Annotated in this window: 100 protein-coding genes, 4 tRNA genes and 1 other RNA gene (2 of these 105 only partly in view); 53 read left to right on the forward strand and 52 right to left on the reverse strand. The window is 61.5% G+C overall.

Annotated elements, in window-relative coordinates:
* Together pssA and AC0V6T_RS08625 are read right to left on the reverse strand one after the other, a co-directional pair.
* On the reverse strand, positions 1-600 hold the 5' portion of the coding sequence (pssA, locus tag AC0V6T_RS08620; protein WP_007163685.1) for a CDP-diacylglycerol--serine O-phosphatidyltransferase. 267 nt of this gene lie to the left of the window's left edge; only the first 600 of its 867 coding nucleotides appear in the window; the start codon lies at positions 598-600; its stop codon lies beyond the left edge, outside the window.
* A gap of 43 nt (positions 601-643) precedes the next feature.
* Entirely contained in the window at positions 644-1,396 is a 753-nt protein-coding gene (locus AC0V6T_RS08625) for a phosphatidylserine decarboxylase (protein ID WP_007163684.1), read from the reverse strand.
* A 152-nt stretch (positions 1,397-1,548) separates the two neighbouring features.
* Between AC0V6T_RS08625 and AC0V6T_RS08630 the strand changes: the two genes are divergently transcribed.
* The gene (locus AC0V6T_RS08630; protein WP_486126051.1) at positions 1,549-2,679 is read left to right on the forward strand and encodes a phosphatase PAP2 family protein; all 1,131 of its coding nucleotides are present in this window, start codon (positions 1,549-1,551) and stop codon (positions 2,677-2,679) included.
* Here the strand turns inward: AC0V6T_RS08630 and AC0V6T_RS08635 are convergent.
* Positions 2,640-3,806 (reverse strand): beta-ketoacyl-ACP synthase III, encoded by a 1,167-nt coding sequence (locus AC0V6T_RS08635; RefSeq protein ID WP_486126053.1) that lies wholly within the window; start codon positions 3,804-3,806, stop codon positions 2,640-2,642. The two genes, AC0V6T_RS08630 and AC0V6T_RS08635, sit on opposite strands and share 40 nt — an antisense overlap.
* 210 nt (positions 3,807-4,016) lie before the next feature.
* On the opposite strand from AC0V6T_RS08635, the gene AC0V6T_RS08640 reads away from it, so the two are divergent.
* Both AC0V6T_RS08640 and AC0V6T_RS08645 read left to right on the forward strand, forming a co-directional pair.
* Positions 4,017-9,569 carry an AMP-binding protein gene (locus tag AC0V6T_RS08640; RefSeq protein ID WP_486126055.1) on the forward strand — a complete coding sequence of 1,851 codons (5,553 nt, stop codon included), beginning with the start codon at positions 4,017-4,019 and terminating at the stop codon, positions 9,567-9,569.
* Complete coding sequence (locus AC0V6T_RS08645) at positions 9,566-13,219, forward strand: SDR family NAD(P)-dependent oxidoreductase (RefSeq protein WP_486126057.1); 3,654 nt, start codon at positions 9,566-9,568, stop codon at positions 13,217-13,219. The genes AC0V6T_RS08640 and AC0V6T_RS08645 overlap by 4 nt, the downstream gene beginning before the upstream one ends.
* Here AC0V6T_RS08645 and AC0V6T_RS08650 read toward each other — a convergent pair.
* Genes AC0V6T_RS08650 through AC0V6T_RS08665 form a run of 4 tightly spaced genes read right to left on the reverse strand, consistent with a single transcriptional unit; the run spans position 13,216 to position 17,354 of the window.
* Positions 13,216-13,662, reverse strand: coding sequence for a response regulator (locus AC0V6T_RS08650; protein WP_486126059.1), 447 nt, complete (start codon positions 13,660-13,662; stop codon positions 13,216-13,218). The two genes, AC0V6T_RS08645 and AC0V6T_RS08650, sit on opposite strands and share 4 nt — an antisense overlap.
* Before the next feature lie 4 nt (positions 13,663-13,666).
* A complete protein-coding gene (locus AC0V6T_RS08655) occupies positions 13,667-15,616 on the reverse strand; it encodes a sensor histidine kinase (protein ID WP_486126061.1) in 1,950 nt (649 codons plus the stop codon).
* Positions 15,613-16,266 carry a response regulator gene (locus AC0V6T_RS08660; protein WP_486126063.1) on the reverse strand — a complete coding sequence of 218 codons (654 nt, stop codon included), beginning with the start codon at positions 16,264-16,266 and terminating at the stop codon, positions 15,613-15,615. Before AC0V6T_RS08660 ends, AC0V6T_RS08655 begins: the two co-directional genes overlap by 4 nt.
* Positions 16,263-17,354 carry a sensor histidine kinase gene (locus tag AC0V6T_RS08665; protein WP_486126065.1) on the reverse strand — a complete coding sequence of 364 codons (1,092 nt, stop codon included), beginning with the start codon at positions 17,352-17,354 and terminating at the stop codon, positions 16,263-16,265. Before AC0V6T_RS08665 ends, AC0V6T_RS08660 begins: the two co-directional genes overlap by 4 nt.
* A 202-nt stretch (positions 17,355-17,556) precedes the next feature.
* Here AC0V6T_RS08665 and AC0V6T_RS08670 point away from each other — a divergent pair, with 202 nt between their 5' ends.
* The 3 genes from AC0V6T_RS08670 (at position 17,557) to AC0V6T_RS08680 (ending at position 21,410) form a co-directional block, all read left to right on the forward strand.
* Positions 17,557-18,141 (forward strand): phosphoribosyl-AMP cyclohydrolase, encoded by a 585-nt coding sequence (locus AC0V6T_RS08670; RefSeq protein WP_486126067.1) that lies wholly within the window; start codon positions 17,557-17,559, stop codon positions 18,139-18,141.
* A 227-nt stretch (positions 18,142-18,368) separates the two neighbouring features.
* A complete protein-coding gene (locus AC0V6T_RS08675; protein ID WP_486126069.1) occupies positions 18,369-19,064 on the forward strand; it encodes a DUF2490 domain-containing protein in 696 nt (231 codons plus the stop codon).
* A gap of 177 nt (positions 19,065-19,241) precedes the next feature.
* Positions 19,242-21,410, forward strand: a complete 2,169-nt coding sequence (locus AC0V6T_RS08680) for a S46 family peptidase (RefSeq protein ID WP_486126071.1) — start codon at positions 19,242-19,244, stop codon at positions 21,408-21,410.
* Positions 21,411-21,501: 91 nt separating this feature from the next.
* On the opposite strand, the gene AC0V6T_RS08685 is transcribed toward AC0V6T_RS08680, so the two are convergent.
* Positions 21,502-21,587 (reverse strand) — tRNA-Tyr (locus AC0V6T_RS08685).
* 160 nt (positions 21,588-21,747) lie between these two features.
* On the opposite strand from AC0V6T_RS08685, the gene rlmB reads away from it, so the two are divergent.
* On the forward strand, positions 21,748-22,545 hold the full coding sequence (gene rlmB, locus AC0V6T_RS08690) for a 23S rRNA (guanosine(2251)-2'-O)-methyltransferase RlmB (protein WP_486126073.1): 798 nt from the start codon (positions 21,748-21,750) through the stop codon (positions 22,543-22,545).
* Positions 22,546-22,574: 29 nt separating this feature from the next.
* The gene (locus AC0V6T_RS08695) at positions 22,575-23,468 is read left to right on the forward strand and encodes a hypothetical protein (protein WP_486126075.1); all 894 of its coding nucleotides are present in this window, start codon (positions 22,575-22,577) and stop codon (positions 23,466-23,468) included.
* Positions 23,469-23,599: 131 nt separating this feature from the next.
* Here AC0V6T_RS08695 and AC0V6T_RS08700 read toward each other — a convergent pair whose 3' ends face one another.
* The 8 genes from AC0V6T_RS08700 to AC0V6T_RS08735 all read right to left on the reverse strand — a co-directional run bounded on the left by AC0V6T_RS08700 (position 23,600) and on the right by AC0V6T_RS08735 (position 32,855).
* On the reverse strand, positions 23,600-23,872 hold the full coding sequence (locus AC0V6T_RS08700) for an HU family DNA-binding protein (RefSeq protein ID WP_007163670.1): 273 nt from the start codon (positions 23,870-23,872) through the stop codon (positions 23,600-23,602).
* A 271-nt stretch (positions 23,873-24,143) separates the two neighbouring features.
* A complete protein-coding gene (gene lon / locus AC0V6T_RS08705; RefSeq protein WP_486128544.1) occupies positions 24,144-26,540 on the reverse strand; it encodes an endopeptidase La in 2,397 nt (798 codons plus the stop codon).
* A 109-nt stretch (positions 26,541-26,649) separates the two neighbouring features.
* Positions 26,650-26,991 carry a YbaB/EbfC family nucleoid-associated protein gene (locus tag AC0V6T_RS08710; protein WP_007163667.1) on the reverse strand — a complete coding sequence of 114 codons (342 nt, stop codon included), beginning with the start codon at positions 26,989-26,991 and terminating at the stop codon, positions 26,650-26,652.
* A gap of 19 nt (positions 26,992-27,010) precedes the next feature.
* A complete protein-coding gene (locus AC0V6T_RS08715) occupies positions 27,011-28,822 on the reverse strand; it encodes a DNA polymerase III subunit gamma/tau (protein ID WP_486126078.1) in 1,812 nt (603 codons plus the stop codon).
* Between the two features lie 57 nt (positions 28,823-28,879).
* Positions 28,880-28,974, reverse strand: an RNA gene (ffs, locus tag AC0V6T_RS08720) — signal recognition particle sRNA small type.
* 109 nt (positions 28,975-29,083) lie between these two features.
* Positions 29,084-29,362 (reverse strand): ETC complex I subunit, encoded by a 279-nt coding sequence (locus AC0V6T_RS08725; RefSeq protein WP_486126080.1) that lies wholly within the window; start codon positions 29,360-29,362, stop codon positions 29,084-29,086.
* A gap of 36 nt (positions 29,363-29,398) precedes the next feature.
* Positions 29,399-31,825 carry an ATP-dependent helicase HrpB gene (gene hrpB, locus AC0V6T_RS08730; RefSeq protein WP_486126082.1) on the reverse strand — a complete coding sequence of 809 codons (2,427 nt, stop codon included), beginning with the start codon at positions 31,823-31,825 and terminating at the stop codon, positions 29,399-29,401.
* A gap of 19 nt (positions 31,826-31,844) precedes the next feature.
* Positions 31,845-32,855 carry a polyprenyl synthetase family protein gene (locus AC0V6T_RS08735; RefSeq protein ID WP_486126084.1) on the reverse strand — a complete coding sequence of 337 codons (1,011 nt, stop codon included), beginning with the start codon at positions 32,853-32,855 and terminating at the stop codon, positions 31,845-31,847.
* 67 nt (positions 32,856-32,922) lie between these two features.
* On the opposite strand from AC0V6T_RS08735, the gene AC0V6T_RS08740 reads away from it, so the two are divergent.
* Entirely contained in the window at positions 32,923-33,243 is a 321-nt protein-coding gene (locus tag AC0V6T_RS08740; RefSeq protein ID WP_486126085.1) for a chorismate mutase, read from the forward strand.
* 6 nt (positions 33,244-33,249) lie between these two features.
* On the opposite strand, the gene AC0V6T_RS08745 is transcribed toward AC0V6T_RS08740, so the two are convergent.
* The 6 genes from AC0V6T_RS08745 to AC0V6T_RS08770 form a co-directional block, all read right to left on the reverse strand.
* Entirely contained in the window at positions 33,250-33,882 is a 633-nt protein-coding gene (locus AC0V6T_RS08745; protein ID WP_486126087.1) for a hypothetical protein, read from the reverse strand.
* A complete protein-coding gene (locus AC0V6T_RS08750) occupies positions 33,879-34,103 on the reverse strand; it encodes a DUF2188 domain-containing protein (protein ID WP_486126089.1) in 225 nt (74 codons plus the stop codon). The genes AC0V6T_RS08745 and AC0V6T_RS08750 overlap by 4 nt, the downstream gene beginning before the upstream one ends.
* A 64-nt stretch (positions 34,104-34,167) precedes the next feature.
* Positions 34,168-35,667: a sensor histidine kinase gene (locus AC0V6T_RS08755; protein WP_486126091.1), complete on the reverse strand. Its 1,500-nt coding sequence runs from the start codon at positions 35,665-35,667 to the stop codon at positions 34,168-34,170.
* Complete coding sequence (locus AC0V6T_RS08760; RefSeq protein ID WP_007163658.1) at positions 35,618-36,295, reverse strand: response regulator transcription factor; 678 nt, start codon at positions 36,293-36,295, stop codon at positions 35,618-35,620. Before AC0V6T_RS08760 ends, AC0V6T_RS08755 begins: the two co-directional genes overlap by 50 nt.
* 129 nt (positions 36,296-36,424) lie before the next feature.
* Complete coding sequence (locus AC0V6T_RS08765; protein ID WP_486126093.1) at positions 36,425-36,766, reverse strand: PepSY domain-containing protein; 342 nt, start codon at positions 36,764-36,766, stop codon at positions 36,425-36,427.
* Between the two features lie 84 nt (positions 36,767-36,850).
* Positions 36,851-37,606 (reverse strand): SIMPL domain-containing protein, encoded by a 756-nt coding sequence (locus AC0V6T_RS08770; protein ID WP_486126095.1) that lies wholly within the window; start codon positions 37,604-37,606, stop codon positions 36,851-36,853.
* Between the two features lie 99 nt (positions 37,607-37,705).
* On the opposite strand from AC0V6T_RS08770, the gene AC0V6T_RS08775 reads away from it, so the two are divergent.
* From AC0V6T_RS08775 to AC0V6T_RS08785, 3 genes are all read left to right on the forward strand, one after another.
* On the forward strand, positions 37,706-39,520 hold the full coding sequence (locus AC0V6T_RS08775; RefSeq protein ID WP_486126097.1) for an ABC-F family ATP-binding cassette domain-containing protein: 1,815 nt from the start codon (positions 37,706-37,708) through the stop codon (positions 39,518-39,520).
* Entirely contained in the window at positions 39,517-40,101 is a 585-nt protein-coding gene (locus AC0V6T_RS08780; RefSeq protein WP_486126099.1) for a uracil-DNA glycosylase family protein, read from the forward strand. The genes AC0V6T_RS08775 and AC0V6T_RS08780 overlap by 4 nt, the downstream gene beginning before the upstream one ends.
* 190 nt (positions 40,102-40,291) lie before the next feature.
* Positions 40,292-40,654: a SnoaL-like domain-containing protein gene (locus tag AC0V6T_RS08785; protein WP_486126101.1), complete on the forward strand. Its 363-nt coding sequence runs from the start codon at positions 40,292-40,294 to the stop codon at positions 40,652-40,654.
* 30 nt (positions 40,655-40,684) lie between these two features.
* Here AC0V6T_RS08785 and AC0V6T_RS08790 read toward each other — a convergent pair whose 3' ends face one another.
* The 3 genes from AC0V6T_RS08790 to AC0V6T_RS08800 form a co-directional block, all read right to left on the reverse strand.
* Positions 40,685-41,221: a DUF4199 domain-containing protein gene (locus tag AC0V6T_RS08790; protein WP_486126103.1), complete on the reverse strand. Its 537-nt coding sequence runs from the start codon at positions 41,219-41,221 to the stop codon at positions 40,685-40,687.
* A gap of 108 nt (positions 41,222-41,329) precedes the next feature.
* Entirely contained in the window at positions 41,330-41,755 is a 426-nt protein-coding gene (locus AC0V6T_RS08795) for a response regulator transcription factor (RefSeq protein WP_486126105.1), read from the reverse strand.
* Between the two features lie 37 nt (positions 41,756-41,792).
* Positions 41,793-42,263, reverse strand: a complete 471-nt coding sequence (locus AC0V6T_RS08800; RefSeq protein WP_486126107.1) for a DUF6456 domain-containing protein — start codon at positions 42,261-42,263, stop codon at positions 41,793-41,795.
* A 106-nt stretch (positions 42,264-42,369) separates the two neighbouring features.
* Between AC0V6T_RS08800 and AC0V6T_RS08805 the strand changes: the two genes are divergently transcribed.
* Both AC0V6T_RS08805 and AC0V6T_RS08810 read left to right on the forward strand, forming a co-directional pair.
* Positions 42,370-42,951, forward strand: coding sequence for a helix-turn-helix domain-containing protein (locus AC0V6T_RS08805; RefSeq protein ID WP_486126109.1), 582 nt, complete (start codon positions 42,370-42,372; stop codon positions 42,949-42,951).
* A 101-nt stretch (positions 42,952-43,052) separates the two neighbouring features.
* Entirely contained in the window at positions 43,053-44,234 is a 1,182-nt protein-coding gene (locus AC0V6T_RS08810) for a glycosyltransferase (protein ID WP_486126111.1), read from the forward strand.
* Between the two features lie 118 nt (positions 44,235-44,352).
* Here AC0V6T_RS08810 and secF read toward each other — a convergent pair whose 3' ends face one another.
* From secF to yajC, 3 genes are all read right to left on the reverse strand, one after another.
* Entirely contained in the window at positions 44,353-45,333 is a 981-nt protein-coding gene (gene secF, locus AC0V6T_RS08815) for a protein translocase subunit SecF (RefSeq protein ID WP_486126113.1), read from the reverse strand.
* A 12-nt stretch (positions 45,334-45,345) separates the two neighbouring features.
* Positions 45,346-47,016 carry a protein translocase subunit SecD gene (gene secD, locus AC0V6T_RS08820; protein ID WP_486126115.1) on the reverse strand — a complete coding sequence of 557 codons (1,671 nt, stop codon included), beginning with the start codon at positions 47,014-47,016 and terminating at the stop codon, positions 45,346-45,348.
* 88 nt (positions 47,017-47,104) lie between these two features.
* Entirely contained in the window at positions 47,105-47,425 is a 321-nt protein-coding gene (yajC, locus tag AC0V6T_RS08825) for a preprotein translocase subunit YajC (RefSeq protein WP_007163645.1), read from the reverse strand.
* Between the two features lie 261 nt (positions 47,426-47,686).
* Between yajC and AC0V6T_RS08830 the strand changes: the two genes are divergently transcribed.
* The 5 genes from AC0V6T_RS08830 to AC0V6T_RS08850 all read left to right on the forward strand — a co-directional run bounded on the left by AC0V6T_RS08830 (position 47,687) and on the right by AC0V6T_RS08850 (position 51,976).
* Positions 47,687-47,763: transfer RNA gene (locus AC0V6T_RS08830), tRNA-Pro, on the forward strand.
* A gap of 198 nt (positions 47,764-47,961) precedes the next feature.
* Positions 47,962-50,091 (forward strand): TonB-dependent receptor plug domain-containing protein, encoded by a 2,130-nt coding sequence (locus AC0V6T_RS08835; protein WP_486126117.1) that lies wholly within the window; start codon positions 47,962-47,964, stop codon positions 50,089-50,091.
* Positions 50,092-50,130: 39 nt separating this feature from the next.
* Entirely contained in the window at positions 50,131-51,012 is an 882-nt protein-coding gene (locus tag AC0V6T_RS08840) for an HpcH/HpaI aldolase/citrate lyase family protein (RefSeq protein WP_486126119.1), read from the forward strand.
* A 91-nt stretch (positions 51,013-51,103) separates the two neighbouring features.
* Positions 51,104-51,517 (forward strand): holin family protein, encoded by a 414-nt coding sequence (locus AC0V6T_RS08845; RefSeq protein WP_486126121.1) that lies wholly within the window; start codon positions 51,104-51,106, stop codon positions 51,515-51,517.
* Between the two features lie 63 nt (positions 51,518-51,580).
* On the forward strand, positions 51,581-51,976 hold the full coding sequence (locus AC0V6T_RS08850) for a BLUF domain-containing protein (protein ID WP_486126123.1): 396 nt from the start codon (positions 51,581-51,583) through the stop codon (positions 51,974-51,976).
* Positions 51,977-52,006: 30 nt separating this feature from the next.
* Here the strand turns inward: AC0V6T_RS08850 and AC0V6T_RS08855 are convergent, their stop codons facing one another.
* Positions 52,007-52,324 carry a TraR/DksA family transcriptional regulator gene (locus AC0V6T_RS08855; RefSeq protein ID WP_486126125.1) on the reverse strand — a complete coding sequence of 106 codons (318 nt, stop codon included), beginning with the start codon at positions 52,322-52,324 and terminating at the stop codon, positions 52,007-52,009.
* 300 nt (positions 52,325-52,624) lie between these two features.
* Between AC0V6T_RS08855 and AC0V6T_RS08860 the strand changes: the two genes are divergently transcribed.
* The 4 genes from AC0V6T_RS08860 (at position 52,625) to accC (ending at position 56,758) form a co-directional block, all read left to right on the forward strand.
* The gene (locus AC0V6T_RS08860; protein ID WP_486126127.1) at positions 52,625-54,214 is read left to right on the forward strand and encodes a hypothetical protein; all 1,590 of its coding nucleotides are present in this window, start codon (positions 52,625-52,627) and stop codon (positions 54,212-54,214) included.
* A gap of 97 nt (positions 54,215-54,311) precedes the next feature.
* A complete protein-coding gene (locus AC0V6T_RS08865; RefSeq protein WP_486126129.1) occupies positions 54,312-54,761 on the forward strand; it encodes a type II 3-dehydroquinate dehydratase in 450 nt (149 codons plus the stop codon).
* 119 nt (positions 54,762-54,880) lie between these two features.
* A complete protein-coding gene (accB, locus tag AC0V6T_RS08870; RefSeq protein ID WP_486126131.1) occupies positions 54,881-55,402 on the forward strand; it encodes an acetyl-CoA carboxylase biotin carboxyl carrier protein in 522 nt (173 codons plus the stop codon).
* 6 nt (positions 55,403-55,408) lie between these two features.
* On the forward strand, positions 55,409-56,758 hold the full coding sequence (gene accC / locus AC0V6T_RS08875; RefSeq protein WP_007163638.1) for an acetyl-CoA carboxylase biotin carboxylase subunit: 1,350 nt from the start codon (positions 55,409-55,411) through the stop codon (positions 56,756-56,758).
* Here accC and AC0V6T_RS08880 read toward each other — a convergent pair.
* On the reverse strand, positions 56,718-57,506 hold the full coding sequence (locus tag AC0V6T_RS08880; protein WP_486126133.1) for a helix-turn-helix domain-containing protein: 789 nt from the start codon (positions 57,504-57,506) through the stop codon (positions 56,718-56,720). The two genes, accC and AC0V6T_RS08880, sit on opposite strands and share 41 nt — an antisense overlap.
* 82 nt (positions 57,507-57,588) lie before the next feature.
* Here AC0V6T_RS08880 and AC0V6T_RS08885 point away from each other — a divergent pair, with 82 nt between their 5' ends.
* Positions 57,589-58,035, forward strand: a complete 447-nt coding sequence (locus AC0V6T_RS08885; RefSeq protein ID WP_486126135.1) for a nuclear transport factor 2 family protein — start codon at positions 57,589-57,591, stop codon at positions 58,033-58,035.
* An 11-nt stretch (positions 58,036-58,046) separates the two neighbouring features.
* Positions 58,047-58,412 carry a hypothetical protein gene (locus tag AC0V6T_RS08890; RefSeq protein WP_486126137.1) on the forward strand — a complete coding sequence of 122 codons (366 nt, stop codon included), beginning with the start codon at positions 58,047-58,049 and terminating at the stop codon, positions 58,410-58,412.
* Between the two features lie 24 nt (positions 58,413-58,436).
* On the opposite strand, the gene AC0V6T_RS08895 is transcribed toward AC0V6T_RS08890, so the two are convergent.
* Positions 58,437-59,639, reverse strand: a complete 1,203-nt coding sequence (locus tag AC0V6T_RS08895) for an HWE histidine kinase domain-containing protein (protein WP_486126139.1) — start codon at positions 59,637-59,639, stop codon at positions 58,437-58,439.
* A gap of 234 nt (positions 59,640-59,873) precedes the next feature.
* On the opposite strand from AC0V6T_RS08895, the gene AC0V6T_RS08900 reads away from it, so the two are divergent.
* Positions 59,874-61,244 carry an NAD(P)/FAD-dependent oxidoreductase gene (locus AC0V6T_RS08900; RefSeq protein ID WP_486126141.1) on the forward strand — a complete coding sequence of 457 codons (1,371 nt, stop codon included), beginning with the start codon at positions 59,874-59,876 and terminating at the stop codon, positions 61,242-61,244.
* Here the strand turns inward: AC0V6T_RS08900 and AC0V6T_RS08905 are convergent.
* The 3 genes from AC0V6T_RS08905 to AC0V6T_RS08915 are packed head-to-tail and all read right to left on the reverse strand — an operon-like array spanning position 61,241 to position 62,582.
* Positions 61,241-61,624, reverse strand: coding sequence for a hypothetical protein (locus AC0V6T_RS08905; protein WP_486126143.1), 384 nt, complete (start codon positions 61,622-61,624; stop codon positions 61,241-61,243). The genes AC0V6T_RS08900 and AC0V6T_RS08905 overlap by 4 nt on opposite strands.
* A gap of 53 nt (positions 61,625-61,677) precedes the next feature.
* On the reverse strand, positions 61,678-62,124 hold the full coding sequence (locus tag AC0V6T_RS08910; protein WP_486126145.1) for a GFA family protein: 447 nt from the start codon (positions 62,122-62,124) through the stop codon (positions 61,678-61,680).
* On the reverse strand, positions 62,121-62,582 hold the full coding sequence (locus AC0V6T_RS08915; RefSeq protein ID WP_007163629.1) for an Lrp/AsnC family transcriptional regulator: 462 nt from the start codon (positions 62,580-62,582) through the stop codon (positions 62,121-62,123). The genes AC0V6T_RS08910 and AC0V6T_RS08915 overlap by 4 nt, the downstream gene beginning before the upstream one ends.
* A gap of 297 nt (positions 62,583-62,879) precedes the next feature.
* On the opposite strand from AC0V6T_RS08915, the gene AC0V6T_RS08920 reads away from it, so the two are divergent.
* The 6 genes from AC0V6T_RS08920 (at position 62,880) to AC0V6T_RS08945 (ending at position 68,364) form a co-directional block, all read left to right on the forward strand.
* On the forward strand, positions 62,880-64,643 hold the full coding sequence (locus tag AC0V6T_RS08920) for a histidine kinase dimerization/phospho-acceptor domain-containing protein (RefSeq protein WP_486126147.1): 1,764 nt from the start codon (positions 62,880-62,882) through the stop codon (positions 64,641-64,643).
* Between the two features lie 120 nt (positions 64,644-64,763).
* The gene (locus AC0V6T_RS08925) at positions 64,764-65,750 is read left to right on the forward strand and encodes a polysaccharide deacetylase family protein (protein ID WP_486128546.1); all 987 of its coding nucleotides are present in this window, start codon (positions 64,764-64,766) and stop codon (positions 65,748-65,750) included.
* 79 nt (positions 65,751-65,829) lie between these two features.
* Positions 65,830-65,905 (forward strand) — tRNA-Ile (locus AC0V6T_RS08930).
* 67 nt (positions 65,906-65,972) lie between these two features.
* Positions 65,973-66,049 (forward strand) — tRNA-Pro (locus AC0V6T_RS08935).
* Between the two features lie 161 nt (positions 66,050-66,210).
* Positions 66,211-67,410, forward strand: a complete 1,200-nt coding sequence (locus AC0V6T_RS08940; RefSeq protein ID WP_486126149.1) for a tyrosine-type recombinase/integrase — start codon at positions 66,211-66,213, stop codon at positions 67,408-67,410.
* A gap of 6 nt (positions 67,411-67,416) precedes the next feature.
* Positions 67,417-68,364 (forward strand): hypothetical protein, encoded by a 948-nt coding sequence (locus AC0V6T_RS08945; RefSeq protein WP_486126151.1) that lies wholly within the window; start codon positions 67,417-67,419, stop codon positions 68,362-68,364.
* On the opposite strand, the gene AC0V6T_RS08950 is transcribed toward AC0V6T_RS08945, so the two are convergent.
* The 9 genes from AC0V6T_RS08950 to AC0V6T_RS08990 form a co-directional block, all read right to left on the reverse strand.
* Complete coding sequence (locus tag AC0V6T_RS08950) at positions 68,361-70,118, reverse strand: phage terminase large subunit family protein (RefSeq protein WP_486126153.1); 1,758 nt, start codon at positions 70,116-70,118, stop codon at positions 68,361-68,363. The genes AC0V6T_RS08945 and AC0V6T_RS08950 overlap by 4 nt on opposite strands.
* Entirely contained in the window at positions 70,111-70,614 is a 504-nt protein-coding gene (locus AC0V6T_RS08955; protein WP_486126155.1) for a hypothetical protein, read from the reverse strand. Before AC0V6T_RS08955 ends, AC0V6T_RS08950 begins: the two co-directional genes overlap by 8 nt.
* Positions 70,607-71,131 carry a hypothetical protein gene (locus AC0V6T_RS08960; RefSeq protein WP_486126156.1) on the reverse strand — a complete coding sequence of 175 codons (525 nt, stop codon included), beginning with the start codon at positions 71,129-71,131 and terminating at the stop codon, positions 70,607-70,609. The genes AC0V6T_RS08955 and AC0V6T_RS08960 overlap by 8 nt, the downstream gene beginning before the upstream one ends.
* A gap of 249 nt (positions 71,132-71,380) precedes the next feature.
* Positions 71,381-73,417, reverse strand: a complete 2,037-nt coding sequence (locus tag AC0V6T_RS08965; RefSeq protein ID WP_486126157.1) for an AAA family ATPase — start codon at positions 73,415-73,417, stop codon at positions 71,381-71,383.
* Complete coding sequence (locus AC0V6T_RS08970) at positions 73,417-73,752, reverse strand: DUF2190 family protein (RefSeq protein WP_486126159.1); 336 nt, start codon at positions 73,750-73,752, stop codon at positions 73,417-73,419. Before AC0V6T_RS08970 ends, AC0V6T_RS08965 begins: the two co-directional genes overlap by 1 nt.
* Positions 73,752-73,982 carry a gpW family head-tail joining protein gene (gene gpW / locus AC0V6T_RS08975; protein ID WP_486126161.1) on the reverse strand — a complete coding sequence of 77 codons (231 nt, stop codon included), beginning with the start codon at positions 73,980-73,982 and terminating at the stop codon, positions 73,752-73,754. The genes AC0V6T_RS08970 and gpW overlap by 1 nt, the downstream gene beginning before the upstream one ends.
* Positions 73,983-73,985: 3 nt before the next feature.
* Positions 73,986-75,758, reverse strand: a complete 1,773-nt coding sequence (locus tag AC0V6T_RS08980) for a prohead protease/major capsid protein fusion protein (protein WP_486126163.1) — start codon at positions 75,756-75,758, stop codon at positions 73,986-73,988.
* A complete protein-coding gene (locus tag AC0V6T_RS08985; RefSeq protein ID WP_486126165.1) occupies positions 75,742-77,145 on the reverse strand; it encodes a phage portal protein in 1,404 nt (467 codons plus the stop codon). Before AC0V6T_RS08985 ends, AC0V6T_RS08980 begins: the two co-directional genes overlap by 17 nt.
* A 1-nt stretch (position 77,146) precedes the next feature.
* Positions 77,147-77,683, reverse strand: a complete 537-nt coding sequence (locus AC0V6T_RS08990; protein WP_486126167.1) for a hypothetical protein — start codon at positions 77,681-77,683, stop codon at positions 77,147-77,149.
* 437 nt (positions 77,684-78,120) lie between these two features.
* Between AC0V6T_RS08990 and AC0V6T_RS08995 the strand changes: the two genes are divergently transcribed.
* Positions 78,121-78,315: a hypothetical protein gene (locus AC0V6T_RS08995; protein WP_486126169.1), complete on the forward strand. Its 195-nt coding sequence runs from the start codon at positions 78,121-78,123 to the stop codon at positions 78,313-78,315.
* Positions 78,316-78,588: 273 nt separating this feature from the next.
* On the opposite strand, the gene AC0V6T_RS09000 is transcribed toward AC0V6T_RS08995, so the two are convergent.
* The gene (locus AC0V6T_RS09000) at positions 78,589-81,120 is read right to left on the reverse strand and encodes a TonB-dependent receptor (protein WP_486126171.1); all 2,532 of its coding nucleotides are present in this window, start codon (positions 81,118-81,120) and stop codon (positions 78,589-78,591) included.
* A 179-nt stretch (positions 81,121-81,299) separates the two neighbouring features.
* Between AC0V6T_RS09000 and AC0V6T_RS09005 the strand changes: the two genes are divergently transcribed.
* The 8 genes from AC0V6T_RS09005 (at position 81,300) to AC0V6T_RS09040 (ending at position 91,431) form a co-directional block, all read left to right on the forward strand.
* Positions 81,300-81,968 carry a GntR family transcriptional regulator gene (locus AC0V6T_RS09005; RefSeq protein ID WP_486126173.1) on the forward strand — a complete coding sequence of 223 codons (669 nt, stop codon included), beginning with the start codon at positions 81,300-81,302 and terminating at the stop codon, positions 81,966-81,968.
* Between the two features lie 5 nt (positions 81,969-81,973).
* Positions 81,974-82,903: a hydroxymethylglutaryl-CoA lyase gene (locus AC0V6T_RS09010; RefSeq protein ID WP_486126175.1), complete on the forward strand. Its 930-nt coding sequence runs from the start codon at positions 81,974-81,976 to the stop codon at positions 82,901-82,903.
* 54 nt (positions 82,904-82,957) lie between these two features.
* Positions 82,958-85,015: a hydantoinase/oxoprolinase family protein gene (locus AC0V6T_RS09015; protein ID WP_486126177.1), complete on the forward strand. Its 2,058-nt coding sequence runs from the start codon at positions 82,958-82,960 to the stop codon at positions 85,013-85,015.
* A 3-nt stretch (positions 85,016-85,018) separates the two neighbouring features.
* Positions 85,019-86,914: a hydantoinase B/oxoprolinase family protein gene (locus AC0V6T_RS09020; protein ID WP_486126179.1), complete on the forward strand. Its 1,896-nt coding sequence runs from the start codon at positions 85,019-85,021 to the stop codon at positions 86,912-86,914.
* Positions 86,878-88,095, forward strand: a complete 1,218-nt coding sequence (locus AC0V6T_RS09025) for a CaiB/BaiF CoA transferase family protein (RefSeq protein ID WP_486126181.1) — start codon at positions 86,878-86,880, stop codon at positions 88,093-88,095. The genes AC0V6T_RS09020 and AC0V6T_RS09025 overlap by 37 nt, the downstream gene beginning before the upstream one ends.
* Positions 88,096-88,722, forward strand: coding sequence for an isochorismatase family protein (locus AC0V6T_RS09030; protein ID WP_486126183.1), 627 nt, complete (start codon positions 88,096-88,098; stop codon positions 88,720-88,722).
* A gap of 92 nt (positions 88,723-88,814) precedes the next feature.
* Positions 88,815-90,254 carry a DUF1800 domain-containing protein gene (locus tag AC0V6T_RS09035; protein ID WP_486126185.1) on the forward strand — a complete coding sequence of 480 codons (1,440 nt, stop codon included), beginning with the start codon at positions 88,815-88,817 and terminating at the stop codon, positions 90,252-90,254.
* Positions 90,255-90,261: 7 nt separating this feature from the next.
* Positions 90,262-91,431: a DUF1501 domain-containing protein gene (locus tag AC0V6T_RS09040; RefSeq protein ID WP_486126187.1), complete on the forward strand. Its 1,170-nt coding sequence runs from the start codon at positions 90,262-90,264 to the stop codon at positions 91,429-91,431.
* 3 nt (positions 91,432-91,434) lie between these two features.
* On the opposite strand, the gene AC0V6T_RS09045 is transcribed toward AC0V6T_RS09040, so the two are convergent.
* The 3 genes from AC0V6T_RS09045 to AC0V6T_RS09055 form a co-directional block, all read right to left on the reverse strand.
* The gene (locus tag AC0V6T_RS09045; RefSeq protein ID WP_486126189.1) at positions 91,435-92,895 is read right to left on the reverse strand and encodes a M28 family peptidase; all 1,461 of its coding nucleotides are present in this window, start codon (positions 92,893-92,895) and stop codon (positions 91,435-91,437) included.
* Positions 92,896-92,937: 42 nt separating this feature from the next.
* On the reverse strand, positions 92,938-94,203 hold the full coding sequence (locus AC0V6T_RS09050) for a GGDEF domain-containing protein (RefSeq protein WP_486126191.1): 1,266 nt from the start codon (positions 94,201-94,203) through the stop codon (positions 92,938-92,940).
* Positions 94,204-94,350: 147 nt separating this feature from the next.
* On the reverse strand, positions 94,351-95,577 hold the full coding sequence (locus AC0V6T_RS09055; RefSeq protein WP_486126193.1) for a GGDEF domain-containing protein: 1,227 nt from the start codon (positions 95,575-95,577) through the stop codon (positions 94,351-94,353).
* 159 nt (positions 95,578-95,736) lie between these two features.
* Between AC0V6T_RS09055 and ettA the strand changes: the two genes are divergently transcribed.
* Both ettA and AC0V6T_RS09065 read left to right on the forward strand, forming a co-directional pair.
* Positions 95,737-97,410, forward strand: a complete 1,674-nt coding sequence (ettA, locus tag AC0V6T_RS09060) for an energy-dependent translational throttle protein EttA (RefSeq protein ID WP_486126195.1) — start codon at positions 95,737-95,739, stop codon at positions 97,408-97,410.
* Between the two features lie 6 nt (positions 97,411-97,416).
* Positions 97,417-98,166: a hypothetical protein gene (locus AC0V6T_RS09065; protein WP_486126197.1), complete on the forward strand. Its 750-nt coding sequence runs from the start codon at positions 97,417-97,419 to the stop codon at positions 98,164-98,166.
* A 106-nt stretch (positions 98,167-98,272) separates the two neighbouring features.
* On the opposite strand, the gene AC0V6T_RS09070 is transcribed toward AC0V6T_RS09065, so the two are convergent.
* Positions 98,273-98,572, reverse strand: coding sequence for a GIY-YIG nuclease family protein (locus AC0V6T_RS09070; protein WP_486126199.1), 300 nt, complete (start codon positions 98,570-98,572; stop codon positions 98,273-98,275).
* Between the two features lie 141 nt (positions 98,573-98,713).
* On the opposite strand from AC0V6T_RS09070, the gene AC0V6T_RS09075 reads away from it, so the two are divergent.
* The gene (locus tag AC0V6T_RS09075) at positions 98,714-99,211 is read left to right on the forward strand and encodes a hypothetical protein (RefSeq protein WP_486126201.1); all 498 of its coding nucleotides are present in this window, start codon (positions 98,714-98,716) and stop codon (positions 99,209-99,211) included.
* A 342-nt stretch (positions 99,212-99,553) separates the two neighbouring features.
* On the forward strand, positions 99,554-100,228 hold the full coding sequence (locus AC0V6T_RS09080) for a GGDEF domain-containing protein (protein ID WP_486126202.1): 675 nt from the start codon (positions 99,554-99,556) through the stop codon (positions 100,226-100,228).
* 8 nt (positions 100,229-100,236) lie between these two features.
* Here AC0V6T_RS09080 and AC0V6T_RS09085 read toward each other — a convergent pair whose 3' ends face one another.
* Complete coding sequence (locus AC0V6T_RS09085; protein ID WP_486126204.1) at positions 100,237-100,881, reverse strand: pyridoxamine 5'-phosphate oxidase family protein; 645 nt, start codon at positions 100,879-100,881, stop codon at positions 100,237-100,239.
* Positions 100,882-101,005: 124 nt separating this feature from the next.
* Here AC0V6T_RS09085 and AC0V6T_RS09090 point away from each other — a divergent pair, with 124 nt between their 5' ends.
* Both AC0V6T_RS09090 and AC0V6T_RS09095 read left to right on the forward strand, forming a co-directional pair.
* Positions 101,006-102,307, forward strand: a complete 1,302-nt coding sequence (locus AC0V6T_RS09090) for an RcnB family protein (RefSeq protein WP_486126206.1) — start codon at positions 101,006-101,008, stop codon at positions 102,305-102,307.
* A gap of 87 nt (positions 102,308-102,394) precedes the next feature.
* The gene (locus AC0V6T_RS09095) at positions 102,395-103,063 is read left to right on the forward strand and encodes a prolyl hydroxylase family protein (protein WP_486126208.1); all 669 of its coding nucleotides are present in this window, start codon (positions 102,395-102,397) and stop codon (positions 103,061-103,063) included.
* A 141-nt stretch (positions 103,064-103,204) separates the two neighbouring features.
* Here the strand turns inward: AC0V6T_RS09095 and AC0V6T_RS09100 are convergent, their stop codons facing one another.
* On the reverse strand, positions 103,205-104,815 hold the full coding sequence (locus AC0V6T_RS09100) for a lysine--tRNA ligase (protein WP_486126210.1): 1,611 nt from the start codon (positions 104,813-104,815) through the stop codon (positions 103,205-103,207).
* Positions 104,816-105,133: 318 nt separating this feature from the next.
* Here AC0V6T_RS09100 and AC0V6T_RS09105 point away from each other — a divergent pair, with 318 nt between their 5' ends.
* Both AC0V6T_RS09105 and AC0V6T_RS09110 read left to right on the forward strand, forming a co-directional pair.
* A complete protein-coding gene (locus tag AC0V6T_RS09105) occupies positions 105,134-105,493 on the forward strand; it encodes a hypothetical protein (protein WP_486126212.1) in 360 nt (119 codons plus the stop codon).
* Between the two features lie 33 nt (positions 105,494-105,526).
* Complete coding sequence (locus AC0V6T_RS09110; protein WP_486126214.1) at positions 105,527-106,597, forward strand: transporter family protein; 1,071 nt, start codon at positions 105,527-105,529, stop codon at positions 106,595-106,597.
* Between the two features lie 47 nt (positions 106,598-106,644).
* On the opposite strand, the gene AC0V6T_RS09115 is transcribed toward AC0V6T_RS09110, so the two are convergent.
* Positions 106,645-107,088, reverse strand: a complete 444-nt coding sequence (locus AC0V6T_RS09115) for a nuclear transport factor 2 family protein (RefSeq protein ID WP_486126216.1) — start codon at positions 107,086-107,088, stop codon at positions 106,645-106,647.
* A 196-nt stretch (positions 107,089-107,284) separates the two neighbouring features.
* Between AC0V6T_RS09115 and AC0V6T_RS09120 the strand changes: the two genes are divergently transcribed.
* From AC0V6T_RS09120 to AC0V6T_RS09135, 4 genes are all read left to right on the forward strand, one after another.
* A complete protein-coding gene (locus tag AC0V6T_RS09120) occupies positions 107,285-109,957 on the forward strand; it encodes an ATP-dependent DNA helicase (RefSeq protein WP_486128548.1) in 2,673 nt (890 codons plus the stop codon).
* Complete coding sequence (locus AC0V6T_RS09125; protein ID WP_486126218.1) at positions 109,954-111,024, forward strand: AraC family transcriptional regulator; 1,071 nt, start codon at positions 109,954-109,956, stop codon at positions 111,022-111,024. The genes AC0V6T_RS09120 and AC0V6T_RS09125 overlap by 4 nt, the downstream gene beginning before the upstream one ends.
* Positions 111,025-111,134: 110 nt before the next feature.
* Positions 111,135-111,998, forward strand: coding sequence for a sterol desaturase family protein (locus AC0V6T_RS09130; RefSeq protein ID WP_486126220.1), 864 nt, complete (start codon positions 111,135-111,137; stop codon positions 111,996-111,998).
* Positions 111,999-112,190: 192 nt separating this feature from the next.
* Positions 112,191-112,733 (forward strand): SixA phosphatase family protein, encoded by a 543-nt coding sequence (locus AC0V6T_RS09135; RefSeq protein WP_486126222.1) that lies wholly within the window; start codon positions 112,191-112,193, stop codon positions 112,731-112,733.
* Here AC0V6T_RS09135 and soxR read toward each other — a convergent pair.
* Positions 112,730-113,000: the 3' portion of a redox-sensitive transcriptional activator SoxR gene (soxR, locus tag AC0V6T_RS09140; protein ID WP_486126224.1), read on the reverse strand. Its footprint extends 185 nt past the window's final position; 271 of the gene's 456 nt are visible here — the last part of the coding sequence; the start codon falls outside the window, past its right edge; the stop codon is at positions 112,730-112,732. The genes AC0V6T_RS09135 and soxR overlap by 4 nt on opposite strands.

A 113,000-nucleotide genomic window follows, 5' to 3' on the forward strand; every position in this document is an offset into this window, starting at 1 on the left:
AAGGATCAGCGGGTCGCGGAAAATCGGCTCACCTGTTTCGAGCCACAGGTAGCACGGCGTAAAGGCCAGCCCTGCCCCGACGGGAGCGGGAACACCGGTTAGGAAACCAGCGGATTTGTGCGGTTGGTCCTCCACATCGATCCTGGCGTTGAACCTAGCGAGCCTGAGAGCACAGCAGATCGCAAAAGCGAGCGCGGCAAACCATCCGAAACGGCTCAGATCCTGAAGCGCCCACATGTAGAGAATGAGCGCGGGTGCCATGCCAAAGGACAAGCAATCAGCCAGACTGTCGAGCTCGGCCCCGAAGCGCGACTGGGCATTGAGCAACCGCGCGATGCGCCCGTCCATGCCGTCGAGCACACCAGCGAGCGCGATCATCAGGATCGCGTAGGCCCACTGCTCCTCGATCGCGAAACGCACTGCGGTAAGTCCTGCGCACAGGGCCGCAGCCGTGATCGCATTGGGAAGCATCGCGCGAAGCGTCAGGCCTCCGCCGGAGGTATCATCGCTCCCCGGTTCGCCTTCTTCGCCTTCATAGCCCTTGGGTCCAACGCGTGCGGGCGAGGTACCGGTCTTTTTGCGAGAGTTGCGGTTGCTCATGCAGAGCCTACTCGCATCGCGCGCTCTTGGTTCCCGGCGCGCGTTATTGCGCGATCCCTTCAAGCAATGCCTGACCGCCGACTTCGGCAAGGATCGTTTCACCAGCAATAATCCGCTGTCCCATCAGCACCTTGGGATCGGTTCCTGCGGGCAAATATACGTCGACGCGGCTACCGAAACGGATGAGACCCACCCGCTGGCCCTTCGCAACAAGATCGCCCGGCTTCACAAACGGCACGATCCGGCGAGCGACCAGCCCGGCGATCTGCGTGAAGCCGATCTTGAGGCCGTCGGTGCGCTCAATCAGGATGTGCTGGCGCTCGTTCTCTTCGCTCGCCTTGTCGAGGTCGGCATTCACGAACTTGCCCGGCACATAGACCACGCGCCGGATCGTGCCAGCGATGGGCGCGCGATTGATGTGAACGTCGAACACGCTCATGAAAATCGAGATGCGCGTCACCGGTCCGCTAGCAAGACCCTGACTTCCTGAGCCATCGTCCATCTGAAGCTCGGAAGGTGGTTCAACCTGCTGGATGAGCGTCACCAGACCATCGGCCGGAGCAACGATCGCATTGTCGCTTTGCGGGATCACCCGTTCCGGGTCGCGGAAGAATGCAAAGACGCCTGCTGACAAAAGCAGCAACGGCCAGCCGATGATTTCCCAATCGAGAATGATCAACGGAACCAGCGCAATCGCAATCGCGATCACGCCATATTTGCGCCCTTCTGGGTGAATTGCGGGCCAACCCCAGCTTGCATCGCCGCGGCCCTGATTATCGAGTATTTCGCCTGCCATAGATGCTGCATCTAAGAACCGGCCCGCAAGCAAGCAAGACGTTTGCGCGCGCAGCACACGGATTGAGCCTCGCAATTGCCGCTAGCGAGCGCCCGCGCACGCCCGAAGATCAACCGTTTCTTAAGTTGTTTACCATAATTCGCGATGTCGTGATGAGCACCATTTCAAAAGCATCGCCGCGCGCGCCCTCAAGCGACACGGGCGTCTCATATCGTGATGTCGGCGCCCTCACCCGGCGCTACCTTGGCGAAGTCCCGATCTACGTCATCTCGCTGACGCTGATGTCTTTCTGCATCGGGCTGCTGATGACATATGGGATATCGCCAAGCCTTGGCGGCGCGCTGGTAAACAGCCAGTTGTTCCTGATGTTCGTGCTGATCCTGCTTTGCTACGACAGCACGGTGCAGATCGTCCGGCATCGCCCGAAGAGTCCGATCAGCTTCCTGCGCGAACGCTATTTCGCAAAGCCCTTGTGGCGAGAGATTGCGGCTGGCTTGCCACTGATCGCCATTGCCATTCTGGTGTTGCCGTTCTTCTCGAAGATGAAATCGGCAATCCCGCTTTTCCAGGATTACGTCTGGGATCAGGCTTTCATCGACTGGGATCGCGCCATTTTCCTTGGCAATGATCCCTGGCAGGTGATGCAGCCGGTGTTGGGCTTCCCGATCGTCACTGCGTTTCTTGCCCTCCTCTACCACCTCTGGTTCCTGCTTCTGTACCCGGGCGTCCTGTTCTTTGTGTTTGCGCGGATCGACAGCCGGGTGCGTCGCCAGTTCTTCCTGACCTATGTGCTGAGCTGGCTCCTGATCGGCGGCCTCATGGCAACGCTGCTCGCATCGGTTGGCCCATGCTTCGTGGGCCCCATGCTCGGCAACTCGACCTTCGACGCGCAGATGGCCTACCTTTACGCCGCGAACGAAGAGGTTCCGATCATGGTCCTGTCGGTTCAGGAGATGTTGCTCGAACGCTATGCCAATGCCGATAGCGGCCTTGGCAGCGGCATCACCGCGATGCCGAGCATGCACTGCGCCATCGCATTCCTCTACTGGATTGCCGTGCGCCGCGTGTCGAGTAAGTGGGGCGCGTTCTTTGGCGTGTTCTTCTTCATCACGTGGATCAGCAGCGTCCACCTCGCCTACCACTATGCGGTCGACGGGCTGGTTTCACTGCTCGCCGTGGCGGCGATCTGGTGGGCGTCGCAGCGCATCATCGCTGCGTGGGACCGTTTCCTTGAAGCGCGTGCTCAGGCGACCTTGCGCACGAACACTGTACCGGCGGAATAACCCGCACCGAACGAACAGATCAGGCCGTTATCGCCAGCCTTCAGGTCATCGCTGTGCTGGTGAAATGCAATGATCGAACCTGCGCTTGACGTGTTGCCATAGGTGTCGAGCACGGTCGGGCTTTCATCCGAATTGGCTTCGTGGCCAAGCACACGCTGAGCGATCAGGCGGTTCATGCCGGCATTGGCCTGATGCAGCCACAGGCGGCGCAGGGTTGCAGGATCCATCTGGAGCTTCTCGGCCTCTTCGATGATCATTTCCGCGACCATCGGCACGACTTCCTTGAACACCTTGCGGCCTTCCTGAACGAACAGCTTGTCGGGCTCGCCGATGCTTTCCGGGTGAGCGCGGTTGAGGAAGCCGAAATTGTTGCGGATGTTGTTTGAGAATACGGTCTTCAGCTTGGTGCTGAGGATTTCCCAGTGCTGCTCGGGCGCGATGGCGGCATCCTCGACCAGCACGGCGGTCGCGACATCGCCGAAGATGAAGTGGCTGTCGCGGTCGCGCCAGTTGAGGTGGCCCGACGTGATCTCGGGACTGACGACCAGCACGCTCTTCGCGTTGCCTGCGCGCACATAGTCGGCGGCGGTCTGAATGCCGAAGGTGGCCGACGAGCACGCGACATTCATGTCGAAGCCGAAGCCCTCGATACCAAGCGCCTGCTGAATCTCGATCGCCATAGCCGGATAAGGACGCTGCATGTTGGAAGCGGCGCAAAGCACAGCGTCGACGTCCTTCGCATCGCGCCCTGCCCGCTCGAGCGCCTGCTTGGCAGCGATCACGCCGATCTCCGCCATCAGCGAAATCTCATCATTGCTGCGGTCTTCGATGCGCGGGGTCATGATTTCCGGATCGAGGATCGGAGCCTTGCTCATCACGTGGCGCGATTTGATGCCGCTCGCCTTCTCGATGAACTCGACCGAGGAGTGCGGCATCGGCTCGATATCGCCTGCATCGATTGCGTCCGCATTGGAGGCATTGAAGCGATCTGCATACTCGTTGAAGCTGGCAACCAGCTCTTCGTTGGAGATCGATTCTTCGGGGGTGAAGAGGCCGGTCGCAGAGATGACGGGACGGCCCGTCAGGGGGCGTGCGTTCGGCGCTTTTTCGGAGACAGTCTGTTGCATGGCCTGCGTCAATACGTAGGCCCGAAACCCGCCGCAAGACCCGTGTGGACAGGTGCTTTTCGGCAAGTGAGGAACCGTTTCGTCTCGCTGCCGTTTCTTGACTGAAAATTGCGCCGGATCGGTGTCGAAAGGCACAAAAAGAGCGCAAGGGGTTTCGCTTGCGACACATTTTGCGTAAGCGCCCCGTAACCGTCTTGTGGGATCATCACAATGATTGGGGAGGGCGATGACATCGGTTCGTCCAATAATTTGGAAAAACAGTCTCACGGCCTGAGAATATCGGACCGTGATCACTTCCAGCGACTCAGGGAAGAATGCCGGAGCGATCCGGGCGAATTTCATGGGCGACTGGCCAAACGAGCAATTTGCTGGCTGATCGAAGGGCCCGGAGGCAATCCGGCATGGGCCTTCTACGACGATGCCGCTAAGACATGGACAGGGTGGGACGCATCAAGCGCCGCCCCGATAACGCTCGACCTGCCCGAAAGCTTTGAGCCGTGGGAACGCGCTTTCAACGATGACGACCCGCCCAACTGGCGCTGGTTCGAAGGCGGGCTGACCAGCACCGCGTTCAACGAAGTCGACCGCCACGTCTTGTCCGGCCACGGCGATGAAGCCGCAATGATCTTCGAAGGCGACCGCTGGAACATGGCCAGCGAAGGCGGGCGCGGTTGCCCCGTGGACAGCGAAGTGATCTCGCGACGCAAGCTGCTCCTCGAAAGCGCAAAATGCGCGCTCGCGCTAAAGGCATTGGGCCTTGAGGCAGGCGACCGCATCGCGCTCAACATGCCGAGCATTCCGGAACAGATTTACTGGACGCAGGGCGCGAAGCGGATGGGTATCGTCTACACGCCTGTCTTCGGCGGATTCAGCGACAAGACCCTCTCCGACCGCATCGCCGATGCAGGCGCGAAAGTGGTCGTCACCGCCGATGGCTCATACCGCAACGCGCAGATGGTGCCGTTCAAACCGAGCTACACCGACCCCGCGCTCGACAACTTCATCGCGGTCCCGGTGGCGATGGAACTGCTCGGGCAAGCGCTCGAAAACCGCGAGCTTGAGGTGGCGCCCGAACATGCAGGCCTCATCCGCAGCGAGGTCGCCGACCTGCTCGATGGCGAGGTTACGGTCGAACGATCCGACGTGATGCGCGGGGTCGGCAAGGCGCTGACCGCGATCGCATCGGGCGAAGCGGCGGGCGGCGCGATGACCCCGCGACAGGCGGCGCAATTGCGCATCGCCATCGCCAGCGCGCTTGTGGACTCCCCTCCCCGCGTCGACGCGGTGGTGGTTGTCAAGCACACCGCGCAGCCCGACCTGCCCTGGAACGAGGCGCGCGACCATTGGAGCGACAACCTCACCGCTGCGGCAGGCGAGGAACTGCTCAAGGCTGCTCGCGATGCCGGTTTCGACATCGCCGATGAAGAGGCGCTGCTCGCGCTCTCCGACACCGAATTCGTGCGCGCTATCTGGGCCGGTGCGCCGGTGCTTGCAGTCGATGCCGAATACCCCAACTTCATTATCTACACCTCGGGCTCCACCGGAAAGCCCAAGGGCGTCGTTCACGTCCATGGCGGCTATGCAAGCGGTGTTGCCGCGACCATGCCTGCCGCCTTCGGGGCCGAGCCGGGCGATGTCATGTATGTCGTCGCCGATCCGGGCTGGATTACGGGCCAAAGCTACCAGATCGCCGCCTCGCTCCTGTCGCGGGTGACGACGGTCATCACCGAAGGTTCGCCCGTTTTTCCCCACGCGGGCCGCTTTGCCTCGATCATCGAGCGATATGGCGTCAACGTGTTCAAGGCGGGCGTCACCTTCCTCAAGTCGGTGATGCAGAACCCGGAGAACCTTAAGGACATCCAGCGCTACGACCTCGCCAGCCTGAAGGTCGCAACCTTCTGCGCAGAGCCGGTTTCCCCCGCGGTTCAGGCCTTCGCGATGGAGCATATCACTCACCGCTACATCAATTCCTACTGGGCGACCGAGCATGGCGGGATGGTGTGGACGCACTTCGCCGATGCGGACGGCTTCCCGCTTGAGGCCGACGCGCACACTTATCCGCTGCCCTGGATCATGGGCGACGTCTGGGTCGAGGACGCGGACGGTTCCAGCAATGGCCCGGTCGAATATGAGCGCGACACCGGCACCGGCGGCGCGCCGTGGCGGGTGGCCGAGGATGGCGAGAAGGGCGAGATCGTCATCGCGCTCCCCTACCCCTACCTCACCCGCACGATCTGGGGCGATGTCGAGAATTTCACGGTCGAGCACGTGGGCAATCTGGCCCGCGTAGCAGGTGGTTGGCGTGGCGATGAGGTCCGCTACGCCGACACCTACTGGCAGCGATGGAAGGGCGCATGGGCCTACACGCAAGGCGACTTTGCCATGCGCCATCCGGACGGCTCTTTCTCGCTCCACGGTCGCTCTGACGATGTGATCAACGTCTCGGGCCACCGCATCGGGACCGAGGAAATCGAAGGCGCGATCCTGCGCGACAAGGCGCTCGATCCCAACTCGCCGGTTGGCAATGTGATCGTGATCGGCGCGCCTCATTCGCAGAAAGGTGTGACCCCGATCGCCTTCGTCACCCCGGTCGAAGGCCACCGCCTGACGCAGGACGACAAGCGCCGCCTGACCGACCTCGTGCGCACCGAAAAGGGCGCGGTGGCTGTGCCTCAGGACTTCATCGAGCTGTCCGAGTTTCCAGAGACGCGCTCGGGCAAATACATGCGCCGAATGGTGCGCGCCGTGGTCGAGGGCGGGGAAGTCGGCGATGCCTCCACCCTTCGCAATCCCGAGAGCCTCGATGAACTCGCGCGCGCGGTCGATGGCTGGAAGCGGCGGCAATCGCTGTCTGACACGCAGGCCCTGTTTGAGCGCTATCGCTTCTTCACGATCCAGTACAATCTGGTGGCCCCAGGCAAGCGGGTCGCGACCGTCACGGTCAAGAACCCTCCGGTCAACGCGCTCAACGAACGCGCACTCGACGAACTCGTGATCATTGCAGAGCACCTTGCGCGCAAGGACGATGTCGCAGCCGTGGTCTTCACCGGCAGCGGCACGGCGAGCTTCGTTGCAGGCGCAGACATTCGCCAGATGCTGGAGGAAGTGAACAGCGTCGATGAGGCCAAGGCTCTGCCCGACAACGCGCAGCTCGCCTTCCGCACGATCGAGGAAATGGACAAACCCTGCATCGCCGCGATTCAGGGCGTGGCGCTTGGCGGCGGGATGGAGTTCGCGCTCGCCTGCCACTACCGCGTCGCCGAACCCAAGGCGCGTTTTGGGCAGCCAGAGATCAATCTGCGGCTGCTTCCCGGTTATGGCGGCACACAGCGCCTCCCGCGCCTGCTCGCGGAACGGGGCGGAGAGACGGGGCTTCGCGATGCGCTCGACCTGATCCTTGGAGGGCGGGCGATTGATGCCGACGCCGCGCTTGCGATCGGGGCGGTCGATGCGCTCGCGGATGGGTCGGACAATGCGCTCAGCCACGCCCACGCGATGGTCCGCGAATTCGTGCGGTCGGGTGGCGACAGTGCACTCGGCAAAGCCTTCGCCGCTCGCAAAACCCAAACGCAAAGCTGGCACGAACCCGCAAGCATCGACCTCGACGCGGTGCTACAAGACGAATTTCTGCAACGTATCCTCAATCAGCTCGAATGGGCAGGCCGCGACAAGGCGGGGGAGCGTGCGCTGGACGCGGTGCGGACCGGCTGGACGCAGGGCATGACAGCGGGGCTCGAATGCGAGGCGCAGCGCTTTGCCGAGGCCATCATCGATCCCGAAGGCGGCAAGACCGGCATCCAGCAATTCATGGACAAGCAGTCCCCGCCCCTACCCGTGCGCCGCGATGGCGTGTGGGAGGATGATCTGCACGAGGCGACCAAGACCGCGTTGATCGAGGCGGGCGACCTCTTGCCGCTGGGCGCACCGTTCTACCCCGGCGTCACCGCCATCCCGCCAAAACAACTCGCCTTCGGCATCGCCCGCCATCCTGACACAGGCACGCCGCGCTTTGGCCCACCGGAAACGCATGAGCGCGAGCTTGTCGTGAATACTCCCAGACCGGGACCGAACGAGGCGCTCATCTACCTCCTCTCATCGGAAGTGAACTTCAACGACATCTGGGCGCTCACCGGCATCCCGGTCTCGCCTTTCGATGCACATGACGAAGACGTGCAGATCACCGGATCGGGCGGGCTCGCGCTCGTCGCCGCGCTCGGCAGCGAGCTGAAGGAAGAGGGCCGCTTGCAAGTGGGCGACCTTGTCTCGGTCTATTCGGGGACGAGCGAATTGCTCTCGCCGCTTGCAGGCGATGATCCGATGTATGCGGGCTTCGCGATCCAGGGCTACGAGACCAAGACCGGCAGCCATGCGCAATTCCTGACCGTTCAGGGACCGCAATTGCACCGCCCGCCAGCCGACCTGACGCTTGAGCAAGCAGGCGCTTACACGCTCAACCTTGGCACCGTGGCGCGCTGCCTTTTCACTACGCTGGAAATACAGGCGGGAAAGACCGCCTTCGTCGAAGGGTCGGCGACGGGCACGGGTCTCGATGCGCTCAAGTCTTCGGTTCGCACCGGCCTCGCCGTGACAGGCCTCGTCTCGAGCGAAGACCGCGCAGAGTTCGTGAAATCTCACGGCGCTGTCGGCGCGATCAATCGCAAGGACCCCGAGATTGCCGACTGCTTCACGCCCGTCCCAGACGACCCTGACGAAGCACGCCAATGGGAAGCGGATGGCGAGAAACTCCTCGACGCCTACCGCGCAATGAATGGCGGCAAGCTCGCCGATTACGTGGTCAGCCATGCTGGCGAACGCGCTTTCCCGCGCTCGTTCCAGCTTCTCGCGGAAGGTGGGCGGCTCGCCTTTTATGGCGCGTCATCGGGCTATCACTTCTCCTTCATGGGCAAAGGCGGCGAAGCGCGGCCCGAGGAGATGCTCGCGCGTGCGAACCTGCGCGGTGGGGAGAGCGTGCTGCTCTATTACGGCCCCGGCTCGCACGAACTGGCGGACGAAAAGGGCCTCGAAATGGTCGAGGCAGCGCGCCTGATGAAAGCGCGCATGGTGATCGTCACCACCAGCGACGGACAGCGTGAATTCCTCCAATCGCTGGGCCTCGAGGACGCTGTCGAAGGCATTGTCAGCATCGAGGGCCTCAAGCGCCGCCTTTCGGACTTCCACTGGCCCGACACGCTCCCGCGCCTGCCCGATGCGCGGACCGATATCGAGAACTTCAAGATCGGCGTGCGCGCCTATCAGCAGAACACGATGAAGCCGTTCGGGACGGCAGTGGGCAAGCTGCTGCGATCGCCCGACAACCCGCGCGGTGTGCCCGACCTCGTGATCGAGCGTGCGGGGCAGGATACGCTCGGCGTCTCGACCTCGCTCGTCAAACCGTTCGGCGGGCGCGTAATCTATGCCGAGGAGATGGCCGGGCGCCGCTACACTTTCTACGCCCCGCAGGTCTGGACCAGGCAGAGGCGCATCTACATGCCGTGCGCCGAGATCTTCGGCACGCACCTGTGCAACGCCTACGAAGTGACGATGATGAACGAAATGGTCGCAGCCGGCCTGCTCGACGTCACCGAACCAACCATGGTCCCCTGGGAGGGTCTTCCCGAAGCGCACCAGTCGATGTGGGACAACCGCCATTCGGGCGCGACCTATGTGGTCAATCATGCCCTGCCCGCGATGGGCCTCACAACAAAAGACGAGCTGCTCGAATATTGGGCCGCCGTGCATTCTGACACCGGAGAGACGAGTTGAGCAAAGAAGGAAACGCCGCCAAGGGTCGTCTCGAAGGCAAGGTCGCGCTGATAACGGGTGCGGCAGGCAATCTCGGCAGCGAGATATCGCGTGCCTTTGCCCGCGAAGGCGCCTTCGTGGTGATGACAGGCCGGACCGAAGATCGCATTTCAGCAGCGCGCGAACAGCTCATCGCGGACATCGGCGTCGCGCCCGAGCGGATCGACACCGCCGTCCTCGATGGCGGCAATCCAGATTCGATCCGCGCAGCGATGGCAAAGCTTCGCAAAGAATATGGCCGGGTCGATATCCTCATCAACAATGCAGGTTCTGCTGGCCCCAAGCAGCCGCTCCACAACGTACCGCTCAGCCCTCAGGAGATGGAAGCGTGCGGCGATACCGAGACCGTCCGCGATGCGATGCTCAACATCCTTGGCGTCACCTGGAACATGGCGCGTATCGTTGCGCCCATGATGCCGGTGGGCGGCGCTATGGTGAATATCTCGACGATTTTCAGCCACACGCGCTATTACGGACGCACGGCTTATGTCGTGCCCAAGGCTGCGCTGAATGCGCTGTCAAACCAGCTTGCCAGCGAGCTCGGACCGCGCGGCATCCGCGTGAACACTGTCTTCCCCGGCCCGATTGAAAGCGACCGCATCCGCACCGTTTTTGCCGCGATGGACGAGGTGCAGAGCCAGCCCAAGGACACGACCGCAAACTACTTCACCGGTCGCATGGCGCTCACCCGCAGCGTCAACGGAAAGGTCGACGGCAAGCCTCTGCCCAACCCGAAGGATATCGCGGGGACGTGCCTGTTCCTTGCCAGTGAGGAAGCCGCAGGAATTGCGGGCGAGGAAGTGGACGTGACCCACGGTCTATCCGCCAACCGCACCTCGGCCTCGACCTATATGACCCGGCCATCAATGCGCTCGCTCGACGGGGCGGGTCTCAACATCTTCATCGTCTCGGGAGAGAACTGGGACGATGCGCTGGTCGCCGCTCACACACTGATCGGATCAGGCGCAAAGGTGCGCCTTGGCTTGGCTCGCAATGCCGACGTGGCGCAGGCCAATGCGCGGCTGAAAGCGCAAGGGATTGGCGAGGAGCTGACCGTTACCCGCTTCAACCGCGCAGAGCCCGATGCGATGGAAGACGCGCTCGCCGCGTTTTCCGGCGATGTCGACGGGGCGATCACCGGCGCGATCATCTTGCCGGTAAAACCCTCGGGCCACTTCACCGGATCGCTGCTCGCCGCCGACGATGATACCGTTACGAAGTTTATGGACACCGAGCTGGTGGGTGCGATTGCTGTTTCGCGCAGTCTTGCGCGGTATTGGCACGGGCGAGAGGACCTTCAGTCTCCTCCCCGCTGCGTTTTCATGACCAATCCGGGCGATCCGCTCGGAAACTCGTTTGCCTCGGTCCTTTCCGCCGGCATCACCCAGCTGATCCGCATCTGGCGCGATGAGGAACGCGTGCAGGCTGGCAATGGCTCGACCGAGCACGCCGTGTGGTCGAACCAGATCGTGCGCCACACCAATACCGAGGACGAGAACACCCGCTTTGCCTCGGGCCATGCCACCCGCGTCCTCTTCCGCGAACAGCACATCGCCGAGATTGACCTCAAGCTGCCCGCCAATATCAGCGAGGAAACCGGCTCGCGCAAAGCCATGGTCGGCTTTGCCGAGAACATCACCGGACTGCACCTTGGCAAGGTCGCTTTCATCACCGGTGGTTCGGCCGGGATCGGTGGGCAGGTTGCACGACTGCTCGCGCTTGCGGGCGCGAAAGTGATGATGGTCGCAAGACGCGAAAGCGAGCTTGTCGCCGCGCGTGACCGGATCGTGGGCGAGCTACAGGATATCGGCTTTGCCGGGGTCGAACGCCGCGTCAAATACATGGCCGATATCGACGTCAGCGACTTCGCCTCGCTCGACAAGGCGGTAGACGCGACGCTCGAGGAGTTCGGGCGGATTGATTACCTCATTAACAACGCAGGCGTCGCCGGCGCAGAGGACATGGTGATCGACATGGAGCCCGAAGCCTGGCGCTTCACGCTCGATGCGAACCTTATCTCCAACTACCACCTGATGCAGCGCGTCGTGCCGCTGATGAAGGAACAGGGCTCGGGTTACGTCCTCAATGTCTCGTCCTATTTCGGCGGTGAAAAGTTCCTCGCGGTCGCCTACCCCAACCGCGCCGATTACGGACTGTCGAAAGCGGGCCAGCGCGCCATGGTCGAGGCGTTCTCGCCGTTCCTCGGGCCAGAGGTGCAGTGCAACGCCATTGCGCCGGGCCCTGTCGATGGCGACCGCTTGTCCGGCACCGGCGGAAAACCCGGCCTGTTCCAGCGCCGCGCCAAGCTGATCCTTGAAAACAAGCGATTGAACGCGGTCTATTCCGCGGTGATCCACGCGATCCGCGATGGCGGCGATGCGGCGAAGATCCTGACGCGATTGTCGCGCAATTCGACTTCGACACTCAGCCATGACGCAGAAGCACCCGAGGAACTGCGCAAGCTCGCACTCGATTTCGCATCGCAGGGTGATGGGCTGTGCACCTGGGATCAGTATCTCCTGACCGACGCCATGGCGCAGCGTTTGCTGGTTCGTCTTCAGCTCGGCGGCTTCCTGCTCGGCTCGAACGAGTGGGCGAGCCTGTCGAGCAGCGAGCAGACATGGCTCAAACTCTCCCCTCCCGATGACAAGCCCTTCCTCCCCGCCGCACAGGTCGACAAGGTCGCAAGCGGCGTCGGCAAGGGCGTGATCTCGCAGCTTCACCTCGGCGCGATGCCGACCGAGGCGGAGGTTGCGCAAGCCACCGTCTTCTTCCTCGCCGACCGCGCTGTGAGCGGCGAAACCTTCATGCCGTCAGGTGGCCTGCGGGTCGAACGCTCCAACACCGAGCGCGAGATGTTCGGCAGCCCCAAGCAAGAGCGCATCGACAAGATGAAGGGGAAAACCGTCTGGATCATCGGCGAGCACCTGTCCGATTATGTCGCTGCGACTATCGAAGAGCTCGTATCAGGCTGCGGCGTCGCCAAGGTCGTGCTGATCGCCAAAGACAAGTCCGGTGAAAAGGCCGTGCGCGACCTGTTGCCCGGCGACCTTTCGAAAGACGCGCTCGAAGTGCTGATCGCGGGTGATGGGCTTGAGGAAGCGATGGACGAGGCGCTTGGCCATTGGGGCAAGCCCACCACGGTCCTGTCCATGCCGGGTGAACCCTTGCCCGATCACCTGTTCGAAGACGGCAACCCGCTTTCTACCAAGGATTTCGCGCATATGGTCGAGGCAAATATCACCCGCCACTATCGCGTGACGCGCAAGGCGTCGCTTTATGACGGATGCCAGGTCGTGCTGGTGTCGCCGGACGTGCCGTATGGCTCCGATGGTCCCGGAGTGGCGCTCGCCAATTTCGTCAAGACGAGCCTGCACGCTTTCACCGCGACGGTTGCGGTGGAGAATGAGAGGTTGGTCCACGACGTGCCGGTCAACCAGATCAACCTCACCCGCCGTGTCTCGAGCGAGGAACCGCGCGATGCTGACGAACATGCCGAGGAGTTGCGGCGCTTTACCCGTGCTGTTCTGCTGGTCGGCGCGCCGCTGCCGGATGCGCAGGACTCGCGCTACCGCTCGAAGATCTATCGCGGCACGTCGATGACGGTCTAGACGCCGGGGGCTGCGCGCAGACGTTCGTAAAGCAGCCGCGTTTCAAGCAGGTTGGAGATGCGAAGGCCCACTTCGATGACATCGAATGGCTTGGCGACGAAATCCTTCGCCCCGAGCGCAAGAGCCTTGCGCCGCGCCTGAATAGTCGTGTCCGCAGTCAGAACGAGGACGGGACGGAACTCATCCGCAGCGTCGTGGCGAGAGAACGCTTCGAGCAACTGAAACCCGTCCACCTCGGGCATCATGAGGTCGAGCAGGACGAGGTCCGGCTCAAGATCGATGTAAGTCTCGAGCGCCTTGGTCGAGTCGGTCAGGCAGTGGACGTCTTCGTACCCCTCGCGCTGCAAGAGATTGCGCAGGAGCGCGACATTCGCTTCCTCGTCATCAATCGCGAGGATACGGCGCGAGAGGATTTCCTCTGTCGCAATCAGTTGCTGGGGCATTTGGTCAGGACTCCTGATCGGCCTTGGGGCGGCTCTTTTCTGCTGGCTGGCTCGACAAGGTGAACCAGAAGCGGCTGCCGGGTTTGCGCGGGCTGTAGCCGATCTGACCGCCCATCGATTCCACCAGCCCTTTAGAAAGTGCGAGGCCGAGGCCAGTGCCTTCGGTCTTGTCGCGCTTGTGCTGTCCCAGACGGTCGAACGCGGTGAAAAGGCGAGATGCATTGGCGGGATCGATGCCGGGGCCGTCGTCCTCGACGAAGAAGGTCGCCGCGCCATCGCCGTCCAGGCTGGCGCCCAGCCGCACAAAGCTCCCCTCGACATTGTACTTCGCCGCATTGCCGACGAGGTTGAGGATCACCTGCGTCATGCGGCGCCGGTCTGCGACGACTTTCGCTCCTGCTTCAGGCAACGCCATTTCGAACGACAGGCCCGCGCTCGACACGATGGGTACGGCAAGATCGTGGACCTCTTCGAGCATTGCGGCGACGTCGACCTCTTCATATTCAAGCTCTGCCCCGCCTGCTTCGATGCTGGATATGTCGAGCAGATCGTTGATCAGCGACAACAAGTGACGGCCAGCCCTCGTGATCCGCTCAACCGCTTCCTGATGGGGTTGGCTGAAGTCCTCGAGGTCAATCTCGAGCAATTGCCCAAAACCAAGAATGGCGTTCAGCGGCGTGCGCAGTTCATGGCTGGTGCGCGAGAGGAACTCGCTCTTTGCAAGGCTCGCCGCGACAGCGTCTTCACGCGCCAGCCTCAGCGCTTCTTCGCTCCGCCGACGCTCCGTCATGTCGCGAGTGACCTTGGCAAAGCCCTGCAATTCGCCTGCTTCGTTGCGTAGTGCGGTGATAACGACGTTTGCCCAGAACACCGATCCATCCTTGCGCACGCGCCAGCCCTCGTCCTCGGCAGCGCCCTCGGCGCGCGCTCTTTCGAGCATCTGGTCGGGAAGATAATCGCGCGTGTCGTCAGGATAGAACTGGCTGAAATGCTGGCCGAGAATTTCTTCGGCTTGCCATCCCTTGATGCGTTCGGCCCCGAGGTTCCAGCTCGTGACAGTCCCGCCCGTATCGAGTGTGAAAATCCCGTAATCGCGCACTCGTTCGATCACGAGGCGGAAGCGTTCTTCGCTAGCTCGCAGATCGTCTTCACGCTTGCGCAAGAGTGCGCTTGCCCCGACCAACCTTTGCGAGAGGCGGCCAATTTCGTCTGCCTCTTCAGGAAGTTCGGTCAGCCGCTCTCCGCGCGCAAGCATCTCGGCGTTCTGCTCAAGCTTGCTGACCCGTCGCACGATGCCGGTCGAAAACAGATACACCGCCATGAGGCTGCCGAGCAGGCCGACGATCCCGCTAACCGCCGTCAGTGCGAAAAAGCGTGAGCGCACATCGTCCACCAGCGCACGGCGCTCATCGAGAACGATCGCTTCGAGGCGCTGGATGTTGTCGATCTCCTCTCGTACCGCATCAAGCGTCATCTTGCTGGCGAGCAGTGATTCCTCGATCTCGGTTTGCGTCGATGGCTGCGGAGATTGCGCGAGTGCGATCGTTTCACGAAGCCCTTCGCGCTTCTGTTCAACGACTCTCAGCAGGTCTTGGAAACCCGCTTGCACGCGGTCATCCTCGATAGCCACGTCGAGCCTTTGCAATGTCGGAGAAAGCTGGTTCTCCATGCGCTCATAAGGTTCAAGGAAGCGATCCTCGCGCGTCAGTGCATAGTCGCCAACACCCGCCGCTGCCTCTGCCAGCATGGCTCGAACCTGATAGATGTCGCGCTGGATCGCAAAGGCGCGGCGCACGTCATCCTCGGCTTCGGCCTCCGCATCGCTTGCAAGATACAGTGATGCGAGCGCCCCAATCAGGATGGCGAGTGGCAAGGCGATCACCACCACGCCTTTGTACGCAAGCGGGCGGTCAGCCCAAAAGCGGGTTGTTCGCGAGTTGGGCAAGGTGCTCACAGTGGGCTTGCCTGCCCCGACTTCAGCTTGACCGCCATCACTGCCGCCTGCGTGCGATCGGCAACGCCAAGCTTTCCGATCAGCCGTTCGACATGCACCTTCACCGTCGCAGGGCTGATATCGAGCTTTCTGGCGATTTCCTTGTTGGTCAGACCTTCCGCGACAAGTTCGACCACTTCCTGTTCGCGCGATGTTAGGATCTGCGAAAGGTCGCCTTTGGGTTCTGGCCGGTTTTCCGCGCGCATCGCGGCAGAGACAAGGTCGAGCGGTAAAGCCGACTGACCGGCCATGACCTGATTGATAGCAGCGCGAAGATCGCCGATTTCGGTGTCTTTCAGGACATATCCTGCTGCGCCCGCTGCCAGAGCCTCGCGCACATAGCCCGGCATCTCGTGAAGCGTCAGCATCACCACCTTGATCGGCAGACCAAGCGCGACAACCTGCCGTGTTGCTTCAAGGCCATCGATCCCATCGCCAAGCCGCACGTCCATCAAGATCACATCGGGGACCAGTGAGCCTGCAAGTTGAACCGCTTCTTCGCCGGTGCTGGCGAGGCCGACGACCTCCATTCCATCGCCCGCAAGAACAGCGCGCAGACCTTCTCTTGCGAGCTGGTGATCATCGACAATGAGGATGCGGGGAGCCGTCATGCCGAGTGTCCTGCCGGAAGTCGCGCTACGACGGTGACGCCGCCGCCATCGACGGCACGCCATTCGAGGGTCCCGCCGATCGCTGTCATGCGTTCTTTCATTACCTCGATCCCGACATTATGCCCGGGCCCATCGCCCTTAAGCCGTGTTTCTTCGGACGGGCCATTCCCATGGTCCGAGATGCGAAGAACGACTGGGTCGCTGTGAAGATCCGCTTCGACCGAGACTTCGCATGGCCCGCCTGCGTGCTTGTGGATGTTGGCAATGGCTTCCTGAGCCACACGGAACAGGGCTGTTTCAATGAGCGGAGAATGGCGCTGCGCGCGCGGAGTAATCCGCTGCGAGACAGTGAAGCCTTCCGCCTCCAACCCATCGCACAGCGATTGAAGCGCAGCGGGCAGGCCCAGATCGTCAAGCAAAGTGGGCCTCAAGCCACCAATGACCCGGCGCAACTCGGAAACGAGACTGCGCGCAACATTGGTGGGCGAAACCCCATCACTGCTTGCACCCGATTTTCCTACAGCCGTTTCCGCGCCCTCCAGAATGCGAACCAGCGCCGTCGCGGTTTGCGCCACGCCATCATGCAATTCGTGGCTGACCCGGCGGCGTTCTTCTTCCTGCGCGGTGAAAATCCTCTCAAGCAGCATCTCAAGGCGCTTTTCGCGCTCCTTCAGTGCGGCGACAAGTTCGCCCCGCTCGCTTTCTTTTTCGATGCGGTCGATCGTTGCGCCCATGAGCTCAAGCTCCATGCGCACAGCTTCGCGGTCTTCCTCATCGGGAATGTCGTCGAGCGCGTCGAGCCCGTCGATCACTATAGCAGCGAGCTTCTTTCCGTTTGGCCCCGGAGCGTGAATCGCGATCCCTTCAGCCCCCGGATCGATTACGATTACGGCCGAGCGCTTGCCCACGAAGAACGCCAGCCGCTCGGCACAGCGCGCCAGAATGCCATCCAAGGTCGAGGGATCGGCCTCGGCAAGCTCACGTCCCGACGTCGACAGCAGCCGCAAACGCGCGGCGCGCGCCTCTGCCGCGCGGTACAATTCGCGCAGCTCGGCAATCGTTTCGCCATCGGATGGCAGGGAGGACATGACCGCTTTCATGCAGACATATCTAAAGCCTCTTCCAGAAAACGCATAGGCCATTCGGCCTACGCCGGAACGCATGCCAAGTGGCTGATTTGTCGGCCTCTCCTGACCCCTATCTCATCGTTGCAAGTCGAAAAGACGACATCGCAACCAACGAATTCCGGCAGCCGCGTTCCCCGGCGCCACTTCAGAAGAGGAAGTACAAATGAAGATCTCAGCCAACCGTTCGCTTACCACCGCCCTTCTCGGCAGCGCAGCCGCTCTTGCAGCATTCAGCGCGCCTGCCATGGCCCAGAGCTCGATGCCGATCACGACTGAAGAAGTCGAAGCAGCGCAGCAGGCGTGGGGCGAAGGCATCGTCAAGATTTCGACCGCTCACGCTAATGGCGATGATTACAAGGCGGTTGCCCGCGACCACCTCGACACGCTCTACAACTATGACGACGGCATGGTGCTGTTCAAGCCGACCCTGGCTGCCGAAGATCAGTTCCGCGGCACCTATGACGAAGCGCTCAGCTACTTCGTGAAGGGCATGCGCGCCGAAGACAGCGGCTTTGCCATCAAGGGCTGGACCGATGTCCGCTTCGAGAACGAAGGCATCGTGACCGATGACGACAACGCGATGGCCATGGGCAACTATTTCTTCACCGGCCCGGACGGCAGCGTGACCAAAGTTGAATACACCTTCGGTTACGTCCGTGACGAGAACGGCAACCTGAAGATCAACACCCACCACAGCTCGATGCCGTTCCAGCCTGCGCCGACGCAGGTCGCCCAGAACGGCGACTGATCGATTACCCCGATGGAGCGCGGGGGCGGCTCTCATGCCCCTATCAACCCCAACCGCTCTCGCGCCCATCACCCCAGTTCCCGGACCCGGGAAAATTCGTACCCTACGAAAAAACTTGAGCGGCTGCGGCGCCCACAAGTGCTGACAGTCGCTCTTCTTTTTGGAAACGCTTCCTCCCCTCCGGCGTTTCAAACTGCCCGAAAACACAAGAAAAGCTCGAGGATCGAATGACATCCATCCTGAAACCCACGGCCGTGCGCGCTGCCATTCTCGCCGCCGGCTTGACCGCATTCGCAGCGTCGCCCGCCGCCGCAGAAGAAGACTTCAACATCTGGACCGGCCAGTTCATCGTCCTTGACCTCGACGAGGAAGGCGACTGGTTCGTGCGCGGCGAAGCGCAGGAACGTTTCACCAATGATGCCGACCGGCTTGGCCAGCTGCTGCTTCGCTCGCTCGTCGGCTACCGGATCAGCGACCGCGTGAGCATCGGTGCGGGCTATGCCTATATCCTCACCGACCCGATCGGCCCGGTCGAAACGAACGAGCATCGCTTTTACCAGGAACTCAACATTCGCCTGATCGAAACACCGGGCGGCATCACGCTGGATTCGCGCAACCGGTTCGAACAACGCACCTTCGAGGAGGATGGCGAGGTCGCGCTGCGTTTCCGCCCGTTCCTGCAGCTGCGTGTGCCGATCACCGATAACAACAAGCTGGTCGCCTACACCGAGCCGTTTATTGCGCTCAACGAAACGCCGCTTCAGGATGACGGGTTGCAGATCTGGCGTAACTTCGTGGGTTTCTCAATCCCGGTGGCGCAGGGCGTCGAAGTCGTGCCGGGATATCTCAACCAGACCGTCTTTCGCGACGGGGAGAACCGTGCAGACCATGTTGCCAACGTCAACATCTTCATGAACTTCTGACAGGACGGCTCACGGGGCCTTGCATGGTCCATATCATTGACACCCGCTGCTTCTGTTTGCATTGCCTCGCACCGACAAGGTCACTGCCCGGGAGAGGCAGGGCCGAGGTGACGGGCGATTGATCTCAACGGGTGATTTCTCCTGCATCTCATGCATGCGTTCGGAGAATTCGCAACAATGAAGCCTATCAAGTCGCTCGTCCTTGGCCTTCTGGCCGGAACCGTGATTGCCGTCCCCGCCACAGCAAAAGAGGGCATGTTCACGCCCGAGCAGCTGCCTGACATCAGCGAGGCTTTGCAGGAAGCAGGCCTTGAACTCGATCCCGAAACGCTGACCGACCTCACCGTTTTTCCGATGGGCGCGGTCGTGTCGCTGGGCGGATGTTCGGCCAGCTTCGTTTCGCCTGAAGGACTTGTGGTCACCAACCACCACTGCGCGCGCGGATCGGTTCAGTACAACTCGACCGCCGAAAACAACTATCTCGCCAACGGCTTCCTTGCCGGAACCAAGGACGCCGAACTACCCGCAGCGCCCGGCTCACGCGTCTATGTGACCACCGAGCTGACAGACGTGACCCAGCGCGTTCGCGAGGGCACCGAGGATATGACCCCGATCGATCGCTACGCCGCGATCGAGCAGCGCCGCAAGGACATCACCGCCGAGTGTGAGGCCGAGCCCGGCTATCGCTGCCTCGTCGCCAGCTATTATGGCGGCGCCGAATACACGCTCATCAAGCGTCTCGAAGTGCGCGACGTGCGGCTTGTTTACGCTCCGGCAGATTCCATCGGAAAGTATGGCGGAGACATCGACAACTGGATGTGGCCGCGCCACACCGGCGACTTCGCGTTTTACCGCGCCTATGTCGCACCCGACGGATCGGCGGCTGACTTCGACGAAGCCAACGTCCCCTACCAGCCCGAGCATCACCTCAAGGTGAGCGCTGCCGGGCTCGACGATGGCGACTTCGTCATGGTCGCGGGCTATCCCGGCTCGACTAGCCGCTACACGCTGCTTGCCGAGGTAGAGAACACCTTCAACTGGACCTATCCGACCTTTCAGGGCCTGCTGACCAGCTGGATCGCGACCATTGAAAACGCTGCCCCCGAGGGATCGGACGCGCGCGTGAAGTACGAAAGCCGCCTTGCCGGCCTCAACAACTTCGAAAAGAACCTGCGCGGCCAGATCGAAGGCGCCCGCCGTGTCGGCCTGGTCGAACGTCGCGCCGCGCGCGAAGCTGCCCTGGCCGAATGGATCGCCGCCGATCCCGCACGCGCTGGCTATGGCGAAGCGATAACCGCTCTCGCCGCGCTGTCGCAGGAAAGCGCCACCGCCTCGCGCACGAACTTCTGGTACAACAACGCCACGCGCCCTGCGCTCCTGTCTGCGGCACAGCGCCTCTATCGCCTGTCGAAAGAACGCGAGCTTCCCAATGCCGAGCGCGAGCCCGGCTATCAGGACCGCGACATGACCTTCTTCCGTCAGGGCCTTCAGGCGCTTGACCGCCGCTATGATGCAGCTGTCGACAAGGCGGAGTGGGTGCTGTTCCTCAGCGGCTATCTCCAGCAGCCGGTCGAAGAGCGTGTCGCCGTGTTCGACGAAGCGCTCGGCCTTACCTCCGAGACGACCGCAGCCGACCTACCCGGTCTGCTCGATCGCTACTACGCCAACACGACGCTTGGTGACACCGAGACGCGCCTTGGCCTGATCGAAGCCGATGCCGCGGCTTTCGAAGCGAGCGAAGATCCGTTCGTCCAACTCGCCGTCGCGCTTTACGATTACGAGCGCGGACTCGAGAACGAGTCCGAGGAGCGTTCGGGACGTTCGCTCGCGCTGCGCCCTGCGTACATGGAAGCAATCACGCAGTGGCAGCGTGAGAATGGGGGGCTGCCTTACCCCGATGCGAACTCGACGCTGCGCATCACCTTCGGCAACGTCATGGGCGGATCGCCCTTCGACGGGATGGCCTACCTGCCCTTCACCACTCTCGAAGGCATTGCCCAAAAGGACACCGGCGAAGACCCGTTCAATTCGCCGCAAAGCCAGCTCGATCTGATCGAGGCCAAGGATTACGGCGAGTACGAGCTTGAATCGATCGACTCGGTTCCGGTGAACTTCCTCTCCGACCTCGACGTGACTGGCGGCAACAGCGGCTCGGCAACGCTCAACGCAAAGGGCGAACTCGTCGGCCTGCTGTTCGACGGCACCTTCGAAAGCGTCAATTCCGACTGGGACTTCGACCCGCGCACCACACGCTCGATCCACGTCGACTCGCGCTACATGCTGTGGGTGATGGAAAAGGTCGACGGCGCCGATGCGCTGATCGAGGAAATGGACATCGTCCGATAAGGATTGAGCCGGGGCGCACGAAACTGCGCCCCGGTCTCGATATACGCGAACCGATCAGTGCGCTGGACATGCATTGATTGAAGAGAGCCAGTGGTGGACAGGGCTGGATTCGAACCAGCGTACGCTTGCGCGGGCAGATTTACAGTCTGCTGCCTTTAACCACTCGGCCACCTGTCCACACATGGGCCCTCACAAAACGCCGCCGAGCGGCGCTGTTCATTGGGCGAAGCGACGTCGCGCTTCGCTGCCGAGAGGCGCCCCTTTGGCGAAGCTGCGCTTGCCTGTCAATGGGGCTACTGGCAGGGAACTTCGCAATTGCAGAAAAACAGGATTTCCAATGGCAAAAGGTGAGCGCAAGAAGGCGCTGCGTGGTCGTGCAGGACGAATGAAGGGCGGGCGCGGCTCGGGCAAGGGAACCGCGGGCTACGTGCGTCTGTGGGGTCGGCACCCGGTCGAAGCGGCGCTCAAGAACTCGGCGCGTCAGCACCGCAAACTGTGGGCGACACGCGAGGGTATCGATTCGCTCGACGGCGAGCTGCCGCCCGATTTCGTGGTCGAATATGCCGAAGTGACCGACCTTGCGCGCCTCGTCGCAAAGGACGCGCCGCATCAGGGGCTCGTGCTTGAATGCGAGCCACTCGAAGATGTGTTTCTCGACGATGTGGCAAACGGTGACCCTGCCCGGCCTGTGGTGGTGCTCGATCAGGTGACCGACCCGCACAATGTCGGCGCAATCCTGCGATCTGCCGCAGCATTCGGCGCTGCCTGCATCGTGACGCAGGACCGCCATGCCCCGCCCGAAGGCGGTGTGCTGGCCAAGTCGGCATCGGGCGCGTTGGAGACCGTCCCGTGGGTGCGCGTGGTCAACCTTGCGCGCGCTCTCGATGAACTTGCGGACCTCGGCTACTGGCGCATCGGACTTGCAGGCGAAGCGGAAGCCACCCTGTCCGAAAGCCTGACAACCGGGGCGCTTGCTCTGGTGCTGGGCGCCGAAGGCGAAGGAATGCGGCACAATATCGCGCAGCATTGCGACACACTTGCCAAGCTGCCGATCACATCGGCGATAGAAAGCCTTAACGTTTCGAATGCAGCAGCAATCGCGCTATATGCCGCAGCAACCCGCGAGCGGGACTGAGGCGATCTGAACAGGGGAACAGGCAAGTCATGACCATCAGGGAAAATCCGAAAGCCATTGCGACAGCTTTGCTGGCAAGCCTGTCGCTGCTTTTGACGGGCTGTTTCATCACGCCGGGCAAGTTTACCAGCGAGCTGGTTCTGATGGATGAGAACCGCTTCAGCTTCACCTATGAGGGCGAGATCTTCTTCATCGGCCTGTCCAACCTCGCCGCCATGGGCGCTGGAGCGGAAGAGTTCGAGCCGAGCACATGCTACGACGACGACACCTTTGATGAGCGCGAATGCACCGAGGCCGAACTCGCCGAGCAACGGGCTGAGTGGGATGCGGGTGCGGAAATGCGCGCTGCCGAGGCCACGCAACAAGCCGAGCAGATGTCGGCCATGATGGGCGGGATCGACCCGAACGACCCTGAAGCCTCCGCCGAACTCGTCAGGCTGCTGATGCGCCAGAAAGGCTGGGAGCGGGTCGAGGACAAGGGCGAAGGAGTGTTCGACGTGCTCTACCGCGTCGAAGGCGAGCTCAGCCATGACTTCATGTTCCCGGTGATCGAAGACGTGCCCATGACCAACCCCTTCGTGCAGATGGTGCTGCGCGATGAAGGCGTGGTTCGCATCAACGCTCCCGGTTTCTCTGCCAACAATGACGCCAATCCGATGGCTGCGATGGGCGGCGCAATGGGCGGTATGGCGGGCCTGGCTGGCATGGCCTCGATGGGTCAGTCCTCTGAAGAGGGTGAGAACGCCGAAATGCCCAACATCCCGACCATGGAAGGCACGTTCCGGATCGTCACCAGCGGGCGCATCCTCGCCAACAACACCGATGAGGGGCCGAGTGCGATTGCTAGTGGTGAAGCGCTCGAATGGGCTATCTCTCCGCGCACGCAGCAAGCACCCACCGCGCTGATCGACACATCGCGCTAAACACGCACAAATAGCGAAAAGCAAAGAGAAGGCCCCGCCGACCGTTCTGGTCTGCGGGGCCTAATACTTTTTGCTGTCTGTTTGGCGCGAGGCGGAGCGCCGAGTTAGCCTACTAGTAGTCTGGAGCGGTCTTAGTTGACCGCGTCCTTCAGACCCTTGCCAGCCTTGAACTTCGGCTGGTTCGAAGCCTTGATCGGCATCGGCTCACCCGTACGCGGGTTGCGGCCCATCGAGGCCTTGCGTTTCGCCACTGCGAAGGTGCCAAACCCGACCAGTCGCACTTCGTCGCCGTCAGCGAGAGCCTTCTGAATAGCGTCAAAAACGCCCTCTACGGCGTTTGCTGCATCGCTCTTCGTAAGGCCGCTGTTTTCGGCAACCGCGCTGATCAGATCGTTCTTGTTCATTATTCTCGTCCCCTCGTTTTCGTTCGAATTCGGGTTAAGTGAATCGCCTCCCCGAAAGCGCGCAAGTTGAACGCTCTTTAGGGAGGCTGTCAAAGGCAATTCGCCCGGAAGAGCGCCATTGTGGCGCCTCGACTGTCATTTTGCGACGAACTGTGTCCTGACGCGCGCATGGCGATGCACGTGGCCAGTGTTCCAGCTCATCTCAAAACAGCATTCCAGACTGATTTACGACCCTGCCGCGAATCGCGACAAGAGCGTTCCATCTAGCGGATCAGTGAGCGGTTGGCACGTCAGAACCGCTGCTGACGTGACCACCCGGTTGCGATGCAAGATCATCGGCTTCGGTCCATTCGATCGGCGACGGCATATCGATGATCGCATGATCGAGCACCTGGTCGACATGGCTCACAGGAATGATCTCCAGCCCCTCTGTCACGTTGTCGGGAATCTCTGCGAGATCCTTCACGTTTTCGTCGGGAATGAGGACCGTGGTAATGCCTCCGCGAAGCGCTGCGAGGAGCTTTTCCTTGAGCCCGCCGATTGCCAGCACGCGGCCACGAAGCGTCACTTCGCCGGTCATCGCGATGTCGGGACGCACGGCAGCGCCGGTCAGGGTCGAGACGATCGAAGTGACCATGCCGACACCTGCGCTCGGCCCGTCCTTTGGCACCGCACCTTCGGGAAGGTGGATGTGGATGTTCTTGCGCTGAAACAGGCTCGGCTTGATCCCGTAGCTCGGCGCGCGCGCCTTCACGAAGGAGAAAGCCGCCGCGACGCTTTCGTTCATCACATCGCCAAGCTTGCCGGTGGTCTTGATCTCGCCCTTGCCCGGCGTGGTGACGCTTTCGATGGTGAGAAGCTCACCGCCGACGCTGGTCCATGCAAGGCCTGTCACCGCACCAACCTGCGCCTCGTCTTCGCTCATGCCGTGCTTGAACTTGCGCACGCCTGCAAAGTCGCCGAGATTTTCAGGCGTGATGACCACGCCCTTGGTTTCTTTTTCAAGGATCTTTCGCAAAGTCTTTCTCGCCAGCCGCGCAATCTCGCGCTCCAGCGTACGCACGCCAGCTTCGCGGGTGTAGTAGCGGATGAGGTCACGAAGCCCCTCTTCGGTCAGCTCGAATTCGCCATCCTTGAGACCATGCGCTTCCACTTGCTTGCGGATCAGGTGGCGCTTCGCAATCTCGACCTTTTCGTCCTCGGTGTAGCCTTCGAGACGGATGATCTCCATCCGGTCGAGCAGGGGCTGAGGCAGGTCGAGACTGTTCGCGGTGGTCACAAACATGATGTTCGACAGGTCGAGGTCGAGCTCGAGATAGTGGTCCTGGAACTTGTTGTTTTGCTCCGGGTCGAGCACCTCGAGCAGCGCCGATGCCGGATCGCCGCGGAAGTCCTGTCCGAGCTTGTCGATCTCATCGAGCAGGAACAGCGGGTTCGACGTGCCAGCCTTCTTGAGGTTCGACACGATCTTACCCGGCATCGAACCAATATAGGTGCGGCGGTGGCCGCGGATCTCGGCCTCGTCGCGCACGCCGCCCAGCGATTGGCGAACAAATTCGCGTCCCGTCGCCTTGGCGATGCTCTTGCCGAGCGAGGTCTTGCCGACGCCCGGAGGGCCGACAAGGCAAAGGATCGGACCCTTCAGCTTGTTAGTGCGCGCCTGCACGGCAAGGTACTCGATGATCCGGTCCTTGACCTTTTCAAGCCCGTAGTGATCGGCGTCGAGGATTTCCTGCGCCTTGCCGATGTCCTTTTTGACACGGCTCTTCTTGCCCCATGGCAGGCCCAGCAGCACATCGAGATAGTTGCGCACGACAGTCGCCTCGGCGCTCATCGGCTGCATGCCGCGCAGCTTTTTCAGCTCCGCCTTGGCCTTGGTCTTCGCTTCCTTGGAAAGCTTGGTCTTCTCGATCTTCTCGGTCAGCTCGGCGATCTCATCGCCTTCGCCATCATCCGAACCGCCAAGCTCGCTCTGGATCGCCTTCAACTGTTCGTTGAGATAATATTCGCGCTGCGTTTTCTCCATCTGGCGCTTCACGCGTCCGCGTATCTTGCGCTCGACCTGGAGCACCGAAAGCTCGCCCTCCATGAAAGCCATCACGAGTTCGAGGCGTTTCAGCGGATTGGCTTCGGTGAGCAGGGATTGCTTATCGGAAACCTTGGCGTTCACCGCAGCGGCGATTGTGTCAGCAAGCTGGCCGGCATCGTCGACATCGGTCAGGTCGACATTGGTCTCTTCGCCCATCTTCTTGTTGAGCTTGGCGTATTCGCCGAACTGCTCGACCACTTGGCGCATCAGCGCGGTGACTTCGCTACCCGCGACGGTTTCGGGCTCCTGAATGTCGACTTCGGCGAGGACATAGTCGTCTTCGTCGCGCAGGTTCGACAATGCAGCGCGCGCCGTGCCTTCAACAAGCACGCGTACCGTGCCGTCAGGCAGTTTCAAAAGCTGAAGCACCTGCGCAATGACGCCGACGTCATAGAGGTCATCGCCTTCCGGATCGTCGCAGGACGGATCAAGCTGGGCGAGGAGGAAGATATCTTTCGACGCCTCCATCGCCGCTTCAAGCGCGGCAACCGACTTGTCACGCCCAACGAAGAGCGGAACGACCATGCCGGGAAAGACGACGATGTCGCGAAGGGGAAGAAGAGGGAAATGCTGTGTCATATTCGTGTCCGTGGCTGCCATTTGGGCAGCGCCTTTGGGGTCGAATATGGGTAGCCTGCCCTAGCCTCGCAATGCCCTCTTCAACGAAGCTGTGGATGTGGTGGAAACCTTATCCCATGCCGGGCAGGTTGAAGCCCGGTGGCAGGCCCATTCCGCCCTGCATTTCCTTCATCTTCTCGGCGGAAACACGGTCGGCCTTGTCACGCGCGTCGTTGAATGCGGCGGTGACGAGGTCTTCGACGATGTTCTTCTCTTCCTTGACCATCAGGCTGTCGTCGATGTTGACGCCCAGGATGCGGCCCTTGGCGGTCGCGCGGACCGTCACCAGGCCACCGCCAGCGGTGCCTTCGACCTCGATATTGTCGAGTTTGACCTGCATGTCGTTCATCTGGTTCTGGATTGTCTCGGCAGCCTGCTGGGCTGCCTGCATCATCTCTTCCATGCTTTTCATGGTTCGGGGCTCCTTTGTCTCAATTCCATTTGCGGCCCGAGCCAGAAGCGCGGGCGAGCGTTTGTTCGGGGTCAACGAGTTCGGCGTCGGGGAACGCCTCGAATGCTGCTTTTACCAGAGGGTTCGCGCGAATGCGATCCTGCGTCGCTTGCGCTTCGGCATCGGCCGCTTCGCGCAAAGAAGGTTGAGCATCGCCGCTGCCGCGTTCGACCAGCCAGCGTTTGCCGGTTAGCTTGAACAGCGCATCGCGGATATCGGGCGCGGGATCATCCGAATAGTTGTCGGCCTGCTCGAATATGAGCTTCTCGGGCGCGAGTTCGATCACGCGAATACGATCGCGCATCATCTGGGCAACGCGAAGCTGGCCTGCATTGTCGATCTGGTCGACCAGCGCTCCCCATTCGAGCGATGCGTAGCTCGATGACGAAGCGGTGGGAGCAGGCGCGCTCTCACCGCCTGTCGAGGCGGGCGCGGCGGAAACGCCGTTCTTCGCCATCTCCTCAATGCGAGCCGCAAGCTTGCCCGGATCGGGCATTTGCGCAGCATGGAGCACTCGCAAGAGCGCCATCTGCAGGGCAACCAGCGGATCGGGGCTCGTGCGAACTTCCTCGTGACCCTTGAGCAGCAATTGCCACAGGCGGTGGAGTTCGGGCGCGCCGAGCTTGCTCGCAAATTCGGCAAGTGCGGTGCGCTCCTCCTCGCTCGGCGCGTCGGGCTCCCCGCCCGAAACCTGCGCGACCGTCACCCTATGGACGAGGTCCATGAGCGCGCGCATCAGGGCAAGCGGCTCGACGCCAAGCGCGTATTGTTCATCAACTCCGGCGAGCAGCCCCTTTGCATCGCCCTCTAGCACGGTGCCAAGCAAGCGCCGCTGCGCGCTCTTGTCGGCAAGCCCCAGCATCGAGCGCACGCGTTCCGCGGTCACCTTGCCTTCGGTGTCCATGTCGGCATGCGCAATCGCCTGATCGAGGATCGAGAGACCGTCACGCGCCGAACCTTCTGCGGCGGCGGCTATGATGCGCAACGCCTCATCCTCGGCTTCCACGCCCTCTGACTTGCAAACATAGCCGAAATGCTCGGCCAGCAGGCTCGCAGGAATGCGCCGTAAGTCGAAACGCTGCGTGCGGCTGAGTACGGTGACAGGCAACTTCTCGACTTCGGTGGTCGCGAAGAGGAACTTCACATGCGCGGGCGGTTCCTCGAGCGTCTTGAGCAACGCATTGAAAGCGTTGCGTGAGAGCATGTGGACCTCGTCGATGATGTAGATCTTGTACCGGGCAGAGACCGCCGCGTAGCGCACCTGCTCGATGATCTCGCGAACGTCGTCGACGCCGGTGTGCGATGCCGCGTCCATCTCGATCACATCGATATGGCGTCCCTCGGCAATCGCGGTGCAGAACTCGCAAACGCCGCAAGGGTCGATTGTCGGCCCGCCATTGCCATCGGGCCCCACGCAGTTGAGCGCCTTGGCGATCAGGCGCGCGGTCGAGGTCTTTCCGACCCCCCTCACCCCGGTCATCAGGAAGGCATGCGCCAGCCGATCGCGCTCAATCGCATTGGCGAGCGTGCGCACCATCGGTTCCTGACCGACGAGTTCAGAGAAGGTCTGCGGACGGTATTTGCGCGCCAGCACGCGGTAAGGCTGCGCGACCTCGCCTGTTGGAGCGGTCTCGGAGTGGTCCTGGACCGGAGTCGGAGCGGGATCAGAGGGTTCTGGCGTGGCCAATTCCTCGCCACCGAACATGGAATCCTGACCCGCAGCCTCAAGCTCGGCAGCGCTCGGCGCGGTTTCCTCTTCGGTGTCGGGCAGGTCTGGATCGGAATCAGTCACGCATTCAAGCTAGGCGCTTGATCGCGGTTTGTCATGGCGATGATCGACCGAAATGTTGGAAAAGGAGCCGAGCGACCCGCCGCAATTCACCTGGGCTGCTTCCTTCCGGACCTGACCCGGTGAGCGAACGCAAACGTCCACCCGACTCCCGGAGCGCCATATGGCGGGGGTGAATGAAGAATTCAATATGAAAACGCGGGGCTGGGTCGATCCGAAGGACCTAAAGCGCGGCTATGCGCCGCACCTTGTGCCGCGAAACGATTACCTGAAATTATCCGCGTAAGCCTGGATCTTGAGGCTCTTGGGCGGAGTCTTGTGAACGCGCGCGGTGATTCCGTATTTTTCGGCGTAAGCCTTGGCCGCGTCCTTGCTCGGGAATTTGAGCTTCACCTGCGCCTGAGTATCGCCGCTACCGGTCCAGCCCATCAGCGGATCTGGCTTGCGCGCTTCGCTCTGTTCGAATTCGAGCACCCATGTGTCGGTCTTTGCCTTGCCCGATTGCATTGCGCTCTTGGGCTGCTGATAGATGATAGCGGTCATTGTGAATCCCTTTATGCGCCGCCCAATAATCCAAACCTAGCTTCGATTGAAGGCGTTTTTGGTCTTTAGGCTCGGCTTTTCTAGCCACGGCTGATCGGGCCAGCGATGCTTGGGGTAGCGGCCCTTCATATCCTTCGCGACATCTGCCCACGAACCGCGCCAGAATCCCGGCAAGTCCCGCGTCGACTGGATCGGGCGACCCGCCGGACTGGTAAGCTTGAGGAGGAGCGGTTCGCGCCCGATCATCGGGTGCTGGTCCAGCCCGAACAGCGCCTGCACGCGCACTTCGACACTGGGAGCATCGTCGCCTGCATAATCGATGGCGTGCCTTGTTTCTGCTGGCGATGTGAAATGTGTGGGCGCCGCCGCGTCCAGGCTCTGCCGCGTTTCCCAGTCGAGCAGGGCAAGCGCAGATTCGGCGAAACGGCCGGGCGCAAGACCAAGATCGCGCCGCCCTTCGAGCAAGGGGATAAGCCACAGGTCCGACTGGTCATGCAGATTGTCGGTCGATAGCTGCTCGACGCCTGCGAAATCGGCGCGTGCAAGAAAGCCCGCCGGGAACAAATCACCGAGATTTGCGAGTGCGCGTTCCTCCAGAATGTCCCTGAACACCGCGGGGTCTGGCATCGGATCGGAACCGCTGGCGAGCACGATTGCGCCGAGCCTGCGTTCTCGCCGTGCTTCTGCCCTGCCCTTGTCGCCATTCCATCGCGCGATCGAGCGTTCCTTTAATTGGTCGGCGAACAACTGTTCCACCTGCGAGGCTTCAAGCTCGATGCCAGAAGTGATCCGCGCGCCCTTGGCCTGCCCTTGCGCGTCGCAGATCACCATCCACTCGGTGCGGGCGAGCGGCGATGCCGGGTCGAGATGGAAGCCGCGCCCGCCTGCGCTCAGCCAGCTTTCGCCATTTGCGTCACGGCGACGAGCGACGAAGTCGGGCCTTGCAAGCGCAAGACATTCGGCGGGCTCTAGCTCCCGTTTGTCCTCGTCACTCACCAACTTTGCAGCCTGGCGCGCCCAGCCTTGCGCGATACGCCCCGCGCTCTTGGATCGTCCCGAATTCTCGTTCCGCCAGCACGAAAGTCGCTGCAATAAATCCTCGCTCCGCCCGCCGAGCCCGCGTTCCTGGAGCAGCATCACCAGCCGCGCGACCGTCTCCCCGCACCCGTTGCGCGCTCCGTGCAGCACCGCCGCCGCGTGATCGGGAGCCATGGGCATGGCCGCGATGGCCTTGCCCCATTCGGTGATCCGCCCCACCTCGTCGAGCGCTCCCAAAGCCTCCAGCGAAGTGCGCGCGCTAGCGACCGACGCGGCGGGCGGCATGTCGAGCCAGCGCAAAGATTGCGGATCGCTCGATCCCCATGTCGCAAGGTCGAGGATGAGCCCGGTAAGGTCAGCGGTCTCGATCTCAGGCGGCGCAAATTCGGGACGCCCAAGATGCCCGCCTTCTTCCCATAGCCGATATGCAACGCCCGGCCCCTGGCGAGCCGCGCGCCCCGCCCTCTGCGCCGCAGCCGCCTGACTGGCGCGGCGGGTGACGAGATGCGTGGTCCCGGCGGCGCGGTCATACTCAGCGAGGCGCGCGAGACCACTGTCCACTACGACCGACACGCCATCGAGCGTCAGCGATGTCTCGGCAATCGCGCTTGCAAGCACGATCCGCCGGCGGCCTTCCGGATCGCGGCGGATGGCAGCGCGCTGGGCTGCTGGTTCGACCTGTCCGTGCAAAGGCAGGACAGGCGTGTCTGGCAACTTCGCCTCAAGCCGTTCGCGCGTGCGTTCGATCTCACCGACACCGGGGAGAAAAGCAAGGATGTCACCCTCCTGCTCTCGCCACGCGATCATTACCGCACCCGCAACCTGATCTTCGACCCGCTGCGAAGGATTGGCGCCGAGCCACTTGATCTCAAGCGGATAGCTTCGCCCTTCACTTTCCACGACCGGAGCATCATCGCCAAGCAGCGCAGCAAACCTTGCGCCGTCGATAGTGGCCGACATGACCAGAACGCGCAGGTCGTCGCGCAAAATGTCTCGCGTCTCCAGCGCAAGAGCAAGGCCAATATCGCTATCGAGATGCCTCTCATGCGCCTCGTCGAACAGGAGCGCAGACACGCCGGGCAATTCGGGGTCGTCAACCAGCCGGTTGACCAATATCGCTTCGGTCACAACCAGGATGCGGGTCTTGGCCGATACCTTGCTGTCGAGTCTGGTCATGTAGCCGACCGTTTCGCCGGGCTTCTCGCCCAGCAATTCGGCCATGCGCTCTGCCGCGGCGCGGGCGGCGACCCTGCGCGGGCTGGTGAGGATGATCTGGCCGTCGCACCAATCTTGTTCCAGCAAAGCGGGAGCCACGGCGGTGGTCTTGCCGGCTCCGGGCGGCGCGATCAGCACAGCCGCTCCCGCGTCGCTCAGGGCGGCGACCAGTTCGGGCAGGACTGCAACGATGGGAAGGTTCGAGCTCACACTCGCAGGGATTACGCGATTAGTAACCGCGAGCGACCGCGAACTGCGCAGCTTCAGCCATTGCGGCGCGCGCCTTGCTGTCAGGGAAGATCGAGATCGCGTCGATGGCGCGCTGTGCGAAGTGGCGTGCTTTCTCGCGCGTGTCTTCGAGAGCGTTGTGCTTTTCGATCAAGCGGATCGCTTCGGCGAAATCTTCATCCGAAGACCGGTGGCCCAGGATCGCGTCCTTCCAGAACTTGCGCTCAGCCTCTTCTCCGCGTGCGTGAGCGAGAATGACGGGAAGCGTCATCTTGCCTTCGCGGAAATCGTCGCCCTGGTCCTTGCCCATCTGCGCTGCGTCGGAATCGTAGTCGATTGCATCGTCGACCAGCTGGAACGCGACACCGAGGTTACGACCGTAGTCTTCCAGCGCTCTCTCTTCCTCGTCGCTGCATTCGGCGACGACTGCGCTGATCTGGCTGGCGGCAGCAAAAAGCGCCGCCGTCTTCGCGCCGATGATGTGGAGATAACGTTCCTCGCTCGTCTCGATCTGGCGCTGCGCGGTGAGCTGAGAGACTTCGCCCTCTGCGATCACGGCGCTGGCGTGGCTTAGGATCTTGAGCACCCGCAAAGACCCATCTTCGGTCATCAGCTCGAATGCGCGGCTGAACAGGAAGTCGCCGACCAGAACCGTTGCCGGGTTGCCAAACACGATGTTGGCCGCCGCCTTGCCACGACGCAGTTCGCTGCCGTCGACGACATCGTCGTGCAACAGGGTCGCGGTGTGAATGAATTCAACCGCTGCGGCGAGCTTGTGATGGCGCGTGCCCTCATACCCGACCAGCGCAGCACCGGCGAGTGTCAGCATCGGGCGCAGTCTTTTTCCGCCGCCCGAAATCAGGTGACCGGCAAGGCGCGGGATCAGCGGGATCTCGCTTTGCATGCGTTCGAGAATGACGGAGTTGACCGAATTCATGCCGTTCGCAGTCAGCGAAAGCATCGGCTCGAGCGTCGGTTTTTTGCGCGGCAGGGGTACGACGTCTGCGGTCATCGTTTGCGCCTTTAGGGTGCGCGCAGCACGCTTGGCAAGCGCTGAATTGCTGCTAGTTTCGCGGTATATGGCGCACGAGACGCAACCTTCCACCACCGCCGCAGCCGGAGACGATCCGGTCCTCGCGGCCTATCGCAAGAGCATCGACAACATCGATGCCGCAATCATTCACATGCTGGCAGAGCGGTTCCGCATCACCCAAGCGGTGGGTGAGTACAAGGCGAAAGTGACGCTACCTCCCGCAGACCCGGCTCGTGAGCAGCGCCAGATCGAGCGGTTGAGAAAGCTGTCGGAAGAAGCCGATCTCGACCCTGAATTCAGCGAGAAGTTCCTGCGCTTCATCATCGAAGAAGTGATCCGCCACCACGAAAAGGCGCGGGGAGACTAAGCTGAGCTAGTAGGGCTTTCCAAGCTCGCGCCATTCATGCATCAGATCAATCAGCTCGATGGTTGGGTAGGCGAGAATATCCTCGTCACTCGCGCCATTTTCTTTTTCACGCTCCCAATACCACTCTTGGAATGTAGCGTAGTCTTGAAGTATCTTTGATTTCCCTATGCGAGGCGCCCCCGCCTGACGAATGAGCCATGATCGAACATGCTCAACGATATTGAGGTGGTCGTTCTCGTGAGCTCGAATGTCCCAACCGGATATGTCCGAAAGGCATTTTTGGAAGTCGTATTTGCTCCGCTCCAGAACGAGTATCGACTTTGAGCGCTGCGCGTCATTTCCGTACTTTTGACAACCATAGTCGATACCAAGTTCGAATGGCATGTTCATTCGCACGAATGCACCCTGTTCCGGACACCTACTTCGACTTATGTCATGAATTGCATACTTGGACGTCTCCACCAAATGATGGATTCTTTCCAATCGTCCATTTGCGTTGTTCGGGTCTTCGAGAGCGATGCGCGCATCGAAGCCAAGATTAACTACACAAAATGCCGTAGCCTGAAGTAACGGCGAGAAATCTGCATCAAATGGGCAATTGATAAAAACCGATTTCTCGAAACCTTGGGAGCCAATCATCCGCGCGGTGGATACGGATCATTCCCATACGAGTCTCTCGCTCGGATGCGTCCGTCACGACCGTGGATGTAAAGTTCTGTACGCTGGTTTCTAGCAATCTCCCGTGCAGCATTTACAGCCTCTGCTTGCGTCCTATGGACACTACTAGCCTTGGAAGCACCAGCCTTCTTCACACTCCAACCATTCTTGCTAGGCACTACATGCTGTCCAGCGCGCGACATCGCTTTCTCCTTTACGATCTAAATAGCGAATCTCACTCAATTTTCTAGCGCAGAATTACTCACTTTACCCCGCTCGCGGCAGGCGAAGGTCCACGAGCAAGCCGCCCAAGTCCTCGCTTTCGCCAAGCGTGACCGATCCGCCGTAAATCTCCGCCACGTCGCGAACGATGGCTAGGCCAAGGCCAGTGCCCGGTTTGCCGGTGTCGAGGCGAGCGCCGCGGTCGAAGATGCGGTTGCGTTCTTCCTCGGGGATGCCGGCGCCGTCGTCTTCGATCCAAATGCGGCAGAGCGGGCTGCCGGGCTCATGATCGACGGTAACGAATACGCTGCCGCCGCCATATTTCGCGGCGTTCTCAATCAGATTGCCGAGGATCTCGTCGAGGTCCTGACGCTCGATCGCGACGAGGGAATCTTTGCTGCCTGCAATGTCCAGCCGACCTTCTGGGTAAAGCCTTTCAACCGCGCGGCGCACGGCTTCGGCGCTCTGGCGGACATTGGTGCGCGCCTGTCCCACCGCGCGGCGGCCAACGGCGCGTGCGCGGGCTAGGTGGTGATCGACATGGCGCTGCATCGTACGCGTCTCGCGGAACACGGCGGTGCTGAGGTCCGGATCGCGCGCAGTGGCGGCATTGGTCAGGACGGTGAGAGGCGTTTTGAGCGCGTGCGCAAGATTGCCCGCATGCATCCGCGCTTCTTCCGCCTGCCGCTCGGTGTGTTCGAGCAGCGCGTTCACTTCCTCTACCAGCGGCTGCACCTCTGCGGGAAGCGGCTCGGTGATGCGATTGTCACCGGTGGTCCGCAGCTTCTGGATCGCCGCCCTCACCCTCCGCAGCGGTGAGAGCCCGTAGCGGATCTGGAGAAGGGCCATTACAATGAGGCCAAGGCCGAGCGCGGCGAAGCTCCAGATCAGGATCGTGCGGACCTGCTGGATTTGCGCGTCCATCTCCTCCGTTGCGCTGGCGACGGCGAAGGTCCAGCGCGTCTCGCTTCCCGGCAGGATCACTGTGCGCTCGACGATACGGATGGGTTCGCCCGGAATTTGCGCCGAGTTGTAGAATTGCGGCGCGCTGTTGAAGTCCCCGCCCTCTTGCGGTCCGCGCAATTCAAGCGGCGTGTCCCACAGGCTTCGCGATGGGTACGGTTCGTAGCCTTCGCCGCTGATCTGCCAATAAAGGCCGCTGCCGGGTTCGAGGAAGCGCTGGTCGCCCAGCGGGCGGTAGAACCACACCTCTCCGAAGCTGTCGATCTCCGCCGAGGCGAGCATCGCGGTGAGCTGGTATTCGAGCTGCTCGTCGAAATTCGATTCGACCTGCCGGGTCAGCGTGCGTTCGAGCGCGATCCCGCCGCCCAGCAGCAGGACGATGATCCAGCCCGCCGCGATGAAGCCCATGCGCCGCGCGAGGCTGGCGCGCGGTTGGTCGGTCGGTGCTTGTGCAAGGCCCGTTGCATCGTCTGCGGGCGCAGGCTCCTCCGCTCCCGGCGGTGAAGCCGAGGCGGCAGGCCTGCGCGCAGTGTCACGCTCGTGGAGCGTCTGCGGGGTCGTCGAGGCTGTAACCGAGGCCACGGATCGTAGTGATTACCTCTGCGCCGAGTTTCTTGCGGATGCGGGTGACGAACACTTCGATCGTGTTCGAATCGCGGTCGAAATCCTGATCGTAGATGTGTTCGATTAACTCAGTCCGACTGACGACCTTACCCTTGTGGTGCATCAGGTAGCTGAGCAGCTTGTATTCCTGCGCGGTGAGCTTCACCGGCTCCCCGTCAAGCGTCACGCGGCCAGAGCGCGTGTCCAGCCGGACACCGCCTGCGGTAAGTTCGGACGATGTGTTGCCCGATGCACGGCGGATAAGCGCGCGAAGGCGGGCGATCAGCTCTTCGGTCTGGAACGGCTTGGCAAGGTAGTCGTCAGCGCCCGCATCGAGCCCGGCCACCTTGTCCGACCAGCTGTCGCGCGCGGTCAGGACCAGCACCGGAAAGTCGCGACCTTCCTTGCGCCACATGCCGAGCACGCTGAGTCCGTCGATTTCGGGCAGACCGAGATCGAGAATGCAGGCATCGTAATCCTCTGTGCTGCCGAGGAAATGGCCGTCTTCGCCATCGGTCGACAGATCGACCGCATAACCGGTCTGCTCCAGCGTGGATTTCAGCTGCTGGCCAAGAGTGGGCTCATCTTCAACGATCAGAATGCGCATGGTCCACCATTATCCTTTGAGTTTTCGGGAGGATGCCTGCGCGTTTGTGCGACGCACGTCAAGCGAGCGACGTGTCGCATATTGTGCTTCGTCCCCCAGCGAATGGTCATGAGTATTGCGGATCCGCTCTCAATTCGACCGGTTGATGATCCGGCCAGTGCGGGCATCGACGTCGACATAGGTCACGCGGCCCTCGCGAATGAACTTGAGCCGGTATGCGCGTGCGGTGCTGTCATAGGATGGCCCGAGATACTCGCTACCGCGCATACGTGGTAGGATACGCCGCTCGATCTCGCGCAGCGACAGCTGGTTCCCTGCGCGCATCTCCCGCCGCGCCTCGCCCTGGTCCGAGCGCGACTGCTCCTGCGCGCCTGTCGTTGCAGCGACAAGCGACGTCGTGGAGCCCGCACCAAGACCGACCGCCATCATGGCGGCGGCAGCTGCGGCAAGGAGGAAGCGGTTGTTCGTCATCGTGCTGTCATGCCTAGGCCCAGCGCGTTGAACAAGCTGTGAATACGGCGAAGTCCACTTGTTCAGGCAGGCATGGCGCCGGTGTCACTCCTCCGCCTCGGCCGTTTCAGCATCGTCATCCACCATTTGGTACTTGATCGTGATGTTGACGCCGGTGTTCACCATCCCTGGCTGAATGCGCGATCCCGTCACTTGGATTGAGTCTTCGGCGACTTCGCGCATGGCCATTTGCGGCATGGGCGCACGGCCCTGGATCGCTTCGCTGATGGAAAGCACCTCGACCCCGTCAAAGCCGAGCATCGAAGCGTAGGATTCCGCCCGGCTTTGCGCGCGCTTCACGGCGCTGGCGCGGGCAGCATCCTTGGCGGCTTCGTCATCCTCGATGCTAAAGTCAGGTCCTGACAAGTCGGTCGCGCCCGCAACGACGAGAGCATCTAGCACCGCGCCGGTCTCGTCGACCTCGCGCAGCTTGACGCTGACCCGGTTTGAGACCTGATAACCGCGGAAGACATTGCGCTGGTTGGGCCGGTCGTAATCATAGCGGGCGTTCAGGTTCACGCCGGTGGTCTGGATGTCCTCTTCGGGAACGCCGAGCTCGATAATCCGCTCGATCACGCGGTTCATCTGTTCTGCGTTCATGCGCATTGCCTCGACCGCCGTGCGCGCCTCAGTCGAGACGCCCGCACCGATCGTCACGAGGTCGGGTTCGGCAGTGATGCTTTCATAGACCGACAGTTCGATCACAGGACCATCGGCTTCGATTTCAACCTGTTGAGCGGCCAGAGTTGCAGGCAGTGCAAGAGCACCGGCGGCAGCGAGAGTAAGCGGAATACGGGTCATGAAATACGTCCTCCTTTGCCGCGCAGATGGGGGATTGCGGCTTTCCGCGCACTGAACCGACTTGGCAGCCGGTATGCAAGGCCCTACTTGGCGCGCTCTATGGCACAACCTCCGATCCTCTCCTGGGAAGGGCTTGGTCTTCAGCAAGGCGGGCGCTGGCTTTTTGGCGGCCCCCAGCCGGGTGAAGGCGCAGAACCTATCGACCTGCATATCCTGCCCGGAGACCGGTTGGCGCTGATCGGGCGCAATGGGGCGGGCAAGACGACACTGCTCAAGCTGATCGACGACCGGATCGAGGCCGATCGCGGCCAGCGGCGGGTTAAGCCGGGCACGCGGATCGTGTTTCTTGAGCAGGAGCCCGACTTCTCTGCGTTCGATACGCTGATGGACTTTGCGCTCCATGGCGATCACGCGCCAGCAACGCATGAGGTCGAAGCGATTGCAGGCCAGCTCGGCATCGACATGAGTACCGATGCGGCGACAGCTAGCGGCGGCGAACGTCGCCGTGCGGCTATCGCCCGCGCGCTGGCACAAGACCCGGACCTGTTGTTGCTGGATGAGCCGACCAACCACCTCGACCTCAGCGCGATCGACTGGCTTGAGGACTGGCTCACCCGGTACAAGGGCGCGTTCATCACGATCAGCCACGACCGGACCTTCCTGAAACGCCTGACCCGCGCGACGCTCTGGCTCGACAGAGGCACCCTGCGTCGCAAGGAGGTCGGCTTTGGCGGTTACGAGGCCTGGGAAGAGCAGGTCTACGCCGAGGAAGCGCGCGCCGCCGAGAAGCTCGACGCCAAGCTCAAGCTTGAGGCGCACTGGCTTGAACGCGGCGTCACTGCGCGGCGCAAGCGCAACCAGGGCAGGCTTGAGAAGCTCTACCAGATGCGCGCAGCCCGCGCCGCGATGATCTCCGACGGCGGAGCCGCCAAGCTCAAGCTTGGCAATGACGAGGAGTTCAAGTCCAAGTCGGTGATTGTCGCCGAAGGTATCTCCAAGTCCTACGATGGCCGCGCGGTCATCAAGCCCTTCACCCTGCGCATCCAGAACGGCGACCGCATCGGCATCGTCGGCGCAAATGGTGCCGGCAAGACGACCTTGCTCAAGATGCTGACCAAGGAGCTTGAGCCCGACACCGGCACGATCACGCATGCCCGCACGCTTTCCGGTGTGATGATCGATCAGCAGAGGAAGCTCCTCGAACCCGATGTGACCGTGCGCCAGATCCTTGCCGAGGGCGGCGACTGGATCGACGTGCGGGGAACGCGCAAGCATGTGCAGGCGTACCTCAAGGACTTCCTGTTCGATCCCAAGCTGGTCGACACAAAGGTCGGCATCCTGTCGGGCGGCGAGCGTTCACGCCTTTTGCTCGCCCGCGAGTTTGCGCGCACTGCCAACCTCTTGGTGCTCGATGAGCCGACCAACGACCTCGACCTTGAAACGCTCGACCTGTTGCAGGAGGTCATCGCCGACTTCGAAGGCACCGTTCTGATCGTGAGCCACGACCGCGACTTCCTCGACAAGACGGTCACGATCACGCTCGGCCTCGATGGCACGGGCCGCGTGGACGTGGTCGCGGGCGGCTATGCCGATTGGGAAGCCAAGCGGCGCAAGCCTGTCGCTGGCAAGGCGAAGTCGGGCTCGCCCTCTGCCGCTCCCACCCCAGCGCCGCCTCCGCCCAGGTCGGACAAGCTCTCCTACAAGGACCAGCGCGACTACGAGCAGCTACCGGCGCGGATCGAGGAACTCGAAGCCGCCATCGCCAAGGCCGAGGGCATCCTCGCCGATCCCGACCTCTTCGCCTCCGATCCGCAGCGTTTCGCCACCATCTCCAAGGGTATGGAGAACGCCCGCCGCCAGAAGGACGAGGCCGAAGAACGCTGGCTCGACATCGCCGAGAAGGTCGAGGGGTGAGCGCGCAGCGGGTCGAGGCTCTCCATCGGGAGATCGCGGCCTGCACCCTTTGCGCCAAGCACCTGCCGCTCGGCCCGCGTCCGGTGGTGCAGTTCTCGCCAACCAGCCGCATCCTCATCATCGGACAGGCTCCGGGCACCCGCGTCCATGCAAGCGGCGTCCCATGGGACGATGACAGCGGCGACCGGCTGCGCGGCTGGCTGGGGCTCGACAAGGACGCCTTCTACGATCCCACCAAGGTCGCGCTGATGCCGATGGGCTTCTGCTATCCCGGCAAGGCGAAAGGCGGCGATGCTCCGCCGCGCAAGGAGTGCGCGCCTGCATGGCATGACCGCATCCTCGCGCTGCTCCCCGAAGACCGGCTGACCTTGCTGGTCGGCGCTTATGCGCAGGCCGCCTACCTGCCCGCAACGCGCAAGCTCTCGATGACCGAGCGTGTGAAGCGGGGGGCCGACTTCGCACCCTTCTTCCCGCTCCCTCACCCCGCCTGGCGCGTGCGGATGTGGATGGCGAAGAACCCTTGGTATGAGGCCGAAACCCTCCCGACCCTTCGCCGCGAGATTGCCGCTCGGATCGCCTGACAGATGCGAGAAGTGGACCGCATGTTACACGGTCCAGAGGCAAAAACCGGCACTGTGTCACCATAGGCCGCAAAAGCGTCACCTTAGAGCGCAAAGCGTCAACGTGGCTCGCGAAAGTGTCACTCTTTGCGTGTAAGAGTGTAACCCTCGGCGTGCAGCCGCCGCCTTTGCCAAACCGCAGGAGCCAGCCATGTCCATTGAGCAACTCGCCACCGACTTCATGAAGCTGATGATCGAAGAGGATGCCGAAGGGTATCAGGCATACTGGTCTGACGACATTGTCAGTCTCGAACCGACCGAAGACCCGATGGCGCGGGTCGAGGGTCGCGAGGCGCTGATCCAGAAACACCAATGGTGGGAAGACAACGCTGAAATGCACTCCTCCTCGATGCAGGGCCCCTACGTCTTCGGCGACCAGTTCGCGGTGCGGTACACCATGGACGTCACGATGGACGGTGAACGCAGCCAGATGGCGGAAGTGGGCGTTTACACCGTCAAGGACGGCAAGATCGTCGAGGAGCGTTTCTTCTACGGCGCGGGCGAATACGCCTGACGTTCCTCGACCGACCTTGCTCCTCATCGTCTATGCCGCAGCGCGCGCAGGCAGCACCTTTGCGTTGCGCAGGATCGCAGCCGAAATCAGCGCGACGATAAGCCCGACCGGGAAGATCTCGATGAAGGTGATCGGCATGCGGAAGAGCGGGTTCGCGTACATCATCATGCTCTCTTCCAACTCGACAATCTGAGCCGCGCGCTCGGCATCGCTCAGGCTCTGCGCTTCGATCGAGGCGCGCATGGAATCGCCGTATGCCTGCATGAAGGCAAAGTCTGTCGCGTAAAGGAACACTTCCCAGGTGATGACGTAGAATACGGCAGCAACCACCGCGATCCCGATGCCGACCGCAGCTGCCTGGCCGAACTTGATCACGCCGCCATGCTCGACGTCGCGGTATCTCTTGATGCCGATGAAGACGAGGCTGAGCACCGCAAGCATGACCGCGTAACCGGCGATCTCGGATGTCATCAGATCATCGGTCCCGACCACCAGCATCACCGCGATCATGAAGGCGATTATCACGACACCGATGATCGAACCGTAAGTGAGTGCATAACGAAACACTGTGCGTCTCCTTTTTCGTAATTGGACGCCAGACCCGTTCCTTATTCGAACCTCAAATCCTATCACCCGGATGGGTGAATTCGACCATTTCACCCTGATGGACGGCCCTTAAGGGATGAGCGCCAGCGAGCGCGCTGCCTCGACTGCCTTGCCCCTGCCCGTCACTTCCAACTTCATGTAAAGATTGGCGATATGGGTCTTCACCGTGTTGGGAGAGACGCCGAGCGAGCGGGCGATTTCCTTGTTGCTCGCGCCTTTTGCTAGGTGGTCGAGGATCTCGCACTCGCGCCTAGTTAGGCCGAGCGAGGAGATGGCCTTTTCGTTGCGCTCGAATGCTGTCGGCTTGCCACCGGGTGTCAGTTTCATGCCGAGCCAGATGCCAATGACGACGAAAATCGCTGCCACCACGCCGATGTAGATCTCGCCCGGCATGCTCATCAGGAGATAGCGATACTGCGCCCATTGCAGCACCATCGCGACAAGCGCGAGCGCGCCGCCATACAGCAAACCATATCGGATGATGCCCTTCCCCATGTCCGCTTCGTGCCAGATCGCGCCGCGATGATCCAGATCACCTGATCCGGTAGAAGTCTGCCACCCTCTCGAGTGCGAGTTTGAGCACCAGTTTGCCGCTCCTGGCAGGCCAGCCGAGGGTCTTTTCCGCCTGCGGCAATCCCTCGCCCGCGCACACGACACGCCAAAGGATGTCTTCGAGCCCCTTGCCCGCCGCCTTGAGCGCACCATCGAAACGCTGCTTTGCCGCGATCTGGCGTTCGCTTGCGCTCAGCCCCTGCTCTCCGGTTGTCTTGATACGCACCGGGTCCCATCGCATCGTGACATTGGGTGACAATTGCGCGCGCTCGTAATCGGCGCGCAGCGCCTCGCCCGCATCAAACAGCTTGGCGGAGAGGTGCCCGCGCGAATGGAGCCATGCGATCGGCGATTCCGCCGCGTTGATGGTGACGCTTCGCCCCTTGGCACGCGCCGCGCCCTCGCGCCTTGGGCCTTCGGATGTAAGCTCCCGCTCGACCAGTTTGCGCATGTCCGACTCTCCTTTATCACCAAATGGGTGATTTGAGGCTTGCATTGCATCCAGCACTGTAGGAAAGTCCAAATTCGCCAAAAGGGTTCTTCGAGAGGTTCGAAACATGATCAATCGCATCCGCGAAATCCGAAAGGCCAAGGGCTTGACCCTCGCCGATCTTGCAGAGGCCTGCGACCCGCCCACCACTGCGCAGACGATCGGGCGGCTCGAAACGGGGATGCGCAACCTCTCGATCAAGTGGATGGACCGGATAGGCGCCGCGCTGGAGGTTGACCCCGAAGTGCTGGTGCGTTCGGAAGAGCAGAAGCGCGCGCAGGTTGTCGCCGAACTCGGCCTCTCCGAACCCGAGGCGCTCAAGGCTCCGCGCGAGGCAATCCTCCCCACCGAAATCGCGGCCAGCGGCGGCGATGCAACCATGCTGGTGCTCGAAGTTGCTGCATCGGTCGGCGAGTATCGTCCCGGCGACATGGTGTGGCTACGCCAGATCGACCCGGACGAAGCGGCAAGCGCAATGAACCGGGACTGCCTGATCCCCCGCCCCGGCGGTCGCTTCGCGTTCGGTCGGCTGATCGATCGCAAGGGCACGCTGGTCGGCCTTTTGCCTGCTCAGGCGGGCAACAAGCAGCTTGTTATCGATAATCCGCCCTGGATCGCGGTCGCCACGATGCTGGTCAGGCCGCTGTGACGTTAATCTTGTTTGTCAGTCGGTTTTAACCGCAAACCCGCTAACATCCTGAATCGGAGAGAGGAGAGTATCGTGCGCAGCAATCGGCAGGAAGGTTCGTGATGAAGCACGTCCTGTCGCTCAGCACGCTCTATCCCAACACGACCAATCCGCGCTTCGGGACCTTCGTCGCACGCTCGCTCGAAGCGCTGGCGCGGCGCGGGGACTGGCGTGTAACGGTGGTCAATCCGATTGGCCTGCCCCCTGTGGCCGTGGGTCGCTACCGCGCGCTTGCTGGCCTCGATGAAGTCGCTGAGGAAGGCGGCATTACTGTTCACCGGCCGCGCTTTCGCCTGATCCCGGCGGTGGGCGCGCGCCGCAACGCCTCTGCCATCGCCAAGGCTGCGTTGCCCGTGATCCGCCGCATTCATGCCGAGCGCCCGATTGATGTGCTCGATGCGCAGTTCTTCTTCCCCGACGGCCCTGCCGCTGCCGAGATTGCTGACACAATTGGGACAAAGCTTTCGATCAAGGCGCGGGGCAGCGACATCACCTATTGGGGGGGCATCGACTTTGCGCGCGCGCAGATGCTCGAAGCGGCGGAGCGCGCCGACCGGCTGCTAGCCGTGAGCGAGAGCCTTGCGCGCGAGATGGAGGATATCGGGATGGATCGCCGCAAGATACGCGTCCATTACACCGGCCTCGACCGCGACCGTTTCCGCCCGCTTGAGCACACGCAGCTGCGCGCGCAGTTGACCAAGGAACTGGGCTTCAAGATGCCCGATAACGTGCCGCTGCTGGTCTGCGTCGGCGCTCTCATCAAACGCAAAGGTCAGGACATTGCGATTGCCGCGCTGAAAGCCATTCCGGGAGCGCGGCTGGTGCTGGTCGGCAAGGGTGAGGACGAGGCGCACTTGCGCGACCTCGCCAAGACGATGGACCTTGATAAGCGGGTGCATTTCGCAGGGTCGCTCGACCACAACCGGATGCCGCTGGTGCTGTCGGCTGCCGACGTGATGGTGCTGCCTACCGCGAATGAAGGGCTCGCCAACGCCTGGGTGGAAGCGCTTGCCTGCGGGACGCCGGTCGTGACTTGTGACGTGGGCGGCGCTCGCGAGATCATCACCAACCACACCGCGGGACGGCTGGTCGAACGCAACCCCGAGGCCGTGGCAGCGGGCGTCAACGAGGTGCTCAACAACCCGCCCATGCGCAGCGCCGTCGCCGCGATGGCGGAGCGGTTCAGCTGGGAAACTAATGCGCTGGAATTAGCGGCGCATTACGATGATTTGATCGGACGCTAACGCCTACCTGCAATCGGCCCAAGGGGCCGCAAGGGCGACTGCCCGCCCGCAGCGGGGCCGCAGCAACGCGGAGGCCGTCTAGCGAGGACGCAGGCCCGGATGGGCCTGCGAAATGCAATCAAACCTGCCCCAGCACCTTCTTTTCCTGAAGGTCCGCTTCGGTCTCCTTGGGCACAAAGCTGTCCGAAGTGACGCCCATCCAGATCAGCAGCGGCGCTGCGAGATAGACGCTCGAATAGGTGCCGATGAACAGGCCCGCCGTAATTGCCGCGACGAGGCCGAACAGGCTTGCCGGGCCGAAGAACAGCAGCGGCAAAAGCGCGACGAGCAGCGTCAGCGAGGTCATCACCGTGCGCGCCAGCGTCTCGTTCACCGACAGGTCGAGCAGCTCTGGAAGCGGCATCTTGCGGTACTTCTTCAGGTTCTCACGGATGCGGTCGTAGACGACGATCGTATCGTTCAGCGAGTAACCAATGATCGCGAGGATCGCCGCGATGATCTGAAGGCTGAACTCCATCTGAGTCAGAGCAAACAGACCCAGCGTCACCGACACATCGTGGAACAGCGCAAAGAGAGCACCCACGCCGAATTGCCATTCGAAGCGGATCCAGATGTAGAGCGCCACCATCACCATCGCCGCGATGAGCGCGAGAGCTGCATCGTTGCGGAACTCGCCCGAGACCTTGCCCGAGACGCTGTCCACGCCGTCGATGCGGATATCGGGATAGCTTTGCTCGATCTCGGTGACGATCGCATTGGTCATCTCGTTCGCGAATTCGGGATTGCCTTCCGCTTCGGGCGGCAGCTTGACACGGATCGAGACTTCGTTGGGTTCGCCAAAGCGCTGAACGATCGGGTCTTCGATGTTTTCGAGATCACCGATGACCTGGCGCAGTTCGACCACCGGCGCTTCGGCCGTCTGGGTGAAAGTCGCGCGGATTTCCTGGCCACCGGCGAAGTCGACGCCGTAGTTGAGGCCCTGCGTCAGGACAGCGGCCCAGCTTGCCACGATCAGCACGATGCTGAGAATGAAGAAGGGAACGCGCAGTTTCAGGAACTTGATGTTTGTGTCCTGGGGTACGAGCTTGAGCAGTTTCATGTCTCGTCCTCCTTAAATCGTGATGTCTTTAGGGCGCTTGGCGGCGAGATAGCCGGACACCCACATCTTGGTCAGGGTCAGCGCGGTGAAGACCGAGGTCGCAAGGCCGATCACCAGCACGACCGCAAAGCCACGGATCGGGCCCGAGCCGAACCAGAACAGCAGCACACCTGCGATGAAGTTGGTGATGTTGGCGTCGTAAATCGCTCGGCTCGCTTCCTTGTAGCCGTTCTCGACCGCGGTGATGACCTTGCGGCCACGCTTGCGCTCTTCGCGGATACGCTCGTTGATGAGCACGTTTGCGTCCACCGCCGCGCCGACAGTCAGCACGAAGCCAGCAATACCCGGCAAAGTCAGCGTGAAGTTTCCGATAGCCATCAGGCCCAGCAGGATCAGCACGTTGAACACCAGCGCCGCCGTCGCATAGACGCCGAAACGGCCATAGGTCGCGACCATCAGCGCGATCACGGCAATCGAACCAATCAGCATCGCGATAAGGCCGCTGCGGATCGATTCTGCGCCAAGGTCAGGTCCGACGGTGCGCTCTTCGACCACGGTCAGCGGCACCGGCAGCGCCCCCGATTGCAGCGAGATTGCAAGCTCGTTTGCCGTGTCAGGCGTGAAAGCGCCGGAAATCTGTGCGCTACCGCCAAGGATCGGTTCGTTGAAAAACGGCGCGGAAATCACCTCCCCATCGAGGATGATTGCGAAGCGCTCGCCCACATTCTCGGTCGAAAGCTGAGCGAATTTCTGGCCGCCCTGCTGGTCGAACTGGATGTTGACGACGTTCTCGTTCGTCTGCGGATCGACGCCCGCGCGCGCATTGATAAGGCTGTCGCCGCGAATACCGCCGAGACGTTTGACCGCTTCGAACTGGCCGGCGAAATCGGTTTCAGGCGCGTATGGGTAGATCTGGCTTCCCGGATTTGCGACACCGGCAGCGGTGTTGGTCGGCAGGGCCTGCTGATCAACCAGCTTGAATTCAAGCTCTGCGGTCTCACCAAGGAGACGCTTGAGAGCAACCGGGTCCTGAAGGCCAGGCACCTGCACCACGATGCGATTTTCACCCTGGCGGATGATCGTCGGCTCGCGCGTGCCGAGAAGGTCGATACGGCGACGCACAACTTCGACCGCGCCTTCCATGGCGCTGTTGAGTGCGGTTGCCTGTCCGGCATCGGTCGGGGTCAGCACGATACGCTGTCCATCGACAACCGATAGATCCCATTCACGGCGCAGGCCGTCGCCCATCATGATCGGTTCAAGCACCGCGCGTGCACGGTCGATGTCGGCAACGCTGTCGAGGATGAAGGAAAGCTGTCCGTCCGAGCGCGAAGTGTCTCCGAACTCGATTGCTGGCACCGCCTGGCGAAGCGCGGATTCGACCGCTTCTTCCATGTTCTCGAGCCGTTGGCTCGCGACATCAGCCGGGTTTGCCTCAAGCAGGAGGTGCGAGCCACCCGCAAGGTCGAGCCCCAGATTGATCTGCGGAAGCGAGCTTTCCTCCTCGTCTCCCCCGTCCACTTCGGGGAAAGCCGGAGCCTCTGCGGTTACATCGTCGGCGGGAGCCGGCGCGGGTTCGTCCGAGGAGGTGAAGCTGGACATGAGCGAAGGGATCGCCGCCGCTGCGAGCGCAAGGGTGAAGACCCAGAGCGAAATCTTCTTCCAGAGTGGTGTATCAAGCATTGCCGTTCAGTCTTGAACCTTATGATATTTACCGTCGATGTCCGGGCTGAATTCGCATGGTGCTGCGCCAAGGCCCGGCATGCTGGTCTTAGTCGTTGGCGGGCTTGCCACCCGGCTCAATCAGGTCAGCAATGGTGTGCTTGACCGCTTTTACGCGAACATCCTTGGCGAGCTCAATCTCGGCATAGGTGTCGTCGACCTTCATGACCTTGCCTACCAGGCCGCCCTGCGTGACAACCTGATCGCCTTTCTTGAGGCCAGCGACCTTTGCCTGGTGCTCTTTTTGGCGTTTCATCTGCGGACGGATGATCAGAAACCAGAAGATCACGACCATGCCGATGATCGGCAACCAGTTGATCCAGCCCGGAGGCGCATCAGCAGCTCCGGCAGCGGCAAGAAGGTCAAGCATGTGTCAAAAGCCCGTTCATTTTGCTGTTTTACAATCCCGAAAGCGGGCGCCAATTGCGTGGCAATCGGTACGTCCGCTCCACCCTTATTCAGGTAAGTGGGCGCGGTTAGCAGCAATACAAGCGACGGGCAATTCGGCTGGCGCGCATGGTGGCAAACAGGCCACAGCTGTGTGTATCGCCCCGATAGCCGGTGGGATGGATCAGCTTTCGTCTTGCCAGCGCCAAACGCCACCCTTATAGGCCGCCTCCTCCACTGGATACGGGAAGTAGCGCAGCCTGGTAGCGCATCACACTGGGGGTGTGGGGGTCGCAGGTTCGAATCCTGTCTTCCCGACCAGTGGAGAATTTCACTCAACAGCCAGACCAGATGACGCAGCCGATAATGGTGTGCGCGAATTGACGCGTCAGCGGCAACCAGAGCCGTGGAATCGATGGTCCGCAATCGGCCCAAATTGCGCACGTTTTTTGTCGAACGCAGATGACCGTTCGTCCCTTGAGCCTGTTCATTCATTTTAGCGATGCGCAAGGAACTTTCATGCTCCCTCAGCGTTTCTCTGCCTCGATGAATCCCCTGACCCGTTCCAAACTCTTTTTCGCGACCTGCGCAGCCCTTGCCCTGTGCCCGGCACCGCTTGCGGCTGAGACAAGCGAAGGCGAGGCACTGGACGAGACCGGCGCGGCATCCACCGAAGCAAACACTCGCCGGACTTTCGTGCCGGAAGATTTTGCCCGCTTTGCCCCGCGAAGCGCTCTCGACATGGCGCGCCAGATCCCGGGCTTCTCCATCCGCGAAGGCGGCGGGGATCGCGGCCTCGGTCAAGCGGACACCAACGTCATCATCAATGGCAGGCGCATTTCGGGCAAGTCGAATGGCCCCGTCGCCGCCCTTCAACGCATCCCGACCGACGAGGTCGTGCAGTTGGTGCTGGTCGACGGCGCAAGCCTTGATGTCGGCGGCCTCACCGGACAGGTGCTCAACGTCATCACCGCGAGCGGCGGCGGCATTTCGGGCCAGTTCCGCTATGCACCCCAGTTCCGCTCGTTCGGCACGCCCGCGCGCCTTTATGAAGGCCGCGTCGCGATTGCTGGCGGTGGTCAAAAGGACGAGTGGACGCTTGAGCTGGAAAACAACTCTGGCAGGCGAGGTGACGAGGGTATCGAGCGCGTGTTCGACGGCGCGCGCACGCTTATCGCGCTGCGGGATGAGGCCTCGAACTTCAATTCGGACCGGATCGGGCTTTCCGGCTCCTACACACGCGTGGCGGACAATGAGAATGTCCTGAACCTGACCGGCGAAGTGAACGGCTTCATCTTCCGTGAGAGCGAAATCTCGCTTCAGGACGGTATCGTCGGCCTGCCCGATAGTGCTCGCGACTTCCGTTCACAGGAAGACGAATACAACTTTGAACTCGGCGCGGACTACCAGTTCGACCTTGGCGGCGGACGGCTCAAGCTTATCGCCTACCACCGCTACGAGGACAGCCCCACCGTCAGCCAGGCGATCACCAGTTTCGAGGATGGCTCGCCGGTCGTCGGAAGCCGCTTCACCCGCGATGCCGATGAAGGCGAGACGATCCTGCGCTCTGAATACAGCTTTGGTGCATTAGGCGGAGACCTGCTTGTCGCGGCCGAGGGTGTGAAGAACTTCCTCGACATCACCTCCGCGCTCGAAGTGATCGATGCGGGCGGCGATTTCCAGCCCGTCGCGCTGCCGGGCGCCACCGCGCGCGTGGAAGAGGACCGTGCAGAAGCGAGCCTCATTTACAGCCGGACGCTCGCCTCGACGCTGCAATTCCAGTCTTCACTGGGCGCCGAATACTCCAAGATCAGCCAGAGCGGTCCGCTTGGCCAGACGCGCACATTCTATCGGCCCAAGGGTTTCGTGGCGCTCGACTGGAAGGCCAGCCCCAACATCAACATCGCAGGCCGCGTTGAACGGGTTGTAGGCCAGCTCAACTTCTTCGATTTCATCGCCTCGGTCGACCTCAATCAGGAACGCGCCGATGTGACCAACGCCGACCTCGTGCCGCAGCAAAGCTGGGTCTTCGAGATCGAGGCAGCGATCAATCTGGGCGCGATCGGCACTCTGAACCTGCGGCCATTTTACGAGGACATCTCGGACATCGTCGACCAGATCCCGATCGAAGGCGGCGGTCAGGCACCGGGCAACCTGCCTTCTGCTGAGTTCTACGGCATTGCAGGCGACCTCACGCTTCTTTCCGAAGGGTTCGGCTGGCGCGGCACTCGGCTCGACTTGCGCGCTTCGGTGCGCGACAGTTCGATCGTCGACCCGCTGCTTGGCACGACGCGGCGACTGTCCGGGAACGACATTCTCGATGTCGGCATGGACCTGCGCCACGATTTCCAGGGCACATCCTGGGCAATAGGCACGTCGGCCAGCTACGAGGACAACGCACCCAACGTGCGCCTCGACGAAATCGCGCTGCGAACCGAAAGCTTTCCCGGTTTCGTGAGCGCCTTTATCGAGAACAAGGACGTCGCCGGCCTCACCATTCGCGCCAACGTCGCCAACATCGCCGACCGCGATAATCGCTTCGACCGGACCGTCTTCGTCGATCGCCAGGCTGGCGTCATCGACTTCATCGAAGACCGAGACCGCGAGTTCGGGACGATTTTCACACTCGAGATTGAAGGTTCGTTCTAACCGTCCTACGCGCACCTCCACATATAGAGGACGCTACAGATGACGACCCCACCCCTGCCCAAGATGCGCAGCTGGCTGTTTGCTCCCGGCGACAGCGAGAAGAAGATGGCAAAGGCCATCGCGAGCGACGCTGACATCGCGCTCATCGACCTTGAGGATTCGGTTGTCCCGGATCGCAAGGCCGAGGCGCGCAAGATGGTTGCAGATGCGATTGCAAAAGCGTCCGACACATCGCGCGTTTGGGTTCGGGTCAATCCGCTCTCGGGCGGTTGGACCGAAGATGATCTCGATGCAGTTGTGCCAGCAGGCCCGGGCGGGCTGTTCCTGCCCAAGGCCGAAGGCGGTCATCATGTCGAGGCTCTCGACGCGCTCATCACACCGCGCGAAGTTTCGGCGGGGCTTGCCCCCGGTTCCATCAGGGTCGCCGCGCTCGTTACCGAGACAGCCGCTGCGATGTTCACCACCGGGACCTATGACAACACCCCGCGCCTTGCGGCGATGAGCTGGGGCGCTGAGGACCTGTCTAGCGAACTTGGAGCAAGCGAGCAGCGCGGGCCTGACGGCGAATACACTCACGTTTACGAGATGGCGCGTAGCCTTTGCCTACTCGGCGCGGTCAAGGCAGGTGTCGCACCGATCGAGACCGTGCAGCCGGAGTTTCGTGATCTCGAAAAGCTGGAAACCCGCGCCCGCCGCGTTCGTGCGCAAGGCTTTCGCGGAATGCTCGCCATCCATCCGGCACAGGTCGCGCCGATCAATGCGGCCTTCACGCCGAGCGCGGAAGAGATCGCGCATGCCCGTGCCGTGGTACAGGCCTTCGCTGACAATCCCGGAGCAGGCGCGCTGCAACTCGACGGTGCGATGATTGACCGCCCGCACCTCGCCCTTGCGGAAAGGCTGCTTGCCGAAGCGGGCGAATAGACTCGATTATCGAACCAGTTTAGAGTTTTAACTCTCCTACACAAACCCATTTGGTTAGTGCACTCGTTCGATTCTCAACAGGAGCGCTGCAATGGCCATTCTCGAAACCCTCATCGGTCCGATCACTTCCCTGCTCGACAAGATCATTCCCGACAAGGAAGCCCGGGCGAAAGCCCAGCTTGAATTGATCCGGCTCGAAGGCACGCAGGATCTCGCCATGATCGAGGCGCGCCTCGCAGCGATCGTCGCAGAGGCGCAATCAAAAGACCCCTGGACCAGCCGCGCGCGCCCAAGCTTCCTCTATGTGATGTACGTCCTGATCCTGACCGCCCTTCCGATGGGGCTGCTGAGCGCTTTCAATCCGGGTGCGGCGCGCCATATTGCGGGCGGGATGAACGCTTACCTCGCGGGACTGCCTGAACCGCTCTACGCGCTCTTCGGCACCGGCTATCTGGGCTACACCGCCGCGCGCCAATGGGGAAAGGTAAAGGGCGTGGATCGGTAAGATTGCGGGCGCCCTGAGACTCGCCTTCGCTGCTCGTTAAGCATTGTCTGCTAACGGCTGCGCATGCTGGAGATAATCTACGAGAGCAAGGCGAGCGAGGGCGTCGGCGCTGCTGATTTATTCAATATCATCCAAAAGTCCGCCGACAACAACGCCCAGGCCGGCCTCACCGGTTTCCTGATCTTCTCGCACGACCGTTTCTTCCAGGTGATCGAGGGACCCAAGGAGCGCATCGTCGACCTGATGCAACGCCTCGAACAGGATCCTCGCCACCACTCGATCCGTGTGGTGGATCAGCGCACAATCACTCAGACGTCGTTCCCCCAATGGCGCATGAAGCGTCTGATGCCCGCTGAAACGCTAAAGCAGATGGACGAACAATGCCCGGAGCTTCGCAATGCGCCTGCGCACATTCGGAAAGCCGCTATGAGCTTTCTTCAGCGGACGACGTCTGGGTAGGCTTTCAAGCAAACCCTCGGGCATTTGACGTTAGGCCGCGCATTCAATGCAACGGGTCGCAATTGGACGTGCGAACAGTCGCTCGCGCCTGATCTCTTTCCCGCAGCTTCCGCAGGTACCATAGGTACCATTCTCGATGCGCTTGAGCGCATGCCTGATTTGCGCGATCTCGGCGCGCAGAACGTCATCGACGCCTTCGAGGGCTTCGTCATCGGCAAGGTCGATCGCCTGATCGGAAAAGTCCGCCTCTAGGGGATGGCGAAGGTCATCCTCGATCAACTCGGCGCGCGCGAGCAAGTCGGACAAGCGCGCCTTGAGCGTTTCGGCCATTTCTGCATACCCGGTCATCGTCAGTCTCCTCGATATCGCAGAAATCCTAGGCGCATTCGCAGTCTTCGGATTTGATCGAGCGCAAAGTTGAGATCGAACATCTCGCGAAATCGCGTGAATCGCACACTAGATTCGCTTCAGCACCGGCTTGCTCGTCACAACGTCCGCTTCACTCAGCATTCCCACCTATTGACCGGACAGAATTCGCTTTCATCCAAGGCATTAAAGGTTTATCAACCATGCGAGTCACGTTGCGCGGTTACTTGCGCAACCGAATGGGATCATCGCGGTCAGCGCAATGATGATGGGGGAAGAGTGATGAAAAGAACGGTATTTGCCGGAGTCTCGGCGATCGCACTTTCGATGCCGGGCGTTGCGCTGGCGCAGGACAATATCAGCACTGTTACGCAAAGCGGCACCGGCAGCGATGCCGATGTGACCCAGACCGGCGACACCAACGAATCGGTTTTGACGCAAGACGGCACGCCTACCGGCGTCGATGGTATCGCGAACGAAGCGACCATTCTGCAGGAAGGCTCGAACGGTTATTCCGAAGGAACGCAGACCGGCGATAACATTCTGAATGTCACCCAGACCGTCGACAGCGACGGCATGAATTCCGAAGTATTCCAGACCAATGCAGGCGGTGGGACCAGCAACCAGGCTGACGTGACACAGCGCGGCCTTGGTCAGGGCTTCGGTTCGGGGACCGGCAATTTCATTAACCAGAGCGGTACGAACGGCGACGTTGACGTCATCCAAGATATCGGCACGACCGATGCGGTCAGCCTCGTCATCCAGCGCGATCAGAACCAGACTGCTGAGGTAACACAGACCGCGGGTGTGAATGTTCAGTCCTTCATCGAGCAGGAAGAGAACACTCAGACCGCGACTGTCCGGCAGACCGGCGATGACAACTTCTCCGACATTTTCCAGTCGCAGCGTGCAAACGATGCAGACGTGCTTCAGACGATGGCTGGTAACAGCTCGGAAATCATTCAGGACGGTGAAGTCGGCGACGTCGACGTCGATCAGACCGGCACGGGCAATGAAAGTTTTGTCGATCAGGACGACAACACCGATCGCGGCGACATTCTGATCACGCAAAGCGGTAATGACAACGACTCGTTCGCTTTCCAGGATGATGACGATTCCGACATCACTCATACGCAAAGCGGTAACGAGAACTTCGCCGATACCGATCAGGGTTCGGAAGACAGCTTCAGCACCATCACGCAGTCGGGTAGCAACAACCGCGCTGAAGTGATTCAGGGCGATGTATCTGACGATCAGGACAGCACGATCACCCAGACTGGCAGCTTCAACAGAGCCGAAGTGCAGCAGGGTTCTGACGTATCGGGGCCACCCGATGACAACAACCGCAGCACGATCACTCAATCGAGCAACAACAATATCGGTATTGTCGATCAGATCGCCGAGAACAGTGTCCATACGCTGACACAGGAATTGGGCAATTTCAACGAGAGCACCACGCTCATCGGCGACGATACGCCCGGTGTGAGCCCCGTTCCCGACGGAAGCCAGGTCACCATCCTCCAGCAAGGTACGATGAACGTTTCCACCGTTACGGCGTCGAGCGAAATGAGCCTCGTCTTCGTCGATCAGATCGGCACCATGAACACCTCGACGGTGACGCAGAACCTTGCGGGCAACCTCAATAACGCCGACGTCAACCAAGATGGCGACAACGGCACGTCGACCATGACGCAGTCGGGCACGAGCAACATGTCGATCCTCAACCAAGACGGCACGTTCAATATCAGCGTGATCACCCAGAACGGGACGTCCAACATGGCGACCACCAATCAGGGCGGAACGGGCGATTTCTCCTCGACCTCGCAGATCGGGACCGGAAACGTCGCGACCGTTTCGCAGAATTTCCCCTGATCTGAGTTTTGACACCAGACCAATTCGAAGGGCCGCGATGTGCGCATCGTGGCCCTTCTTGCTTTCTTAGCGCCGCCAACCCGGCTAACCCGATCACATGAGCGAAACCTCGAACACAGTCTTCGTCCTCAACGGGCCGAACCTCAACCTGCTCGGCCTGCGAGAGCCTGAAATCTACAGCTCCACCACGCTCGATGAGATTGCAGGAATGCTAGAGGATCGCGCGCTCGAGCTTGGGCTCACCATCGACATGCGGCAGACCAATCACGAAGGCATGCTGGTCGACTGGCTCCACGAGGCGCAGGCGCAGGGCGCACGCGCTGTCTTGATCAACGCTGGCGCTTACACGCACACCTCGATCGCCTTGCTCGACGCCGCCAAAGCGATAACCACTCCGGTTATCGAAGTGCATCTCAGCGATCCAAAAACGCGAGAAGAGTTTCGCCACATTTCTTATATAGGCATGGCAGCGGCAAAAACGGTCGAAGGGCACGGCCCCAATTCCTACCGCATCGCATTGGAAGCCGTAGCGTCGGGTGAAGTCTGATCTCACAGGCGCACTTGCGAATTTTGCGTGCTTTGCCACTTGCCAGCCGCAATTCGCGTCAATAGTCACACCCGCAACCAACCACGCCATGGAAACATGGGGCCATATTAGGGGAACGCATGGCTGAGAAGAAATCCGGCATGAATGTCGACACCGCTCTCGTTCGCGAGCTTGCAGAAATGCTCAACGAGACCGGCCTTACCGAAATTGAAGTCGAAGATGATGATCGCAAGATCCGCGTCGCACGCAACTTCCCCGGCGGTGGTGGCGGCGGTGCGAACCTCACGCCTGCGCAAATTGCGGCCTTTGGCAACCTCGTCGGCGGCGCGCCAGCAGCCCCTGCACCCGCTCCGGCGGCGGCTCCTGCAGCGGCACCGGCACCTGAAGCGCCCGCCGCTGACGCACATGCCGATGCGCTCAAGTCACCGATGGTCGGCACTGTCTATCTCGCTCCCGAGCCGGGAGCCGCTGATTTCGTCAAGGTCGGCGACAGCGTGAAGGAAGGCGACACGCTGCTCATCGTCGAGGCGATGAAGGTCATGAACCCCATCACCGCCGACAAGTCGGGCACGATCAAGGCGATCCTCGTCGCCAACGCTCAGCCGGTCGAATTTGACCAGCCGCTTGTTGTAATCGGGTAAGCAGACGTGGCCATTACTCGAATACTGATCGCCAATCGCGGCGAAATTGCGCTGCGCATCCACCGCGCGGCGCACGAAATGGGGATCGAGACAGTCGCGGTGCACTCGACCGCCGATTCCGACGCGATGCATGTGCGGCTGGCAGACCACGCGGTCTGCATCGGCCCGCCTGCCGCGTCGGAAAGCTATCTCAACCACGCCAACATCATCTCGGCTGCCGAAGTGGCTGGCTGCGATGCGATCCATCCGGGCTACGGCTTCCTCTCAGAGAACGCCAAGTTCGCCGAGATCGTCGAAGCGCACGACATCGCGTGGATCGGCCCAAAGCCTGAACACATCCGCACGATGGGCGACAAGGTGCAGGCGAAGAAGACCGCCGGCGAACTTGGCCTTCCGCTGGTCCCAGGCTCCGACGGAGCGGTTTCCGATCCTGAGGAAGCCAAGAAGATCGCGGCCGAAATCGGCTATCCCGTGATCATCAAGGCCGCCTCCGGTGGCGGTGGCCGCGGCATGAAGGTGTGCGAGAGCGAGGACAAGCTCGAGACGCTGATGAAGCAGGCCGGCAGCGAGGCAAAGGCCGCGTTCGGCGATGCGACGGTCTATATCGAGAAGTATCTCGGCAACCCGCGCCACATCGAATTTCAGGTCTTCGGCGACGGCAATGGCAATGCAATCCATCTGGGCGAGCGCGATTGCTCGCTCCAGCGTCGCCACCAGAAAGTGCTCGAAGAAGCGCCCTCCCCCGTCATCAGCGACGATGAACGCGCGGCAATGGGCGAGGTCTGCTCCAAGGCGATGCGCGACATGGGCTATCGCGGTGCAGGGACGATCGAATTCCTGTGGGAGAACGGCGAGTTCTACTTCATCGAGATGAACACCCGCCTGCAGGTCGAACACCCCGTGACCGAAGCAATCACCGGGGTCGACCTCGTGCGCGAACAGATCCGCATTGCGGCTGGCAAGCCGCTTTCGGTGGCGCAGGAAGACCTGCGTTTCACAGGCCACGCGATCGAGTGCCGGATCAATGCCGAGGACCCGTTCACCTTCGCGCCCTCGCCCGGGAAGGTCACTTACTACCACCCGGCTGGCGGCATGCATGTGCGCGTCGATTCAGGCCTATACGCAGGTTATTCGATCCCGCCCTACTACGATTCCATGATCGCTAAACTGATCGTCTACGGGCGCAATCGCGAAGGGTGCATCATGCGCCTTCGCCGCGCGCTTGAGGAAATGGTGGTCGAGGGGGTGAAAACCAACATCCCGCTCCATCAGGAATTGCTGCGGCAGGACGATGTCCTCAACGGAGACTATTCGATCAAGTGGCTGGAAGAGTGGCTGGCGGAGCGATCGAGCTGATCAGGGCTGCGCTCTGATCGTCGGCTGGTACGAAAGCCTCAATCCGCAAAGCCGCGAGGCCAAATTCGCCCGGCGATGCGATTGAGGACAGCACCGAGATAACGCGCAGGGTCTCGCCTCGTAACGTGTAGCGCTCCTCAAGAACGCTGGGCGGATCGCTCAGCCGCGCCGTCCACTTGGCGACCGCCGGGTAGCTTTCGAACCGGGCAATCGTGGCGCTGAGCGAGGGGAAATGCGATGCCTCTATCCGCAATCGCCTGAGCGTTTCGGGGATCACCTCTTCTGGGTTTTCCATCCAGCGGATCAGTCCGTCAGGGTGGAAGACCAGATCGTACATGTTGGCCTTCCCATCCGCTGCGGTCGCTTCCCACAAATCCTCTCCCCCGCCAGCATAGGTAAGCAGGGCATCAAGCGCCGCATTGCTCTGCACCAAAGTGCCGTCCGGCTCGAAAGTGCAGGCGGGCCATGGCGACAGGCGCTCAAAAAAACCCTGGGGAAGCGACGCCGTATGTTCAGGCGCACTTAGCTCGGTCCTGCCGCCGGCAAGCGGCCTGAACAGCGCCCTTTGCTCCCATGCTCGTAGCGCCATCGCCTTCGCCAGCTTTGCCAAGGCGGACTGACCCGGCTTTGACCGGCCGGTCTCCAGAAAGGAGATGTGACGCTGTGAAAGGTCGGCCCGCATCGCAAGCTCTTCCTGCGACCAACCCCGGTCACGGCGCAAACGGGCGAGGATGTTCCCAAACTCCATACCCCACCGATTATAACCCAAAGGTAATTGAGTCCATTATCTCCTGATTGCATCTCTGGCGTCAGCAACGGGAGAATAGACGATGATGGAGCGTTGGCAGGCATGGATCGACGCCTTCGATGAAGCGGTCGAAACCGATGGCTGGGATAGACTTGAGCCGTTTCTCGCGCCCAATGTCATTTATACGGTGACGGGTGTTCCCTTCGCCTGCCGCCTCGAAGGCCGCGATGCCGTGATATCGGGTTTCCGAAAGTCGATCGCGAATTTCGATCGCCACTTTGACGAGCGTCAGTGGTTCCCGGTGGGGCTGCGCCATTTCGAGCCCGGCACGATCACGGCGCGTGCGATGGGTATTTATAGGCTGGGCGACAAACCGCTGCTGCATTTCTCCGCGCACAGCCTGTGGCAGTTTTCAGGCGATCAGATCACGGCGATGAACGACTGGTACGACCTGGCCGAGGCAGATGTGCAAAACGCGCTGGGCTGGATCGCAGAGCACGCACCAGGCCTCGACGCATCCTACGCATAAGGGACAATTCTATGAGCGATTATATGGACAGCCTTCACAAGATGATGGCGATCTGGAACACCACCGATGCGGCAGAAATCGAGCGACTGACCGAAGAAGCGCTTGAACACAATGTCCATTTTGCCGACCCGAACCACAACATCGTCGGGCGCAAGGCGTTTGTCGAGATGGTTCATCAGACGCAGAAACAGATCCCGGGAGCGGCATATTCGCACAACAGCGAGATCGAGATGCAGAACAATTTCTGCCGCTATCACTGGAAGATCGACATGGGCGACAAGCGCCTGATGGACGGCTTCGATATGACCGAGGTCAACGATGCGGGAAAGATCGTGAAAGTCATTGGCTTTTTCGGACGGCTTGAAGCGAACGATTGATCGCTTTGCGCCGCTGGGACGAGGTCAAGTGACCTCAATCGCATGGCCATTCGTTTCGTCGTGCGGCGCTTCGATCACTGTCTCGATTGCTCCATTGCGCGCAGTTATCGCGCTGATCGGACAGGTCAGCCGATAAAGAAAGGCCGCAGGCGCGATTTCAAACCGGCCCTTGCCGCCAAGCAGACGCGGCACAATGCGCGTCAAAAGCGTCTCGCTGAACTCGTCGAGCGGCAGTGGTGTGCCCGCAGGCGGCTCATCTGAACCGCTGTCGAAGGCGCTTTCTTCGGAGGTTGATCCGAAGCTCTCTCGCCATTCCAGAATCAGGCTGGCCTCCTCGTCATCCGCATCTGATGCATCGACCGTCCAACTGACCGCGATGTGCCCGCGAGCTTGCTCCGCCCGTCCGATCTGGACGAAGCGCGAGGCAAGCTCCCAAGCGATAAGGCTCAATTGCTGCGCGCCCTGCGCACCGACTTCGACAACCGGCCCGTCTGTGCTCAACTGTTGCGCAGGCGAATTGAAGAGCGGTTCGATCTGTCTCCGGATCACTCTTTCAAGACTTGCGCGTGCGGTATCGTCCTGCTCCATCACGGTCGAAGTCGCTATGGCGAGCGCATTGATGCGGCCTCGCAATTCGCGCAGGAATCGTTCCGGATACTGGCTGATTTCGACGCCCGGCCGCGTAAGCGATGAGACCACCTGAATTAGGTTGCGGCTCCGCTGGACCGCATCGCGCGCTGTCAGAGCCAACCGGGTGTTCGCATCGTTGAGTTCTTCCGTCCGCTGCCTGACACGGCTCTCAAGCTCATCGCGCGAGCGTGACAGGTCGGCGAGCGTCACTTCCAGCTTTCCGATGACCTCTTCGTGCGTGTCGGGTGTGGGTATTCGCAGGAACACCGGGACGAGCCTGAATAGCACGAATGCGGTGGCGAGCGAGACGATGCCCGTGGCGAGCTTTACCGCGCCGGTGAAGGGATAGATCGGGTACCAAAGCGTCACGATCCCCATGAAATGAGTGATGCCGCAAAGTAGGATGAAGGCAGCGAAAAGCGCCACCAGCGCTCGGTGCCGAAGGTCGTCTCTTCGGCGCATGACCATGACCAGCGCAAGCGGTATCGCCATGTAGGCGACGAAGATCATCAGATCGCTGCCGGCCCACAGGACGACCAGCCAAGGCTCCCACAAAAGGCACATGCCATGGGGCATATATTGATCGTATTCGAACACGCCTCACCCTCGCTTTCGCAGTGCGACGCACCCATCGCCACAGGCTCTTCTAGCCCGAAGTGAGCGCTACTTGCCTCCGTGGAACCACCTAGGCTCGGTCCGATCTGGCGGTGTTTTCAGGAAATAGGCGGCTTTCTGCCTCTGGGGGCTTGGTAAACCGGCCACGATTGATGCTATAAGATGACGAAATCGCCCCAGCGGGATCGGGGGCCACGCACTGTCGAAGGGCCTCTCTTGAAGCAAGACGTCATATCCCGCAGCGATTCCGAGCGGCATCCCATCGCCATTCCGGAAGCAAAGCGCAAAACTCAGATTGTCATCGTCGGCGGCGGCGCAGGCGGGCTTGAACTCGTGCGCAAGCTCGGCGCGAAATATGGCCGCAAGCGCCACGACATCATTCTGGTCGACCAGAACCTGTCCCACATCTGGAAACCGCTTTTGCACGAAGTTGCTGCCGGATCGCTCGATGCCAATCTCGATGAGGTCGGCTATCGCGGACATTGCGCGCGCTGGGGCTATCGTTTCTTTCAGGGACGCCTTGAAAGTATAGATCGCGAGGCCAAGACCATCCGTCTTGCGCCCGTGATGGATGACGATGATGAAGAGATCATCGGCGCGCACACGATCCGCTACGACATGCTGGTCCTCGCCATCGGTTCGGTCTCGAACGACTTTGGTGTGCCGGGGGTAGCGGAGCATTGCCTTTACCTCGACAGCCGCAGGCAGGCGGATCAATTCCGTACGCTTCTGCTCAACCACTGCCTTCGCGTGAGCCGCGCGATGATCGAAGATCCGGGTGCAGATTCGCGAGTGAAGGTTGCAATCGTCGGAGCGGGTGCGACCGGGGTGGAACTCGCCGCAGAGCTTTACAACGCGGCTGGCGCGCTCAAGCATTATGGTCTTGAGGTGTTCGATGAAAGCCGCCTCGACGTGACCATTCTGGAGGCCGGCCCTCGCATCCTACCCGCCCTGCCCGAGCGTCTTTCGACCTCTGCGCGCAAGGAATTGAAAGCGCTCGGCGTCGAGGTGCGCGAGGGCGTGCAAGTGGTGGAGGCCAAACGCCGCCAGCTCATTACCAAAACCGGTGAGACCATCGAGGCCGACCTGATGGTCTGGGCCGCGGGTGTCAAAGGCGCCGAGTTTCTGAGCACACTGGGGCTGGAGACGACGATGCGAAACCAGATCGTCGTCACTGAAACGCTTCAGACCGTGACTGATCCCGATATCTTCGCAATTGGCGACTGCGCGTCCTATTCGCCCGATAGCGACGCGCCGCCCATCCCTCCGCGTGCGCAAGCTGCGCACCAGATGGCGGACACCGTGTTCAAGAACCTGCGCCTTCGCGAGCAGGGGCGACCGCTCAAGCGCTTCGTCTATCAGGACAACGGGTCGCTCATCTCGCTCAGCCGCTTTTCGACCGTGGGAAGCCTGATGGGGAACCTCGTCGGCGGCGCGATGGCGGTTGAAGGGCGCATAGCGCGCTTCATCTACACCTCGCTCTATAGGATGCACCTCATCGCGATCCACGGCTGGCTCAAGGGCTTGGGGCTGATCGTGATTGGCCGGGTAAACCGCATCGTGCGGCCCAAGCTCAAACTTCACTAAAAGTCGATCTTGAGGCGCACTTCGGTGCCATCGGCATCAAAGCCGCCAACGCCTTTCTTGATGACATTGGCCTCGGCCTCCGCATTCTCGCTTAGCCGGACGCGAGCGCGTGGGATCGCGCTGCCTTCGGTCAATTCGGCGGCGGTCGGGCCGTAAGTCGGACCAATTCGGGGCGAGAGCACCATTTCACGGCACACGATGATTTCCGGATTGAACGGATCGGGCTCTATCTCATCGAGGCATTCGGTTGGAGGCGGAGCGAGCGGAGTAAGGTCGATCACCAGCGAGCCGTCCTCGCGAGTGGTACTGGGCAGGCCCTCATCCGTGTTCGCAGGTGAAGGCAGTTCGATGACAACAGGCGCGGGAGGCTCATCCAGCATTCTCGAACCTCCTATGCTCGCGTCTCAGACCGGGTCACCCCTGCGGTAAGCAGCTACTCAAAACTGAAACCAGCAGCCTCGGCCTCAGCGATGATTTCTGCACCCGTTTTCTTCGGGCTCTCCTGCGCGATGTCGAACCAGTCGGGTTTCTCTTCGATGAAGATCTGGTGCTTGATCGGCAGGCCCGAAGGCAGTTTGAACAATCCAGCAAGGAACGTGCGATTGCCCGTGGGCAGGAACTTGTACCACAGATTGCTGCCGCATTTCTTGCAGAAGGCGCGCTCTGCCCAGTCGCTCGACTGATAGGTGCTGATGTGATCCTCGCCCGAAAGCGAGAAATCGTCCGCTTCGATACCGGCATACATGCTGCCGCCCCAGCGCTGGCACATGCCGCAGTGACATACGTCAACTTCCGCGTGGGCAGCATTCAGGGTGATTTTGACGCTGCCGCAAAGGCAGTGACCGCGGAGCGGCTCGGCGAGGCGCTCCGCATCGCTCACAGCGGGACGCCGGGTTCGTGCTTGGAGGTGCGAATCGTCAACGAGGTCTTCACGCTCGCGACGTTGGGCGCAGGCGTCAGCTTGCTGGTGAGGAATTCCTGAAAGCTTTGAAGGTCCTGGCTCACGATCTTGAGAATGAAGTCGATCTCGCCATTGAGCATGTGACACTCGCGAACTTCGGGAAGATCGGCCATGTGCTCTTCAAATTCGCGCAGCGCGCTTTCGGCCTGGCTCTTCAGGCTCACCATCGCGAAAACGGTGATCGCAAAGCCCAGTTTCGAAGGGTCGAGATCAGCGTGATAGCCGCGGATGACGCCGTCTTCCTCAAGCCCGCGAACACGGCGAAGACACGGCGGCGCGGTGAGACCGACGCGCTGCGCCAGCTCCACATTGGTCACGCGCCCTTCAGCCTGAAGCTCGCTGAGCAGACGCTTATCGATCTCATCCAGATTTGCCATCGAAACCAAGAACCCCCTGAAGGCCTGCACAATAGAATGATCCCGTTGCTCACGGGCAGCAGATTGCCTTACCCTACAACAACCTTTTGCAAGAACTTGAACGGTTTTGCTTGGGTAAAGCTAATTTTATTATGTGTGCCAGCAATTGTCCCGCTTTGCAACGCAGTGTGCGATGGTCCTGCGTCAAATCGCTCATGATGTTAGGAGTTAATTGCCGAATTGCGTCCAAGTGACTGGCTTGGATTCGCAAACGGCTCCTTGCCGCCAAGCGGTGCAGCTGATGGATTTGGAGCCTGGATGTTTTTCGATGATCGCCTTGCGACGGTGCTACGCCAGCGCGCGCAGAGCGATGGGTCGAAGCGCACGCAATACCGGCAATTGCTCGATATACTCGGCGCTGAGCGGATGGGTGCAGCCAATGTCTCGCGAGATCCCAGCCTTGCCGCCGCCGCGTGGTTGAGGATGGATGCACTGGCAGAGGCAATCCCGTCAGCTGACCGCGCGCGCATGGTGCGCGAGCCGGGCTGGCGCTTTCGCAATCCGGAACTGGCCGCACATCTTGCCGATGCAGAACCCGACGTGGCGTCGGCCGCTTTGTCGCGGGCGCAATTGTCCGACGATGACTGGGCAGCGCTGATCCCGCGCCTCCCGGTTCGCGCGCGCGGTTTCCTGCGCCTGCGCAATGACTTGCCAGCCAAGACCGAGAAACTGCTTGAGAAGCTGGGCGTCTATGACCGCGGCCTGCCCTCGCCCGAGACCGGCGTTCTTGCCGAGGTTGAGCGCGACCTGATCATCCCCTCAGAGCCGCCTCAACCTGAGCCGCTCGAACTTGAAGATGAATTCATCGAAGAGCCGGAGCAGGCACCTCAGTTCGAGCCAGAGAGCGAAGACGAACTGGAAAGCGATCCTCAAAGCGAGGGTCGCAGCGAAATCTCCGCGCTGGTCGAGCGGATTGCCGCCTTCAAGCGCAACCGCGATGGCAAACCGCGCGGTGACGACGATCAGCTCATGCCGCGCCTCCCGCTTGGAGAACAGGCAGGCGGATCGACGCGAAAGATCGCCGCATTCGGCTTCGCTGGCGACGCGGCGGGCCGGATCGAATGGGCGGACGGTGAGATCGCGCCCATGGTTATTGGAGCACGTTTGGTGGCCCCTGCCCGCCTTGGAAGCGCAGCGGTTCAGACCCCGCTTGAGCGTGCTGTTGCCCGCAGACAACCGATCAGCGGCGCAAGCCTAAGCCTCGATGGGGCCGAGGCGATTGCCGGCGAATGGGTGGTCGACGCGCAGCCGCGCTTTACCGAAGGTGGCAATTTTGCAGGCTATGTCGGGCGCTTCCGTCGTCCAGCAAGCTCAGAACAACCTACCCAAACCGCAGCGCAGCGAGAGGCTGACCGCATTCGCCAGCTTCTTCACGAGTTGCGTACGCCGGTTACCGCGGTTCAGGGCTATGCCGAGGTGATCCAGCAGCAATTGTTTGGCAACGCCCCGCACGAATACCGCGCGCTCGCAGCTGCTATTGCCGCTGACGCTGCGCGCATCCTTGCAGGGTTTGAAGAACTGGACCGCCTTGCGCGGCTGGAAACCGGCGTGATCGAAGTTGAAAGCGGAGTTGCCAATCTCAATGCGCTTACGCAGCGCACAGTTGGCCAGCTTGCGCAGGTTTTGGGCCCGCGCATGTCAGGCATCGAGCTGGCCGCCATTGATCCCGATGGCAGCGATGAAGCCGTCATGGCCGCCGTCGATCCGGAGCAGGCAGAAGCGCTTCTATGGCGCCTTCTGGCGACGCTAGGTGGTGGATGCGCAGCTGGCGAAATGCTCACTGCATCGGTTGAGCGTGACGGCGATTTTGCCAAGCTTACCAGCGAAGTGCCTGCGCAACTTCTGAGCGAGGAGAATATCTTCGCAGCTGACGCCCGGCCCCTTGGATCGGCAATCAATGCGGGGCTGTTCGGCGCCGGTTTTGCCCTGCGCCTCGCGAGGGCCGAAGCTCGCTCGGGCGGCGGCGATCTGGTGTGCGAGGACGAAATCATCGTTCTCACCCTGCCCATCGCGAAAGATTGAAACGGTATCCAGCGAGGCTCCCGGTAAGGCTCCGCTTACACATTGTCGCTATAGCGATCGGCCATGCAGGCAGCAGCCCAACCACAAGCGCCCGTAGATATCGGCGCGCATGGCGTTTCGATGATCGAGCCACCGCTCGCATCGGCAAAGGCTTCCTTTGCGCCTGATTTCGGGCAGCGGGTACTGCTTACGGTCGACACCGAAGAGGAGTTTGACTGGGAAGGCCCCTTCACCCGCGACCAGCACGGCCTGCGTCATGTCGAGGCCATTCCGCGCTTTCAAGCGTTCTGCGAGGATATCGGTGCTCATCCGGTTTATCTGGTCGACTGGCCGATCGCGACAGATCCGCGCGCCGTTGAGATCATCGGCGACGCGATCAAGCGAGGGGTCGCTGACGTCGGGGTGCAGCTTCACCCGTGGGTCAATCCGCCTTTCGATGAAGAAGTTTGCGCGAGAAACTCGTACGCTGGAAGCCTCCCGCCTGAACTGGAAGCCGCCAAGTTCAAGGCGCTGCGCGACCGGATCGAGGAAGCATTCGGCACGCCGCCCCTGATCTATCGTGCCGGTCGGTATGGCCTTGGCCAGCATTCGGCGCAGATCCTCAAGGACAATGGCATCCGCATCGACACATCGGTGCGCTCACTGTTCGATTACGCTGCCCAATACGGCCCAGATTACTCCAATCACCCGCTGGCCCCCTACTGGGTGGATGAAGCGCGCGAACTGCTCGAACTGCCTGTGACGAGTGTCTATTGGGGCCCGCTGCGCATGCTGGGTAAGCACATCCACCGGTTGCAACGCCATATCCCGACCTTCTTTTCAGGTTTCTCGCGGTTGAAGCTTCTCGAGCGAATCGCTCTCACTCCGGAAGGCGTCACCAGCGCAGAAGCGATACGCGGCATCGACGTGGCCCTGGATGAAGCTCTGCCGCTCCTGGTGCTGTCATTCCACAGCCCGACACTTGCGCCGGGCTTTACTCCCTATGCAGCCAACTCGCGCGATGTTGAGCGGCTGTATGAGTGGCTGAGCGATGTCTACGCCTATCTCGGCAAGCGCGGCGTGCGCACTGCGAATGTCGCCGACATCATCGAAGCCACACAAAGGTAAATCAGCCGCTTGTGTAAGCTGCAATGTGGCTGTAGGGGCCGTGCTGCTTTACGTCACAGCGCGTGCTGATGGTACCGGGGGGCCTGTAGCTCAGCGGTTAGAGCTGGCCGCTCATAACGGCTAGGTCGCGGGTTCGAATCCTGCCGGGCCCACCAACCTCTAAGGGGCGGTGACGAAGCGTTGAGCATCGAGGACTACTCGTTGCTTGAACGATTGAAATGTCGGGGAGTGGCGCAGCCTGGTAGCGCACCTGTTTTGGGTACAGGGGGTCGCTGGTTCGAATCCAGTCTCCCCGACCATTTCATCGTCTCACGGGGTCCCATTCGTTCTCGGAAACCCCGGAAATTCAAGCTTTTTTCGCGGTTTCCGGGCGAAAAGTGTCTCATGCCTTCCCATAGCATCTCGCAGTTTTGTTGGGCTGTAGCTTGCCAAAGCCCAACGCCGTTGCGAAAAGCCCAACATGGCACTCTCGGATACTCGGCTGAAAAGCCTCAAGCCTCGCGACAAGACTTATAAGCTCGCAGACGGTGGGGGGCTGATAATTGCGGTTTCGCCAAAGGGGCGCAAGACATGGAAGCTCGCCTATCGTTTCGCCGGGAAGCAGAAGGAGCTTACCGGGGGCACTTATCCGTCTGTTGGGCTGGCGGCTGCGCGCAAATGGCGAGACAAGGCGAAAGCTCAGCTATCCGAAGGCATCGATCCAAGTGAGGCGCGCAAGCAGGCGCGACGACAAATCGAACTTGAGGATGCAAACAACTTCGAGACGGTTGCGCGTGAATGGCACGAGAGCCGGAAGCCCAAGTGGAGCGAGCGTTACGCTTGGATTACGCTCCGCAGGCTCGAAGCTGACACTTTCCCATCGCTTGGCCCAATGGCGATCTCGAAGATTCTCCCGGCGGATGTGCTGGCCACCATCCGCAAGGTCGAAGCGCGCGGATCGATCGACATGGCGCGAAGACTCAACAATCACATTAGCGAGGTTTTCCGTTACGCTGTCGCCCGGGGCATCGCAGAACGCGATCCATCGCGGGACATAACCGCCGCGCTGAGAGAGCGTCCACCTGTCAAGCACCGCGCTTCAATGCCTCGACAGGAGCTCCCCGTGTTCTTCTCCAAGCTCGAAGCCGAGCCTGTGGAACCTCATACGCGCATCGCCCTCCTCTTCACTATCTACACGCTTGTACGCACGAATGAGACGCGCTTCGCGGAATGGTGCGAGTTCGAAAACCTAGATGGGAAAGAACCGCTTTGGCGTATCCCAGCGAGTCGAATGAAGATGCGCTTCGAACATCTGGTGCCATTGGCGCCTTCGGTCGTGGCGTTGTTGAAAGAACTGCGAGCGCTAGGACCTTCAAGCCCACACCTGTTTCCCGGAAACCGCAGGGGCGTGATTAGCGAGAACACGATGCTCTACACGCTCTATAGGCTCGGCTATCACAGTAAAGCCACGGTCCACGGCTTCCGAGGGACCGGCTCCACGGTCCTAAACGAAACCGGCAAATTTAAGTCGGATTGGATCGAACGGCAATTGGCCCATGATGATCGCGACCAAATCAGGGCCGCGTATAACTCGGCACAGTATCTTCCGCAGCGCCGCAAAATGATGGAATGGTGGGCGAGCTATCTGGACGACCAACGGTCTGTAGGGAACCTACTGTAGTACAATATGACATCTGAAGCACCAAACGAGCACAAAGAAGAGGATGAGACAGCACTAGAGGCTGCAAGCGAAGGTGCGCCTTTGACCAATCGTGTGCCACAATACAGGCGAGACATCACTTTGCAGAATGTCGCTTTATCAGCGGCAGACCTAAGTGCGTTTACCAACTTGATCATCGAAGTTAATGAGCGCGCGAAAAAATTGGAAATTGCGCGAGCCGATCCTGGAAAGTTTGAGAGCGATGAGGATGCTCAGCGTCAAGCCGATGAGTTTATGCCAGTCGAATACCGATACACCGACCAAATGGGTGATAGCATCCAAGGCCTCGGCGAATTGGACTCCGAAAGCGCAGACTTTCCGAACGATATGGCCAGCTTTTACATCTCCAACACCTCTTTTCCGAAGCGTGCTATAGACATTATTCCGCTTAACGCGGTTGACGCGCTCATCGATTTTAAGAGGCCGAATCTCGCGGTCGATATGCTCAACGCGCCCTCAAATCCAACAGAGAATCGGACTATAATCAACGTCTACGGGCTTAATGAGGAGTGGGTGATATCCACCGAAAACAAGATCCAGAGATTTTTCGAAGAACGAAAGGTACTTCGTCCTTCGATCCACGGATCAGGAGTGTACGACTACTTCATATGGCTACTATTCTTACCTGCGATGATTTGGATGTACCTTCGCACTGGCGAAATCGGGCGCGAGTGGATTGAAAATCAATCCATGTTCACGAATGTGATTTTGGCGATCTATGTTCTGTTTCTGTCCTTATTTGGCGCTCGCTTACTGTTTCAGTACTTCCGGTGGCTCTTCCCGCCAGTCGAATATTTCAAGACTAGCATGCTGGGGGCAAACCTCCATCGCGCAGTAGCTAGTTTCTTTGGACTTGGGATAGTTGGGAGCGCGGCTTATGACATTCTGAAGGGTATGTTCACGGCACTCTTCTAACCCAACCACTTGGACCGGATCACAGGCGCTTTCGCTTTCGGCGCAGCACGGCTGGCAAGTTCCTCTTCGCGCCGATCGGCGTTGGTCGTCACGAGTTCACGCGCAGCGGTGGCATAGACCACGCAGTCAAGCGCTTCAGCGCGTCGTCCGGCAATGCGGACAAATTGCCGGACCGGGCGGCCACGATGATACCGGATCACGCGGCGCTCGCTGGCCAATTGCTCGAACCATTCCTCGCTGAGCGTGCCGCTGAAACGCATCGAGCGCCCATGAACGAGCCGCTGCAATAAATTTGCTTTCAATCCGTCCACGCCCACGAGGAAAAGCCTCGTTCCCTTCGACTTCGACATTTGCAGGGCGGGCCGATTGCCGCTCACGCCTTTCCCAGCCACCACGCGACGCCCATAACGAGCATGGGCGAACCGATAAACGAGATCGGTCACGCCCCCGTCGCCTAAATCAATCAAAGCCGCATCGATTCGGAGAGTCCCACCGTTCGGATGGTCCCACTTCGACTTCAGATAGTCGTCCAATTCGATCCAGGTTAAATCCTCGTGCGACGCCCCCCAAATCACGTGGTGAGCAAGCACAAAGCACTCATCGCGAGACCAGCCGAGCAAAGTGGTTTCAAGCCGGTCGTCTTGCACGTCCACTCCAGCGGTCACAAAAAGCACCTCAGGAGGGAGTGCCTCTAGCCCAAAAGGCTCGGCTCTCGACTTGAGCGCGTCTTCGTCGATTTCATCGGCTGCCTCTCGCCACCCTTCCGCGAGGATGGTGTTGACGAAAACCTGAAGCTCATCTGGCCCATTGCGCTTAGCTTGGACGAACTCGGATGCGAGCACGCCCCAAGTGGCGTTCTTCAGCGTGCTCACGAGCGCGTTGAGCCGGAAACCTACGTGACCTTCGACATCGGGCACAGTGGCTCGCCAGACGCCGTTCTCGACCATCTGAGCCTTGTGGCGCTCTTCAATCATGGTTTGGCAGTGCGGACATTCGAAGGCCGCCGTCTCGGGGTTGTCCGGCTCCCATTTGATGTGCCCCCATCGTATTTCGGTGAAGGTGCCGCATTCGGGACACGGGACCTCAAAGGTGCGCTGATCGGAACCACGATAGGCTCGAAGAATGTTGGACGTATCTTCGAGAGTTGGCGTTGAGCCTGAGATGATCTTGCGGTTGGCGAAGCTGAGCGTGCGCTGCTCTGCTAGGGCGAGCGGGTTGCCTTCGACAGTCGGTTCCATCGCGTCCACTTCGTCCATCAAAAGGACTCGGACCGTGTGCGCTCGAAGATTGCGAGGCGATTTGGCCGCAACAATCTTGAGGCTTCCACCGGGAAAGCGCCGAGACAAAAGCGTGTTACGGCCCCTTTCTCGCCCATCATCGGACAGCAAGCCTTGCAATGCTGGACTCGCTTCGAAGATCGGCTCCACGTCGCTTGTCATGTAGTTCCGGCAATCGTCCTGCGTCGGTAACAGGCACATGATGGGCGAAGGCTCATTGGCGATGTAGCTGGCCAACGTGCCGGACAGCAACGTGGTGAAGCCCACACGCACCGGCTTCACAATCGTCACCCTTGTCACGGATGGATCGCAAATTGCGTCGGCAATGCCCCGCTGATACGGCCAAAGGCGGACGGGACCGGGAAGCGCTGAAACAGTTGAGGGCAGCCGCATTTCGGTCTCGATCCAATCGGCTAGCGAGAGGCGAGGCGGCGGCCTGAGAGCCTGAAGCGCGCACGATCGAACTTGTTCAAGCACGGACCGCGCCCCCACGTGCAAGTGCGCGGTCCATCACCTTCGGCCAATACTTGTATTCTCGCTCGAAGTTATCTGCCACGAGGGCCGAATATGGCGTTCCCTCCCCGCGCAGCAAGGTGAGTAGGTCTTCAGCTTCGCAGGTGTGTTTAATCCACGCACGCGGGACGCGACAGCTACGGTCTCCGTCGCGACGATTATAGATAACCTCGCAATCGCGAACGATCATCAATTGCCAGATCATGCTTCCAGCTGCGTAGTACATTGAGAACGGCGTGTGATAGGACCCCCAGCCGTGGATATAGCCATAGAGTCCAGGCGCGAAGAGTTCGGGCCTGGACGCAAAAATGCCGTCGCGGACCGCCTTCGCCTCCACGTATCCTTCGAGCGGGAATTGGAATCCCTTCCGCATGAATGAGGTCGAATCCTTGCTTGATGCTCGCACCATGTACGAGAATCCGCGTCCCGTCGGCTCTTCAGTCCATTGTTCATCAATCATCAGCTTTTCCTTTCGCGGTTTCGGTGAGGGCATCGCGCACTTCCCGATCGATCACGGCCACGTCATCGGCTGAGAGGTGAGCAAGTCGCGCTTGGACGCGGGCGGGGATTGAGAGCATTGCGGCGCGTACGGTCCGAAGGACGCCGCTCCATTCGCGCTCCACGTTCTCGGCTGGCACGAGTTCGCCGCGCGCCTGCGCATTTTTCAGCGCCACGGCGTCGGCTTGCTCACGCTTCAGCCTGAGGTTCTCTTCGGCCAATGCCGACTTCGCGGTCCCCGTTGCGGGTCGCCCGTAGTGCGCCTGATCGCGCAGCCATTCGCAATAGGTGCGAACCGACGCCTGAAGGTCGAAACGATTCTTGCCGAGCTTCACGACATGACCTTCGGTCTCGTGCCGGTAAATCTGGCGAGAGGACAAGCCCAGCCATTCGGCAAGCTCATCCGCCGTGCCTTCGACCGGACCAGGGGTGCCGAGCAAATCATCGATTCCGATCTCACCGGCCATTTTCGATTCCATTCTGAAATTTTTGTAGCGAGCCGATTTCCGCGCTCGACGCTCCCCGCAACGGCCCGCCCCACGGGAAGGACCCATCCACTCCCAAGTCCGGGCATCGCTCAAACCCGAACTCCGGACCGGCCCTAAAGGGCCGAGTCCGGTCCGGTCCGGTTTTGTGAGCGACCTGCCAATCCGGACTCAGACCGGACAAACCCGGACTCAACCGGATCAAACCGGACTCGCTGAGACGATATGAGACGGCCTGAGACACTACGCGGTCTCCCATTCATCGAAGCCGTCGGATGGGAGCGACACCAACCCGTCAATGATCGCGATGCGGTTCATTCGGACGAGTCCTTGGATGGCACGGGCTGCCACCCTTCGACGGGCATCCCGTTCTTCAGCCGAAGAGACTTTCGGATCATCGATACAAGCCTTTTGGAAGGCGGATTGAGTGACCGGCTCACCCTCTTCAAGCAGCACGCTCAGACGGGCCAAGGCTGCTTGTTCCGAGGGCTTCAACGCATCGGCGGGGCTAGGCAGGGAAGCCGCATTGACCTCTTGCACGAGCGGGGCGCTGATCGGGTCGCCGTCTTCGTCCTCGCCCATGCTCTCGGTGGCGATGCTGAAAGCAATCAGCCGGTCCATCGTGCCGTTGCGGTTCTTCGAGAGCTTGCCCTTCGTCACGCCCTGATCGATCGGCATGAGTTGCAGTGCAGCGTCCAACGCGCCGTTGAGCAAGCTGTGGCCACGCGGCGTGGGCGTCCCGGCCTTCGTGTCATGATGGACCAGGGCAACAGCCGCCCCGCCCTCAGTCAGCGAACGCGAGATAGCCACCACACGGCCCATTGCGGCTGCGTCGTTTTCTTCGAGACCGGGAAAGGCAAGCGCGAGCGTATCAATGACGACGAGTTGCGGCTGCCAAGCCTCCACAAGCTCCCGCAGCGCCGCAAGGTCTCCGCTGTCCTCGCTCAGCAAGTCAGTCACGCCATCGACCAGCTTGAAGCCGTCGGCATCGCCATAACGCCGCTTCAGGGCCTTCACGCGCCCTCGCATCCCGTGCGCGTCCTCGGCGGCGACGTAGAGCACCGGCCCAGGCTTCACGCGCATCCCGAAGGTCTCGCGGCCTTGTGCAACCGCGTAGCCGATATGCGGAGAGATTAGCGACTTGCCCGCCCCAGGCGCACCGTAGATGCAAACGAGGTCTCGCGGAGCGATCAAGCCCTTCACCACGTATCCGCGATTGGGCAGGTTTTCGCAGTCGGAAGGCGTGAGCACTTGCAAAGTGGATGGCTGGGGAGGTTCCCGCGTGCTCGGTTCCCAGCCGTAGCGCTTCGCGAGATCGAAAAGCGTGCCAATGGCGACGCCACCAGGTTTGCAGTTGAATGAGTCCCATTTGGCGCGAACCGCGCGCGCATCGTACTTCAGGCCAGCTTTCGACCACTCATCGAAGAGCGCGCGACCTTCAGCGGAGCCGCACGTCTCATGGTGGAGCGCCATGCCAATTCGGCACCAGCCGTCATAGTCGGAATCGAAGTCATCGGCGGGAATAGTTGCGAGGGCAGACCGAATGCGCGGCCATTCCGGCTCTCGGTAAAAGTCTGCGTCATCGATCGAATTGGTTTCGGTGTTCGTCATGCGCTCGGTGTAGGGCCTGCCGTCGCGGCCAAGCGCCCCGGACATTTGTCCCCCACAACGGTCCAACTCCTTGCCGTCTGAGATGGCCAGGTCGATTTTCGCGTTTCCCGTACGCCCGTAGAAATAGGCCTGAGCCGCCGTGAAGCTCTCAGGGGCAAGAGCACCTTCAAGCACGCCGTTGAGGGCCGCCGTAAGGGCTTCGCGCTCATAAGCAGCAACCGAACGCGAGAGTGGTACAAGAACGCGCCAGCGCGGACTTTCCGGCCTGTGGGAAGGGGTTGTGTAGATCAGGCCAGCGATACCAGCGGCGCTCAGCTTGGCGCGCGCATCAGCAACGCTCAGAGTCCCTGCGTCGTGGTCGCCTTCGATCCCATGGACCGCTTCGATGTTGTCGGTGTGACGCAGCGCCCCCTTCGCGCTCTTTCGATCTCCAAAAGTGGCGAGCTTCAGCAACGGCAACCGCTCTTTCGCGGGCGCCGAAGTCTGCTCGACACAGGCCGCAATCTCGTGCAGCGAAAGCTCCACTCGCTCGCACTTGTCGCCTGCCAGATCGGAGAAAAGAGAAACGGGTAGCCGCCGATCAAGCGCGGATGTGCTGCCCAGCAAATCGTCTATGCCGGACTTATCCGCGCCCGCAACACGGGGCGCTGCGAGCGCGGAATCAGTCATTAGAACGTATCGTTGAGGCGAATGATTGCCGACGCCGACGGATTCGCCGCGTCCTTCACCGCCACACCGATCAGCGCATTCGCGCCGCCACCGTCGGTGCCCGTGACCAGGCTATCACCGGAGTCGAAGTACACGGGGTCGCCAGTGGACAGCGCTTCAGCGGCCACCTTGGGCAGGTCGAAAACGCCGCCGAGCGTAAGCACGAGCGGATCACCGACGTTTGCGTTGATCGCTGCGATGCCGAAGATCGATCCCACGAAAACGAGATCGCCGGACTGAACGTTTGCGGGCGAGTCAACGTCGAGATGATTGCCCTTCTGTACGTAGTTCTTCATCACGAAATTCCTTTCGATGTACGGAAATGAATGGAGAGGGGTGGCCGCCGTCCCGCCACCTCCCGCTCAAGCGTGGCGATGTAGCGTTCGAGCGCCCGCATGGTGGTGGGGAAGTACCGGATGGACTCCCCACTCTGATCGCGGACTTCGACAACGGACTCGCCGACACTCAGGCGGTGCAAGGCGTCGCGGGCTTCGCTCAGCCTTTCGGAAGCGGAGACGGGGACCATTGGTTAGGCTCCTGCGTTCCGGTAAGCGCCACGGTAGTCCACCGCGCCGCAACCAAAGTCGAGCGTCACGCGGAACTCGCGGCCCAGCACTTCCCAACCGTCGCGGCTGGAAAGCTGCGGACCCTGCGCGCTCGACAGGTAGGCGTATTCGAGCACCGGAACCGTTGCCGGATCGGCGAAGACGTACCAGGCCGTTTCGGGGAGACGCGCTTCCACCATGAGTTCCAGCCGCCCGCTGAAGGGATTCTGTTCGTCCACGGTGGCGGCGCGAAGCTCGGCAAGCACCTTCTCGGCGGTGGTTTCGAGATCGGGCGCGACCACGAGATACTTGGGAGTGACGTTGATCGGTTTATCTCCGCCAAGCCCCTTCTGCATTCGCATTCCGAGACGCGCCGCGCTCAACGTATCGACAGATGGCGCACCCGCGACACTGGCAAGGTTGCCATGATCGGCGTCGAAGAGCCGGTTGCCGGTCTCTTGGATCACCGGCCCAACGCCGTTCGATTCCGTAAGGAGTGAGATAAGCTGATCGGCTTCGGTTTCGGCGGCGGCCTGTCCCATCATCGAAGCCCAGCGCCCGAAAGCGTTGAGGTCATCGTTGATGATTGCCTGACGCGACAGACCGAAGATGCGTCCGAACGTTTCGAGCCGATAGCCTTCGATCGCTTCCGAAGTCGTGGTGCTCTTGATCTCGCCCGACTCGTTCACCTTGTCGAGCTTCCCGAAGTCGCCGATCTTCAGTTGCGAGAGCCGGCGAAAGTCGGGCGCATTAGTCTTCCGAGCAAGCATCTTGATCGGCGAAGAGGCCGCCTGATAGGCGGGCATCAAAACGCGGTTGCCGGAAGCCGTGAGCAAGTTGGGAAAGTCGCTCGTGGTGTGTAACGCGCGATGCAGAATCTCTTCGCGAGACATGGTGTTGAGACCGGCCACCCCGGCTGCCTGAAGCGCGGAGCGGGCATGATCGATCAGCGCCATATTGGCGTAGGGACGTGCCTCTTCCGAAGGCTCAGCACCGCCCATTCGAGCCGCGAGGCCTTCAGCCGCACGCTCGGCGATAACCGCTTGATTGGGGTTCGGGCCGCGCTGCGTCTGGATGGTGGGCGTCTCGCGGTTGGCGAGGTGTTCGAACGCGGCTGCACGGGCCGCCGTCACGTCCGCACCATTGTCGATTTGCTCGTCTGCCCAGGTCGGCTCAAGGCCAGCCGTTTGGGCGATTTGGCGAATTGCGGCGCGCGTCTGCACCACGTCCTCGCTGGGGACTTCGATAATATCGGGCATTTCATGACTCCTGATCTTTGCGGATGGGTCGGCTGGAATTGCGACAAGGGAAACTTCGAGAATGCGCCACGCAGTCGCGGTGCGGACGCGCTGCCCCGTGTCGGAGTCAGTCGAATCTTCAAAAGCGGAGACGGCGTAGCCAACGCTCACGCCGCGCAAGGTCCCTTCGCTAACCTTGGCGCGGACGTTTGCAGCGTCATCGGCTGCCGACAGGCGGAGGACGCCCACGAGAGCTTCACCTTCACGGCGGGCCGATTGGATGATCCCCACCACGTTCTCGCTTCCGCTCTGGCGGTGGCCGTCAAGCAGCGGAACGCCTTCGAGTTCGGAAAGCGCAAGCGTGCTCAGGTCCAACCGCTCGACATAAGGGCCACGCGCATCGCGGCGTTGCACAGGCGCGCCAGTCGAAAGCACTGCCTCGACAGTCAGCGCCTCTTCGTTCCAGGTGGTGGGCCGCGTCTCGGCACGGCGGGTCACAAGATCAAGCGTCTCGGGCATCGGTAGTCTCCGTTTGAGTTGAAAGGCCAAGCTCGGCTTCGCGGGCGCGATCGGCGGCAATCTCTTCGTCCACCGCTTCGATGTTCCAGCCGAGTTCGGCGATGGCTTGGCGGCGCGACATGAGTTTCGAGTCCAGCATTTCGCGGACCGCCGCTGCGTCCTTTTGCGGGTCCACCCATGGCATTCGTGGCGGGTAAAACTCAGCGCTCACCCATTCATCGCGCGCGCGCTCGAAGTCCGGCGCGTCCAGTTCGCCGGACAGGACCGCAGCGGTCACGGCTCGCTCAAAAACGGGCCGGACGAATTGCGGGATGAGGATGTGATTCTGAATGCGCTCGACACGTTGGCGGAAGCTCACCATTGAAGCGCGAAGGCTCGAATAGTTCGCATCGCTCAGGTCCCCCGAAACGAGGTGTGCGGGAATGCCTAGACCACTGGCGACGGCGCGAAGCTCGGCTGCCATGAAGTCCGAAGTCTGTTGAGCTTGTTGCGGTGTAGCGAAGGAAATATCGAAGCCAGCGGGCAGGTACTTCAGCGTCCCAGGCTCGAGTCCGGTTTCGAGAATGCTGCCAGTCTGATCTCCTTCGAACGGGTTCTCGCCTGAGGTCGTCCCGTTCACGTCCTTCAGGAAGCCCGCGAACATGGCGGCGGTCTTTGCCCCCACGAGAAGCGCATCGGAAAGCTGATCGATCTCGCAGAGCTTCAGGAGTACCGGAGTGAGCCACGAGATACCCCGCACCTGCCCTGCCCCCATTGGCCGGTATACGTGCAGCATCTCGCTAGCCGGAATGCGGACCGGCTCTTGCGCGGTGGCGAATAGATCGGTTGGAACTGCGGGCCGGACCCAATATGCGATGCGCCTGCCGTCACTCGCGAACTCAACGCCCGCGACAATACGCGCGCCGCCGCCAAGCTCCCGGCTCAACCCTTCGTCCACGAACTCTGAGGGCACGAGGCGAATGGACAGCCCACGCTCACCGAAAGTGAGATGTGCGAAAGCTTCTCCATCGATCACGAGCGCCATTGCGATAGCCGCTTGCAAACCGAATACGTCGGTAAGGCCGTCCGCATCCGCGCCATTGCTCCACCGCATAAAGGTCTCGCCTACGGCCTTGCGAGCGGTCGCATCCGAATGGCGGGAGGCGGGGGTAATGCCCGCGCCCACCAGGCCGGTGACAAGAGCCTCAACAGCCGCCGCCGCGTGAGGATTGTTCGCTACCGCATGGCGCGCGCGTGAGCGGATGACGGGAGCCGCTGCAAGCGTCTCTGCACCGTGACTACCGAATGAGGGCGTACCCTCCCAACGGCGTCCGCCACCGGCTGCATCGAAGCGTCGCAACGCCGTCCGGCGCTCAGGCCGGAAACGATTGAGCAAAGCGGTCAGCATTTTAGGCTCGCAGGCTTCGCGCAAATGGCTCGAAGAGACTGTTAAGCGGAAGGATCAATCGCCCGAAGAGGGGACGTCCACTGGCCGCCAAAAGAAGCTCAGCACGTTCATCGGGGCGAGCCATGCTGTGAGGGACAAACCGGGCCACAATGTCCTCGCGACCGCGCCATGAGAGCGTGAGGACCCACTTCTCTTCGCGGGCGATGCCTTCGACCGCACGGGCGAGGTCGTGTGCCTTTCGAGCACCAGCCTTCGGGCCAAGCCCAACAGTGGAGCGACGCACCGCAGCGATAATTGCACGCTGAAGGTGAATGCCGAAATCGAACATCTCGGTGGTAGCCGCAAGGAGTGCTGCCAGACACGCCTCTTCGGCGGAAAGCAGCCTTGCCGACTTGGGATGAGAGGACTTCGTGGAGTCGACCGTGAGAAGGCCATTGTTGAGGTAGTGATCCACACGCCGCTCGAAGGTCGGAATCTTAGCCCCTTCGGAACAAGCGACAGCCGTAGCCATCGCGATCTCAGATGTATTGAAGAGCATTGAACCGTCCTTTTCGTAATCACGCTGTGCGAATCACTTTCTAGGAAACGGCTCTTCCATCCGATATGAAAATCAGTACCTCTATTTTGTTAATACTCTCAACTAAAACTTGAGATCGCTTTTCTCATTGACTTCAAGTGATGCGGGATCATTTTGAGGAAGCCGCTTGGACAGCGGTAGGCCCAGCTTCGCGCGGTTGCGGCCTCGGCGCGTCCATTCTCCCGCGCCAGTCCCCAGCGCGACGGCGGGCTTTCAACCTTTCACCCGCCGGTTCGGTCCAGTCGGTTGGCTTCCGAAGAGATCGATGACGGCGGGTGGCTTTTTGCTTGGGCCACCCGCCGTCAAATCTCACTTTAAACGTGCCCTTTATCATTCACTTTCAATTAGTTATTTCACGTCTATTCTTTCGGCATCAACCACCGAAAGGACAATGAGCAATGACAGTTGAAGTGATGAATTGGGCTGAAGAAAACCAAGCCGGACGTACGCAGGCCGATGCGCTCATCGACCGACTGCGCGAAACCGGCTGCCCTCTAGAACTCGTACGCAAACTCGACCCTAATGCGAGCGCAAGTGCGGTTGAGATTGGGCTTTTCAATCGGATTGCAGAGAGACTAATACTTGCAGCCTAAAGTATAGCGAGAATGCATGAGACGCCGTGAGACCCCGTGAGACAGTTGGGCTATTTGTTGGGCTAAGCGTGGATAAAGTGCCGATCAAAGAGGGCAATGTGAATCCAGTCTCCCCGACCATTTCAATCCTGGACCGGATCGGTCTTTTTGCACTCACAAACGAATAAGCCCGGACCACCACGTTGGGCGGCCCGGGCCGGTTTATCGTGACCCGCTCGGAGTGGGATCGTAACCGAGCGGGTCAGGATAGTGACTGTTGCGCTGAACGCTGGCTTAGAATTCGAAGCCAAGCTCCACGCCAAAGCGGCGCAGGCCGCCCGGCGAAAGGAATGACCCGCCGAACTCGATCGCCGGGATGACTTCATTGAGATAGCGCTCGTCGGTGAGGTTTTCAGCAAAGGCGATGATCGAGATGTTGTCGATCTCCACCCCGACGCGCACGTCAAGCACGCCGAAGCTGTCACGCTCGGTGATCGAATAGTCAGCGTCGCCTACGAAGGCTGGCAGTGCGAGCGCTGAACCGGGGAGCAGACCGCTGAACAAAGTCGGTGATGTATCATCCTGGACGGTATGGAACCATGTGGGGCCGGTGATGCGATAATCGGCGCGACCGACGAAGTTCACGGTGTTCGTAACGGGCAGATCGACCTGCGTGCCGAGATTTATCGTATAGTCGGCGGTGTAGGGCGATTGATTACCGACCGTGACAGGACGCGAGGCGTTTGCCTTGATCTCGCTCTCGGTCACGTTGGCCGAGCCATAAATGCTCCAGCCATCGAGCAGCTTGGCATTCAGATTGATCTCCGCGCCGTATATCTCGACCTCGTCGATGTTCGACACCACGCGCAAAAGACCGAACGGTCCGACGAAGAATTCGAAGAACTGCAGATCGTCGATGTCGGTGTAGTAGCCCGCGAGATCGAACGTCACCGCGCCATCGAGAAGCTCGCCCTTAATCCCCGCTTCGAAGGCAGAGGAGGTTTCCTTGCGGAATTGGTCCTCGATAAGGACATTCGTGCCGATGAACTGGTTGAAGGTCTGGTCAACGATCGCAGCCGACCCCTGGTTGTTGAAGCCGCCCGACTTAAAGCCAATGCCCCAGTTGGCGTAGAGGTTAAGATCGGGCGTCACTTCATAGCGCAGCGAAATCTTCGGCTGGAACTGCTTGAAGGTTTCGGACTGGTCCGGGATCGGCTGGACGACGCCGTTTACAACCTGCTGACCCGGATTGATCGGACCGCCTGTAAACGGATCGAGCACGGCGGGGACAAGGCTGCTGGTTGAACGGTCCTCGATGTCATAGCGGCCCGCGATGCTGATATCGAAGCGGTCGCTGACTTCCCACTCGACCGACGCGAACGCGGCGTAGACGTTGGTCGAGAAGTCATCGTTCAACAATTGCGAGGTCGGGTTGAACGAGCCAGCCGGATTGAACAATTCGCGCGATACGCCCTGCCCCAGATCCGCTGCGATGGCGACGCCAACCTCGCGGTCGATGGTGAGGAAGTATGCGCCCACCTGCCACTCAACCGGACCGCCATTGTCGGAAGCCAAGCGAACCTCGGCGCTGAAATCGCTCTGATTGCGGATTTGCAGCTGCGTGCCGTCACAGGTCGTGGGGCTGTATGCGCCAAAGGTCGAACCATTCACCGGATCGAAGATGAACGGCACGGGGGTTGCGCCGATAAAGGTCGGCGGGTTGATGGGGAAGCCCGTCAGCTGCGCGGTGCTCGCGAAACAGGCGTTGGAGGCCGCAACCGAGTCCGGCGTCGCTCCTGGGAAGGTGAAGCGCGCAAAGTCAGCCGAGGTGCCGTCCGCGATCAGCAGCTGGTCAACATCGCTGTAGAGCGCCCATGCGGTGAGGACGAGGCCGCCAAAATCATGCTCGACCTTGGCCGAAACCTCGAACGTCTCCTGCTCGTTCACCGGGCGGATGTTGCCGAAGAAATCGAACGGGTGCTCGTTCACATCCTCAAAGAATGTCGGATCGACCGCCGCGAAATTGGGCAAGTGGAACGAGGCATTGAAGTTGATCGAGGCCCCCTGAACATCGGCGTAGCGCGCCTTGACGTCGAGCTCGGTATCGGGACCGATATCCGCGACGAAGCGGCCATCGATTGTGAAGGTTTCCTGGTTGTCGACAACGTCGTCGTTGAGGAAACGATTGAAGAAGAACCCGTCGGTGTGGAAATAGCTACCCGACAGAACGATGCCAGCACCCTCGCCGACCGGCGTCGAGATATAGCCGTTGGCGCGGTAGGTGTTGTCCTCGGCAAAGGAGACAAGTCCGCCTGCTTCAAGCCGGTCTGACGGCTTCAACGTCTGGATGACAATTGCGCCAGCCGCTGCATTGCGCCCGTAGAGCGCGCCTTGCGGACCCTTCAAGATTTCGATCTGACGCAGCGTGCCCTGGTCCTGATTGAGCTGCGCGGTGTTGGTCTTGAGGATGCCGTCGACGACCAGAGCAACCGAGCTTTCCGCATCGCGCGCGCCGTTGATGCCGCGAATGTTGATCTGCGTGTCGCCCGCTTCCGCGGTGCCAGTGACGATCGTGACGCCGGGAGTAAGCTGCGCAAAGTCATCAGCGTTCTCGATACCTGCGGCCTGGATCGCGTCTGCGGTGAAGACGGTGACAGCGGAGGGTACCTCGGCCAGCGTTTCCGACTGGCGGCGAGCAGTCACGATGATCGCATTGTCGTCTTCGCTCGCGGCGGCGGTCGCCGTTTGCTGGGCCATCGCTGGAGTGAGCGGAAGCAACGCGCCGATGGCGACACTGCCTGCAAGGATGGTCTTAAAATTGCGCATTATCAGTTCCCCAGAGCCGTGAATGGAAGGCACGCCGCTGGAGGTCAGGATCGCCCATTCCCCAAACCGCGCAAATTCTCACCCGCGTCCAATCCGTCGATTGACCCCTCACCTCGAACCGGTTGCGTTGTTCGCTTCTTATTGTATACAATTTGTCCGAGTCAATAGCTGGGGCGATTGTGGCGAAGGCATCCGATCTTGCATACGAGACCATTCGAGCGATGGTGCTTTCGGGGGAACTTTCCCCCGGAGAGCAGCTGAGCGAGGAGACCTTGGCGGAGCGTTGCGGAGTGTCCCGAACACCCGTCCGTGACGCCTTGCGGCGACTCGAAGCTGAGCTGCTTGTTCGCAAGAACGAATCCCAGCGCAGCTTCGTCGCGGACTGGTCAGTGGATGATGTCGCCGATGCATTCGAGCTTCGCGCGATGATGGAAGGACACGCTGCGAGGCGCGCTGCCGAACGCATGACGCCGCAGGTTCTGGACGATCTAAGGCAAATAAATACAAGGCTTTGCGCCGCGATTCAGAAGCGGCCCGATCCGGATATCGCGGGCTTCCTCGAACACAACAAGCAATTCCACGAGCTCATCCTCAAAGCAGCCGATTCGCGCAGGCTCACCACTTTGCTTAGCGCCTTGATCGAACAACCGGTCGTCTGGCGCACGGCGCAGCATTATGGCGCAGAGGCGTTCAACCGGTCGCATAACGAGCATGACGACCTGCTCTCTGCATTTGCGCGCAAGGATGGCCCCTGGGCCGAGGCGATCATGGCCGGGCATATCCGCCGCGCCTTCCACGTATACGCCGATGCGCATCGCGGCCTCGCCAGCGTTGAAAGTGCAGCGTGACACAAATGTATACAGAAACTTCCAATAGTTCCGCACCCGCAATCGAATTGGTCGAGGTTGGTCCGCGTGACGGGTTGCAGAACGAGCCTGAGACGGTGCCAACAGCCGCCAAGCTTGACCTGATCAATGCCATGATCAACTACGGCGCGCGGCGGTTGGAGGTCGCTAGCTTCGTTCACCCTAATCGGGTCCCGCAAATGGCCGATGCCGAGGCCGTAATCGAAGCTCTGCCCGACCGCGGCGACGTCACTTACATCGGTCTCACGCTCAACAAGCGCGGTATCATGCGCGGCCTTGCAACGCGCGAGGGCGGAAAGCGCGGGATAGATCAGGCGGGCTGCGTAGTCGTGGCGAGCGATACGTTTGGCATAAAGAACCAGGGCCAGACCATCGACGAAGGGATCGCAGAAAACCGCGACATGATCCGTTTCGCCAAGGCCGAGGGTCTGCGCGCACAAGTCACGATCAGCGCCGCTTTCGGATGCCCGTTCGAAGGCGAAGTCAAATCCGAAACCGTGCTTCGCATCGCCGAGGAACTGGCAAGCGAAGGCCCGGAGGAGATCGCGCTTGCCGATACGATCGGTGTCGGCGTTCCATCGCAGGTCACGGACCTGTTCGGACAGCTTGGAGACCTTCTCGGCGGCAAGATCCCGATGCGCTGCCATTTCCACAATACGCGCGGGACTGGCATCGCCAATGCCTGGGCGGCTTACGAAGCTGGCGTACGCACATTCGATGCATCGCTAGGAGGGCTTGGCGGCTGTCCCTTTGCGCCCAACGCCACGGGTAACATCGCGACCGAGGACCTTATCTACCTGATGCAGCAGTCGGGCGTGGCCACGGGCATCGACCTGGATGCCGCCATCGCCGCTAATCGCAGTTTTAGCGCGGTCCTTGGCCGCTCTCTCCCCTCTCTCGTTGCAAAGGCTGCCTGAGACGAAGGCAAGCACCACTCACACTCTCTCCATCAGATCCCACGCGGAGAATATATGACTTACAGATTGGGCGTTGATGTCGGCGGCACGTTCACCGACCTCCTGCTGTTTGATGAGGCCAATGGCCGTTTCTGGCGGCACAAGACCCCCTCGACGCCGCATGACAGCTCCGAGGGTATCCTCAACGGGGTGAAGGCGATCACCGAGGAAGCGGGCGTTAGCCCAAGCGAAATCAGTTACTTCCTCCACGGCACGACCGTTGCGACAAACGCGGTGCTCGAAGGCAAGGGTGCGAAGGTCGGCCTCGTCACCACCGAAGGCTACCGCGACATCATGCAGATCGCGCGCAGTTTCGTGCCCGGCGGGCTTGCCGCGTGGATCGTGTGGCCCAAGCCCCAGCCGCTCGCACATCTCGAAGACACGGTCGAAGTTCCGGGGCGCATGGGAGCGGACGGCGATGAAGTGCGCCCGCTCGACGAGAACGCAGTTCGTGCCGCGCTGCGCAAACTCAAGGATCAGGGGATCGAGGCGCTGACCGTCAGCCTCATCAACGCCTATGTGAACGGCGCGCATGAAAAGCGCATCGGCGAGATCGCAGCCGAGGAACTGCCCGGCATCCCCGTATCGCTCAGCCACGAAGTGCTGCCCGAAATGCAGGAATATGAGCGCACGCTTTCAACCGTCGCCAATGCGGCGGTGCGTCCGGTGGTGAGCAAATATGTCTCCAACCTGCGCACCAAGCTGGAAGACGAAGGCGTCGAGGGGCGGCTATCGCTGCTGCGTTCCGATGGTGGGCTCATGTCGAGCCACAAGGCTGAAGAGCACCCGGTCAACATCCTCATGTCCGGCCCTGCTGGCGGGGTGACGGGCGCGAAGTGGGTCGCGCAGAATGCGGGGCTTGAGAACATCCTCACGCTCGATGTCGGCGGCACTTCGACCGATGTGGCACTGATCGAAGGGCTTGAGGCCCGCCGCGTGCGCACGACCGAGGTCGGGCACTTGTCGGTGCGTGCATCGGCGCTCGACGTGAAGACCGTGGGCGCAGGCGGCGGCTCGATTGCGCACGTCCCCGAACTCACCGGAGCGCTGCGCGTTGGCCCGGAAAGCGCGGGCGCGGTCCCCGGTCCGGTTGCCTACAACAAGGGCGGAGAGCTTCCGACCGTGACCGATGCCAATGTCGTGCTCGGTTATCTTCCCGAAGACCTGCTCGGCGGCAGTTTCAAGCTCGATCGTGAGGGCGCAAAGGCGGCGGTGCAGACGATTGCCGATGCGCTGGGCGTGAGCTTGATGGAGGCTGCGCGCGGGATCATCGACATTGTGAACGAGAACATGTTCGGCGCGCTGCGCATGATCAGCGTTCAGCAGGGCTACGACCCGCGCGAATTTGCGCTTATGGGCTTTGGCGGGGCTGGCCCGCTGCATGTGAACGCCGTGGCGAAACTGATGGGAAGCTGGCCTGCGGTCTCTCCCGTCTCCCCCGGCGTGCTCTGCGCTCTGGGTGATGCGACCACGCAAATGCGGACTGAAACGGCGCGCAGTTTTTCGCGGCTTGCGCGCGATACCTCGGTGGCCGACCTCGTCGCAGTGCTTGACGAGATGGCCGAGCAGACGCGCGGTGAATTGCTCGCCGATGGCGTGCCCGAAGAACAGATCACCACCCAGTTCGAGGTCGATGTGCGCTATGCAGGGCAAGCCTTTGAAGTGCCGCTGACCATCGACAAGGCTGTGCTCGATGCCGATGGGATCGAGGGCATTCTTGCCCGGTTCGACGAAGAGCACCTGAGGCTCTTCACTTTCAACATGGATACCCCGCACGAGATCGTGAATCTTCGCGCCGTTGCATTGGGGGAGGCCCCCGCCCTTCCAGCCAACGAACTCGACAAAGGCGATGGCGATCCGAGCGCCGCAAAAATCCGCGACCACACGGTCTGGATGGACGGGCGTGAGCAGCCAGCCGTAATCTACAACCGCGCGAAGCTGCGACAAGGCGACCGCATCCCCGGCCCTGCCATCATCACCGAGATGGATTCGACCACCCTCGTCGAAAGCGGCTGCACCGCGACGATCGACGCGGTCGGCAACATCCTCATCAACCCCGATAAGGAGGGCTGAGCCATGCCCGCGACTATTATCGAGACCAACGACAAGCCGTTCGAGCGCGTCGAAATCGACCCGGTCACGCTCGACATCATCGAAAACGCGCTTCGAAACGCGCGGATCGAGATGGACGCGACGCTGGTGCGCACCGCGATGAGCCCCGGCATCCGCGAACAGGGCGACAGTTTCCCACTGATCGCCGACCCTTCGGGCAAGATGATCGTTGGCCAGTTCGGCAGTTTCATCGACGGCTTCCTGCGCGGGTTCGACGGGACACTGGAAGATGGCGACATGATCTTCCTCTCCGATCCCTATTCCTGCGAAGGCGCGATCAGTCACTCGAACGACTGGCTGATCCTGCTGCCCGTGTTCAAGGATGGGCGGCTCATCGCCTACACCGCGATGTTCGGCCACCAGTCGGATATCGGCGGGATGGTCCCCGGCTCGATGCCCATCGGCGCTTCCTCGATTTTCGAGGAAGGCGTGCGCATTCCGCCAGTCAAGATCTGGCGCAAGGGCGAATATAATGACGACCTGATGAAGCTCGTCATGCACCAGACCCGCAAGCCCGACTGGTGCCAGGCCGACCTCAACGCTCTCATCGCAAGCTGCCGCGTTGCCGCCAACCGCGTGATCGAAATGGCAGGCCGCTTCGGCGACGATGTCTATTATTCGGCAACGCAGGAACTGCTCGACCGCAACCACCGCGCGATGAAGGCGCTGATCGGCATGGCAGTCGCCGAGGAGCCGGTGAGCTTCGAGGATTACATCTGCGACGACGGTAAGGGCTTTGGCCCCTACAAGATCAAATGCGCGATGTGGCGCGAGGGCGAGAAGGTCATTCTCGACTTTGACGGGACCGATCCGCAATCCGCCGCTTCGATCAATTTCTACCTCAACGAGAACATGTTCAAGATGTTCTTCGGGATCTACATGATCATGGTCTTCGACCCGCAGATCATGTTCAACGATGGGTTCTACGACCTTATCGAAGTGCGCATTCCCGAAGGCTCGCTCCTCAAACCCAAGTTCCCGGCAGCCCTGTCGGGTCGCACCCACGCGCTCGGCCGCATTTTCGACATTCTCGGGGGACTATTGGGCCAGAAGACGCCCGAATTCCTCAATGCGGCGGGTTTCAGCTCCTCTCCCCACCTGTTCTATTCAGGCTGGGACGAAAGGGGCGGAAAAGAGCGCGAATGGTACCAGCTGTTCCAGATCGGCTTTGGCGGCATTCCCGGTCGTCCGCTTGGCGATGGGCCCGACGGCCACTCGCTCTGGCCGGGCTTTACCAACGTGCCCAACGAGTTTCTGGAACGCTATTTCCCGCTGCGGATCGAGCGCTATTCGACCGAGCCGGACAGCGGCGGCGCAGGGCTTCACCGCGGCGGGAACGGTATCCACATGACCTATCGCTTCCTCGCCGATGGCGCGATTGCGATCCACGACGACCGATGGTTCGTGCCCCCATGGGGCGTTAATGGCGGGCATCCGGGGATGCGCGCGAAGAAAGTGCTCGAACGCGCCGATGGCACTACCGAGATCGTCGGCAACAAGATCGAGGACGTCGAAGTGAAGGAAGGCGATCTTCTCCACTTCATCACCTGGGGCGGCGGCGGCTGGGGCGACCCGCTCGAACGCGATCCCGAACTGGTCGGCCTCGAAATCCGGCAGGGTCTCGTGACGCCCGAAGGCGCGAGGCATTACGGCGTTGTCGCCGATGAAGCGGGCGCAATCGACGCAGGCGCGACTGATGCCTTGCGCGAAAAGATCAGGTCCGAGCGCGGCGACTTGCCGTTGTTCGATTACGGCCCCGGTATCGAACGCTTGCGCGAAAACTGCCTCGAGGAAACCGGCCTTGAGCCACCCAAGCAGCCCGAATGGCACGTCTCCGAAATGCGGGAGGCAGCGGAGTAATGGGCGCTCTCGACGATATTCGCGTGATCGAGATGGGGCAGCTTCTCGCCGGCCCCTTCTGCGGTCAATTGCTCGGCGACATGGGCGCTGACGTCATCAAGCTCGAACCGCCAGGAAAGGGCGACCCGATGCGCTTGTGGGGACAGGGCGAGGAGAAGGTCCAGTGGGAAGTCATCGCGCGCAACAAGCGCTCGGTCACCTGCAACCTGCGCATCCCCGAAGGTCAGGCGCTCGCCCGCAAGCTGATCGCCAAGGCAGACGTGCTGGTCGAGAACTTCAAGCCGGGCACGCTCGAAAAATGGGGCCTCTCGCCCAAGATCCTGCTCGACGAGAACCCCGGTCTCATCATCGCGCGCATGTCCGGGTACGGTCAGGATGGCCCTTATTCGAACCGCGCCGGTTTCGGCGGAATTGGCGAGGCGATGGGCGGCTGGCGCTACATCGTCGGCGACCCGGACCGTCCGCCTGCGCGCATGGGCATCTCCATTGGCGACACGCTTTGCGCCACATACGGCACGATGGGCGTGCTTGCCGCCTTGCATCACCGCGAGAAAACGGGTCAGGGTCAGGTGGTTGACACAGCTTTGTACGAAGCGGTCCTGCAGGTGATGGAGGGACTGGTGCCCGAATACGATCACAACGGATTTATTCGTGAGCGTTCCGGCTCGATCCTGCCGGGTATTGCGCCGTCCAACGTTTATCAGTGCAAGGACGGGCACTTCATGATCGGCGCGAACAAGGACGAGATCTTTGCGCGGCTGGCGCAGGCGATGGGACAGCCCGAGCTTGCCACCGACGAACGCTACGCAACCCACATCGCGCGCGGCAGGAACCAGACCGACCTCGACACGCTGGTCAACATGTGGACCAGCACCTTGACCGTGGACGAGGTCGAGGCCGCGATGATCGAGCATTCCATCCCCGCAGGCCGCGTCTACCGCGCACCCGACATGATCGCTGACCCGCACTTCCAGGCGCGCGAGGCCATCATCGAAGTCGAAACCGAAAAGCACGGCCCCCTCAAGATGCAGAACGCCTTTCCCAAGCTCTCCGCCACCCCATCGGGCGTGCGCCGCCCCGCCCCATCGACGCCGGGCCAGCACAATGCGGAAGTGTTTGCAGAACTGCTCGGCATGGGTGAGGCAGAGATGGCTAAACTCACTGAAAGCGCGGCGATCTGAGTGACCGACTGGGACGGCGCCTTTGCGGGAAAGCTCACCCCCGGCAAGTCCCCGGCGCTCCTGCTGGTCGATCCGGTGCGCGCCTATGTCGAGCCCGCTTTCCCGCTGTTCCTCGAAAGCGGCAGCGCGGCGGTGTCGCACATGGCGCAACTGGCTGACGAGTTTCGCAAGCGCCGGCTCCCCGTTATCTGGACCGGGGTTCGCTATTCGGAGGGCGCCGGCGATGGCGGGCACTTCTTTCGCAAGGTGCCCGCGCTTGAGATTTTCGTCGGCGACACCACCGCAGGCTCGTTCCCCGAACAATTGAGCCCGCACGGCGAAGAACCGGTCTTCTTCAAGCAATACCCATCCGCCTTCTTCGGCACCGCGCTTGACGATTGGCTGCACGATCACGGCGTCGACACGCTCTATATCGGCGGTTTCTCGACCTCCGGCTGCGTGAGAGCGAGCGCCTTGGATGCGCTGCAACATGGGTTCGTGCCGATCACGATCTCCGACGCCTGCGCAGACCGCGATGACGAACTGCACGGCTCAAACCTGCGCGATCTGGGCGCCAAGTATTCCGAGATCGTGCGTGCGAGCGATGTTCCCGCCATGCTCGACAGCGGCGAGTTGCCTGCCAACTAGGCTCGTGGCGCCCCCGCGACAATTTGCGACGAGCAGCGACGTGACTTGAGCGCGGCTCTCAGGCACCTTCTCTTTTCGAGGAAAGGGAAGAGATGAGCACCGACATTTCCGCGCACATTGCCCTCAACCGCTTTGGCTACGGTATCCGCTCGGGCGACAGCCCGCCCGACGATGCACGGCAATACCTGCTACGCCAGATGGAGCGTTTCGAACCCACTCCTGCCGCGATTGCCGCGCGCGAGGATGTGTCTGAGAAGCCGGGCGAAATCCTCGAAATGCTGCGGCGGTTGCGGCGTGAACGCCAGCGCAGCGGCGGCGATACGGCGCTGACGGACATATCGATGGGAGACGAAGCGATCCCGTCCGAAGTGCGCCAATCCTATATGAGCGCAGGCCGATTCCTTCGCACCGATATCGCGCTGCGCACCAATGTCGCGATTGGAAGCGACACGCCCTTTGCCGAGCGGATGGTGCATTTCTGGGCCAACCATTTCAGCGTCAGCGCGCAGAAGCCCGGCACGCATTATCAGGTTGGCGCGCACGAATTCGACGCGATCCGCCCGCATGTCTTCGGGCGCTTTTCCGACATGCTCAAGGCCGCGGTGCTGCACCCTGCGATGCTGCTCTACCTCGACCAGTTCCAGTCGGTCGGGCCGAGCTCACGCTTCATGCAGTTTCGCAGGCGCAGGCAGCAGGGCATTGGTGGCGGGCCGCAGGGGCTCAACGAGAACCTCGCGCGCGAGATCTTCGAGCTGCATACGCTGGGCGTCGATGGCGGGTATTCGCAGGGCGACGTGACCGAGTTCGCCAAGGCGCTAACAGGTTGGACGGTTTCCGGGATCGGCAGGATCGATCAGTTTGCAGAGGACAAACCCAACGGCGCTGCCTTCGTGGCACCCGCGCATGAGCCGGGGGCGCGGCAAATCATGGGGCGGACCTATCGCGACAGCGGATCGGACCAGGCGCTCGACGTGATCGGCGACCTTGCGCGCCACCCATCGACCGCGCGCTTCATCGCGGCGAAGCTCGCGCGACACTTTGCAGGCGATGAACCGCCTGCAAGCCTTGTCGCAAAGCTGGAGAAGGATTTCCTCGCCACCGGAGGCGACCTTGCGAGCCTCACCCGCACCCTTGTCGAAGCGCCGGAAAGCTGGGTGGCTGGCCCGGTCAAATATCGCCAGCCATTCGAATGGCTCGTCGCGAGCCTGCGCCTTACCGGCGTCGATGACCTCGATTTCCGGCGCATCTCGGGCGCGCTCGACCAGTTGGGACAATTGCCGTGGCGCGCGCCCTCCCCTGCTGGCTACGACGATCTCGAAGGCAGCTGGGCCGGGCCTGATGCGCTGTTCCGCCGCGTCGAACTGGCTGAGCGCATTGCGCGCAACGTGCGCACCGACACTGTTCTTGAGCATGCCGAGCGCGCCTTCCCCGGTGCGCTTTCAGACCACACCCGCACCTGGCTGGCGCGCGCGGAAAGCGGGCATCAGGCGCTTGGACTGCTGCTGGTCTCACCCGAAATGATGCGGAGGTAGAAGAGCCATGACGATGAACCTGAACCGCCGCACGATGCTCGCCGGATCGCTGGCGCTTTCCGCTGGATTGACGTTGCCGAAGATGGCGTTTGCGCAAGGAACCGGCTCCAAAAAGCTGCTGTTCGTGCTGCTCCGCGGCGCAGCGGACGGAATGGCGATGGCCGCACCGATAGGCGATCCCGGCTTTGCGGCTCTGCGCGAGGCGAGCCTTGGCGACTATGAGAGCGCCATGCGCGCCGACACCATGTTCGCGATCCATCCGGCATTCCAGCGCGTCGTCGACGCATACGCTTCGGGCGATGCTCTGTTCGTGCACGCCACCGCGACAGCCTATCGCGAGCGCTCGCATTTTGACGGGCAGAACATGCTCGAAACCGGCGGAGCAAGCCCTTACGCGGCGCGCGATGGGTGGCTCAACCGGCTTGTCGGAATGATCGCGGTGGACGGCGGCACCGAGCCACCCCGAGCCCTCGCCATCGCGCCTACCATGCCGCTCGCCCTGCGCGGTGATGCCCCTGCCTCGAGCTACGCGCCAAGCGCGCTGCCGCAGGCGAGCGATGCGTTTATGGAACGTGTGGGACTGCTCTACGAGGGCGACCCGCAGCTAGGCGCCCTGTGGACGCGTGCCTTGGAAACGCAGGCGATGGCGGGCGACAGCGCCATGCGAAACCTGCGCGATGCAGAGGCCGCAGGCGAGCTTGCCGCTTCGCTGATGAACGGCGAAGGCGCGGCGCAGATCGCGATGATCGAGCTTGGCGGATGGGACACCCACGCCAACCAGCGCGGCGCTTTCGCACGCGCAGCGCGGCAGCTCGACACGCTGCTCGGCGCCTACCGCAAGGGCGTCGGGGGCAACTGGAATGACACCCTGGTCGTCGTCGCAACCGAGTTCGGGCGCACCGCCAGCCTCAACGGCACAGGTGGCACCGACCACGGCACCGGAGGTGCGGCGCTACTTATGGGCGGCGCGGTCAAGGGTGGGCGCGTGCTTGCCGACTGGCCGGGACTTGCGCCCAGCCAGCTTCACGAAGGCCGCGACTTGAGGCCCACAATCGCGCTTGAAAGCGTGCTCGCAGGCGCTCTTGCCGAGCATATGCAGCTCGACCCGGCTCGCGCGATGGCGCAGCTTTTCCCGGGCAGAAGCGCGAGCCCGACCAGCGGGCTGATCGGCGTCTAACGCTTACTCGGCGTCCATGATCGCAGGCGCGCTCGGCATGATGCCGCCGGTCTGGATCGACCTCGCTTCGTTCGCGAGGATGCCCACGACCTGTGTCCACACCGCGACATTCTGGCGCAGCTGCACCGGGTCGATCTTGTCGAGTGTGTCGTCGGGCGTGTGGTGCAGGTCGAAATAGCGCGTTCCATCCTGCTGGAGGTCGATGATCGCCCCGCCTTGATCGCGCGAGATGTTGATGTCCGCCCCGCCGCGCGCAACGATGGTCGAATTCGCAACCCCGAACCGCGCGACCGAAGCAGCCAGCCGGTTGTGCAGGCCTTCGTTGGTCTCGCGGAAATTGCTCTCAAACCGCCAGATCCGGTCCGCACCGAAATCGCTTTCGAGCCCAACGCCGATCTTCTCGTCGATGTGAGCCTCGGAGTACGCGCTCGATCCGAACAGGCCGACTTCTTCTGCGCCCGCCATCAGCACCCTGATCGTGCGCAGCGGCTGGCCGCTCTTGGCGACGTTGAGCGCGGCGGCGGCGACGATCCCGCAGCCTGCGCCATCGTCGAAAGCTCCGGGCGCGTTCCACCAGCTGTCGATGTGGCATGCCACCAGCACCGGTGGGAGCGAGGGATTGCGGCCTACGATCTCGCCAACGACATTGCCGCTGAGCGTGGTCCCGAGGTTTTCAGGCGTCAGCGTCAGTTTCATCATGATCGGGCGGCCATCGGCGCGCTCGAACATGCGCTCAAGGTTCGCCGCGTCGGGCAGCGTGAGTGCGCCAGCCGGGGTCGGCACAGGACGGCCCACATCCGATCCGCCTTCAGCGGTGCGGAACGTCGTGCCACCGGTATGCGGGTTGCGGTGATAGTCTGTGCCGACCGACTTGATCACGGTTGCGACCGCGCCGCGTTCCTTGGCAAGCTGCGCGCCGACCCAGCGCGCGGGGCCCGCAAAGCCATATTGCGAACCGTCCTGCGTCGGTGTCATCGCGTGGCTGATATAGGCGATCTTGCCCTCAAGGCTGCCCATCGGAGCGGCGGCGAGCGCGGCTGTGTTCTCGAACATAACGACTTCGGCGGTGATGCCATCAGGCCCGGTCGAAGCGCTTCCGCCCAGAGGCTGGATCACAAGCGGTTGAGGGAATGGGCTCGTAATCTCGGCGCGGTGGATGTCGCCCGGAACCCAGGTTTCCATCTCGAACGGCTCATCGGCGACGTTGGCAAAGCCATGCTTCGTCATCCAGTCCATCGCCCATTTGCGGCCGCGTGCTTCGGCTTCTGTGCCCGCCTGTCGCGGCCCGACTTCGGTGGTGATCCCCTCGACGAAGTCCCACGCATAGGTGTCGCTTTCGAGCGCCATATCGGCGACCTCTTCGAGCGAAGGCGCCTGCCTCGCGTCTTGGTGAGCCTCGGCAAAAGCGGGAGTTGTCAGAAGGATGGCGGCAGCGGCGGTGGCCGAAAGGAGCGTCGTTTTCATGGAGGCTAGCGCTAGTCGCGCAGCGCCCCACTGTCCAGAAGGCTATCCCTTGCCGCCTGCACTCTTGAGCTCGACAAGCTCAGGCTCGCGGCTTGGCGCCTGCTGCTCCGACCCTCGCGCATTGGTGGGCTCGCGTTCAGAGCCCTGAACCACGGATTGAGCTTTGTTATCGTCGTTCTCGACCCTGTTCCGACCGTTCGATTTGGCGCGATAGAGCGCAGCATCAGCACGGGCGAAGAGGCGTTCGTAGGACTCGCCTTCTCGTACCGTCGCAACGCCAAAGCTTGCCGTTAGTCGAATGTCGTCGTTCAGCCCGTCATGCTCGAGCCGCGCAAACGCAGTCCTGATCCGGTCTGCGAGGCGCTCAGCGGGTTCGTTGGGGCAATTCCAGACGGCTACGCAGAACTCTTCGCCGCCGATCCTGCCTGCCGTATCGCAGCCGCGGATCGTTTCCTGGATCAACTTGCCAAAGCCCGAAATCGCGCTGTCGCCTGCCTGGTGACCCCAGATGTCGTTCACCTGCTTGAAGTGGTCGATATCGGCAACGACAAGGCTGAAAGGCTTGTCTTCGGTGTGAGCGCGCGGGATGATGCGGCCCATCGCTTCTTCGAACGCGGCGCGATTGTTGAGGCCGGTCAGGGGGTCCTTGTCGCTGCTTTCGCGCAGTGAATTGGTCCATTCAACGATGGTTGCTCCCATCAGGACCATGGCACCTGCAATCGACTTAACGCCAAGAACAAGCCCGATCAGCGAATAATAGATCGATCCGCGATACTCCTCTGCCGGGATCGTCTGTTCGAACATCATGGTGAGCGTAGGACGAATGAAGAAATCCGCGACCTGGATCGCGGTGACGGCGATAATCGCCTTGTCCACCCAGTCGCTGCGCTGTGCCGAAAGCAGTGCGACGAGGTTGACGAGGAACATCGAGCCGTAGCCGATATTGATGAGGATCAGCCGCGGGCCGACATCGTTGGTAAAGTTGACCGCGAGCGCCAGAACCAACGCATTGGCAATGTAGATACCCAGCAACAAGGGAAGATACGGACGCTGCCCCACTCGTTCGCAGGTCGACACCACGAAGATGCCGCAGCCGATCGAATAGAAGAACTGGGTCAGGTGGAACGTGTAGAACGCGTTAGCCGGGAGCAAATGGGTTGCAAGGAAACCGGCGGCGAAAAACAGATATCCGATCGCAAAACCAAGGACGTGACGCTTCATGCGCCCCGCTTTCCAGAACACCGCGAATGTCACTGCGAAGAGCAGCGCCATCATCGGTGTTAATAGTCCTAGGATTTGAGTTTGCATCTACCCGTCCGTTTCCCGTCAAGACCGAGTAGGCCAATAAGGTTAAGAGGCCCTTTAGGTGAGTGCCCTGAACCGGTGAAAAATCCCTCCACGAGGCATGTTTAGCGCAGGAGTAAGGGGGCTCAGGGCAATTTCGGCCAACGGGGTTTACTTGAACTTGCGCAAGGGCACGACGCGCGACTGCCTTGTGGAGGGGTCTGCATTGTCTTCGGCGCTTGCCTCGGTGACGCTGGAACCGCCCGAGGCGCTTTCTACCCGGTTTCGGCCGGAGCGCTTTGCTGCATAAAGCGCCTCGTCGGCCCGCCTGAAGCATTGCGCGTAATCCTCGCCGCGCTGCCATTCAGCGATGCCGAAGCTGGCGGTGAAACTCTCGCTAGTCGGCAGGCCTTCGATCGCCTCGCTCGCGAAGCTCAGGCGAAGACGCTCGGCAAGCGAGACAGCGCCTTGTTCATGGCAATTCCAGACAAGCACACAGAACTCCTCGCCGCCGATCCGGCCTGCCACGTCGCCGGGCCTGATCTTGCGAGCCATGATGTCGCCGAATGACGAGATGACCTTGTCGCCAACGCTGTGCCCCCAGGTGTCGTTGACCTGTTTGAAATAGTCGATGTCGCCGACCAGCAGGCTTACCGGAATGCGCTCCTCTCGCGCACGGGCCAGAAGCTCATCGACCTGTTCCTCGAACGCCGCGCGGTTAGGCAGTCCGGTCAGCGCATCGATCCTGCCGCTCGCAATCTGGTCCTCCCACTCATCGGTCACGACAAGGGCGAGCAGGATCATGCCGAGCACCACGGGCAGGACTGTCATCGCAATCACCTGCACCGCGTGGAATTCCGAGGTTCGCGAAATCAGCCCGGTGAGATCGCCTTCCGCCATCAGCGCGATGACCGGTCGCAGAAAGCCAACCGCCGTCATCATTGCCATCGTCCAGATAACCGCCTTGTCGAGCCATTTCGCCGGCTGAGCAGTCCACAGCACCGTCGCCGCCATCGTGAAAAGCAGCGCAGAGCCGCCATTCTGCACGATCACGATTGCGTTGGCATCGGCCAGCAGGATCGCTTCTGCCAACAGCCCGGTCGACAGCACCGCGATGCTGGCCATGACGCCGATCGGCATGCGTATTCCCAGCCGCATCCCCGCACCCATCGCGAGCGCGATCACTCCCACACACGCAATCACATGGGCAAGCGGACCGATGACGAGAGAGCTCATCGAAAAGGGAAGCAAATTCAGCGCGTAGCAAAGCGACAGCGAGAGATAGCCGACGAAAAAGGCGAGCACGCTCCGCTTGCGGCCGCCACGCAGCCACATGGCGCCGAAAGCCAGCGCAAATAGTCCTGCGAGGACCGGAATAACGATCGCGATATATTGCAAGGGGGTTGCAACTCCTTCGATTGCCGCCGCCTAAGCAAGGTGGGTAAACAGGCGGTGAAGCGCCGCCTTCGTATCGCGCGCTTGCCCCGCCGCTCTTGCGCGCCTATCTGCGCAGTCAAATCCAGCACACCCAGACACGTTTTACGAAGGACGACCCCCATGGCCGCGCAATACGCCTTTGTCATGAAAGGCATGACCAAGAGCTTCCCCGGTGCCAACAAGCCGGTGCTCTCGAATATCAATCTTCAGTTCTATCAGGGCGCGAAGATCGGCATTGTCGGCCCCAATGGCGCGGGCAAGTCGACGCTGATGAAGATCATGGCTGGCATCGACACCGATTTCTCGGGCGAAGCATGGGCCGGTGAGAACATCACCGTCGGCTATCTCCCGCAGGAACCGGAGCTTGACCCTTCGAAAACCGTGCTCGAAAACGTACGTGACGGCGCGCGCGAGACCGCTGAACTGGTCGAGCGTTTCAACGCCGTTTCTGCGCAGATGGCTGAACCCGACGCCGATTTCGACGCGCTGGGCGACGAAATGGCCGAACTTCAGACCAAGATCGACGCTGTTGACGGGTGGACACTCGACAACCAGCTCGAAATCGCGATGGAAGCGCTTCGCTGCCCGCCTTCGGACGCTTCGGTCGAAAACCTCTCGGGCGGGGAAAAGCGCCGCGTCGCGCTTACGCGTCTGCTGATCCAGAAGCCCTCAATCCTGCTGCTGGACGAGCCGACCAACCACCTCGATGCAGAAAGCGTCGAGTGGCTTGAAAATCACCTCAAGGAATATGCGGGCGCGGTGCTGATGATCACCCACGATCGCTACTTCCTCGACAACGTGGTGGAATGGATCCTCGAACTCGATCGCGGCTCCTACTTCCCGTACGAAGGCAACTATTCGACCTATCTCGAGAAGAAAGCCAAGCGCCTCGAACAGGAAGCGCGCGAGGAAAGCGGGCGTCAGAAGTCGCTCAACCGCGAACTCGAATGGATCAGGCAGACGCCAGCTGCGCGCCAGACCAAGTCGAAGGCGCGTATCCGCAAGTTCGAACAGCTTCAGGACGCGCAGGGCGACCGCAAGCCCGGCAAGGCGCAGATCGTCATTCAGGTGCCAGAGCGTCTTGGCGGCAAGGTGATCGAGGCCAAGAACATCTCGAAAGCCTATGGCGACAAGCTGCTCTTTGAAAACCTGTCTTTCATGCTGCCTCCGGGCGGCATTGTCGGCGTGATCGGTCCTAACGGCGCGGGTAAATCGACGCTGTTCCGCATGATCACCGGCCAGGAAACGCCCGACAGCGGCACGATCGAGATCGGCGACACCGTGCACCTCGGCTATGTCGACCAGTCGCGCGACGACCTCAATCCGAAGAACAATGTCTGGGAAGAGATTTCCGACGGGCTCGACTACATGCAGGTCAACGGCCACGACACCTCGACCCGCGCTTACGTGGGCGCGTTCAACTTCAAGGGCGCCGACCAGCAGAAGAATGTCGGCAAGCTCTCAGGCGGCGAACGCAACCGCGTCCACATGGCCAAGATGCTCAAACAAGGCGGCAACGTCCTCCTGCTGGACGAGCCGACCAACGACCTCGACGTCGAAACGCTCGGCGCGCTTGAAGAAGCCATTGAAAACTTCGCCGGCTGCGCCGTGGTCATCTCGCACGACCGCTTCTTCCTCGACCGCCTTGCGACGCACATCCTGGCGTTCGAGGGCAACAGCCACGTCGAGTGGTTCGAGGGCAACTTCGAGGCGTATGAGGAAGACAAGCGGCGTCGTCTGGGCGATGCTGCGGATCGGCCTACGCGGTTGGCTTATAAGAAGCTGACTAGGTGATCATAAATGACACTAGCTCCGGACACCGCGAAGGCCTTACTGCCTTTAAAGCGACAAGTCGCTGAGCGGTTTGATAGCAGCCACTGGTTGGAGCTCGGAACGCTAACCGGGGCGCTCGACGCCATCCAGAGCCATCCTCGTCTGCTAAGGGCACTCCATTTCGGTGACGAAGACTACGAAGGGTGTGTTCTTGACGTATTGATAAAGATCGTCAGTAGGGATCCGAAAAACTTTTTTGAGGTGGAAAACTACTTGCAGCAGACCTTCGATGATTTGGGCGAGAATATTTCAAGCGCGATTGGCGAGCGAAAGATCGTTTTCTCTCCCACTGTATTCGCCATTCCAGATGTGGAGGTCGACACGCGTCTAGTGTCGGTGATGATGCCATTCGATGCATCGATGATGCCTGTTTACGACGCCATTAAGGGAGGCGCGACAAGGCAAGGTTTGCTTACTGCGCGGGTTGACGATCTCTGGGAACACTCCACAGTGATCCAAGACATTTTTAGCCTCATTTTTCGCTCAGCAATTGTGGTGTGTGACTTCACCGGGAAAAACCCGAACGTGTTCTACGAGTGCGGTATCGCACACGCTTTAGGCAAACATGTCGTTCCGATTGCACAACATGAGGATGATGTACCTTTTGATCTTCGCCACCATCGGTATCTTAAGTATTTAGCCAACGAAGAAGGTCTTAAACAATTGAGCGATCGGCTTTCAGACCGATTGGCCACATTGTCGTCACCCCGGACTTGATCCGGGGTCCCGCTTCTTGCGGGGTTGCTCAACGTCAGAAGTAAGCGGGATGCCGGATCAGGCCCGGCATGACGGAGTAGGGGCCGGGTGACTTGGGGCGCTGGCCTTACGTCAATTGGTTGAACAGGTCGCTCCAGTCGGGGTTAGCTTTCTCGACAAGCTCGAACTTCCATTCGCGCCGCCAGCGTTTGAGGCGCTTTTCGGATGCGATGGCATCTTCAATTGTGTCGAGGCGCTCGGCCCAGACCAGACGCCTCAGACCATACCGCGCGCAAAAGTCAGAGCCTGTACCTTCGCGATGCTGTGTGATCCGCGCAGGCAGGTCTGCCGTCACTCCCACATACATCGTCCCACGGTACCGGTCTGCCATTATGTAGACCCAGCCGCCTTTTCTTTCGCGATCCATTTCAGTGGGTTGAAGTAAAGCGTCACCCCGGGTCAAGCCGGGGGTGACGTTGCTCGGTGTCGGCGCGCACACAGCTGCACCCCCCAATCCGGAACGCCCTGACCCTTTCGTTTGTTGCAACTAACGAATGAGAGGGAATCGATGCTCAACAAGAACCGCATCTGGCCGCTGGCCGCGTTTGTCTTCATCTGCCTCGTCGGATACGGCGCGCGGATTGCGATTGGGGATGTCTATTCGGCTGCCGAGGCACGGCAATTGCTCGAGGCGCTGAGCCGGGCGGGGCTTTATCTGGGCTCGGCCATCGCGACCGCATCGGCGACGGTGCTGGCGCTGATGCTCACGCTCATCGGCATGATCAACCGAATGGAGAAGGAATTCGACAGGGAGGCGTTTCTCAACGTCGATCTCGTGGCAAAGCTCGCCACTTCTGCCCTGATGATGAGCCTTGTCGTGCTGCTCGCCTTCGTCCTGCCGATCGGCGAATTCGAAGAGCTTCCAGACAGGTGGTACACGATCCTATACGACGTTTTGTTTGCAGGCAGCGTGCTGATGGTCGCGCTGATCGCAGCGACCGTGGTGATGATTTACCGCACCTTGCAGCGCGTGATGTCAAAGATCACTCCGGGTGAAGACGTCTAGCGCCCGCATTTTCCTACTTCGAATGCGGGTGATAGCGTCTCGGCGTTGTGCCGATTTCCGTTAACTCTCGCCCCACAAGTTTCGCTATGGCCTCGCTGAGCGTCGTACAACGCCGCTCGAAAGCGCTTGTCGCCTGCGAAAATCGGAAAGTCACACTTCCTACAGCCATTTCTCCCGCAAACCCCTCTGATTGCGCCATTTTCGCCGAAAACGCGTATTTCCCAAACGCCCCCTTGCGCGTCACACCCGCCCGCAAAACCCGCCAGTCCAGCCTGCTTTACTCCGCCTTAACTACAGATCGGGCACACCCCTGTTTAATCGAGGCAAACAGGGGCAGCATCGATGCAAGAGGTCGCGCTCGCATTATCGGCCAATCCGGCGCTAACGCTGGCAACGGGGGTTGTCGCGGGGGCCTTGCTTGTGCTGGTGTCCCAGTGGCTTCGTGCCCGCACGCGCCCTTCGACCAACGCACTACAGGGGCTCTTCACCAAAGACAGTCTTGGCGAGGAAATGGACAAGGCGGCCGATCGGCGCAGCTTCGCCGGTCGCTCAGGAGCAGTGCTGCGCGCTCGGGTCGACCATCTGCCGCAGGTCGGCCAGCTTTGGGGGCTGGAGACGCGTTCGGCTGCGATCGCTCAGGTTGCGCAGGTGATGCGCGCCGGTGTTCGCAGCGAAGACGCGGTGAGAACGGTCAGCGACGATCCCGACACGCTCGAGATCCACACCGACGATGTGAGCGAGGTCGAAGCAGGCGCAATTGCCCGCAGGCTGCTCGACACGCTGGCGCAAATGCCGATGCCTGGCATGGGCGCGGATATGCGGGTGAGTGCGAGTTTCGGTGTCGCAGCGCGCCAGCCGGGCGAGAGCGAAGAGGAAGCGCGCCAACGGGCCGAGGTCGCTCTCGCGGCGGCTCAAGCAGCGGGCGAGGACAGTGTCATGACCGCTGGCGAATGGGAGGAGATCAAACTGCTCCCCGCGCCCGAACCTTCACCTGCGAAAGACAGCAAGGCCGCCTGAGCGCGGTCTCAGGGCGAGACCCAGCGCCCTTCCCATTGATCGCCACTGCGCTCGAATTGAGCACGCACATGCCCGGTATGGGCGAGGTAGAACCAGTCGAGCTCCTCCAGCGTGATGCGCAGCACCGCGAAATTGGGTCGGCCCGGCGCGACCTCGTCATCTGTCGGCTCGACTCCTTCGAACCGCTCGGGAAGGCCCGACGTGGGCGCATCGCTGACCGCTCCCGGTCCATCGCCAAGGTAACAGCGGCGCGCGAAGTTGGTGCTGTTCGACCACGCGATGTCGGTCAGGGCGTCCTGCTCCAGCACCTCGCCCGTGCCGCGTACGCGGATCTGTATCTTGGCGCTCTTGTCGTAGAACAGCACCGCCATGCGCGGGTCGGCCTTGATCGCATCGACTTTGGGCGCGCGGGTGTCGGTGTGGAAACGCAGGGTCCAGGCTTTGGGGTCGAAAGCGCGCAAAACCATCGTACGCGCATCGACGTCGCTGGTGACAACCGCAGGTACGTGCATCGGCGAACGACGGTCCTTGGCAGCGCGGGTCAGGCGCCTTGCAAGATCGCTTCGCACTTCGTCGAGATCATCGAACATGCGCCGTGCCATCGGAGCATCGGCGGGTATGGTCAAGTCATTCAGGAAATGATCGAGAAACATGAATAGAGCCCTAAACACCCGGTTAAGGTTGAAGTCAGCGACCGAGGCCTAGACCGCTCACATCACTTCATTACGAAGGGTATCAAGCGCCGTAGGTGGTGGGCGGCAACACTGGAGGCATTTCATGGATATTACCCTGTTCCTTAAGGGTAGTGCGCTTTCGGCCCTCGCCTTGGCGTTGGCATTGGTCGCACCCCCCGAGACCGCTCAGGCGGCAACCAGTTCGGCGGAGGCATCGTCTTCGTTCGAGCAATCGCGTCAGGACCGACGCGCAGAACGACGAGCTCAGCGACGCGGAGAGCGACGTCAGGCGCGCGGCGAACGCCGTGGCCAGCGTCAAGACCGCGGTTTTGAACGCCGTGGCGCGCGCTCGGCTGAACCCGATGCGCGGCCCGTCGCACGACAGCGTGCGCAGCGTGCCGAGCGCCGCGGTGATCGCCGTGCGCAGCAAGTCGACCGCCGCTCCGAACGTCGCGCAGACCGCGTCGACCGCCGCTCTGAGCGGCGCGCTGGCAGCGTCGATCGTCGTTCCGAGAGGCGTGCAGACCGCGTCGAACGGCGTGGCGACCGCGAGGCGAGGCGCTTTCAGCGTCGCGGTAACGAGCGGGCAGCGAACCGAGTAGACCGCCGCAGCGAACGGCGCGCCGAACGGATCGACCGTCGCGGTGATCGCCGGGCGGACCAGATCGAGCGGCGCGGTGATCGCCGTGCCGACCGGATCGAGCGTCGCGGAGACCGCCGCGCTGACCGGATCGATAGGCGCAGCGATCGTCGCGGAGACCGCATCCGCAATGGCCGCGGTGGCCAGTTCGATGGCCGTGCCGACCGGCGTGCTGATAGGCGTGCCGACCGGCGCGCAGACCGCCGGGGTGACCGTTTCGACCGGCGCGACCGCCGTGGGGATCGCGTCGACAGGCGCGACCGTCGGGGCGACCGCTTCGACAGGCGTGACCGTCGGGGCGACCGGTTCGACCGGCGTGACCGTAGGGGCGACCGTTTCGACCGTCGCTTTGACCGGCGTGATGCCCGTAGGATCCGCCGCGATGGATATCGCAATGGCGTGAGGGACGGCCGGCGTTTCGAACGGCGTGCAGAGCGTCGCCGCGACTTCCGCCGCTGGAACCGCAATTCCTGGCGTAACGACCGCCGTTTCCGCTGGCGCCAGCACCGCTTCTCCAACCGCGGCCTTTATCGCCTCGGTCGGTACTACGCTCCGTATCGCGGCCACTTCTACAACAGGCTCAACATCGGGTTCTTCCTCGATGCAGGCTTCTTCGGCTCGCGCTATTACATCAACGATCCGTGGCGCTATCGCCTGCCGGACGTTTACGGACCCTATCGCTGGGTTCGCTATTACGATGACGTCGTGCTGGTCGATATCTACACCGGAGAAGTGGTCGACGTGATCTACGACTTCTTCTGGTAAGCCTTGGCAATTCAACCAAGCTTGAGCCCCCGTCGCTTTGCAGCGGCGGGGGTTTGCTTTTGCCTATCCTTTGCGTAGCAGGTCGCCATGTCCAAGACCGACACCATCCCCGACCAGGACGCGCTGCGACGCGTCGGCAAGCAGGTTCGCGAGCGCCTCGACAACGATCCTGGCGTCTACAAGATCGATACGCCCATGGCCGAGCTTTACGCGGTCGGCGACTTTCTGAGTATGGCCGAATGCGAGCGGCTTTGCCTGATGGTTGATCAAACCGCGCGGCCCTCTTCGCTGCACGAGATTGGTTATGACAGCGGCTTTCGCACCTCCTATTCCGGCGACCTCGACCCCTTTGACAGCTTCGTCAAAGGGATCGGGCGGCGCATCGACGATCTGCTTGGCCTGCCGTCAGAGATCGGCGAGGCGATCCAGGGCCAGCGCTATCTTCCGGGGCAGCAGTTCAAGCCGCACAATGACTGGTTCTACACGACCGAAAACTACTGGAAGGGCGAACGCGAACGCGGAGGTCAGCGCAGCTGGACGACGATGGCCTTCCTCAATGACGTCGAAGCAGGGGGCGAAACCCACTTCACGCGCATCGGCATCAAGATCGAACCAAAGCCGGGCGTCCTGCTGATCTGGAACAACGCGCTTCCCGACGGCACTCCCAACGAGGACTCGATGCACGCGGGCACCCCCGTGCTGAAAGGCGCGAAGTACATCATCACCAAATGGTATCGCACGCGTAAGTGGAAGTAGGAAAGTGGTTTACGTTGCGAAGCCGCATCCGCGGCTTGGTCCTCGCTAGACGTGCTCCGCTTCGCTACGCACCCGCTGCGGGCGGGCAGTCGCCCTTGCGGCGCTTTGCGCCGTTTGCTGCGACCTAACCTGTGCGCGAGATTACGCCCGCTCCAACGCCTCAGCAATCAGCTTCCTCGTCGGCGCGATGCCGTAGAGTTTGATGAAGCTGCCCATGCGCGGCCCCTGCTCTGAACCAAGCAGCGTTTCATAGAGCGCACGGAACCAGTCGCGCAGGTTCTCGAAACCGAACTCTGCGCGCTTGCCAATCTCGTAGACCATCGTCTGCAGCACCTCTGCATCCGCATCCTCAGGGGCCGCTGCGAGCTGCGCATCGAGCTCTGTCAACGCCAGCACCTCGCCGCCTGTCGGAGCGCGCTTCTTCAGCGTTGGCGCCACGAAGTCGCGGTTGTAGTTCACCGCCGCCTCGATCAAACCGAGCAGCGCGGGGTCCTCGACCGGCTTGCCGGTATAGGCCGCGACGTATTCTGCGAGGTTTTCCGGCGTCGCTTCCAGCCCCAGCACGCTCACGAGGTTGAGCAGCAGGCTGTACGGCACGCTCAGCGCATCGCCGGCACCCGGTGCATCGGGGCCTTCGAACCGCTCATTCGCGCGCTGCAGGTGCCACACCGGATTGCCCAGCTGCTTGTCGAGCGGCTGCTCAGCAAGGCGTTCGCGGAACTGCCAGTAATCGTCGATCGCCTTGGGGATGACGCCTGCGTGCAGTTGCTTTGCGCTCTTGGGATTGGCGAAGATGTAGAAGCCGAGGCTCTCCTCGCTCCCATAGTGCAGCCACTCGTCAATCGTGAGGCCATTGCCCTTCGACTTGCTGATCTTCTCGCCCTTGGCATCGAGGAACAGCTCGTAAATCAGGCCTTCGGGCTTGTTGCCGCCCAGCACGCGCGCAATCTTGCCCGATTGCACTCCGCTGTCGGTCAGGTCCTTGCCGTACATCTCATAGTCGACGCCAAGCGCGACCCAGCGCATCGCCCAGTCGACCTTCCACTGGCACTTGGACATGCCGCCAAGGGCGCTTTGTTCGACCACGCTGCCGTCTTCGTCGGTGAAGCGGATCGTGGCGGCGTCCGCGTCGACCACCTCGATCGGCACCTGCAACACCGCGCCGGTAGTCGGGCTGACTGGCATCACCGGCGAGTAAGTCTGCTGGCGCTCTGCGCCCAGCGTCGGGAGCATGATGTCCATGATCGCATCGAAGTTGCGCAGCACCCCGCACAAGGCATCGTCGAACGCGCCCGAGTTGTAGCGATCAGACGAGCTTACGAACTCGTAGTCGAAGCCGAACTGGTCAAGGAACTCGCGCAACTTGGCGTTGTTGTGCGCGGCAAAGCTCTCGTGGCTTGTCCCGAACGGGTTCGGAATGCGTGAGAGCGGCTTGCCGAGGTTGGCAGCCAGCAGTTCCTTGTTCGGTACATTTTCGGGCACCTTGCGAAGACCATCCATGTCATCGCTGAACGCAACAAGGCGCGTCTTCTCACCCGTCAGCGCCTCGTAGGCGCGGCGAACGAGCGAGGTGCGCAACACCTCCTGAAAGGTGCCGATATGCGGCAGGCCCGACGGGCCATAGCCCGTTTCGAACAGCACGGGCTCACCGTCTTTCTTCCCGCCACGCAGCCGTTTCGCGAGGCGTTGAGCCTCCTGGAACGGCCATGCCTTGGAATTGCGTGCGGTTTCGATGAGCGTTTCGTCTGTCATAGTGCTGCGGCCTTTAAGCAAGCGCGACCATGTTGCAAGCGCGAAGGCGGGCGTTTGGTTCCCGAAGCTTGCGGGAACATGGACCACGCAAGGCCCCTTTTGGAAAAACCGCAAGCCCCGCACGAAGCCCGGTTTCCTGCGGGCTCAGGGCGAATAAGGCGTGTTGGATGTGTGACTTTTCGATTTTCCGCAGTGAGGATTGCAAGGGCTCGCGACGTAAGCATGACCGTGCAGGGAGCATACCAAGCCAGATTGCTGTAGGACAGCGCAAGTCACCTTTGACCTTCGGCGAGGAGCGACTAAAGGGGGCATGAGACAATGTCCCACCGCCCCCGCCCGTTTCTTCTGTTCGTCCTGCTCCTCGCCATCGGGGTTCGCACCACGCTGGGCGCACCGTGCTGCATGACCCCCCTTCAGGCATCTGAGGTCGAAGCGAGCGAGCACGCTCACCATTCGGGCCATGGCGATGAATCCGAGGACAACCATTCTGGCCATGGCGATGACCCAAGCGCCAAGCCGTGCTGTTCGGCCTGTGGGCCTACGTTGCCGCCCGAGCCAAGCGTTTTTACCGCGCGCGAAGCTGTAAGCGAAATGCCCTCGCCTGCGCCGATCAGAGCGCTTGCGACCCGGCCTCCTTTCCCCGCATACGACGCAACGGGACCACCTGCGCTGATCTGATCCCCCGAACAATCAGATCAACAGGAGTATCCAATGAAATCGCTTTTGAAGGCGGGCGCTTCGCTCGCCGCCGCTGCTTGCGTTTGCGCAGGCTCCCCTGCCCTTGCCGATGAAGGGCATATCAACGCGCTTGACCACGCGCCTATCGGAGTGATGGGCGACCACCGTCACGGCGAGGGTGAGTGGATGGTCAGCTACCGCCTCATGCACATGGACATGGGCGGCATCCAGATCGGGACCGATGACGTCACTCCCGAACAGGTGGCCACCAGCGTGCCCAACCGCTTCTTCGGCAATCCGGGCCAGCCGCCAACGCTCCGCATCGTGCCCACCCAAATGACAATGGACATGCACATGGCGGGCATCATGTACGGTCTGACCGATCAAGTGACGCTTATGGTGATGGCGAATTACATCTCCAAGAAGATGGATCACATCACCTTTGCAGGCGGAATGGGCACCAACCGGCTCGACACGTTCGAGACCAGTCCGATGGGTTTTGGCGACACCAAGGTCGCGGCGCTGATCGGGCTGACCGACAAGGTCCACATCAATGCTGGCCTGTCGCTGCCGACCGGATCGAATACCAAAACCGACGACATCGTCACGCCGATGGGCGGAACGCCAACGGTGCGCCTGCCTTATCCAATGCAGCTGGGATCAGGAACATTCGACCTCGAACCCGGCATCACTTACCGCGACCAGAACGACGCGTTCGGCTGGGGTGCGCAAGTGCGCGGCACAGTGCGTCTTGGCGACAATGACGAGGGCTACTCCTATGGCGACCGCGCGATGGCGACCGCCTGGTTTGCAGCCTCGCTCACGCCAGCAGTCGCTTTGTCAGCCCGAGTAGAGGCCGAAACCGTGGGCCGCGTCGACGGGATCGACCCGATGATCATGGGGCCTGTCCAGACAGCCAACCCCGACTTTCAGGGTGGCGAAAGCGTAACCGGACTTCTCGGCGTAAATTTCGCGGCGACCTCCGGACCTTTGCGCGGTTGGCGCCTTGGTATCGAGGGCGGAATTCCGATGGTTCAGGACTTGAACAGCCCGCAAATGCCGGTCGACTACACGCTCACCGTGGGCGTGCAGAAGAGCTTCTGATCCCTTAAATCAGGCGGCCCGGTCATGCGCCGGGTCGCCGCTTTATCCTACCCGCTGCCGGATTGCAGAAACGCAATCTTGCCGTCCGCTCCGACTTCGTATTCGGAGTACGAACAGCACATTTCCTGTCCGCTTTCGAAGACATAGCTGACCGAAAGAAAGATATTCTCGCCCTTAACACCGCTATCAAGCACTTTGATGGTCGGAGCGCCGGGGATGAAATTCAATTCGTACAGGGCGCGGATCTGTTCGCGGCCCATGGCGACAAAACCGTCTGCGCGCACGATCGCGTCGGGGGCGAAGGTCGCGACGAAGGCGTCGAGATCGCCGGAGCGATAGGCGTCGACGTGGCGCTGGATCGCGGCGATTTTCGCGGCCTGCTGTGCGTCGGCCTCGGATACCGAGGCGTTCGTTTGCACAGGTTCTCGTGCCTGCGCGATGGCCGGTGCAATCGCTGCCAACAGAGCGAGCGGGGCAAGAGCTTTGCGCATGGACGGTTCCCTTCGATAGCTAGTCACAGAACTATTGAGACCATTCGTTTACAACTGGTTTAGCCGTTGCCATCTTGGCGGATCAGTGACTTCGCCTGTCCCCCTCCCCTTGCCTGCACTTCACGCCAGTCACGGCGGCAATTGGCTGCGCCCCGCAAACGGCGTTACCGAGGCGTTGTCGAAGGGCGATGCGATCATGGCGGCGGCCGATACGCCGGTGCTGCTGCTGAACGCGCCACTGGTCGCGAACCGGCTGGGCTATCCCGACCTGTCGGGGCTGGACGTGCTGGAGCTGTTTGCCTTCGTTCACCCAGCACGGTTCTGCGTGCCGACGCCGCGAGGGCTTGCCCAGGCGCTTGGGCTGGATGAGCCGGAGAGCGATGAGCATGTCCCCGGCTTCCTGTTAGAGGCGGCTGGCGCGCTGGTTGCCGCCTGCGAAGACCCCGAATGGTTCGAGCGCGCCGGTGCGTGGAGTTCGCTCCACTCGCTTGAAAGGCTGCGTTGGCCGTGGGCGCAGGTCCTGAAACCGCATATCCAGCGTCCCGAGCGCGCCGAGAAGTGGCTGTTCGCCGCGCTCCCTGAATGGGAGGAGACGGGCGAGCGCGCTCCCCCGCGGCAGGTCGAACTGCCCGAAGCCGACGTGCTGGGCGAGCTTGACGCGCTCACCGGTGAAGGGTCCGAGAAACGCGAGGGTCAGCGCCAATATTCGACCGAGGTCTCGCGCATATTCGCCCCGCGCGACCGTCGCGAACTGCCGCATGTGGCGCTTGCACAAGCGGGGACCGGGATCGGCAAGACGCTCGGCTATCTCGCGCCCTCCTCGCTCTGGGCCAAACAATCGGGCGGGACGGTGTGGGTTTCGACCTTCACCAAGAACCTGCAACGCCAGCTGCGCTCTGAAAGCAGGCGCGCCTGGCCCCTGAAACGCCCCGATGGAACGCCGCCAGTGGTGGTGCGCAAGGGGCGCGAGAATTACCTTTGCCTGCTCAACCTCGAAGATGCGCTGCAAGGCGGTTTTTCGGGACGCCCGGCGATCCTTGCACAGCTTGTCGCACGCTGGGCGAGCTTTACCCGCGATGGCGACATGATTGGCGGCGACCTGCCCGGCTGGCTTGGCACTCTCTTCCGCAAGCGCGGGATCGCCGCGCTCACCGACCAGCGCGGCGAGTGCGTCTATGCCGGGTGCCCGCATTACCGCAAATGCTTTATCGAGCGTGCGGGACGCGACAGCGCTCAGGCCGACCTCGTCATCGCCAATCACGCGCTTGTGATGGTCAACGCGGCGCGTGGGAGAGACCACGCCCAGCGTCCCACCCGCATCATCTTTGACGAGGGCCATCACGTCTTTGAAGCCGCCGACAGCACCTTCGCCGCGACGCTTTCGGGGCAGGAGGCAATCGAACTCAGACGCTGGATCATCGGCCCGGAGCGCAAGAACCGAGGACGCAGGCGCGGCCTTTCCGCACGCCTCGCAGACGTTGCCAGCTATGACGACGAAGGCGGCGAAGCGATCGAGGCCGCATGCGAAGCCGCGCAGGCCTTCCCCGGCGAAGGATGGCTGCAACGCCTGATCGAAAACGAGCCATCAGGCCCTATCGAAACCCTGCTCGGCGCTGTTCGAACGGCGACCTATGCGCGCGATGAAAGCGGGCAGGAGGCAGGCTACGGTATCGAGACAGAGGCAAGCGGGCTTCCGGGCGAAGTGATCGAAGCGGCGAACGCAGCTGGCGAGGCGCTGGCTGCCATCCGGACCCCGCTCATCCGCCTGGGCGGCAGGCTAGAGGCGATCCTTGCCGATCCGCCCGACTGGCTCGACGGAGCAGGCCGCGCGCGGATCGAGGGGGCGCGCTTCTCGCTACAATGGCGCGTCGATCTGCTGGCTGCGTGGGAATCGCTGCTGGACCGGCTTGGAGGGCCTGCCGATCCGGAATTCGTGGACTGGCTTGCGGTCGACCGCTCGGATGCGCGCGAGTTCGATGTCGCGATCCATCGCCGCTGGCTCGACCCGATGAAACCGTTTGCGCGGGTCGTTCTGGAGCCTTCGCACGGGGTGATGCTGACCAGCGCAACCCTGACCGACCGCATCGGGACCGAGGGCGATCCATGGGAGAGCGCCATCCGCCGCTCGGGCGCAAACCATATCGAGAGCGCTCCGATGCTGTCCGCTGCCGACAGTCCCTTCGATTATGCGAGCCGCGCCGAGGTGCTGATCGTCACCGACGTGCGCAAGGGCGACCTTCCCGGCCTTGCGGGAGCCTATGCGAGGCTCATCGAGGCATCGGACGGTGGGGTGCTCGGACTGTTCACCGCGATCCGCCGAATGCGCGCCGTGCACGGCCGCATCGCCGACCGCCTCGCACGCGAGGGCCTGCCGCTTTATGCGCAGCACGTCGATCCGATCGACACCGGCACTCTGGTCGATATCTTCCGCGACGATCCGCGCGCAAGCTTGCTTGGCACCGATGCCCTGCGCGACGGAGTCGACGTGCCCGGCCGATCCTTGCGCTGCGTGGTGATGGAAGCCGTGCCGTGGCCGCGCCCCGATATCCTCCACAAGGCCCGCCGCGCTGCCGCCGCGCAGGATGGCGGGACTGGCAGCCAGTTTGACGACCGCATCATCCGCGCGCGGCTCGCCCAGGCGTTCGGGCGACTGATCCGGAACAAGGACGATGCGGGCCATTTCGTGGTCCTCTCCGCCGCCTTCCCCTCACGCCTGCTCTCGGCCTTCCCGGAAGGCACGGCGGTGCGGCGCGTGACGCTCGACGAGGCTCTGGTGCGTGTGCGCGACGGCCAAATCGGCGAAGACCCTAGCGAGGTCGCCCAAAACACTGGCGCGCTGGACGACAATATCCCAGATAGTTTCGCATGATCGAGCAACTCGACTATCTCGTCCGCCTCATCGCCATTGGCGCCGCGCTGATGCTGATCGCGCAGATGGTCGCAAGCGAGATACGCGACCACATCAAGTTCCCGCTGGTGGCGATGGTGGTGGGCGTTGTTGCCTATCTCCTCAACGCGTCGCCGCTGATGACAGCCGAAGGCCCGCTCGATCCGTGGGTCGATCTCTTTGCGATCTTTTCGCCCTACTGGATCTGGCTTTTCGCGCGCCGCCTGTTCGAGGCAGAGCCCGAGCGGCGCGTCGCTTTGGGAGCCATGGCGCTCCTGCTTGTCGGCTGGATCATCGGGAATTTCATACCCGGCACCGGCAGGCTCGGTTTCTACATGCTTCACATCGTCGCGCTCGCGCTTATCGCGGACCTCGTGCGGGTAGGCCTTGCCGAGCGCAACGACGACCTCGTCGAAGAGCGCCGCATGGTGCGCCTGTGGCTGCCCCTACTGGTCGCAGCGCAGGCCGGAGGAATCCTGCTTTTCGAAACGATTGTCGGCGCATCTGGCGAGTATCCGCCGATCCAGCTCGCAAACTCAGTGCTCATCGTGATCCTCACCCTTTTCGCTGGCGTGGCGCTGCTCGATCCTAACGAGGCGCTGCTGATCGAAAGCGAGGAAGATTTGCCCGGGGACGAGCCCGAACCGCTCGACCTGTCGCCAACCGAGAAGGTGCTGCACGAAAACTTGGTGCGCGCCATGGCAGAGGGCGCCTATCGCGAACCGGGCCTCACGATCACTGCCCTCGCCGCGCAGCTTGATACGCCCGAGCATCGCTTGCGCGCACTCATCAACCAGCGGCTCGGCCATCGCAATTTCTCCGCCTTCCTTAACCGCCACCGCATTGCAGAGGCGAAAGAGCGGCTCGCGGACAAGGAAACCGTCGATCTGCCCGTCCTCACGATCGCGATGGACCTCGGCTACAATTCGCTGACCCCATTCAACCGCGCATTTCGCGAGCAAACCGGCACCACACCCAGTGAATTCAGACGTTTGTCGATGGCCAATGGCGCGGACGAGGCGGGCGTTACACAGAGCGTTCAGAACTGAAAAAAGCTGGTCGATTTCGAAAAAGACCGGCATTTTCTGATACAGACGAGCCTGCGAAAGCCGGGTTTGGCAAGACAGTCCGCATCACTTGCATGAAGGACATCTGACGCATGATCATTCCGGTTCCCGAAACGGCTGAAAAGGGCTCTTTCGAATATGCGCTCGCCAAGGTCGCGAACCATTTTGCCGATGTGCTCTATTTCGATTTCAGCCGCTACCTGATCGCGGCCGGGGTGCTGAGCGCGTTTCTGATCGTCGTCAAAGTATGGGCAGACAATCGCCGCATCCAGAACCGGCGGGCAAGCGGGCGCGATTACCGGCGCGAGTTCTTCTCCTCGATGCGCACGGTTCTGGTCTTTGCCTTCATGACATTGGCAACGCTTGTCGGGCGCGAGATGGGGTGGATTGCTCTCAAGCTCGATGGAGCGAGCCTGCTCGTCGTTGCGTGGCAATTCGCGCTGATCGTGCTCGTCCACGATGCCTATTTCTACTGGATCCACCGCGCGATGCATTCCAAGCGCCTGTTCCGCACGACCCACCTGCACCACCACAAGTCGCGCACGCCGACGCCGTGGGCCGCCTACAGCTTTTCCACCTGGGAAGCCGCGTTCGAAGCCGCCTACATGCCGCTCTTCCTGTTCATCACCAGCCAGTTCGGTATCGCATATGCAGGCTTCGCGGTGTTTCTCTTCATGTGGCACATGATCATCCGCAACGTGATGGCCCATGCGGGCAGCGAGCTGTTCCCGGCAGGCTGGGTCGACAACAAGCTGACCAGCTGGATCAGCACCACCACTCACCACGACCTCCACCACTCCGAAGGCCGCTACAATTACGGCTTCTACTTCACCTGGTGGGATCGCTGGATGGGGACCGAGCACCCCAATTACGCCGAGCGTTTCCGCCGGAATGCCAAGCCGGTGATCATGTGGGGGACGCGCGAAAGCGAGCCACCGGCGGCTCCCACCACCTGACCTTTTCACAGATACGGGCAACCGCTCTCCTCGTGTGGCCCGCCGATGCGGCAGTCTTCCGCGGCGCTCTCCCCAGACTGGCGCCGACGACAGGCTGCCGCATTTTCACATGGGGGATTGCATGGCATGGTGTAGAACGTGCAAAGCGGCGGCGCAGCGACGGGCTGCACCTATGGTGGGGATTCTAGGCACTTGGCGAAACTTCTTGGCCTTTTCCGGCATGCCAAAAGCGATTGGGGCGACGGAGCGCAGCGCGACTTCGACCGCGGCCTGAACGAACGCGGCATCAAGGGCGCAACCGTGATGGGCGACCACATCCGCGCGCACGGGGTCGAGTGGGACCGCCTGATCGGAAGCCCTGCGGTGCGCGTGGTCGACACGCTCAAGGGCGCAGTTCCGGAAATGCCCGCGATCTATGACGAGCGGCTCTATCTGGCGAGCTCCGACACCATCCTCGAAGTCGCGCAGGCACATGCGGGCGAAGGCGAGGACGAGGCGCATTCGATTCTGCTGTCAGGTCACAATCCCGGAATGCAGGAAGTGGTGCTCGACCTCGTGTCGCCAAGTCATGAAAACGACCTCTTTCGCGAAGCCGTGGTGAAGTTCCCGACCGCGACCTTTGCCGTGCTCGAATGCGATATCGAAAGCTGGTCCAAGCTGAAGCCGCGCTGCGCCAAGCTCATTCATTTTGCGCGGCCCCGCGATCTTGATCCGGATCTTGGCCCCGGCGCCTAATCCACCAGCACCTGCCGCGGCCCCGGACCTTCTTCGCCGAGCTTGTCGCCCGGATTGTAGATCGCGCATTTCTCAAGACTGAGACACCCGCAGCCGATGCAGCCGTCGAGGCTGTCGCGGGTTCGCTCAAGCTCCCTAATGCGCGCCTCGATCCGGTCGCGGATCTTTGCGCTGATCGCCTTCCAGTCGCGCGCATTGGGCGTGCGGCCATAGGGAAGGCCGCACATCACCTCATCGATCTCGCCAAGGCTCAGGCCGAGTTGCTGC

Source organism: Erythrobacter sp. S158, from assembly GCF_057364915.1.

What these genes read in the sequence shown, in the direction of transcription:
- AC0V6T_RS08735 (WP_486126084.1), bottom strand. Translation starts at nt 32,855, where the DNA reads ATGACCGCAGACGTCGTACCCCTGCCGCGCAAAAAACCGACGCTCGAG.
- AC0V6T_RS08795 (WP_486126105.1), bottom strand. Translation starts at nt 41,755, where the DNA reads ATGGGGAAGGGCATCATCCGATATGGTTTGCTGTATGGCGGCGCGCTC.
- AC0V6T_RS09015 (WP_486126177.1), top strand. Translation starts at nt 82,958, where the DNA reads ATGACTTACAGATTGGGCGTTGATGTCGGCGGCACGTTCACCGACCTC.
- AC0V6T_RS08725 (WP_486126080.1), bottom strand. Translation starts at nt 29,362, where the DNA reads ATGACCGCTATCATCTATCAGCAGCCCAAGAGCGCAATGCAATCGGGC.
- AC0V6T_RS08965 (WP_486126157.1), bottom strand. Translation starts at nt 73,417, where the DNA reads ATGACTGATTCCGCGCTCGCAGCGCCCCGTGTTGCGGGCGCGGATAAG.
- AC0V6T_RS09000 (WP_486126171.1), bottom strand. Translation starts at nt 81,120, where the DNA reads ATGCGCAATTTTAAGACCATCCTTGCAGGCAGTGTCGCCATCGGCGCG.
- AC0V6T_RS08845 (WP_486126121.1), top strand. Translation starts at nt 51,104, where the DNA reads ATGGCCATTCTCGAAACCCTCATCGGTCCGATCACTTCCCTGCTCGAC.
- AC0V6T_RS08915 (WP_007163629.1), bottom strand. Translation starts at nt 62,582, where the DNA reads ATGGCAAATCTGGATGAGATCGATAAGCGTCTGCTCAGCGAGCTTCAG.
- AC0V6T_RS08635 (WP_486126053.1), bottom strand. Translation starts at nt 3,806, where the DNA reads ATGCAACAGACTGTCTCCGAAAAAGCGCCGAACGCACGCCCCCTGACG.
- AC0V6T_RS08920 (WP_486126147.1), top strand. Translation starts at nt 62,880, where the DNA reads ATGTTTTTCGATGATCGCCTTGCGACGGTGCTACGCCAGCGCGCGCAG.
- AC0V6T_RS08680 (WP_486126071.1), top strand. Translation starts at nt 19,242, where the DNA reads ATGAAGCCTATCAAGTCGCTCGTCCTTGGCCTTCTGGCCGGAACCGTG.
- AC0V6T_RS08865 (WP_486126129.1), top strand. Translation starts at nt 54,312, where the DNA reads ATGAGCGAAACCTCGAACACAGTCTTCGTCCTCAACGGGCCGAACCTC.
- AC0V6T_RS08905 (WP_486126143.1), bottom strand. Translation starts at nt 61,624, where the DNA reads ATGCTGGATGAGCCTCCCGCGCCTGTTGTCATCGAACTGCCTTCACCT.
- AC0V6T_RS08960 (WP_486126156.1), bottom strand. Translation starts at nt 71,131, where the DNA reads ATGGAATCGAAAATGGCCGGTGAGATCGGAATCGATGATTTGCTCGGC.
- AC0V6T_RS08890 (WP_486126137.1), top strand. Translation starts at nt 58,047, where the DNA reads ATGAGCGATTATATGGACAGCCTTCACAAGATGATGGCGATCTGGAAC.
- AC0V6T_RS08970 (WP_486126159.1), bottom strand. Translation starts at nt 73,752, where the DNA reads ATGAAGAACTACGTACAGAAGGGCAATCATCTCGACGTTGACTCGCCC.
- AC0V6T_RS09020 (WP_486126179.1), top strand. Translation starts at nt 85,019, where the DNA reads ATGCCCGCGACTATTATCGAGACCAACGACAAGCCGTTCGAGCGCGTC.
- AC0V6T_RS09010 (WP_486126175.1), top strand. Translation starts at nt 81,974, where the DNA reads ATGTATACAGAAACTTCCAATAGTTCCGCACCCGCAATCGAATTGGTC.
- AC0V6T_RS08940 (WP_486126149.1), top strand. Translation starts at nt 66,211, where the DNA reads ATGGCACTCTCGGATACTCGGCTGAAAAGCCTCAAGCCTCGCGACAAG.
- AC0V6T_RS09040 (WP_486126187.1), top strand. Translation starts at nt 90,262, where the DNA reads ATGACGATGAACCTGAACCGCCGCACGATGCTCGCCGGATCGCTGGCG.
- AC0V6T_RS08750 (WP_486126089.1), bottom strand. Translation starts at nt 34,103, where the DNA reads ATGTCGCGCGCTGGACAGCATGTAGTGCCTAGCAAGAATGGTTGGAGT.
- AC0V6T_RS08775 (WP_486126097.1), top strand. Translation starts at nt 37,706, where the DNA reads ATGGCACAACCTCCGATCCTCTCCTGGGAAGGGCTTGGTCTTCAGCAA.
- gpW (WP_486126161.1), bottom strand. Translation starts at nt 73,982, where the DNA reads ATGGTCCCCGTCTCCGCTTCCGAAAGGCTGAGCGAAGCCCGCGACGCC.
- AC0V6T_RS08630 (WP_486126051.1), top strand. Translation starts at nt 1,549, where the DNA reads ATGAGCACCATTTCAAAAGCATCGCCGCGCGCGCCCTCAAGCGACACG.
- AC0V6T_RS08980 (WP_486126163.1), bottom strand. Translation starts at nt 75,758, where the DNA reads ATGCCCGAGACGCTTGATCTTGTGACCCGCCGTGCCGAGACGCGGCCC.
- AC0V6T_RS08675 (WP_486126069.1), top strand. Translation starts at nt 18,369, where the DNA reads ATGACATCCATCCTGAAACCCACGGCCGTGCGCGCTGCCATTCTCGCC.
- AC0V6T_RS08880 (WP_486126133.1), bottom strand. Translation starts at nt 57,506, where the DNA reads ATGGAGTTTGGGAACATCCTCGCCCGTTTGCGCCGTGACCGGGGTTGG.
- AC0V6T_RS09035 (WP_486126185.1), top strand. Translation starts at nt 88,815, where the DNA reads ATGAGCACCGACATTTCCGCGCACATTGCCCTCAACCGCTTTGGCTAC.
- AC0V6T_RS08860 (WP_486126127.1), top strand. Translation starts at nt 52,625, where the DNA reads ATGAAAAGAACGGTATTTGCCGGAGTCTCGGCGATCGCACTTTCGATG.
- AC0V6T_RS08745 (WP_486126087.1), bottom strand. Translation starts at nt 33,882, where the DNA reads ATGATTGGCTCCCAAGGTTTCGAGAAATCGGTTTTTATCAATTGCCCA.
- AC0V6T_RS08665 (WP_486126065.1), bottom strand. Translation starts at nt 17,354, where the DNA reads ATGTCCTCCCTGCCATCCGATGGCGAAACGATTGCCGAGCTGCGCGAA.
- AC0V6T_RS09025 (WP_486126181.1), top strand. Translation starts at nt 86,878, where the DNA reads ATGGCACGTCTCCGAAATGCGGGAGGCAGCGGAGTAATGGGCGCTCTC.
- AC0V6T_RS08710 (WP_007163667.1), bottom strand. Translation starts at nt 26,991, where the DNA reads ATGAAAAGCATGGAAGAGATGATGCAGGCAGCCCAGCAGGCTGCCGAG.
- lon (WP_486128544.1), bottom strand. Translation starts at nt 26,540, where the DNA reads ATGACACAGCATTTCCCTCTTCTTCCCCTTCGCGACATCGTCGTCTTT.
- AC0V6T_RS08805 (WP_486126109.1), top strand. Translation starts at nt 42,370, where the DNA reads ATGATCAATCGCATCCGCGAAATCCGAAAGGCCAAGGGCTTGACCCTC.
- AC0V6T_RS08650 (WP_486126059.1), bottom strand. Translation starts at nt 13,662, where the DNA reads ATGCCCCAGCAACTGATTGCGACAGAGGAAATCCTCTCGCGCCGTATC.
- AC0V6T_RS08765 (WP_486126093.1), bottom strand. Translation starts at nt 36,766, where the DNA reads ATGACGAACAACCGCTTCCTCCTTGCCGCAGCTGCCGCCGCCATGATG.
- AC0V6T_RS08885 (WP_486126135.1), top strand. Translation starts at nt 57,589, where the DNA reads ATGATGGAGCGTTGGCAGGCATGGATCGACGCCTTCGATGAAGCGGTC.
- AC0V6T_RS08995 (WP_486126169.1), top strand. Translation starts at nt 78,121, where the DNA reads ATGACAGTTGAAGTGATGAATTGGGCTGAAGAAAACCAAGCCGGACGT.
- AC0V6T_RS09070 (WP_486126199.1), bottom strand. Translation starts at nt 98,572, where the DNA reads ATGGATCGCGAAAGAAAAGGCGGCTGGGTCTACATAATGGCAGACCGG.
- AC0V6T_RS09085 (WP_486126204.1), bottom strand. Translation starts at nt 100,881, where the DNA reads ATGTTTCTCGATCATTTCCTGAATGACTTGACCATACCCGCCGATGCT.
- AC0V6T_RS09065 (WP_486126197.1), top strand. Translation starts at nt 97,417, where the DNA reads ATGACACTAGCTCCGGACACCGCGAAGGCCTTACTGCCTTTAAAGCGA.
- AC0V6T_RS09050 (WP_486126191.1), bottom strand. Translation starts at nt 94,203, where the DNA reads ATGCAAACTCAAATCCTAGGACTATTAACACCGATGATGGCGCTGCTC.
- AC0V6T_RS08740 (WP_486126085.1), top strand. Translation starts at nt 32,923, where the DNA reads ATGGCGCACGAGACGCAACCTTCCACCACCGCCGCAGCCGGAGACGAT.
- AC0V6T_RS08640 (WP_486126055.1), top strand. Translation starts at nt 4,017, where the DNA reads ATGATTGGGGAGGGCGATGACATCGGTTCGTCCAATAATTTGGAAAAA.
- AC0V6T_RS08660 (WP_486126063.1), bottom strand. Translation starts at nt 16,266, where the DNA reads ATGACGGCTCCCCGCATCCTCATTGTCGATGATCACCAGCTCGCAAGA.
- AC0V6T_RS08695 (WP_486126075.1), top strand. Translation starts at nt 22,575, where the DNA reads ATGACCATCAGGGAAAATCCGAAAGCCATTGCGACAGCTTTGCTGGCA.
- AC0V6T_RS09130 (WP_486126220.1), top strand. Translation starts at nt 111,135, where the DNA reads ATGATCATTCCGGTTCCCGAAACGGCTGAAAAGGGCTCTTTCGAATAT.
- AC0V6T_RS08770 (WP_486126095.1), bottom strand. Translation starts at nt 37,606, where the DNA reads ATGACCCGTATTCCGCTTACTCTCGCTGCCGCCGGTGCTCTTGCACTG.
- AC0V6T_RS08945 (WP_486126151.1), top strand. Translation starts at nt 67,417, where the DNA reads ATGACATCTGAAGCACCAAACGAGCACAAAGAAGAGGATGAGACAGCA.
- AC0V6T_RS08810 (WP_486126111.1), top strand. Translation starts at nt 43,053, where the DNA reads ATGAAGCACGTCCTGTCGCTCAGCACGCTCTATCCCAACACGACCAAT.
- AC0V6T_RS09095 (WP_486126208.1), top strand. Translation starts at nt 102,395, where the DNA reads ATGTCCAAGACCGACACCATCCCCGACCAGGACGCGCTGCGACGCGTC.
- AC0V6T_RS08855 (WP_486126125.1), bottom strand. Translation starts at nt 52,324, where the DNA reads ATGACCGGGTATGCAGAAATGGCCGAAACGCTCAAGGCGCGCTTGTCC.
- AC0V6T_RS09115 (WP_486126216.1), bottom strand. Translation starts at nt 107,088, where the DNA reads ATGCGCAAAGCTCTTGCCCCGCTCGCTCTGTTGGCAGCGATTGCACCG.
- AC0V6T_RS08925 (WP_486128546.1), top strand. Translation starts at nt 64,764, where the DNA reads ATGATCGAGCCACCGCTCGCATCGGCAAAGGCTTCCTTTGCGCCTGAT.
- AC0V6T_RS08670 (WP_486126067.1), top strand. Translation starts at nt 17,557, where the DNA reads ATGAAGATCTCAGCCAACCGTTCGCTTACCACCGCCCTTCTCGGCAGC.
- accB (WP_486126131.1), top strand. Translation starts at nt 54,881, where the DNA reads ATGGCTGAGAAGAAATCCGGCATGAATGTCGACACCGCTCTCGTTCGC.
- AC0V6T_RS08835 (WP_486126117.1), top strand. Translation starts at nt 47,962, where the DNA reads ATGCTCCCTCAGCGTTTCTCTGCCTCGATGAATCCCCTGACCCGTTCC.
- AC0V6T_RS08700 (WP_007163670.1), bottom strand. Translation starts at nt 23,872, where the DNA reads ATGAACAAGAACGATCTGATCAGCGCGGTTGCCGAAAACAGCGGCCTT.
- AC0V6T_RS09100 (WP_486126210.1), bottom strand. Translation starts at nt 104,815, where the DNA reads ATGACAGACGAAACGCTCATCGAAACCGCACGCAATTCCAAGGCATGG.
- AC0V6T_RS09110 (WP_486126214.1), top strand. Translation starts at nt 105,527, where the DNA reads ATGAAATCGCTTTTGAAGGCGGGCGCTTCGCTCGCCGCCGCTGCTTGC.
- AC0V6T_RS09125 (WP_486126218.1), top strand. Translation starts at nt 109,954, where the DNA reads ATGATCGAGCAACTCGACTATCTCGTCCGCCTCATCGCCATTGGCGCC.
- secD (WP_486126115.1), bottom strand. Translation starts at nt 47,016, where the DNA reads ATGCTTGATACACCACTCTGGAAGAAGATTTCGCTCTGGGTCTTCACC.
- AC0V6T_RS08800 (WP_486126107.1), bottom strand. Translation starts at nt 42,263, where the DNA reads ATGCGCAAACTGGTCGAGCGGGAGCTTACATCCGAAGGCCCAAGGCGC.
- AC0V6T_RS09105 (WP_486126212.1), top strand. Translation starts at nt 105,134, where the DNA reads ATGTCCCACCGCCCCCGCCCGTTTCTTCTGTTCGTCCTGCTCCTCGCC.
- AC0V6T_RS09090 (WP_486126206.1), top strand. Translation starts at nt 101,006, where the DNA reads ATGGATATTACCCTGTTCCTTAAGGGTAGTGCGCTTTCGGCCCTCGCC.
- AC0V6T_RS08840 (WP_486126119.1), top strand. Translation starts at nt 50,131, where the DNA reads ATGACGACCCCACCCCTGCCCAAGATGCGCAGCTGGCTGTTTGCTCCC.
- AC0V6T_RS08985 (WP_486126165.1), bottom strand. Translation starts at nt 77,145, where the DNA reads ATGCTGACCGCTTTGCTCAATCGTTTCCGGCCTGAGCGCCGGACGGCG.
- AC0V6T_RS09080 (WP_486126202.1), top strand. Translation starts at nt 99,554, where the DNA reads ATGCAAGAGGTCGCGCTCGCATTATCGGCCAATCCGGCGCTAACGCTG.
- AC0V6T_RS08850 (WP_486126123.1), top strand. Translation starts at nt 51,581, where the DNA reads ATGCTGGAGATAATCTACGAGAGCAAGGCGAGCGAGGGCGTCGGCGCT.
- AC0V6T_RS08625 (WP_007163684.1), bottom strand. Translation starts at nt 1,396, where the DNA reads ATGGCAGGCGAAATACTCGATAATCAGGGCCGCGGCGATGCAAGCTGG.
- AC0V6T_RS08990 (WP_486126167.1), bottom strand. Translation starts at nt 77,683, where the DNA reads ATGCTCTTCAATACATCTGAGATCGCGATGGCTACGGCTGTCGCTTGT.
- AC0V6T_RS09120 (WP_486128548.1), top strand. Translation starts at nt 107,285, where the DNA reads ATGGCGGCGGCCGATACGCCGGTGCTGCTGCTGAACGCGCCACTGGTC.
- AC0V6T_RS08760 (WP_007163658.1), bottom strand. Translation starts at nt 36,295, where the DNA reads ATGCGCATTCTGATCGTTGAAGATGAGCCCACTCTTGGCCAGCAGCTG.
- AC0V6T_RS09075 (WP_486126201.1), top strand. Translation starts at nt 98,714, where the DNA reads ATGCTCAACAAGAACCGCATCTGGCCGCTGGCCGCGTTTGTCTTCATC.
- ettA (WP_486126195.1), top strand. Translation starts at nt 95,737, where the DNA reads ATGGCCGCGCAATACGCCTTTGTCATGAAAGGCATGACCAAGAGCTTC.
- AC0V6T_RS08785 (WP_486126101.1), top strand. Translation starts at nt 40,292, where the DNA reads ATGTCCATTGAGCAACTCGCCACCGACTTCATGAAGCTGATGATCGAA.
- AC0V6T_RS08955 (WP_486126155.1), bottom strand. Translation starts at nt 70,614, where the DNA reads ATGATTGATGAACAATGGACTGAAGAGCCGACGGGACGCGGATTCTCG.
- rlmB (WP_486126073.1), top strand. Translation starts at nt 21,748, where the DNA reads ATGGCAAAAGGTGAGCGCAAGAAGGCGCTGCGTGGTCGTGCAGGACGA.
- secF (WP_486126113.1), bottom strand. Translation starts at nt 45,333, where the DNA reads ATGAAACTGCTCAAGCTCGTACCCCAGGACACAAACATCAAGTTCCTG.
- yajC (WP_007163645.1), bottom strand. Translation starts at nt 47,425, where the DNA reads ATGCTTGACCTTCTTGCCGCTGCCGGAGCTGCTGATGCGCCTCCGGGC.
- AC0V6T_RS09045 (WP_486126189.1), bottom strand. Translation starts at nt 92,895, where the DNA reads ATGAAAACGACGCTCCTTTCGGCCACCGCCGCTGCCGCCATCCTTCTG.